A 115,343-nucleotide genomic window follows, 5' to 3' on the forward strand; every position below is an offset into this window, starting at 1 on the left:
CGACGTGTTCGAGGCCGTGAACCGGAAGGTCCCGTTCGCCGGCCTGCGGTGGTTCTTCGACCACGCCGAGACCGTCTCCGCGCGCAACATCGACCGGATCGCCGCGCTCGGCGGCGGCATCGCCATCCAGCACCGCATGGCCTATCAGGGCGAGCACTTCCTGCGCCGCTACGGCCCCGAGCTGACGAGCGACGCCCCGCCCGTGCGCCGCATGCTGGCCGCGGGGATCCCGGTCGGCGGCGGCACCGATGCCACCCGCGTCGCCAGCTACAACCCGTGGGTCGGCCTCGGCTGGCTGGTCTCCGGCCGCAGCGTCGGCGGCACCGAGCTGCTCGGCCCCGGCGCCCGCCTGTCGCGCGAGCAGGCGCTGCGCCTCTACACCGCCGGCAACGGGTGGTTCTCCGGGGAGGACGGCCAGCGGGGCCTCGTCGCCGAGGGCCGCCTCGGCGACCTCGCGGTCCTGTCCGACGACTACTTCGCGGTGCCCGAGAGCGAGATCCGCGACCTCACCTCGGTGCTCACCGTGGTCGGCGGCGACGTAGTCCACGCGAGCGGCGACTTCGGCGGCCTCGCCCCCCCGCCGCTGCCGTTCAGCCCCGACTGGGCCCCGCCCGCGCAGTACGGCGGCTACGACCCCGGCGTGGTCGCCCGCGCCCTGAGCCACCGCGCCCACCATCATCACCACCACGGCCTCGCCTGCCCCTGCGCCGTGTTCTAGCCGCCATGGACCTGTCCTTTCGGACATGCCGGGCGCCGCGCCGCGCCCGGCCCGGCGGCCCTGCGCGCACCGCCCGAGCCGCCGCCCTCGCGGTCGCCCTCGGGGCCCCGTCCGCCGCCCTCGCGCGCCCGTCCGCCGCCGCGCGGGTCGGCGCGACCGGACATGTCCCGAGAGACAGCCCATCCGACGTACATGCCCCTGCGGACATCTCTCCACTGCATGTCCCTCGGGACATGTTCATCGCTTCGCCCACCGGCGGCCTCATTCGACCTGTCCCCCGAGACATCCTCACATCCCCCAGCCCCTCCCGACCTGTCCCCCGAGACATCCTCGCATCCCCCAGCCCCTCTCGACCTGTCCCCCGGGACATCCTCGCATCCCCCAGCCCCTCCCGACCTGTCCCCCGAGACATCCTCGCCTCCGCCCCCGCCAGCCCCTCTCGACCTGTCCCCCGAGACAGCCACTCCCCACCGCCCGCCGCCACCAGGACCCCGCGCCCCGCCTCCCCCGCGCAGGCCGCGGGCGCCAGCGAGGCCGCGGCGCTCGCCGGACGAGGCGCAGGGCCCCCGGCCGCGCCGCCGCCGTACCGCCTCCTCCGCGCCGACGAGGACTACCGCTATTTGCGCGACCCGCGGCGCCAGGTCGACTTTTTGGATGTCCTCAAGTACATCCCGCTCGGCCCGCGGCGCCGGGTCGCGCTCGGCTTCGGCGGCGAGACTCGCCAGCGCCTCGACAGCTTCCGCCACCTCGACTGGGGCGCAGGCCCGCCGCGCTCTCTCTCGTGGCTGCAGCGGTACCTGCTGCACGCCGAGCTGCGCGCCCCCTACTTCCGCGCCTTCGCGCAGATCAAGAGCGCCCTCGAGACCGGCCGCCCCGGCGGCCCGCGGGACATCGACCGCGACGACCTCGACTTCCACCAGGCCTTCGCCGACTTCGACCTCGAGCGTCCGGGCCTGCGGGTGATCGTCCGCGCCGGCCGCCAGGAGCTCGCGTTCGGCTCCGGCCGCCTGGTCTCGCCGCGCGAGGGCCCCAACGTCCGCCGCAGCTTCGACGGCGTCTCGCTGATCGTCGCCGCCCGCCGCGTCCGCGCCCACCTCTTCGTCACCCGCCCGGTCGCGACCCGCCCCGGCGTCTTCGACGACGGCTGGGAGCGCGGCCAGTGGTTCGCCGGCGCCCACGCCACCGTGCCCTCGCCGCTGCCGGGCGGCCAGGTCGACGTCTACGCGCTCTACCTCGACCGCCCCGACGCCGAGTACCAGCGCGGTCGGGCGCACGAGCGCCGCCTGTCTCTCGGGACACGTTGGTTCGGCCACGCCGGCCGGCTCGACTACAACGTCGAGGCGGTGCTGCAGGCCGGCAAGTTCGGCGCCGCGCCGCTGCTCGCCTGGACCGTCGCCAGCGACACCGGCGTCGCCCTGCCGCTGCCGTGGGACCCGCGGCTCGGCGTGCGGCTCGACGTCGCCTCCGGCGATCGCGGCGGCGATCGGCCGATGGGCACCTTCTCGGCCCTGTTCCCCAAGGGCTCCTACTTCGGCGAGGACGCCCTGATCGGCCCCGCCAACTTCTACGACGCCCACCCGATGCTGACGCTCGCCCCGCTGGAGCGCCTGAGCCTCACCCTCGACTGGGTGTGCCTGTGGCGCTACAGCAAGGCCGACGGCATCTACAACGTCCCCGGCGAGCCGATCCTCGACAGCCTCGACGACGCGCGCTTCATCGGCCACCGCGCCGGCGCCACCCTCGAGGCCGAGCTCGGCCGCCACGTCGGCTTCGTCGTCACCGCCGGCCGCTTCTTCCGCGGCCCCTTCCTCGCCCACGCCGGGCGCACCCGCGACGTCGACTTCGTCGCCACCTGGCTGACCCTCAAGTTCTGACAGTCACCGTTCGACTCCTTCATTCACCCAAAAAACCCGAGGACTCACAGACCATGCCCACCGCTTCCGCCACTCCCGCCCGGTCGCTGCTCACCCCCGGCGATCACACCCTGATCCTCATCGACCACCAGTCGCAGATGGCGTTCGCCACCCGCTCGATCGACGCCGTCCTGCTGCGCAACAACGCCGCCCTGGCGGCCCGCGCGGCCCGGATCTTCAACGTCGCCACGATCCTCACCACAGTGGCCGAGAAGACCTTCTCCGGCCCGATCTTCGCCGAGATCCGCGCCGCCCAGCCGGAGCTCGACCTCATCGATCGCACCACCATGAATTGCTGGGAGGACGCCAACGTCATCGACCGCGTCAACAAGCTCGGCAAGTCGCGCCTCGTCATCGCCGGCCTGTGGACCTCGGTGTGCATCGTCGGCCCGGTGCTGTCGGCCATCGAGCAGGGCTTCGAGGTCTACGTGATCACCGACGCCTGCGGCGACGTCTCCGACGAGGCCCACGAGCGGGCCGTCACCCGCATGGTCCAGGCCGGCGCGCGCCCGCTGACCGCCCTGCAGTACTTGCTCGAGCTCCAGCGCGACTGGGCCCGCGGCGAGACCTACGGCGCGACCACGGGCCTCGCCGCCGAGCTGGGCGGCGCCTACGGCCTCGGCATCATCTACGCCAAGACCATGTTCGACGCCTCCGAGGGCGGCCACTAGGAGCGCATGAAGCTCTACCTGCTCTCCCTGGGCGTCGGCGTCCTCGTCGGCGTCCTCTACAGCGTGCTGAACGTGCGCTCACCGGCGCCGCCGATCGTCGCGTTGATCGGCCTGTTCGGCATGCTCCTCGGCGAGCAGGTCGGCCCGATCGCGCGGCGCCTCCTCGCCGGCGAGCCGCTGACTGCGGCATGGTTCTCCCGCGAGTGCGCGCCCAAGCTCACCGGCGTGCCCGCGCCCGAGTCCGACCATGGCGACCACGCCCCCCGCTGATCCACCCACTTCGTCCGCCGCCGCTCCGCCCTCGGCCTGGGCGCCGCTGCGCCAGCGCGTGTTCCGCTCGCTGTGGCTCGGCGCGCTCAGCTCGAACATCGCCCTGTGGGTGCAGAACGCCGTCGGCAGCTGGGACATGACGTCCCTCGCCACCGCGCCGATCTACGTCGCCCTGCTGCAGACCATGTCCGGCGCGCCGGTGCTGCTCGTCGGCCTGCCGGCGGCCGCCTTCGCCGATCTGTTCGACCGCCGCCGCCTGCTCGTCGTGTTCGCCGGCTGGATGGCGGCGGTCTCGATCGCCCTCGCCCTGCTATCATTCACCGGCGCGCTCGGCCCGGTCGCCCTGCTCGCATTGACCTTCGCCCTCGGCCTCGGCGCCGCCCTGTCGGCCCCGCTGTGGCAATCGGTGCTGCCGTCGCAGGTGGCAGCGGGCGAGCTCGCCTCCGCGGTCACTCTCGGCGGCGTCGCGGTCAACCTCGCCCGCGCGATCGGCCCCGCGATCGGCGGCGTCGGCGTCGCCCTCGCCGGCAGCGGCGCGGTCTACACATTCAACGCCTGCGCCTTCCTGATCGTCGTCGTCCAGGTGCTGCGCTGGCGACCCGCGCGCGAGCGGCCGCCGCAGAGCCCCGAGCGGGTCGTCGGGGCCATCGTCGCCGGCCTCCGCTTCGCCGGCCACGCCCCCGTGCTGCGCGCAGTGATCGCCCGCGCCGGCGCCTTCATCGTCTGCGGCAGCGCCCTGTGGGCCTTGCTGCCGGTGATCGCCCGCCGCGAGCTGCACATGAGCCCCCTGCGCTTCGGCGCCTTGCTCGGCTGCGTCGGCGCCGGCGCGCTCCTCGGCGCCGCGGTCATGCCGCGGCTGCGCGCGCGCTGGGGCCCCGATCGCCTGACCGCCGCCGCCAGCCTCGTCTACGCCGCCACCATGCTCGCGCTCGGGTATGTGCGCAGCGAGCCGGCGCTGTACCTCGCCATGCTCGCCACCGGCGTCGCGTGGATCAGCATCATGTCGAGCCTCAACGTCGCCGCCGCCTCGGCCGCGCCGGGGTGGGTCCACGCGCGCGCCCTCGGCTTCTACCTGCTGGTCTTCCAGGGCGGCCTCGCGCTCGGCAGCCTGGCCTGGGGCGGCCTCGCCGGCCGCCTCGGCCCGCCGACCACCCTCGCCATCGCGGCCGCCGGCGTCGCTCTCGGCGCCCTCGCTACCGCGCGCTGGCGCCTCGGCGACGCCCGTCGCGAGGCCGTCGCGCCGTGGAGCGCCTGGCCCGAACCTGTCGTCGTCGGCCCCGACCTCGACCACGAGGCCGGCCCGGTCCTGATCGTCCGCCGTCACCGCGTCCCCGCGAACCACCGCGCCGAGTTCCTGCAGCTGTGCCGCGAGCTCGAGCACCTGCGCCGACGCGACGGCGCCAGCGACTGGTCGATCTACGAAGACCTCGCCACCCCCGACCTCTTCGTCGAGACCTTCGCCCTCGGCGCGTGGTCCGAGCACCTGCGCCAGCACGGCCGCGCCGTCGTCTCCGACCAGCCCTTGCTGGCGAGGCTCGCCGCAGTGAGCGAGGACGCCGGCGTGGTCCACCTCGTCGACGCCCGCGCCCTCGCGGCCGCCCGGACCCGCGGCGCCCACCTCCACGCCCCTAACCCGGAGCCCCCGTGATCGACAAACGACTCCATTCATAGGACCCACGACCGCTTGCGGCCGCCGCGTCGACCTCTTTACAATCCGCTCCGAATCATCGCCCGCGCCAACCCGCGCGGCCGATCGTTCTTTTACCATGCTGATGGTGTTGACAATGGCCGCCCGGGGCTTCGAGGGCGCCGACGTCCAGGCCGCCCTGCTCTACGCATTGCCGTACGCCGCCCTCGCTCTGACCGGCCCCGGCCGGCATTCGCTGGACCACCGGCTCCGCCCGCGATACCGGCGCCTCCTCGCGCGCCTCGTCACCCCCTGAGCTCCGCGCGCCCTGGCCGCGGTTCACCGTCGCGATCGCCTGCGCATTTCCGCTCAAAGCATCGAGCGATTTTGCCCTCTCCGCCCGGCGCCTCTTGCGCGCCAGGCGGGCGCTCCCTCCGCCGAATCCACCTTCACAAAGCGCAGCTTGCGCCGGCGCAGCGCAGAGTCCTCGGCGCGCGGGATTCCCTGTCCCCGCTTGCGTTGAAGCGCCGGCGCGTCGGGCCGGCAGCCCACTGTGGCACCCCGCGCACCTAGCCCGCGGGCGGCGCAGGAGGACAGGCATGTTGCGATTCCGGGTGAGGCCTATGCGCAGACTGCGAGCAAGCCAGTGCGCCGGTGCGAGAATTGGATCTACGAGCACGATCGCTGCGGCCCCCCTGGAATGAGAACAGAGAGCGGGGCGAATGCGTGCACGGCGCAGAGCAGGCGTCGATCGACATCCATGACGTCACTCCGGCGCACGGCTGAGCCCGCTCGTCCACGAGGATCCGGCCCTGGCTCCCACCATCCGCAACACCGGTCGTACGATTCAGGTCGACCACGACGCCGGCACCCCGGCGTGCACCCATCGGTCACGCGACCAGGTGCTCTTCAGGACATGCCCTCAAAGGCATGTCTCATAGGACATGCCGCCACGGCGGCCGTCCGCGGCGCGTCAGCCGACCAGCAGCCCGGCGACCAGCATCACCGCGAAGCACGCGAGGAAGATGTAGAACAGCACCTGCGCCAGATGGACCGCGACCACCGTGATGCCGCCGAAGCCGAACACCGCGGCCACCAGCGAGATGAACAGGAAGATGAGCGCCCAGCGAAGCATGTCCGAAACCCTCTCGCGCCTCTTATTTTCGGATCTACGGCCCGCGCAACTCCGAACCCGGCGCCCGCGGCGGACACCCGTCCTCCGCCGGCCAATCCCCCTTTAGAGGGCCCTGAACGCCGCTTCACCGGCCTCCTGCGCGGCCTCCCGCGCACGGGGCGCGGCCCTGCTCCGACCCTGCGCTACCTCCTCTCGATCCTCGAAGCCCCGGCGACGGACCCACCGATCGCCGCGCGAGGAGCCGCGGCGCGGCGATCTGCGGCCGCGCAATCGTCGATCGCGGCCCGGTCGCGGCCCTGGGCCTGCGGGACCCCAGAGCGCCCGCGAAAAAAGTTTCGCCGCCTTCGTTGACATCCGTCCGGGCCCCGATCAGTTCTCCCTCGACAAGACCGAGCGCCCCGGGAACACGGTTCTCCCGGGGCGAGGGCAGGATCCGCGGCCCGGCCACGATGCGCCGCCAAGCCGCTCGGACCCGAGCGTACGACGGCGTATTGCCGCCCGAAGATGGAAGGAGCTGACACCATGCTGCGAGAAATCGACACCCGCGACTCGACCGGCGCTCTGGTGAATGAATCATCGCACCGGCCACTGACCACCTACTTCCGCGACCTCGCCGAAGCCGAGGTCATGACGCGCGAGGAAGAGACCGCCGCCGCGATCAAGCTCGTCCATCTGCGCCGTGGTCTGTGGACGGCGATCCTCGATTATCCGCCGTACGCCGAGCCGATCTGCGCCCTCCTGCGCGAGCGGCTGGCCGACGACGATTGCCCGGCCGCCTCCCTCGACGCCTACGAGAAGGCCGCGCGGATCCTCCGCGACCGTGACCTGCGCAAGCACCACGACGCCTTCCGGGCCGGGCGCGACCGCGTCGCCGAGCACCTGCTGGCGGCCGACATCGACACCGAGCTCGCCGACCTCATCGTCGCCGACCTCGTCACGCTCGACGGTCATCGCGGCTCGCCGACCACCCTGCAGGTCCACCCCCCGCGCCGCGGCAGCGTCCCGTTCGCCCGCTACGCCGCCGCCGTGCGCAGCAAGCAGGTCGCCTTCGTCACCGCCCGCAACGCCTTCGTGCGCGCCAACCTCCGCCTCGTCGTCGCCCTCGCGCGGCGGTTCTACCGCGGCAGCGTCCCGCTGCCCGACCTGATCCAGGAGGGCAACCTCGGCCTGCTCAAGGCAGTCGCCCGCTTCGACCCCGCCCGCGGCTGCCGCTTCTCGACCTACGCCGCCTGGTGGATCCGCCACGCCATCACCCGCTCGATCGCCGACAAGTCGCGCTGCGTCCGCCTGCCCGTGCACATGATCGAGGCCTGCGGCAAGGTCGCCCGCGCCCGCCGCGACTTCGAGCTCGCCGAGGGCCGCGAGCCCACCGACGAGGAGCTGGCCGAGGTCAGCGGCGTCAGCCGCGAGCGGATCTCCCGCATGGGCTGGTCGCTGATGGAGACCCCGCTCAGCCTCGCCTCTCCGGCCGCTCGCGACAGCGAGGGCACCCTCGCGGACACCGTCGCCGACCCCGACTACGTGCCCCCGTCCGACCTCCTCGACCGCGACCACCTGCAGTCGCAGCTCGCCGAAGTGTTCGCCCAGCTGAGCCCGCTCGAGGCCGACATCCTGCGCAAGCGCGTCGGCCTCGACGGCGAGACCGAGATGACGCTGAAGGACATCGGCGCCGGCTACTCGCTGTCGCGCGAGCGGATCCGTCAGCTCCAGGAGGGCGCCCTGGCCAAACTGCGCGCCGAGTTCTCGCGTCGCAAACTCATGTGACGCGCGCGGTCGGTGGCGCACTCGGCCCCTTCTTTCGCCTGCCCGCCCCGCGCGGGCCGAGCCCCTCCCTCAGCTCGCCCGCGAAACGATACCCCGCAGCGCGCCACCGACCGAATTGTCTCCTGATTAAACGCGCGGCGGACATGTCCCGAAGGACACGTCCGCCGCGCGGCCGCTTTCTCGGTCCCTCTGCGTATTCGAACGAGGGGCAGCGAACCCGAGAGTTCGGCTCCGAATCGGGGTGCCCGCGACCTCGCTCGATACGCTGCCGTTCACGCCGCCTGGCGGCGGCGCTCCGGCCACAATGCGTAATTAAGGGTCATACTTGCACGCGCCGTCGAGGCAGCACAGAGGGGGGTTCCCCACGTCGTCGCAGCCAAAGGCGCAATGCTCGGTAATTTTACATGGGGAGCTCCAATCCTCCGGGTCGATCCTCTCCACGATAAAATCGCCCAAACATACCGAGGACTCCCCCCCGCCGAACGGACACGCGCACAGCGAGCACCCCGGCGTCGCCCCGCACTCCCCCTCCACCCCGCACTCCTCTTCGGGAGGAAGGCACTTCGGCGGATCGAAGTAGACGTCGTCGCACCCGTATGGGCATAGCACAGAGATGCCCTGCGCCTTCTCGGTGCATTGGACCAGGAACTCGCCCGCCTCCGTCTCGACGCACTTCTCGACCTCGTAGTCCTTGTTGTCGCAATAGCACCACCCCGTGCACTGATCGGGGTAAAGGACGCACGCGTTGTCCGCCTTGCAGTCGATCGGCGCCTCCGTGGTCGTCCCCTCGGAGGTGCTGCCGGTCGAGCTGGTCGTCGTGGAAGCCGAGGTCTCGCTCCCCTTGCTGTCGCCGCAAGCGGACACGAGGAGGGCGAGCGACACCAGGGGGACGAGACGCATCGGCTGGCGAGCCTAGCAGGTCCGAGCGCGCTCTCGGGGGGCGAGCACGGCCTGGTGCATCACGAACCGAATCCACCCCCCGGGCCGCCGGAGCGGCGAATTCTCACACTCACCAAACCAGACCAGCGCCTCGTCTCAAAGTCATGGACCGGCTCCGAATCGGGGCACCCGCGACTTCGCTCGTCACCGCGTCGAAGCGCGTCCGCGACGATCGCCGGAGTTCACGCCGCCTGGCGGATGTGCTCCGGCCACAACTCGCGCAGCTCGAGCGGGAGCGTGCGGAGGACCGAGAACGTCTCCCCGAAGTCGATGTTGGTGCTCACCACCGCCAGCACCGCCCGCACGCCCTGCTCGAGGTCGTGGAGCGGCCGCACCTGGTAGCGTGCGGCCACCAGCCGCAAGAACTCCTCCTTGTCGCGGATCCGCATCGGCACCTCGGACGGCCGCCAGCCGTCGTAGTACAGGCCGCGGACCAGCACCGGGAGCTGAGCTGCGAGCTGGACCGCGTCCTCGATCGGGAGCCGGTCGCGCAGCGATCGCAGCGTGGCGCACAGCAGGTGGTACGCCTGCTGCGCGTCGATGGACGGGACGGCGACCGCGATCTCGCGGAGCCACCCGCGCGTGGTTTGAAGTGTCTCCTGGAACAGGTCATCGATTGCCGAGCTCATACGACCTCGCTCGCCGCGATGCGGCCCGACGATCTTAGTGCGCGTCCCCGGGAGCGCATCGCCGATCGGACACCTCGGCGAACCCAGCAAGCCCCGACCACGCGGAGGACGCCCCGATCCGCGAGCTCCATCGACCGACGCCAGCCGGGCAGCGGCGAGCGCCGGGGGCAGCGCCTGGGTCATGCGCTGCGTTCGTCGCTGCGAGCTCCTCTACTGCTGCACCGCCGACCTCGCCCCCCTGAAAGACATGTCCCGAAGGACACGTTCGCCGCGCGCCCGCCTTCTCGCGCCTCAGGGTCGTCCATTGTCGGTCACCCCGAACAGCCCGACCCTGAGCCCGTGCCCGGTCGGCGGCTCTGGCGCGAGTGAGCGTGATCGCAGCGGCGGGGCCGCACCGACGGTCCCCGTCCGCTACACTGCGCCGCCCATGCGCTTCCCCTTCCACGTCAGCGCCGTCGACCCCGGTTCACGGGCTCGCCGCGGCGCGCTCGACACCCCGCACGGCCGGATCGAGACCCCGGTGTTCATGGCCGTCGGCACGCGGGCCACGGTCACCGGTCTGACCCCCGCGGACTTGCACGAGGTCGGCGCGGAGGTCGTGCTCGGCAACACCTATCACTTGATGCTGCGCCCGGGCCCCGACCTGTTCCGCAGGGTCGGTGGGATCCACCGGTTCATGGGCTGGAACGGGCCCATGCTGACCGACTCGGGCGGCTACCAGATCTTCTCGCTGTCCGACGATCGCGTGATCAGCGAGCGCGGCGCCAGGTTCCGCAGCTACACCAATCAACAGTTCCACATGCTCTCGCCCGAGGCCTCGATCGCCATGCAGGAGGCCATCGGCGCCGACATCATGATGGTGCTCGACGTCTGCGTCGACGCCCGCTCGGACGAGGCCACCACCCGGGCCGCCATGCAGCGGACCCATCGCTGGGCGCTGCGCAGTTTGGCCGCCCGCACCGACACCCCGCAGGCGCTGTTCGCCATCATGCAGGGCGGCATCTTCCCGGACCTGCGGCGCGAGTCGGCCGCGTTCCTCACCGACCATCCGTTCGACGGCTTCGCCATCGGCGGCCTCGCCGTCGGCGACACCCGGGCCGAGCGCGAGGACGTCACGCACATGGCCGCGGAGCTGCTGCCCGCCGATCGGCCGCGCTATCTCATGGGCGTAGGCACCCCGCCCGACCTGCTGCAGGCCATCCTCGCCGGCGTCGACATGTTCGACTGCATCCTGCCGACCAACCTCGCGTGGCAGGGCACCGCCTTCACCTCGACCGGGCGGGTCAAGCTGATTCGCGCGAGCACCAAGAACGAGGACCGCCCGCTCGACGCCGCCTGCGCCTGCAGCACCTGCAAGCTGTACACGCGCGCCTACCTGCACCACCTGTTCCGCTGCGGCGAGCCGCTCGGCCCGCGCCTGCTCTCCTTGCACAACCTGCATCACTACCACGCGCTGATGGCCGAGGCCCGCGCAGCCATCGCGGCCGGCCGCTACGCCGCCTACGCGCGTGCCAAGCTCGAGGCGATCGATCGCCACGAGCACAGCGATCGCCGGATCGGAGCGACCGCGTGAACGACGTGTGCGAGGTGGTGACGACGACCGGCGGCGCGCGGGCGATCCTCGACCGGCGCGTCGGCGAAGTCATGCACCCCGTGGTCGGGCCCGCGATCGAGGCGGCGCGGCTCTACTGCGAACCGGCGCGGCTGGCCGCGCGGCTGCAGCGGAGCGAGCCGCTGGTGCTGCTCGACATCGGCCTCGGCGCCGGCTCCAACGCGATCGCGGCGTGGCGGCTGTCCGAGGCGCGGGCCGCCGGGCCGCGGCTGACGCTCGTCAGCTTCGAGCGCAGCCTCGACGCCCTGGCGCTCGCCCTGCAGCCCGAGCACGCCGCCAGCTTCGACCTCGACGGCGCCGCCGGAGCGGCCGCCCACGCGCTGCTGAGCGCAGGCATTCACGAGACCTCGCGGACGACCTGGCGCCTGGTCGCGGGCGAGCTGCCGGGTTCGCTCGCGGACGGACCTGTCGCCGATGTCGTGTTCTGGGACCCGTTCTCGCCGCGGGCCAACCCCGAGCTGTGGTCGGTCGCCGCGTTCACGGCCCTGCGCCGCCGCTGTCGCGCCGGGGCCACCGTGCACACTTACAGCGGCGCGACCGCGGTCCGCTCGTCGCTGCTCCTGGCCGGCTTCTTCGTCGGCGTCGGCGAGCCGACCGGCGCGCACAAGGCCGCCACCTGCGCGGCCGTCGACGCCGCAGACCTCGAGCGACCGCTCGATCGCCGCTGGCTGGCCCGCCTCGGCCGCTCGACCGCGGGCTTCGCCGCCGATGCCCCGGCCGACGCCTATCAGCGCGTCGCCCATCACCCGCAGTTCGCGTAGCTCGCCGATCGTGAATCGTCACACCGGCGCGCCGGCGCGGGCGAGCTCGCCCGTGCGGGAGTAGCCCGTCTGTCGTGAATCGTCCGCCCCACGCGTCGTGTCGCGGCCTGCGACCGCGAATCCACCCATCTGTCCCGAAGGACAGCCAGCCCGTCAGCGGGCTCGACCTTCACCGCGCATTTGCCTGCCAGCCCGCAAATGCCGACTCCCTGCACGTCCGCGGTCGGCGTACCGTCGCGGGTCATGGCCCGCACCGCCGTCCATCGCTCCGCCCCGTTCCTCCTCGCCGCCGCCTGCGCCAGCCCGACGGCCCAGACCACCGACGCCACCACGGACGCCGCCACGGACGCCGCCACCACCACCGACGCCGGCGAGACCGCCACCACGCCAGGCACGTCGACCGCCCCGACCACCGGCACCACCGACGCCCCGACCACCGGCACCACCGACGCCCCGTCCACGACCACCGAGGCCCCGGCCACGACCACCGGGAGCACCGCCACCACGCAGGAGCCGGACACCACCAGCGGCACCACCGGCGAGCACGACCCCTACTTCGACGCCGACCCGCTGTTCGCCTTCGGCGCCATCGCCGAGTTCGACCTCACCCTCTCCGACGAGGCGATCGCCGACCTCGACGCCGACGGCAAGAAGTACACCAAGGGCGACCTCGTCGCGGTGATCGACGGCCAGACCTACGAGCTGCCGGAGATCGGCGTGCGCCTCAAGGGCAACTACGGCTCGTACCGCACCCTCGATCAGAAGGCCGCCTTCCTCCTCAACTTCGACCGCTACGTCGACGATCAGCGGCTTTTGGGCCTCGAGAAGCTGGCCGTCAACAACATGGTCCAGGACTGCAGCATGCAGCGGGAGATCCTCGGCTACTCCCTGTTCCGCGACGTCGGCCTCGCCGCCCCGCGCGCCGGCCACGTCGTCGTGCGCGTCAACGGCGAGCCCTACGGCCTCTACACCGCGGTCGAGTCGGTCGACAACGAGCCGTACCTCGACCACTGGTACGGCAGCGACAAGGGCAGCATCTACGAGGGCGCGTACGGCAGCGACATCCGCAACGACCTCGTCCCCTCCTTCGACCAGGACAACGGCGACGACGTCGGCCTCGCCGATCTCTACGACTTCGCCGCCGCCCTCGACGCCATCGTCAATCCGGCGACCTTCACCAGCGACGTCGCCGCCGTCCTCGACCTCGATCGCTACCTCGACTTCGCCGCCACCGAGATCTACCTCGGCCACTGGGACGGCTACGCGTGGACCCGCAACAACTACTACGTCCATCGCCTGCAGGAGGACGGCGCGCTGTGGACATTCATGCCGTGGGGCATCGACCAGATCTTGCGCGACCACCTCGACCCGTTCGGCGGTGACGGGCGGCTGGCGCAGATGTGCAGGGAGTCGCAGCCGTGCCGCGAGCTGCTGGCCGACAGCTTCGACCACGTGCTCGCGCGCGTCGAGGCCCTCGACCTCGCCGGCGCCGCCGCCGAGCTCGGCGCCAGCATCGCCCCGGCCGTCGCCGCCGACCCGCGCAAGGAGTGCAGCGACGGCGACAACACCAACGAGATCGCCGGCAACGTCGCCTTCTTCATGCAGCGCGCCGCCTCGGTCCAGGCCGGCCTCGCCTGCACCGTCCCCAGCGACGTCGACGCCGACGGCGACGGCTATTCGGCCTGCACCGACGATTGCGACGACAACGACCCCGCAGTGCACCCGGACGCGCAGGAGATGTGCGACCTCGACGACGACGATTGCGACGGGATCTGGGACGACGATCCGATGTGTCCCCCGTGCGTCGAGAAGGACCTCCCCGGCCCCGGCGTCGCGCAGTTCTGCTTCGTTGCCCTCCCCTTCGCCGAGGCCGAGGCCGACTGCGTGGCCCAGGGCGGCCACCTGCTGTCGATCCCCAGCCAGCAGGTCCAGGACTGGGCCGCCACCGAGGCCTTCGCCATCGCCGGCAACGACTGGTGGATCGGCCTCAACGACCTCGACACCGAGGACGACTTCGTGTGGACCGACGGCACCCCGCTGAGCTTCACCGCCTGGAACGAGGGCGAGCCCAACAACGCCGGCGAGGAAGATTGCGTCAACCTGCCGGCCTGGACCGCCGGCCTGTGGAACGACCTGCCCTGCGACTCGCCGCGGCCCTACATCTGCAAGACGCCGTGAGGCGCACGCCCGTGCGCAAGGCCGGCGCCCTCACCCTGACCCTCGCCGAGGTCGCCGGCAGCGACGTGCCCTACACGCCGCGCTCCGTCGAGCGCGACACCGTGTGGCGCCACGACGCTGGCAAGCCGGTCTATGAGCTCGTCGACGCCGGTGGTGCGGTGTACGTCATGCAGTCGTACAGCGACCAGCGAGTCGACCAGGACGAGGCCGAACTCGGCGACGTGCTCGCCCCGGCGCAGGGCGGGAGCTTCCGCGTGCGCGTGCTGGACCAGGACCTCGAGGTCGCCGCGGTCGACGGCGTCGTCGTCCAGGACGAGCGCGCCAACACCTACCAGCGCGCGCAACCATGACGCGCTGACCGTTGCGACGCCTTCACACGACGAGCGACGCGTCCCCATCGAACCTCTCCTGTGTGCCAGGTGATTGCCCCACGTCCCTCAAGCGCGCCTACATCCCATACCTGTCTCATGCGCCAGGTTCTCGCGCGCGTGGGCTTCGAGCACCGCGGACGACTTCGGGTGGGCCGACTGCACCCCGCTCAGCTTCACCGAGGGGACGAGGGCGAGCCCAATAACGCCGGCGCCCACCCGAGCCCGGTATCGGGTTGAGGTCGTCACATACGGTTCGGAACGGTCAGCCCGAGGAACCGCGGGAGGCGCAGCGCCGAGCGGCAAAGGCCGCCCGGCCCGCTTGCTCTGGCATCACTTGACGCTACAGAGTGAGCATGTTTGCCCAGGCTCTCATCGCCGCCGTGATGCTGATGGCCTCCGTGTCGGAGTCAGAGGAGGAGGAGCCACGCCTCCGCCTCGACGCCTACCTGGACGAGTTCTGCATCGACGCACCAGAGGGGTCGTGCGACGCCCTGTACAAGATGGCGGACGCCATCGAGCGCTTCATCGTGCGCGGCGCCACAGATGCCGGGATGTGGTGCTGTGAGTCGTGCGGGCCAGGCCAGCTGTCGGATGCCAAGATCACGTGCGGCGGTTGCGCCAAGACCACTGAGAGCTGGAAATGCGGTTCTGTTCGATTCGCGGATCAGCCGTGGTCACTCGATTGCCCTGGGGCCACAGCCGAGATGGGCGGCTCTGTCAGCTGCTTCTGACATCCCGGCACCAGCCGGGCGCGGCTCCGCGCGCGGCGGTCTCGCGCGTGCATTTTGTCTGCGACATCCGGCTGCGACCCCGGTCCTCCGGGCGACGAGGCGCGCTGCCGCCTCGCGAGGCCGCTGAACATGACTCGACAACTGCATGAGAGGACCACGACATCCACTTCGACCGCGCGCACGGGCGGCGGACGCCCGCTCGCATTCGTGGCGGCGTTCCTGCTCGGGGCGGCCTGCGGCGGGTTCGCCGACGACGACGACACGACGGCCGGCACCGGGCCCGACGACCCTTCCGGCGATCCCTGCGCGGCGTTCACCGACTGCGTGGAATGCGGGGACGCGGGCCTCGAGTGCGCCTGGTGTGCGGGGACGTGCCGGAGCCGTCCCGACGGCGTCTCGATCAGCGACGACTCCTGGTGCGAGTGGGGTTTCGCGGAGGGCGGCACCGCTTGCAAGGACATCGACGGCATCAGGATCGTCGAGAGCACGCTCCCGATCGACTGTCGCTCGTCGATGAACGAGGAAGATCCGCGCTGTCGGGTCCCCGACGACGACAACGCCGCCGAGCTCGGCGAGGGCCCTGCCTTCCCGGGCGGCTTCGGCGGGCTCTTCGGCGGCTACCTCGACGTCGCCGGCAACCGCATCATCCTCGGCGCGATGACCAATCGTCCGGGCGACGAGCTCGGATCGATCTGGACGGCCGACCTCGCGACCGGCGACCGGGCGCTCGTGTCGGGCGCGACCGAGGACGCGATCGTCGGGTGGATCGAGCGCGGCGCCGGCCCGGGCTTCGGCACGAGGGTGTTCGACGTCGACCTCGCGCCCGACGGCGCCTGGATCGCGTACGCCGACGCGGGTCTGTTCCGGGTCGACCCGGACACCGGCGATCGGACTCAACTCTGGTCCTATGAGAGCACGCCGTGCGTCCATGTCGGGATCGTCTTCGCTCCGAACAGCATCGACGGCAGCTCGGTCGCGGTCGACCCCGACGGGACGATGTACATCGCGTCCGGCGAGGACGAGAACGTCGATCCGCCCCCGGACAGCGGCGTGTTCGCCATCAAGCCCGACGGCTCGTGCCGCATGCTGACGATGAGCTCGTCCGAGACCGAGCGCGTGGTCGGCAAGGGTCCGCTGGTCGGCGGCGACTACCGCGGACTGGTGCTTCAGGGCGACAAGTTGCTCGCGCTCGGCATGCCGGGGGATATCCACGAGATCGACCTGACGACCGGCGATCGCCGCCTCGTCACGAGCGAGACGAGAAACGTCGGCGAGGGGCCGCCCGCCGACTATCAGTACCTCGCCGTCTCGAGCACCGGCACGCTCCTCGCCTCGGGCGACAGCGTCGACTCCTTCGAGGACGCGACCCGCGCGATGACCGAGATCGACCCCAGCTCCGGCGATCGCAAGCTCCGCTGGGCTTACCGCGGACCCGCGACATCCTCGCCCCAGATGACGTGGATCGCGCCGCACCCGGATCTGCCGGGGATTTACATCGCCATCGAGGAAGGCGAGTCCCTCGTGCTCTACGAGCCCGCGAGCGGCAACACGAACCTCCTGTCGCACTGATGCGGGCGAGGCCGGGTGGGCTGGTGGATCTGGCCGCCGATTCGGAGGACGAGACGATCACGCCCATGCTGCGCCCGTCTCTTCCGTGCGCCTGCGGCGACAGCTCCCGGCCCAGCCCCTCGAGCACAGGCAGCGGGAGCGCCGAGTCGTTCGATGTCCCTCCTGGACCGGAGGCCGAACATCCTCTTCCCTGAAGGCGCAGGCGGATTCTTTCCAGATCGATGGTGATGATCGGTAAGCAGGTTGGGATGAACCCTGCGCACGCGCCCCCTCACCTCCGCCCCGCACCTGTCCCATGCGCCAGGTGCTTGCGCACGTGGGCCTCGAGCGCCGCCACCTCCGCGATCACCGGCGCTCGCTTGCGCTTGATCAGGTGCACCTGCAGCCGCGGCAGGTCCACCACCGGCACCGCCACCGTCCCCGGCGGCGTCGGGATGTACGCGTTGACGACCGTGAGTCCGAGGCCGAGCGACGCGTAGTGCGTCATCAGCTCCCAGCCGTCGACCTCGACCGCCACGTGCAGGTCGCCGCCGAGCGCCGCGGCCAGGGTCGCCCGGTGCGTGCGCCCGGCCGGCGGCAGGATCAGCGGGCGGCCGGCCAGCGCGCGCGCGCGGATGTGTCGCCGCTGGGCCAGCGGGTCGTGCTCCGGCACGATCGCCACCTGGCCGACCTCGAGCACGCGTGTGCCGTCGAGCTCCGGGTCGGCCTCGAGCAGCGACGTGAGGCCGAGGTGGGCCCGGCCGCTGCGCACCGCCTCGACCGTGGCCGGCCGGTCCTCCGTGCGCAGCGACAGCGGGCCTGACCAGCCGCGCAGGGCGTGGGCCAGCACGTACAGCTGCAGCGCTCGCCCGGCGCTGACGACCGGCACCGTCGCCACCTTGCCGGTCGCACGCGCGGCGAAGCGGTCGACCGCGCCGAGCACCTCGCGGGCCAGGACCTCGACCTCCTGCCCGCGCGGGGTCAGGCGCAGCGTCCGGCCCTCGAAGCGGTAGAGCGGCCCCGCCCACCCGGCCAGCTGCTTGACCTGGGTGTGCAGCGCCGGCTGCGACAGGTGCAGGCGCGCCGCCGCGGCCGTGAAGCCGCCGGTTTCGACGACGGCGAGGAAGGCGCGGAGCCAGTCGAGGCGGACCTCCGAGGTATCCATTTCTTGAATATACCCTCCAAAACGAATCGTGTACATGGATGCTACGGCGATGCACTCTCCTGCCCGTAACCAAGCAGGAGAGATTTACTTATGCATCGAATCGGCATCGACATCGGCCGCGTCATCATCGGCCCGGTCATCGACGGGCGCGCGGACACCAGCTTCCTCGGCTCCGGGCACGCGGAGGCCATGCGCACCCCGCCGGCCCCGGGCGCCTTCGCCGGCGTCGCCGACCTGGTCGCTCGCACCGGCGGCAACGCCTGGCTGGTGTCCAAGTGCGGGCCCGGAGTCCAGGCCAAGACGCGGGCCTGGCTGGCCCACCACCGCTTCTGGGACCAGACCGGCATGGACCCGTCGCACCTGCGCTTCTGCCTCGCGCGCCCCGACAAGGCCGTCCACGCGCGCAAGCTCCGGCTCACCGTCATGATCGACGACCGCCTCGACGTGCTCGAGCACCTGCGCGGGATCGTCGAGCACAAGCTGCTGTTCGGCGAGCAGAAGCGCCCCGCCCCGCCGTGGACCACGCCCGTCCTCGACTGGGCCACCGTGCGCGAGTGGGCGGCGCGTCAGTGGGCCTCCGCGGCCTGAACAAGACCACCCCGGGCGCGCGCGACCTCCTGCGCGCGCCCGGGCGACCTCGAAACCGTGTGTCTCTTGGGGCAGGTCATCGGCCTGCCCGATCCGCGCGAGCTCGTGGGCATGTGAGCGTCTCCGGCGGCCGGTCGTGCGTGGCGACGAAGTCGTCCGTCGATCGCACCCACCCGGGTTCGCGCGCGCCCGCTGCACGCGGCGGGACCACGAGGTGAACGCAGCCTGGTCGCGTGAGCGAGCACGTGTGCTTCGGTCCCCACGGGGGCCGGCGGGCGCGATTGCTGCGGTCCTGCGCCCGTGTTATCGTCACACTCATGAACTCGCTTAAATTGAATGTAGCCCTGATCGCGGTGCTTCAGGCCGTCACGCTCGCGTGCTCCGTCAAGAACGCGGACGACGGCGACGACGACGGCGCGACGAGCCAACAGCCCTGCAACTCCGGGTGGGAGTACGTCCTGCGCGCGTCGCAGGTGATGACCACGGAGGAGGCCGACCTGATCGCGGTGGTCGGTCCGAGCGCGAAGTTCTCGGTCGCGCTCACGGCCGACGGCCAGCTGCTCGCGCCGCAGACGAGCGTCGTGTACGAGCCGGTCGAGCAGCCCGCGGGCGGGACGCTGCGGGCCGTGGCGATGGGGCAGCTCGAATGCCCCGAGCTCGAGGCCTGCGCCGATCCGGTCGCTGTCGCCGTGGGCGACACCGGGGCCGCGCTCCGCAGCGCCGACGGCGGAAAGACGTGGAGCCCACTCGACGTCGGCACCACCGCCGACCTGCGCGCGGCGGCGCTGGTGACGGTGCGCCTCCCCGGCGAGGTCCGCGAGTTCGTCGGGGTGATCGTCGGCGACGGCGTGCTGCTGCGCTCGGACGACGCGGGCACGACGTGGGTGCCCGTGCCGCTCGAGCCGGCGCTGACCGGCTCGCTCCGCGCGGTCGAGGCCGGCAGGACGCGGATCGTCGCGGTGGGCGACGGCGGCCTGGCGATCGCCAGCACCGACGCGGGCGCGACGTGGAAGAAGCTCGAGACCGGCACGACCGCCGACCTGCGGCGGCTGGCGTTCGATCAAGAGCGGGTGTTCGCGGTCACCAGCGCCGGCGAGGTGGTGGCGGAGGATGAGAACCTGGCCTTCAAGACAGTCGTGCCTTCGGCGCCGGTGGTCGACGTCGGCCAGCTGAGCAGCCTCGGTCGCGTCGCGCTGTTCGCCGACGGGCGGATCGGCCCGTGGCCGGAGGACTCGCCGCTGGCCCAGTCGATCGCGCTGCCGTCGCAGCCGCGGGCGTTCTCGCGGGGCGGCAACGACGTGGTGGTCGGGGACGACGGGATGATCGCCGAGGTGTTCGTCGACTCGCAGGAGGGCTGCTTCGAGGACAGCGTCGGCCGCCCCTTCGTGGTCGAGGGCGCAGCGCTGGCGGCCGCGGTGATCGGGCGCGACGACTGGTGCGAGCCGGCCGCGGTCGCGCTCGCCGGCCTCGACGCACCCGCGCGCGAGCGCCTGGCGGCCGCCTGGGGCCGCGACGCGGCGTACGAGCACGCGTCGGTCGCCGCGTTCGCCCGCTGGATCGTCGAGCTGCTGGCGTGCGCGGCCCCGCCGGCGCTGGTGTCCGCCGCGCAGGCGGCGATCGCCGACGAGATCGAGCACGCCCGCCTGTGCTTCGGCCTGGCCTCGGCGTACGCGGGGCGGCCGGTCGGGCCAGGGGCGCTGCCGATCGAGAATGCCATGCCTGTCTCTTCGGACATGTCTCGATTGGCGGTGTCGACGCTGATCGAGGGCTGCGTCGGCGAGACGATCGCCGCGGTCGAGGCCGGCTACGCCGCGGCCCTGTGCGCCGATCCGGCGGTGGCGCGGGTGCTGCGGACGATCGCGGCCGACGAGCAGCGCCACGCCGCCCTGGCCTGGCGGGCGCTGGCGTGGGCGCTGGAGCGCGGCGGGGCGCCCGTGCGAGCGGCCGTGACGGCGGCGGTCGCGGAGCTGCGGCCGCCGCGGATCGCGTCGGACGAGCTCGGCGACCCCGCCCGCGGTCGCCTCGGCGCGGCCGAGCGGCGCACGCTCGCTGCGACGACGCTGCGGGCAGTGATCGCTCCGTCGGCGCAGCGCCTGCTTCGGCGCACCCACGGGCGCGACGCAACGAGCGAGTCGGCAGGGCCGCCGGCGCTCGCCTGAGCGCGCCCGGGCTCCCGCAGCGCCTGCGCAGGCGCACCGCGGGCGCGACGCGACCAGCAATCGGCAGGACCACCGGCGCTCGCCGGATCGCGGCCGGGCTCGGTGGTGCGCCTGCTCAGGCGCGGGCACACCGCGACGAGCGAATCGGCAGGGCAACGGGCGCTCGCCGGATTGCAGCCGGGCTCGGCAGTGCGCCTGCTCAGGCGCACCCGCGGGCGCGACGCGACGAGCGAGTCGGCGGAGCGCCGGGCTCGCCGGATCGCGGCCGGGCGGCGGCGAGTCGCCGCGGCCGGGCGATGGCTCGCCGCGAGACCGCGCGTATCCTCGCAGCATGCAACCCGAAGTCCGTGCCCGCCGGCAGGCGCTCGGCTTCGTCGTCCTGACGCTGCTCGTCGCGGCGATCTACGAGGCTGCGATCGTCCGTGCCGGCGGGCTGCGGGCGGTGCCGGCGCTCGTCACGATCAGCCTGATGTGGGTGCCGATGAAGGTGTCGTTCGCCCTGCGGCTCGCCGGGCGCGAGTCGTTCGCCGACGTCGGCTGGCGACGCGGGCCGTGGCGCGGCCTGGCGCTGGCCTACGCGCTGCCCGCCGCGTGCGCCGCGTTCACCTACGGCGCCGCGGCTCTCACCGGCGGCGTGTGGTTCGCGCCTCCGGAGCACCTCGCGGGGCATCCGGCGCCGATAAAGCTGTGGCTCGCGGACGCGGCGCTGGAGGCGACGCTGGTGGTGGCAGTCGGCATGGTGCCCGCATTCGGCGAAGAGGTCGGCTGGCGCGGCTATCTGCTGCCGCGATTGCTGCGCGGCCGGGTCGCGGCCCCGCTGCTCCTGAGCGGCGCGGTGTGGGGCCTCTATCACCTGCCGCTGATCGTCTGGGGTGATTACGCGACCAGCTCGCAGCCGTGGCTCAGCGCCGCGCTGTTCATGGCGACGATCGTCCCCGCCGGCGTGGTGTTCGGCTGGCTGCGCCTGGCCACGGGCAGCATCTGGCCGTGCGTGCTCGCCCATTCGGCGCACAACGCGTTCTACCAGGCGGTGTTCGACCCGTGGTTCACCGGCCCGCTCGAGCCGTTCCTGGCCGGCGAGGCCGGCCTGTTCTCCTGCGCCGCGTACTCCGCGGTGGCGCTATGGTTGCAACGCACCGGCCGGCTGACGCGCGCGCTCGCGGCGAACAGGACGCCTGGCCCTGCGCCGGGGCGCGGATGAATCATCACACCCGCGAGGGCCGCGCTCGCGCCGACGCGCGTGAATCAGCCTCCACGCCGGCGACCCCCGCATGAATCATCACACCCGCGACCGCTGCGCCCGCGCCTCGCCGGCGCATGCAATCAACCTTCACGCCAGCAGCGCCGCCGCCTCGTCGAGCCCCTGCACGCAGGCCCCGATCGCCTCTTCGCCGCCGATCCAGCACAGGAACCCCGCCAGGTCGTACGCGTGATGCAAGTGCGGCAGCAGCCACGCGCGCGGGTCGGTGGCCGCGCGCCACATCACCGCCGCGAACACTGCCGCGGCCTCGGCCGGCGCCACCACCTCGCGGGCCGCCCACAGCTCGTCGAACCACAGCCCCTCGCGCGACCCCGCGGGCGTCGCCAGCCGCTCGAGGGCCAGCCGCGCGATCGCTCGCGCCTCTGGTTCACTCGCCCGCTGCGCCGCCAGCAGCAGCAACATCTCGATCTGCTCGCGCCCGCCCGCGTGCTCGCGCACCCGCGAGAACCACAGCTCGACCGGACCCGCGGCGTGCCAGCTGTCCACCAGCACCTGCAGCGCCACGCTGCGCAGCTCGACCTCCGCCAGCGAGCACGCGCGATCGAGGCAGCCGCGGATCAGCGCCTCCGGCGGCGTCCGCTCGGGCGGCTCCAGCACCTGCGTCAGCCCGACGACGAACCGCAGGAACAGCGAATCATCGGACCACGTCTCGCTCTCGGGCAGCGACCACGCCTCGCCGAGCGCCACCCGAGCCCCCAGGATCTGCCCGTGCGCGTCGGCGCGAACCACCGCGTCGCCGATCGCCGGCAGCAGCCGCTCGGCCTCGTCGACGCGGCCGAGCGCGGCCAGGCGGACGAACAGGTGCGCCCGCGCCTCGCTCAGCTGGTGCCGCCAATCGGCGGTCGCCATCCGCTCGCTCACCGCGATCGCGCGGCGCACCTGGGCCTCGTCCATCCAGTGCGCCAGGCGTGCGAACGGCCCGGGGTCGTTGCCCGGATCGATCGGCGCCAGGGCGATGGCGGAGAACGCCTCGATCGCGCGATCGATGACCGCCGCGCGCTCGGCCGGCCCCACCGCCTCGGCCAGCGCGGACAATCGCCAGGCGAAGAACGGGTCGCCCGGATCGATCGAAGGCGGATCCTCGCCCGAAGGCGCGTCGTCCTCGTCGAGGACGTCGCCCACCAGCCGGCGCCGCAGCTCGACCACGTACGGCCCCGGCCGCACCGGCCTCCGCTCGCGCATCCACTGGATCACCAGCGCCCCGCGCAGCATGCGGCCCATCGCCGCCGCGCGCCCGGGCCCCTCCGCCAGCGACGCCTCGCGCGCGGCCGCGACGTCGCGGCGGAACCACTCGAGCAGCGCAGTCGCGACGTCGTCGCGCTCCGGTTGCCGGCACAGGCAGCGCCACTGTTCGCGCAGCGCCGCCAGTTCATCTGCGTCGACTCTCACGCTCGCCGGGCCATGGTCGATCGCCCCGCCCGGTCACGCAAGCGCCGGGCGTCCGATTTTCGCGCGAGAACATGTTTCTCGCGCGAAGACCGGGCCCGCGCGCCGGCGCTTCAGGGCGCCGGGAAGAACTCGTGCGCGTCGACGTACTTGACCCCGAGCGAGCGCGCGAAGTCGCGGTCGCTGTCCATGTCGCCGACCATGATGACCCCCTCGCGCGCGAGGCCGTGGCGCTGGATGAGCGACACGCCGAGGCCGGGCAGCGGCTTGCGGCAGAAGCAGCCGGCCGGGAACGCCGGGTGCGGGCAATACATCACCTCGGCCACCGGCAGGTCCAGGAGCGCGATCGTGCGGGCGAACGCGGCCTCGACCGCCTCCTTGCTGACCGTCCCCGACGCCACCCCGCTCTGGTTGGACACGAAGAACAGCTTGTAACCCTCGTCGACGAAGCGGCGCAGCACCTCGCGACGGTTCGGCAGCAGCTCGACGTCGTCGGGGTCGCGCGGGAAGATCTCGCCGCTCTTCGTCTTGCGCAGCGTGCCGTCGACGTCGAGCAGCAGCCCCTTGCCGGTGAATTGCGGGTCGACGCGGCGGACGAACGGCACCTCCTCGACCACGCCGAAGCCCTCGTCGACGTGCGGCGCCTCGAAGCTCGCGGCCCACTTCGCCATCGCGGCCGGCGGCGGCAGGTTGGGGTCCTCCTTGCCCAGCTCCTTCAATTCGTCGGGCCCGAGCAGCTTGCCGTAGCGCTCGAGGATTCGCAGCACCACGTTCGCGTAGGCCTCGTCGATCGGCGTGGCCATGAATCGACAGCGCACCGGCACCCCGTGCGCGTGCGCCATGCGGATCACCGCATACCGCGACACCCGCGTCGCGTACGTGTTGTCGAGCACCACCCGGCGCTGCCCCGCGGCCAGCAGCTCGCCCAGCTTCGGCACCAGCCCGTCGAGGTCGCCGCCCAGCAGATCGCGGTTGAGCCGGGCATAGCCGCGATCGAGGTAGCGAGCCACCTCCGACGATTTGCCGGCCCCCTGCACGCCCATCATGATCACCGCCTCGGGCTCGTCGCCGGGGCCCTCGCCGGCCGCCAGCGCACGCAGCCCCGCGGGCACCAGCGGCGGCGCGGTCGCGGCCAGGGCCTCGGGCGTCGGCGCGAACGAGATCTTGCTCTCGAGGTCGGTGCGGTCGCGGACCTCGAACGGGACCTTCAGCGCGCGCAGGCTCGACTCGACGCTCGCGCGCTTCGTCGCGCCGAACAGCGGCACCACCGGCGCCCCGAGGTCGAGCAGCGACGCCAGCGCGGCCTCGTGCGGCGTGATGCCGTGGCGCGCCGCGATCGGCTTGACCGCCCGGTTCTTCAGCAGGTTGGCCGTCTTCGCGTGCCCGCCGAGGGGTCGGTGGGCCAGGAACGGTATGCCCATTTGCCGGGCCAATGCCACCAGCCCGTCGACCCCGCTGCCGCGGTCCATCACGCTGAGCTCGTTCTGGATCGCCTGCACCTTGAAGTGGCGCTCGGCCTGGCGCACCTCGGCGATCGACGTGTTCGACAGCCCCAGGTGCTCGATCTTCCCCTCCTTCTGCAGCTCGGCCAGCGCCGCCAGGCTCTCCTCGAGCGGCGTCTTGGGGTCGTTGGCGTGCAGCAGCAGCATGAAGATCCGCTCGACCCCGAGCGCCTTGAGGCTGCCCTCGACCATCTTGCGCAGGTGCTCGCGGCGGCCGTTCGGCACCCACTTGCCCTTCGGCCGCGCGAGCCCGGCCTTGGTGATCACGCGGACCTGCTCGCGCGGCCCGCTCCAGCCGGCGAGCGCCTTGCGGACCAGGTGCTCGCCGTAGTGAAGGTCGCTGTCGGAGAGCGCGTACGAGTCGGCGGTGTCGAGCAGGCGGATGCCCTGGTCGAGCGCGAAGCGAAGGACCTCGAGCGCCTCCGCCTCGCTCGGGCGCCCTTCCGTCGACAAGCGGAGGAGGCCGAGCCCGAGCGGGACTTCGAGGGTACCGAGGACGCCATGGAGGGGGGTTGTGGTGCTCACGGGATCCGTGGCATAGCCCCGATGGAGGGGCGGAATCAACCGCGCACCCGTGAATTGTGAATACCGGCGGCCGGCGCCGCGTGCGTGCGAGGTGCGACCCGCCGGACTTGCCTCACGGTCACGCGGTCCACGTGTACGCGGGCCCTGCAGTCGCAGGCCGGCGGGGTCGACCGGCGCAGGGTCTTCGTGACGGTCGGACCGCGAGCAGCGCTCGAGTCCCATCGCGGTCCGCCGCATCGGCCTCGCTACGGACCCGCCACGAGAGTGACAGTGGCCGGCGAGCACGAAGCCGAAGTGCCGACTCCCGCGGCATCGATCGCACCTCCTTATTAAGCTTTCTGCCTCGCCGACTCGCCGCGACGCGGCGGCCTGGTGCAGGCGAACCATCGGCTCGTCCCCGCACGCCCGCGCGACTCCGACCCGGCCTGCCCGGCCCTGCGGATCGAACCCACATGGCTCGAAGTTCAGGTGTCCGCGCCTCACCGCGAACCTCGGGGCAGCGAAAAAACGAGTGAACCAAATCGCGACGATCGCGGACTCATTCTCGGGCCCGACGCGTTCATGTCGGCCCCCACGCACGCGCCCCGCCTGACGGTCGCGGCGTGGGTCTCGCGTATCCAACCAGTCGATCGGAGTAAAAAACAGATGGCGAACACGAAGAACCTCGGGGCTCGTCGCGCGTACACGTGTGCGCTTGCGACGGCGCTGCACCTTTTGGCCACCGCCTGTGACGGTGGCCTGGACGTCTCGATCAATATCACCAGTCCCTCGCCCGAGCCCCCCTGCGGGGACGGCGAGATCGGGCCGGGCGAAGAATGCGACGACGGGGCCGCCAACGGCAACGACGCCGCCTGCAAGCTCGATTGCACCCTCAACGTCTGCGGCGACGGCCACGTCGGCCCGGGCGAGGCCTGCGACGACGGCGACGACCTCGACGGCGACGAATGCAGCAACAGCTGCGTGGTCGGCCCGTCCTGCGGCGACGGCATCGTCCAGCCCGGGGAGGCCTGCGACGACGGCAACGACGTCGACGACGACGCCTGCAGCAACGAATGCGCCCTCGCGGCCTGCGGCGACGGCGTCGTCCAGCTCGGCGAGGCCTGCGACGACGGCAACAGCGACGACACCGACCTGTGCACCGCCGCCTGCGTGCCCGCCAGCTGCGGCGACGATCACCTTCAACCTGCCACGGGCGAGGAGTGCGACGACGGCGTGGCCAACGGCCCGGACGCGGCCTGTCGGGCCAATTGCCAGCTCAACGTCTGCGGCGACGGCGACCTCGGCCCCGACGAGCAGTGCGACAGCGGCCCGAGCAACGCCGACAACGCCGCCTGCAAGCTCGACTGTACCCTCAATACCTGCGGCGACGGCCAGGTCGGCCCGATGGAGGGCTGCGACGACGGCAACGACGTCGATGACGACGCGTGCAGCAATTCCTGCGTCGTCCCGCTGTGCGGCGACGGCGTCGTCCAGGCCGGCGAGGCGTGCGACGACGGCAACACCGACGATACCGATTCCTGCACGACCGCGTGCACCCTGGCGGCCTGCGGCGACGGCTTCATCCAGGCCGGCGAGGCCTGCGACGACGGCCCGGACAACAGCAATGGTGGCGACTGTACTCTGGCCTGCGCGGTCGCGACCTGCGGCGACGGCCTCGTCCACGATCAGGGCGGCGGCAGCGAGGAGTGCGACGAGGGCCTCACCAACGGCCCCGGCCACGCCTGCCTCGCCGGCTGTATCCTCAACGTCTGCGGCGACGGCGACCTCGGCCCCGGCGAGGCCTGCGACGACGGCAACCTCGCCGGCGGCGACGGCTGCGGCCCGATGTGCACCCTCGAGGCGTGCGGCAACGAGATCGTCGACGCCCTCGAGCAGTGCGACGACGGCCAGGACGGCGATCCCAACGACGAGTGCACCGACGCATGCATGCTGCCGACCTGCGGCGACGGCCTCGTCCAGCCCAGCCTCGGCGAGCAGTGCGACGAGGGGGCCGGCAACAGCGACGGCGGCGACTGCACGACCAGCTGCAAGCTCGCGACCTGCGGCGACGGCCAGGTCCAGCTCGCGGTCGAGCAGTGCGACGACGGTGCCGGCAACGCCAACACCCACGCCTGCAAGCTCGATTGCACCCTCAACTACTGCGGCGACGGTTACGTCGGCCCCGGCGAGGCCTGCGACGACGCCGACGCGATCAACGAGGACACCTGCACCAACGCGTGCAAGCTGCCGACCTGCGGCGACGGCTTCTTGCAGGGCTCCGAGGCGTGCGACCTCGGTCCGCTGAACAGCAACGCCGGCGAGTGCACCCTCGCGTGCACGGTCGCCGTGTGCGGCGACGGCTTCGTGCACGAGGGCGTCGAGCCGTGCGACGACGGCAACGCCAGCAACACCGACGCCTGTCGCAACGACTGCGTGGTAGCGACCTGCGGCGACGGCTTCGTGCGCGCCGGCGTCGAGGCCTGCGACGACGGCAGCAACCTCGACGGCGACCTGTGCAACGCCGATTGCACCAAGCCCAAGCGCGTGTTCATCACCAGCACTGCGTACAGCGGCAGCCTCGACGGCTACCCGAGCGCCAAGGCCCGGTGCCAGACGCGCGCCACCGCGGCCGGCCTGGGCGGCACCTGGGACGCCTGGATCAGCGGCGCCGGCAGCAGCCCGGTGCTGCGATTCGTCAAGTCGACGACGCACTACGCTCTCCTCAACGGCCTGGAGATCGCCCAGACCTGGGAGGACCTGACCGACGGCACCCTCGACGCGCCGATCAACCGCGATGAATTCGGCGCCCTCGTGCCGACGCTCGGCGTGTGGACCGGCACCTCGGCCAGCGGGACCGCCTTGTCCGACAATTGCCTGAACTGGGGCACCTCCAGCTCCGCGTACAAGGGCTACGAGGGCCGCAGCGACGCCACCGACTTCAACTGGACCGCCCGCTCGGTCGCGTTGAGCGCGAACTGCAACATTTTGCAGCGCCTGTACTGCTTCGAGCAATGACCTCGCCCGCCACCTCGACATCTCTGGAGATTTCACCGCCATGTCCATGAAGTTCCGCACCACTCATTCCGTGCACGCGGCCCTGCTCGCGGGCGGGCTGCAGCTCGCGGCCCCGGCCTGCGACAGCGCCCTCGACGTCGCCGTCGACATCAACGTCTCGACCGCCGGCGGAGGCGCCTGCGGCGACGACCACCTCGATCCCGGCGAGCAATGCGACGACGGCGAGGCCAACGGCCCCGGCCAGCCGTGCCTCGCCGACTGCAAGCTCAACGTCTGCGGCGACGGCGACGTCGGCCCGGGCGAGGCCTGCGACGACGGCGAAGACAACGGCCCCGACGCGCCCTGCACCGCTCAATGTCAGCCGGCGGCCTGCGGCGACGGCTTCGTCGGCCCGGGCGAGGCCTGCGACGACGGCAACGCGATCGACACCGACCTCTGCACCTCCGCCTGCGCCCCCGCGGCCTGCGGCGACGGCCACCACCAGCCCGCCACCGGCGAACAATGCGACGACGGCCCGGCCAACGGCCCGAACTCCGCCTGTCGCAGCAATTGCACGACCAACCTCTGCGGCGACGGCGACGTCGGCCCGGGCGAGACATGCGACAACGGCCCGAGCAACGCCGACAACGCCGCGTGTAAAGTCGACTGCACCTTCAATGTGTGCGGCGACGGCCTCGTCGGCCCGATGGAGGGCTGCGACGACGGCAACGCGGTCGACCTCGACGAATGCAGCAACACCTGCGTCGCGGCCACCTGCGGCGACGGCCTCGTCCAGGCGACCGAGGCCTGCGACGACGGCAACGCGATCGACACCGACCTGTGCACCACCGCCTGCACCGCCGCGGCCTGCGGCGACGGCCACGTCCAGCCGGGCGAGGTCTGCGACGACGGCCCCGAGAACAGCGACGGCGGCGACTGCACCCTCGCGTGTGAACTCGCGGTCTGCGGCGACGGCCTCGTCCACGATCAGGGCGGCGGCGCCGAGCAATGCGACGAGGGCCCCGCCAACGGCCCCGGTCAGGCCTGCCTCGCCGATTGCACCTCCAATGTCTGCGGCGACGGCGACCTCGGCCCCGGCGAGGCGTGCGACGACGGCAACCTCACCGCCGGCGACGGCTGCAGTTCGCTGTGCAAGCTCGAGGAGTGCGGCAACGGGATCGTCGATCCGGGCGAGCCGTGCGACGACGGCGCGGACGGCGATCAGAACGACGGCTGCACCGACGAATGTACCCTCCCGGTGTGCGGCGACGGCCACGTGCAGGCCAGCCTGGGCGAGCAGTGCGACGCCGGCGCGGCCAACAGCAACGCCGGCGCGTGCACGCTCGCGTGCAAGCACGCGGTGTGCGGCGACGGCCACGTCCGGGCCGACGTCGAGCAATGCGACGAGGGCGCGGCCAACGGCAACGACAAGCCGTGCAAGCTCGACTGCACCGGCGCGGTGTGTGGCGACGGCATCGTCGGCCCCGGCGAGGCTTGCGACGACGCCGACGAGGACGACGACGACGAGTGCACCAGCGCGTGCAAGGCCATGACCTGCGGCGACGGCGTGGTGCAGGCCGGCGAGGAGTGCGACGACGGCCCCGCCAACGCCAACACCGGCGCGTGCATCCTCACCTGCCTGGAGGCGAGCTGCGGCGACGGCTTCGTCCAGGCCGGCGAGGCCTGCGACGACGGCGACGACGACGACAAGGACGGCTGCAGTAACAGCTGCGAGGTCGCCGTCTGCGGCGACGGCGTGGTGCGGGCCGGCGTCGAGCAGTGCGACGACGGCAACGCCGTCGACGGCGACAGCTGCAGGAACAACTGCACCGTGTCCAAGCGAGTGTTCGTCACCGGCGGCACCTACACCGGCAACCTCGGCGGGCTCGCCGGCGCGAAGGCCAAGTGCCAGGCCCGGGCCGACACTGCCGACCTCGGCGGCACCTGGGACGCGTGGGTCAGCGCCAGCCTCAACGGACCGGCGTCGCGCTTCGTCCAGCCGGCCGGCGGCTATCATCGCCTCGACGGCGTGGTGGTGGCCGACACCTGGGCCGACCTGGTCGACGGCACCCTCGACGCCCCCATCAACGTCAACGAGTTCGGCGGCATCGCCGGCGTCGACGGGGTGTGGACCGGCACCGTGCAGAACGGAGCGGCGGCCGCCTACACCTGCAACAGCTGGACCACGAACGTCCTCGGCAATGGCGCGCACGAGGGTCGGACCGACGTCGTGGGCGCCGGCTGGAGCTACAACGCGTCGCTCACTCAGTGCAACCAACAGCGCCGTCTGTACTGCTTCGAACAGTGACCCACCGCGCGACATCGAATCCAAGGAGAACCGACATGAACAACCAATCCTTTCGTACTACGGTCATTCGCGCGGGCCTGCTCACCGGGGCGCTGCTCCTCTTGGCCGCCGGCTGCGACGCCGACGTCGGCGTGAACCTCGACGTCGAGCCGCCGAACCTCACAGGCGGCGGCGGCGGCGGCAACCTGAGCGTGTGCGGCGACGGCCAGCTCGGCTACGGCGAAGAGTGCGACCACGGCGTGAACAACGGCCCCGGCAAGGTCTGTCGCAGCAATTGCCTGCTCAACGTCTGCGGCGATTACGAGGTCGGCCAGGGCGAGGAGTGCGACGTCGGCCCCGGCAACGGCGACGACAAGGCGTGCACCTCGGTGTGCCTGCTCGCGGTCTGCGGCGACGGCCTGCTCGGCCCGGGCGAGGCGTGCGACGACGGCAACGACGTCGACGGCGACGCCTGCACCAACGCCTGCGTCCTCGCGTCCTGCGGCGACGGCATCGCCCAGCCGCCCGAGGCCTGCGACGACGGCAACGGCGTCGACGACGACGCCTGCAGCAACAGCTGCGTGGCCGCCGTCTGCGGCGACGACGTCCTGCAGCCGGGCGCCGGCGAGGAGTGCGACGACGGTCCGGCCAACGGCCCCGCCGCCGTCTGCCGCCTCAATTGCCTGCTCAACGTCTGCGGCGACGGCGACCTCGGCCCCGGCGAGCAATGTGATAACGGCCCCAACAACGCCGACCACGCCGGCTGCAAGCTCGACTGCACCATCAACGTGTGCGGCGACGGCCACGCGGGGCCGATGGAGGGCTGTGACGACGGCAACGCGGTCAACAACGACGAGTGCAGCAATACGTGCAAGGTCCCGACCTGCGGCGACGCCTTCGTCCAGGCCACCGAGGCCTGCGACGACGGCAACACGTCCAACACCGACTACTGCACCAACACCTGCGCCGCCAAGGCCTGCGGCGACGGCTACGTCCAACCGGGTGAATTTTGCGACAAGGGCGCCGCGAACAGCAACGGTAACCAGTGCACCCTCGCCTGCAAGAACGCCGCGTGCGGCGACGGCCTGCTCTACAACCAGGGCAACGGCAAGGAGCAGTGCGACAACGGCCCGAACAACGGCGCGAACAAGGCCTGCCTCGCCAATTGCAAGCTCAACATCTGCGGCGACGGCGACCGCGGCCCCGGCGAGGCCTGCGACGACGGCAACCTCGTCGCCGGCGACGGCTGCAACCCCTTGTGCGTGCTCGAGGAGTGCGGCAACGGCGTCCTCGATCAGGGCGAACAGTGCGACGACGGCGCGGATCACGACCAGGAGGACGGATGCACCGATCTGTGCCGCTTCCCGGCGTGCGGCGACGGCTTCACCCAGCCGAGCCTCGGCGAGGAGTGCGACGCCGCCAACACCAACAGCGACAGCGGCACGTGCACCCTGAGCTGCAAGCACGCCACGTGCGGAGACGGCCTCCTGTGGCTCGGCGTCGAGCAGTGCGACGGCGGCGAGGACAACGGCGAGGATCAGCCCTGCAAGCCCGACTGCACCGGCGGCATCTGCGGCGACGGCTTCCTCTCGCCCGCCGAGCCGTGCGACGACAACAACCTCGTCAACGAGGACGGGTGCACCAACGTCTGCAAGCTGCCGACCTGCGGCGACGGCTTCCTCCACCCCGGCGAGCAGTGCGACGAGGGCGCGGGCAACGACAACAACGGCACCTGCACCCTCGCGTGCAAGCTGCCGGCCTGCGGCGACGGCTTCCTCCAGGCCGGCGAGGCCTGCGACGACGGCGACCTCGTGCAGACCAATGACTGCCTGAACAACTGCCAGCTCCCGGTGTGCGGCGACGGCTTCGCCTGGACGGGCCACGAGACCTGCGACGACGGCAACGCCGTCCAGGGCGACGGCTGCTTCGCGTGCGCGGCCGCGAGGCGGGTGTTCGTCACCAGCACCACCTACGACGGCAACCTCGGCGGCTTCGCCGGCGCCGCGGCGAAGTGCCAGGAGCGGGCCATGGCGGCCGGCCTCGGCGGCACCTGGGACGCGTGGCTCAGCACCGACGCCAGCGACCCGCTGACGCGCTTCGTCCCGTCTCTGGCCGGCTACAAGCGGCGGGGGGACAACCTCACGGTCGCCAACGACTTCGCCGACCTGACCGACGGGACGCTCGACAACGCCATCTACTACAGCGAACTCGGCAGCTCCGTCGGCACCGCGGATGTCTGGACCGGCACCAGCGCCTCCGGCACGGCCCTCACCACCACCTGCACCAACTGGACGTCGAACAACGCGGCGGTCAACGGAAGGTCCGGCCGGACCAGCTTGACCGCCACGACGTGGACCGACTACGCCACCGGCGCTTGCAACACCCTCCGCCGCCTCTACTGCTTCGAGATCTAGAAGCAGTCGAGCTCATTCTCGGGTCTTCCGGGCGCTCACGAGCGCTCGGAAGCGCGTCTCCACGGCGTGGGACTCGCTCGCGGTCCTGTTCGCCGAACGCATCGTCCGCGGAAGAATGTCCTCCACCGCAAGGCCCCATGCCGGCGAGGCGGGCCAGGGTCGGCGAGAGTATCGCTCCACTGGCGACGGCGCGGACTACCTGTCGACATACGTCCTGCTCGACCGATCATCGATCGGGAAACCACTCGCCACCTCGGACGGACCCGTCGCCGACCCAGCCTGCGGCAGCTGACGAGCCGCCCTCTGGGCCGCGACGAGCGCCGATTGGGGCGCGGCGGGCGCCCCGCGCCAGCAAATCATGCAGTCTGGTGGATCCCCGGGCTCCCCCCGGTGGACCCCGAATGGGGTTTATCGTCCTCGCGTCCCACGTCCGCGGGCTCGGTCGGAGCCCGTGACAGGATTGGTGCGAGGGTGTGGCCAATCGCGAGGACGGACGACGTTACGTCCGTTTCACCCGGGACGCGGATTCACGTCCCGCGAGCTGCGCACCCACACCCGGGGCGGCGGTGGCAGCCGCTTTCTTCACACGCGTGACTAAATTGTCTCTACCTTTATTGGTCGCGCTGTGTATAATCATAGTCAGCGCTGAAAAGCAGCGCAGCCACCGCCGCCCTCCCCCCTGCGGCGTCGGGGCGATCATTGCAAAAACCGTGGACGGCCCATCCGGGCCTGGAACTCGCGAAAAGGAGGACGGGATGACGACGTCGAGCGATTCTTTCATCGATTCTGTCTGGCGTACGTCCTCCGGCGGCGCCGCGGTCGGCGACCTCCGCGCCGCGATCGCGGAGATCGAGGCCGTGTTGCTGGCCAGCGGTCTCCTCACCGGCGCGGCCGTGACCGTCCACGAGGGCTCGCAGGGCGGCAAGATCCTCGTCGCCCACCTGGTGCCGCGCGCCCCCGCGAATTTCCGCCCGGCAGTGTTGCTCGAGCGCCTGCGAGACGAGCTGTCGGGCTGTCCGCTGCCCTCGCGCTTCGTCCTCCTCGACGCGCTGCCGCTCGATCTCGACGGCGAGATCGATCGCGAGGCCCTCGTCGAGGGTCAGCCGCAATCGGGCGTGTTCAGCGCCGCGCCGATCATCGCTGCCACCTACGACCCGCTCACGGCCCAGCTGGCGGCGCTCTGGGCCGACATCCTCGGGATCGCGGTGGTCCTCCCGGACGACGATTTCTTCGACCTGGGGGGCGACTCCTTGCGGGCCGCGCGCCTGGTCCTGCGAATCGCCGACGCGTACCACGTTCAGTTCCCGGTCCACGCGCTCTACGAGGCCCGCACCTTGCGGGCGTGCGCGACCGTGGTGCAGCGGGCGCAGCGCGGGGAAGAGGCGCTGAGCGGCACGGGGCCGGAGCAATGGCAGGCCGACGCGCGCCTACCTGCGGACATCCTGGCCCTGATCGAGACCACGGCCACCCGGGAGCGCGCCCCCGTCGACGCGTGGCGCTCCGGGGAGGTCTTCCTCACCGGCGCGACCGGCATCCTCGGGTCGTTCCTGCTGCGCGACCTCCTCACGTCGACCACCGCCTGCGTCCATTGTCTGGTGCAGGCCAACAATCGCCAGGTCGGCTTGCTCCGCTTGCGGCAGGCGCTCAGCAAATATGGTCTCTGGCAGGAGTCGTTCGCGTCGCGGATCCACGTCGTCCCCGGCGACCTCCGGCGGCCGCGCTTCGGGCTCGACGCCCCCGCCTTCGAGGCGCTCGCGTACATGGTCGACGCGGTGTTCCACGCCGGCGAACACGTCAACTTCGTCGAGCCCTACCTGAGCCATCGCGCGACCAATGTCGGGGGCACCGCCGAGGTGCTCCGCCTGGCCGCCACGGGCGTGCCGAAGCCGGTCCACCACGTGTCGTCGATCATGGTGTTCGGCCCGAGCGGGTTCTTCGGCGGCGCCCGGCGGATCCACGAGGACGACGACCTCGACGAATCTCTGCAGTACCTGTCGTTCGACCTCGGCTACACGGCGAGCAAGTGGGTCGCGGAGACCATGGTGTGGGAGGCCGCGCGCGCGGGGCTGACTGTGACGGTGTACCGCCCCGGCTTCCTCGCGGGCCACAGCGGGACCGGGGCCGGCAACCCCGACGACTTCATCGGCCGCCTGGTGCGCGGCGCGATCCAGATCGGCGCATTCCCGGATCTGCCGCGCCAGCGCATGGAGTTCGTGCCGGTCGACCACGCCAGCCGCGCGATCCTGCATATCGCCGAGCAGGCCGATCATCAGAACCGGGCCCACCACCTGGTGCCGCCCGATCCGTCGCTGTCGATCGATCTCAACGACTTCTTCTACCTGGTCGCCAGCTTCGGCTATCGCCTGTCGCGCCGGCCCTACCGACAATGGCTCGAGCGCATCCTGCAGGACTGCCGCGAGCGCGACAACCCGCTGTGTCCCCTGCTGCCGATGCTGTCCGAGCGCGTGTACAAGGGCGAGCTCACCCGCTGGGAGCTCCACGAGGACATGCCGGCCTACGACATGGCCAACGCCCTGTGGGCGCTCTCCAGCAGCGACCTCGAGTTCCCCGTGATCGATCGGCCGCTGATGGCGAAGTACCTCCGCCGCTGGCTCGCCGCCGATCGCCTGCCCGCGGTGCGCGCGACGGCGGCCGGTCGCTGGTGAGCCCGCAGGGCGAGCCGGCGCCGCTCGCCCGCCAGTCGACGTGCGGTTCGTCATGGGGCGGCGCCCTCGCTCGCGGCCGGGCCTCGCCCCGCGCCGTTCGTCGGAGCCGCCGAACCCCGCGCTGCGGGCCGCGGACGGGCCGCGTCGAAAAAATTCGCCGGCCGTGTCACAACCGGCACCGGCTACTTCGTCTTGTCCTTGCGCGTGCAGCGAGCACGCGGGAGACGAACATGACCCCACGACTGCAGAATCCGTTCAAACTCGCCCCCGAGGGCACCAAGGCGATGATGGCGCTGGAGGCGAGCTTCAAGTCGAGCGGCCTCGAGCACAGCCTGATGCACCTGGTGAAGCTGCGCGCCTCGCAGATCAACGGCTGCGCCTTCTGCATCCACATGCACGCGACCGACGCCCGCAAGGAGGGCGAGACCGAGATGCGGCTCTACATGCTCAACGCGTGGCGCGAGTCGCCCCTGTACACCCCGCGGGAGCGCGCCGCGCTGGCCTGGACCGAGGCCCTCACGCGCCTGGCCGACACCGGCGCGCCCGACAGCGACTACGAGCTGGTCAAGGCGCAGTTCAGCGAGGCCGAGCAGGTCCAGCTGACCCTGCTGATCGGCGCCATCAACGTGTGGAACCGGCTGCAGGTCGGCTTCCGCGCGGCGCACCCCGTGGAACCGAGTGCAGCTCGCTGACGACGGGATGGACGCCTTCGAGGCGCAGCGGCCCCGGCTGCAGCGCCTCGCGTATCGCATGCTCGGCTCGGTCGCCGAGGCCGAGGACGTCGTGCAGGACGCGTGGCTGCGCTGGCACAAGATCGAGGCGCCGGTCGACGCCCCCGCCGCGTACCTCCACCGGGTCGTCGCGCGGCTCTGCCTCGATCGCATGAAGTCGGCGCGCGCCCGGCGAGAGACCTACGTCGGCGCCTGGCTGCCCGAGCCGTTGCTCGCGCCCGAGTCCGACCTCGACGACGATCTGACGCTCCCCCTGATGCTGGCGCTCGAGCGCCTGTCGCCGCTCGAGCGCGCCGCGTTCCTCCTGCACGATGTCTTCGACGTCGCGCTCGGCGAGATCGCCAGCACGCTCGACCGCGACGCCGCGGCCGTGCGCCAGCTGGCCGCTCGCGCGCGCAAGCACGTGCAGGCGGCCCGGCCGCGCTACCGCGTCGAGCAGGCCGAGGCCCACCGGATCGCCGAGGCCTTCTTCGTCGCCTCGCGCGACGGCGACCTGCAGGCCCTGCAGACGATTCTGGCCGAGGACGTGGTGATCCACGGCGACGGCGGCGGCCGTGTGCTCGCCTTCCGCAACCCGATCCGCGGCCTCGCGCGCGTGCTTCGCCTGTACGCCGGGCTCCGCCGCAAGTTCACCGAGCCGCCCACCATGCTGCGCCCGCTGGTGATCGACGGCCTGCCCGGCTACGCCAGCATCGAGCGCGGCCGCGTGTTTCAGACCACCGCGCTCGAGCTGCGCGACGGCAGGGTCGCCGCGGTCTACATCGTCCGCAACCCCGACAAGCTCCGCCACGTCGCCGCCTCCCTCGACGCGAAGCCGTAGGGCGATCGCGACTGTCCCGAGAGACAGGTTCAAAGACCGAGCGGGCCCTCCGCTCGCTCCGAGGGCGCGCCGGGTGTAGATTCGCGGCATGAGATGGACCCGCCTCCTCGCAGCGCTCGCGGCGACGCTGTGCGCGTGCGCCCGCCCCACGCGCTCGCCGACGATCGCCCCGATCGAGCGCGCGCTCGCCTCGGAGCGACCACGGTTCGAACCGTTCACCCTGCGCTCCGAACGGCTCTCGCTATTCGCCGGCCGCGACGTGACGTTCGAGGCGATGGTCCTGACCCCGGCGAACTACGACCCCGCGTGCGGCGGGCCGGCGCTGTACTTCCTCCACGGCTTCGGCAGCAGCGCCCTGCGCACGGGGGCGGGTTACACGGGCGACGTGCTCGCGCGCGACGAGGCCGGCGTCGCGCCGCCGCTGATCCGCGTGTTCCTCGACGCCAACCACCCGCTGGGCCACCACGTGTTCGCCGACTCGGCCAACACCGGGCCGTGGAGCACCGCCCTCGTCGAGGAGCTGCTCCCGGCGATCGAGGCCCGCTACGGCGCGCTCCCCGAGCCCTCGGCCCGCTTCCTCGGCGGCCACAGCAGCGGCGGCTGGGCGAGCCTGTGGCTGCAGATCGATCACCCCGAGACGTTCGGCGGCGTGTGGAGCCTCGCCCCCGATCCGGTCGACTTTCACAGCTTCACCAACGTCGACCTGTACGGCGACGACAACATGTACCGCGCGCCCGACGGCGACGCGGTCCCGCTGGTGCGCGAGGGCGCGAAGGTCGTCACCACCCTCGAGACCTTCGTCCGCGCCGACCCGGAGGGCCGGCGGATCTACGCCAGCTTCGACGCGGTGTTCAGCCCGCGCGGGCCCGGCGGTCCGGTGCCGCTGTTCGACCGCGAGACCGGGCGGATCGATCGCGCGGTGGTCCGGAGCTGGGAGCAATACGACATCGCGGCCCGGCTGCGCCGCGAGTGGCCCACTCTCGGCCCGCGGCTCGGCGACAAGCTGCACGTGATCGTCGGCCTGGAGGACACCTATTACCTCGAGGCGCCGGTGCGCCTGCTCGCCCAGGCGCTCGCGCAGCTCGGCGGCCGCGCGGACATCGTGTTCGTGCCCGGCCGCGCTCACGTCGACCTGTTCGACCCTCACCCCGAGCTGTACCCCGGAGGTCTCCTCAAACGCATCGAGGACGAGATGTGGACGAACTTTCGCGCGACCCACCCGCGGCCGCGCTGCCCCTGACGCACCCGCCCACGCTGCCCCGGCGGAGCCGCGCAGGATCGAGGGCCGCTCCCGCTGCGACCGACAGGTGCAGACCGACGGCGACCTCGGGCCGATTCGCTTGACCGCGGCCCCGCCCGCCGTCTCTACTCGCCCCATGACGTTATTGCTTACGAGTATCGTCGGCGTCCGCCGGTCCCTGTTCTCCGTCCTGGGCCTGCTGGTCGCGTGCGGCCCGACTTCGGCGGGGACGGACAGCGACGGCGGCAGCGACGGCAGCAGCAGCAGCACGGCCTCCACCACCCCGACGACCCCCACCACGGCCAGCGACAGTCCGCCCGCGTGCGACGGCGAGCTCGTCGAGATCGCCCAGGCGCACGTCGAGCCGACCACGCCCTCGGGCTACCAGCAATGCGACGACGGCATGATCCACCGCGCCGAGGCGCGCGAGTGCCTGATGCCGGCGACGCCCACGAGCTGCCCCGGGACCGGCGGCGGCGAGTGCAAGACCAACGAGGATTGCACCGAGCAGCCGTTCGGCTCGTGCCAGCTCAACAGCGGCGACATCGACTCCGCGGACTGCGCCTGCGTCTACGGCTGCCGCACCGACGCCGACTGCGACGTCGGCGAGGTGTGCCGCTGCGCCGGCGCGGGGCTCGGCCAGGCGACGCGCTGCATCTCGGCCCAATGCACGCTCGACGCCGACTGCGGCGGCGTCCTGTGCGGCCTGTCGCCGGACGACTGCGTCAACTCGCCCGTGCAGGCCTGCCAGACCCCGCAGGACAGCTGCGACCAGCAGTCCGACTGCGGCGTCCCGTGCGTGTTCGCGGACGATCGCTGGCAGTGCCAGACGGACTTCTGCGGGCGCCCCTTCGTCGTCGCCGGCGCGCCCGCACGCGCCCCCGCGATCGCGCGCGACGACTGGCGGGCCCTCCTCGCCGCGCCGTCCGCCCCGCCCGCCCTGCGCCGCCGCCTCGCCGCCCACTGGACCCGCATCGCCGGCTTCGAGCACGCGTCGGTGGCCTCGTTCGCCCGCTTCATCCTCGACCTGCTGACCCTCGGCGCCCCGCCCGAGCTGGTGCTCGCGGCCCAGCAGGCGCTCGCCGACGAGGTCGAGCACGCGCGCATCGGCTTCGCGCTGGCCAGCCTGTACGAAGGGACAGGCGTCGGCCCTGGCCCGCTGCCGACCGCCGACGCGGACCCCCGCGCCGACCCGGACGCCCTGATCGCCGCGGCGATCGCCGAGGCCTGCGTCGCCGAGACCCTCGCCGGCCTCGAGCTGCTCGAGGCCGCCGCCCACGCCGCCGACCCCGGCCTGCGCCGGGTGCTCGCGCGGATCGCCGGCGACGAGCAGCGCCACGCCGAGCTCGGCTGGCGGTTCGTCCGCTGGGCCCTGGAGGGCGCCGACGCGCCTCGGCGCGAGCGGGCCCGGGCGGCCTTCGCCGGGGCGATCGCGCAGGCAGAGGCTGAACTTTCGCACATGTCCGAATTGCCAGCCGACCCGGAGCTGCGCGCGCACGGGGTCGTCGACCCGCCGCTGCGCGCCGCTGCGTGGCGCCGCGGCCTCGACGCCCTGGTCCGCCCGGCCGCCGCCGCCGTGTGCGCCGCCTGAGCGCCGCGGCGGTGGTTATCACCAGGCTCATGGGACATGTCCCATGAGCCATCAACATCCTCGCCTCAGCCGCCGAGGCGTACCCGCCGCAGCGCGACCTCCTGCTCGTCGCTGTGATGGCAGCAGTAGCCGACCTCGACCCGCGCCGCGTCGATGGCGAACGCGTGCTCCTCGTCGATCGGCAGCGCCCCGCGGTGGCCCGAGAAGATCACGACCGACGGGCCCTCGGGGATCGCGATCTCGATCGCCGCCGGCGTGATCACGTCGAGCGCCTCCCCGCAGGCCGGCACGATCGAGTGGCCGAGCGGCTCGAACACGCTGCCGAGGCCGTTGTCGAACCCGCCGCGGACTGCCACCGCCAGGATCGAGTCGTCGAGCCGCTGCAGGCGGACCGCCTGGAACACCGAGAACTCCTCGGATTGGCCGACGTACAGCTTGACCTCGTCGTCCGCCGCCCAGTCGACCTCGCCCTCGGGCGCCGCCGCGATCTTGAACGTCGCCGTCTGCGGCGCCCCGTCGAGCTCGCACGCCAGCTCGGTCGTCACCGTCCCCGCGTCGACCGCCACCGACGCGACCGTGCACGTCAGGTCGGCCTTGAAGTTGGCGAAGTTCTCGGTCGGCAGCCAGCCCGGCCCCTCGATCGAGAACGCGGCCGAGACCGCCGGATCGGCCGGCGCGACGCACTCCTCGGGGAGGTCGGGGTCCGGGCCGGTGTCGTCGGTCCCGGCCGTGTCGTCGGTGGCCGCGGTCACCTCGCCGTCCGTCTCGGTCTCGGTCGGCTCGGGCTCGCTCCCCGTCGCTTCGGGCTCGGTCGCGGGTGCGACCGTCGGATCGTCATGGGTCGCGCCCGACGGGTCGCCCTCGGTCGCCGCGGTCTCGGTGGCGGGATCGGTGTCGGTCGCGCTGTCGGAGCCCTCCTTGGGCGTACAGGCGGCGACGGCGACGAACAACGAAGCGAACATCACGGATTCAAGCGAAGCCAAGCGCATGCAAAGAAACATGCCCCGGCCCCTCGTCCCCGTCAAGCTCGCGCGCCTCGCATTGCACGTACCGCCCCGCGCGCCCGAGCGCGACACGAATGTCATGACCGACATTCGTGTCACGGTGTCATCAATCACCGACGCGCCCCGCGAATCAACGCACCCCGCTCACCCGCGCGAATCAGCGGCAGGACCGGCCTCGCCTGGCGCCGATCCCCGAACTGGACCGACGCCGATCCGCGAGGGTCGAATCACTCGTCGACGCGCCGCTTGCAGAGCTTCAGCCAGTCCTGCACCTCGGGGTCGCGCAGGCTGGAGCCGATGGCGATGCAGTCGGCGAAGTCGCCGAGCTCCATCGCGGCCTTGGTCTGCAGCTTGCGCCGCTCCGGGTCGGACGCCCAGCACTCGCGGTGGCGGCTCTGATCGCGCAGGACGCTCCAGCGCTGGGTGCGACGCGCCTCCTCGGCCTTCGAGCGGATCCGCTGACAGCGGACAGTCAGATGCGCCGCATCGGTCGCGGCGTTCGGCTCGGCCTCCGCGGCGGGCGCAGGCGGGGCCGCGGCGCTCCCCACGGGCGCGGGTCGGCGGGCCTGGCTCTTGGCGTTCGCGTCGGGCCGTCGCGGCTCGGGCTCGGGTGCAGGCGCGGGCGCGACCGCAGGCGTCGGCGGCGGGACGACGACCTCCGCGACCTCGCGCGCCGGCGTGGGCACGGGGGCCGTCGGGATCGGCGCGCGCCCTTCGGGCTCGGCCTCGAGCGCCGCCTCGGGCCTCACCCACACGAACGCGGCGACGGCCACCAGCAGCACGCCGACCGCGACGGCGATCCACCGCCGTCCCGACGGGGCCGGCACGCTCACGGGAGGTTCGGTCGGCGGTTCGATGGGCGCCGCGCTGGCCACGAACGGGAGCGGCGCCTGCGGGTGGCGCAGGTCGGCGAGGACCTCGTCGAGGCGGGCCGCCAGCGCCTCGCCGCTGGCCGGGCGCGCCGCCGGATCGATGCTCAGGCAGTCGGCGATCAGCTGCACGAGCCGGGCCGGCAGACCGGGCCGGCGCGCGTCGATCGACGGCGCGGGGTGCAGCAGCTTGAAGTTGAGCAGCTCGAACGTGTGCCGCGCGGTGAACGGCAGCGAGCCGGTGAGCATCTCGTAGAGCATCACGCCGACCGCGTAGACGTCGATCGCCGGGTTCGGCGCCACGCTGGTCGCCTGCTCGGGCGCCATGTAGTCGGCGTCGGTCCGGTGAGCCCCCGCCTCGCTCGCGTGCTCGACCACCCCCGCGTTGAGCGCGACCTTGGCGGCGAGCCCGAAGTCGATGAGCTTGACGACCTCGCCGTTCGGCTCGCTCGCCAGCATGACGCTGCTGGGCTTGAGGGCGCGGTGGACGATGCCCGCCCGGTGCGCCGCCGCGAGGCCCAGCGCCGCCTGGCGCATCAGCACGCACGCGCGGTCCGCCTCGAACACGAGCACCTCCTCGAGCTCGCGCGCGAGGTTGTGGCCCTCGAGGTACGCCATGACGACGAACAGGCGGCCGTCGGCCAGCTCCCCGGCGTCGAACACCTGGACGATGTGGGGGTGCCCGAGCGCGCCGGCCTTGCAGGCCTCGACGCGGAAGCGCCGGGCGATCGAGGCCCGGGAGCTCGGCTCGGCGTGCAGCACCTTGATCGCCACGGTGCGCTGCAGCTCGACGTGCTCGGCGAGGTACACCGCGCCCATCCCGCCCTCGCCGACCACCTCGAGGATCCGGTAGCGCCCATCGAGCAATGTCTCCGGGGACATGTCCTTGTCGACAGGTGCAAGGAGCTCGTCGGACGCACTGGCTTCGGGGTTGTCCATCGGCGGATCCGAGCGAGCGTCCGAGGTTACCACGCTGCCCGTGTGGGACGCAGTCTCCGCGCCCCGTACCCGCAGCGCGAGGACGCGATCGCGTCTGCGGCCGCGGATGCTCGATCCGCGAGGATCTCGAGCGTCGACACTTCGGCGCGCCCCGGGATGACCGCCGTCCACTCGCGCGCATGGGCCCGCTCGCGGGGCACCTCCTGCCGCGAAATCACCACACGCCGGCCCTGCCCCACGCCTGGCGATCGCCGCGCGCCCTCGCCCATCCGGACCGCTCGACGCGTCGTACACCGCGGCACAATGGATCCGACCGCGACGGCCACCGCCCGTGCGACCCGCATCGATCTCGCCGCGGCGATCCATCGGCGCACTCCCCGCGATTCGCATCGCGCCGCGCTCGAGCTCCTGCCGTCAATCGCCATCGCGGGACCGTACCGTCGTCCCGCTCATGCTCGCAGCCAGGACCGCCGCCTCACGGATCGTGGTGCAGATAGCTCGCCTGCCGCGGCAGCCGCAGGCTGACCAGGAACGTGATCACCATCATCGCGGTGACGTACCAGAAGAACGCCGATTCGTAGCCCAGCGACTTGAGGCCCAGCGCCACGTACTCCGCCGAGCCGCCGAAGATCGCGTTCGCCACGGCATAGGCCAGGCCGACGCCGAGGGCCCGCACCTCCGGCGGGAACATCTCCGCCTTCACGATGCCGCTGATCGAGGTGTAGAGGCTCACGATCGCCAGCGCGAGCAGGATCAGGACGAAGGCCATCACCGGGCTGGTCGTATTCTGCAAGGCCGTCAGGATCGGCACCGTGGCCACCGCGCCGAGGGAGCCGAACAGCAGCATGCTGCTCCGCCGGCCGATCCGGTCCGACAGCGCGCCGAAGAACGGCTGCATGCACATGTACAGGAACAGCGCGCACGTCATCACGTAGCTCGCCGTCCGGATCGGCAGGTGCACCGTATTCACCAGGTACTTCTGCATATACGTGGTGAAGGTGTAGAAGATGAGCGATCCGCCGGCGGTGTAGCCCAGCACCGTGAGGAAGGCCGCCCGGTGGTGGCGGAGCAGGCCGGCCACGCTGCCCGCCTCCGCGTCGGCTTTGGCCTCCTCGCTCTGCGTCTCGTGCAGCCTGCGGCGCAGCAGCAGGGCGACCACCGCCGCCGCCGCGCCGAGCACGAACGGGATCCGCCAGCCCCAGGCCTTGAGCTCGGCGTCGGTCAGCAGGTTCTCGAGCGCCACGATCACCATCACCGCGAGGAGCTGTCCGCCGATCAGCGTCACGTACTGAAACGAAGAGAAGAAGCCGCGCCGCCCCTTGAGCGCCACCTCGCTCATATAGGTCGCGGTGGTCCCGTATTCGCCGCCCACCGACAGGCCCTGGAACAGCCGGCACACCAGCAGCATGAACGGCGCCCACGCCCCGATCTGCGCGTACGTCGGCAGGCAGGCGATCACCAGCGAGCCGGCGCACATCATGACGACGGAGATCAACATCGACGTCTTGCGCCCGACCCGGTCGGCGATGCGCCCGAACAGCCAGCCGCCGATCGGCCGCATCAGGAAGCCGGCCGCGAACACTCCGGCGGTGTTCAACAATTGCGCGGTCGGATTCGACTGGGGAAAGAACGCCGGCGCGAAGTACAGCGCCGAGAAGGCGTACACGTAGAAATCGAACCACTCGACCAGGTTGCCCGACGACGCCGCCATGATGGCGAAGATCCGGTGGCGTCGATCCTCGTCGGCGGCGTCAGGCAGGGGCGAAGAGACGGCCGACTGGCCTCCGGAGGTCGACGTGAATGCCTTCATGGTCTGGTCGTGCCCGGCGAAAGATACTGCGGCCGCCCAGGGTGCCACATGCGGCCGAGCCGCGGACATTTTTTCAAAGCCCTTCATGCCACAGTGCACGCCGCCTGCAGCGCCGCTGCCTGGGCGCCGCCGTCGCTCGAGGTCGCCGCCGGCGACAGACGCCGGCTCGTCGCGGCCGCCCGGCGGGCGCTCGCGGCGCTCGCCATCACCGCAGCGCTCGCTCGCCGCGACCTGCGGCAGGCGTCGGACGCGTTCGTCGAAGGCTCGCGACCTCGACGCCGAGAGCGCCGCCCCCGTGACGGCGCGGAGCACCGTCTGTCTCTTCGGACAGGACTACCCCGGCCCGGCCGGCCGCCCGCGCAGTTGCCAATCGCCAGCGTCGGCCCATGACGATCGCGTGGCCACGAGCAACAAGATCCCCATCCTTACCATCGTGCTGGTGGGAATCGGACTCATCGTGACGATCTTCGGCATCCGCTACATTCGGGCCAACCCCGGCGATCGCGGCACGAGCCAGGACGATTCCCCCGCGGCCGCGGCTCCCCACACGCGATGAGCCCGACGCCTCGCCGCTCAAGCCGGCCTCGGGACGCGGACCTGGCCGGTGGCGATGTAGCGCTGAATGGTCCGCGGGCTGATCCGCAGGCGGGCGGCCGCCCGGCGCGTATCGCCGCCCGCCTGCGTCAGCGCGACCTCGACAATTTTGAGGAGCATCGCGTCGAGGCCGTCGTCGAGCGAGAGCACCAGCGGCTCGGACGCGCCGGCAGCCATCTCCTCGACCGCCTGCGCGTGGAGGTGTTCGGGCAGGTCGCGCAGGCGGACCTGGCGACCGCTGCGGAGCAGGCACAGCCTCTCGATGACGTTGCGGAGCTCGCGGACGTTGCCTGGCCAGTCGTACTGCAGGAGGATCGCCCGGACCGGACGCGTGAGCCGGGGCGGCTCGACCTTGTGGCGCGCGGTCGTCTCGGCGATGAACTGACGGATCAGCGGCACGATCGCCGAGCGGCGCTCGCGGAGCGGCGGGACGTGCAACGTGACGCCCTCGATGCGGTAGTAGAGGTCGGCCCGGAAGCGGCCCGCGCGGACGTCCTGCGCGAGCGGCCGCAACGTCGCGCACATCAGGCGCACGTCGGCCTCGAGCTTGGTGGTCCCGCCGACTCGCATGAATCGCCGGTTGTCGAGGAAGCGGAGGATCTTCGCCTGCATCGCCGCCGGCATCTCGCCGATCTCGTCGAAGAACAGCGTGCCGCCGTCGGCGGCCTCGACCTTGCCGCGCGCTCGCTCGCTCGCGCCGGTGAACGCGCCGCGCTCGTGGCCGAACAACTCGCTCTCGAACAGGGACTCCGGGATCGCCGCGCAGTTGATCGGCACGAAGGGCCCGTGGCGCCGGTCCGACAGCTCGTGGGCGCGACGCGCGAGCACCTCCTTCCCCACCCCGCTCTCGCCGATGAACGTCAGCATCACCTGCTTGTCGGCGACCGAGCGCAGCACTCGATCGAGTCGACGCATGACGGCGGACTGCAAGATCGGGGCAAAAGCGGCGACAGTTTGTCGTTTCTTCGCCATGTCCACCTCAAGATACGCCCCTTCCCGTCGCTTCGTCCGCTCCGGCTCGCAGAAAGCCTCCACGAGCCGCTCCGAGCCGCCCTTCAGGCGTGGCACACATCCTGCACTACGGGCGTGTGACCTGCTTCCAAGGCACCAAGAACTACCTCGGGGTGGTGTTGCTGATCAGCGCGGCGGCCAGCCTGACCCACGTCGGGGAGTTGCTGCGCCGCTTCGGCTTCGAAGTGCACGAGCTCTGCAGGATCCCCACTGCCGCGCAGATGGTCGATCACGACGCCCACGCCGTCCGCCTGGCGATCGTCGACGAGGCCCTCTACGTCGGCGCCGGCGTCGACCCCCTCTCCCTGCTCCGCGAGATGCCGTCGCGGGCGCCGCTCCTGATCGTGCAGCAGAGCGCCGCGCGTCGGGACGACTCCGGGGCCGCGACCTCGACGCGTTGTCACTACCTCCCGCCCAGCTTCTCGCCGCTCGACCTGACCCTCACGATCGTCGACGCCCTGAATGCGCCGCCGAGCTGCGAGAACTGATCGCGTGAAGCGCCGCGATCGCGCGCCGGTCGGCGCTCGCGGGGAGTGCTAGCGCTTGCGGCGAGCCGGCCAGTGGAACCACGCGACGAAGGTATCGCGGATCAACCGGGCGCCGAGGTACGCGCGGAGCAGGGCCTCTCGGGTCGAGCCGAGGCCGTAGCCGTGGCTGACGATGTCGCTGCAGATCTGCAGGCCGATGCCGTGGCCGTCGGTCGTATAGCGGCTGGCGAAGATCTGGCCGAAGTCGTCGCCGAGGTCGGCGACGAGGCGGGCCCGGTGCTCCGACGAGACCTGATTGCTGATCACGAAGCGGAGGTCGGTCTCGCGTGATTCGGAGAGCGGGAACACCTGGACGTGGACCACCGCGTCGGCGGCGAAGCGGGCCGCGTTATTGATCAGGTTGTACATCACTCGGTCGAGCGCCGCGAATTCCATGCAGCACTCCGATACGGTCCCGCTGAACTCGCAGGCCATCTCGACCCGCACCGGGCGAGCGCCGGCGGCTCCGTAGGGGATGCCGGCCCACTTCTCCAGCAGCAGCGACGCGTCGTGCTCGAGCGGCGCCAGGTCGACCGCATGGCCGGCGGGGTCGAGGTCGGGCAGCGCGTTGCGCATGATCTTGAGGTGGTCACGGACCAGGAAGAAGATGCGCTCGACGTCCTCGGTCCCCGCCTCGTCGGCCTCGCACAGATCGAGGTGCATCAGCAGTCCGGTGAGGCTGCCGCCGCGGACGTCGTGATAGACCTTGCGCACCGCCATCGGCGTGTCCTCGGCGACCAGCGCCGCCCCGAGGCCGCGGATCTGCTCGCCCAACCCGCCATAGTCCTGGCGCGCCAGCTCCTCCCGCAGCAGCACCAGGGCGCGGCCCGGATCGTCGAAGCCGCGGACGATCGCCAGCAGCGCGAGCAGGAAATCGTAGAGCCGTCGCACCACCTGCGTATCGCCCGGCGTCAGATCGCCGACCGAGGCGAAGACAGTGTCTCCGACGTAGGGGAGCGGTCGCGGGAGGATCTCCGCCGGCGACGCAAGAGCGAGCAGTTCGGGACGCGTGAGCGGCGAAGCGAGATCCATGGCGCGTGCGATGCTGCCTCCAATACCGTGAGCCTGCAAGTCGCACCCGCACGAGTGCGGCTCGCAGGCACCATCGCCCACCGTGCAAGGTCTGTGGCGAGGTTGTTCAATGTTCAATGTCGAGCTCCACTGGCCTCATACGGTCGAGGCCGCTGGCGGCGACCCGGCGTGCCGTTCAATGTCTGTACTCCTCGTAGAAGGTTTTTCAGCGATCGCCCGGACGCGACGATTGGCCGCACGATCGCGCGAATCACCGCAGGACGCCCCTCGCGGACATCAACCGCGCTGGCCCGGCGGAGGGCCGCAGTAGCGCCGCACCAGCCCCAGCAGGAGGTCGAAGTCGACCGGCTTGCGGACGAACGCGACCCCGCCCGGGGCGGTCTTCGGGTGCCCCGCGGCCATGACGAGGACCGGCAGCGCGACGATGCGATCCTCGCTCTGCAGGACGTCGACGACGTCCCAATCGCCGAGGACCGGCATCATCAGATCGATCAGGACCAGGCACGGGTCACGGTCGGAGCGGCGCAGGAAGTTCAGCGCCTCCTCGCCGCTGTTGGCCTCCTCGACGATGTATCCCTCGCTGCGGAGGAGCCGGGCGGTGACACCACGAATTTCGGAATCGTCTTCGATGAAAAGAATCGTGGGCATGATCGCCGGGAACCTAGCAGACGTTTCGCGGGGCGCCTGCAGCCCGTTCGGCCGCGTCGCGCATCCAGCGCAGACCCGCGATCGCGCGAGCGGCCTCAGCCGCAGTAGCCCGGACACCTGCCGGCCAATCCCCTCGTCCGCCGGCGCGCGGCCCGCGAGCGGTCCACAGAGGGTTGACCGGCTTCACACTGCGTCTCGAAGCAGTCCCCCCGAAGCATGCTAACCTGGGCCGAGTTGATGACGGACGAAGGGCCTCACTCTCGCGGCGATGCTCGTACCCGCCTCGCTGCGATCGTGGACGACGCGCATGACGCGATCCTGAGCAAGTCGCTCGACGGCACGATCCTCTCGTGGAACCGCGGTGCGGAGCGCATGTTCGGCTATTCGGCCCACGAGGCGATCGGTCGCCCGATCTCCTTGCTCGTGCCGGCGGACCGCCTCGACGAGGAAGCCCAGGTGACCGCCCGAATCAGCGCAGGTGACGCGCCCCCGCCGTTCGACAGCGAGCGGCGACGAAAAGACGGCCTGCTCGCCGCCGTCGCCCTCGCCGTCTCCCCGCTCCGGGACGAGCACGGCCAGGTCGTCGGCACCTCGATCATCGCCCGCGAGCGCGTCGAGGGCACCCGCCAGGAGTACGATCTCACCGCCCCGTTCGACAGCCTGCGTCACTCCGATCCGGCGATGGCCGCGCTCCTCGTCGCCCTGGAAGACGATCTGCGCAACCGGCTCCACGTCGTCACCATCTCCGCACATTTGCTGGCCCGCAGCGCAGGCGACCTTTCGTCCGCCGCGACCGCGCGCGAGCTCCTGGCCCGCCAGGCGAGCGAGCTCCCGCGCCTCATCCACCTGTTCACCGAAACCGCCGCCGGGCTCGACGAGACGGCCTCGGAGCGCAAGGAGGCGGCCGAACCGGCCGTCACCGACCTCGCCTCGCTGGCCTGACGCGGCGCCAATCCCACGACAAGCGCCGACAGGACAGGTCCGAAAGGACAGGTCCTTCCGGTCCTGTCACGAGTCGCCGGGCAGGCAGTGGCGCGTGGCGACGAACGACGGCCGCCGCTCCATGACCGCGGTGAACGCGGCGAGGCGAGGTCGGCCCGACCGCCAGTCGCGCTCCGGCCAGCGGAAATCACAATACCCGGGCAGCAGCGCCGCGCAGATCTCCGCGAAGCCCGGCGCGGTAGGATCGAGCCGCTCGCCTTCGAGCGAAGCGAACGCCGCCTCGACCGCCGCCACCAGCCGCCCGCGCACCGGATCCGGCTCTCCGCGCCGTTCACCCGCGAACAGCCGGCCAGCGGCCGAACACGCGTCGGCGGCCAGCGCCTGCAACCGCAGCGCGCGCCAGCGCCGATCGCCGTCCTGCGGGACCAGCCGGCGCCCCGCGCACGCGTCGAAGTAATCGCAGATCACCGCGCTGTCGTAGAGCGGCTCGCCGTCGTCGCGGATCAGCGTGGGCACCTTGGCCAGCGGATTCATCGCCCGCAGGCGCTCGTCGGTCCACGGATCGGTCTCGACCATGACGATTCGCTCGACCAGGCCGAGCTCGTGGGCGACGATGCGAGCCTTGCGGGCGAACGGCGAGGTCGACGCGAAGAAGAGTTGCACCTGCCGAGGGTGAAGAGGCGCCACGCTCGTCGCAACCATTCCGGCTCCAGTCGCCGGCAGCGCCTCTCGGCGCAGAGCGCGAACTCAGGCCCGTCGAGCTTTGCGGCGCCGCCGACGCCGCGCCAAAAACAGCTCAGAACATCGTTCGTACTGGAATCGCGCCCTGAACCTTCTCGCGCCATTAGCGCCATGTTACTGCACAAACATGCAGTATGCGAGCACCCCCCACCCGCCTCTGCAGGGGGCCGAGGTGGCGACTCAGATCATTCGCGAATGGGCAGCCGAGGGTCTCTTGCCCGGCCGCGCGCGCCGGGCCCGCGCCCGCGAATCGGCGGAGCCGCCGGCGGATTCGCAGCAGAGCACGGCAGGGGTCGGCGGTCCGATCGTGCTCGACAGCTACAACCTCGAGGCGGCCGAGCGCCGGCTGTGCGAGCGGGCCCTCGCGGCCGCGGGCTCCCTCGTCCACGCAGCGGCGGCGCTCGGCATCACGCGCCATTCGCTGAAGCGACGGATCGTCAAGCTCGGCATCGCCTGGCCGCGCGACGACGAAGCCCGGCCGTGACGGCGCGACGCGATTGACCCGTGCGGCGATCCCTCGCATCCTCGCGACGATCATGTCCCTCGCCGGCACCGCGCTCGTGTACCTGCTCGTCGCGGCGGCGACGGGCGCAGTGGTGGCGGCGTGGACCTACGCGGACACCCTCGACGCCTATCCGTGGTACCTGCTGCTCGGGCTCGGAGCCGCGGTCGCGGCGGCGGCCTGGCGATGGTCGCCCGCGTGCGGCGAACGAGCGCGCGAGCTCCTCGGCTGGCTGCTGTTCGCCACGCCGGCGTGGTTCCTCGCGGCCGGGCTGTTCGCCAACGCCTGGCTCGATCGCTCGCCGCCGCAGCGCCACGCCTCCGAGGTGCTGCGCGTCCTCGGCAACAGCCGCGGCGCCGCCACCATCGTGGTGCGCGACTTCCGGGACGGCGGCGAGCTGCAGCGCACCGACGCGCTGTTCGCCGCCCACCGGCCGGGCCAGCGGCTCACGATCGTCACGCGCCCGGGCCTGTTCGGCTGGACCCGCATCGAGGCCGTCGAGACCGCGCCCTGACGCGGACCGCATCTTCGCGAGCTCGCCGTGACGGTGGGTCGCCGTCCTCGACGTCCGCCGGCTGCGTGGGCAGCCGCGACCCCAACTCTCGCCCCCACCCCGCGGCTGTCGATTTCGTAATACGCAGGAATTGCGCGTTCGCGAATTCGTCACCGACCGGGCTCGGCCGCGACCTGTCGGACATAAGCGCGTCAATCCATGAAATGCCGCGTGCCGGAGACCGCGAATCGCAAAAGAGCCGCGCGGGGTTGGGCGCCCACGGGCGCCCACGGGCGCCCGCGCGGCAGCCACCTCACAATAGGCAGTCTCGCGCCGTGGGTTCGCGCCGCAGATTCTGTTATCATCAGTCGTATGGAAGCAGCTCGGACGGTCGCCTTGCTCGACGTACCATTTCGGGTGCTCGGCCCCACGCCGCTGGCTCCGTATCGCCTCGGCGCCCGGCTGCGGGCCGCCGGCGTGACCGTGCGCGTGCAAGATCTGAGGCCCGTCCTGGTCGCCAAGATCGGTCGCGGCGCCTACCGCGAGCTCAGCGAGAACTTCGAGGTCGGCAAATTCTGTGAGTGGCTGTTCTCGAGCTACGCGTATGACGAGCTCGCCGGCCCCGCCGACGACGTCTTCCTCGAGCAATTCGCGGCCGACCTCGAGCCGCTGCGCGTCGTCGGCGAGCCGCGCCGGTGGTTGCGGCGAATTCGCGACGAGGTCGTCCCCGAATTTTTGCAGGACGCCTGCGCCAGCGTCGAGGCCGCGGGCGTGCCTGCCGCCATCGGCTTCACCTGCGAGTCGTTTCAGACCACCGCCGCCCTCGCCGTCGGCCGCTGGCTCAAGCGCCGTCACCCGCAGCTCAAGTTGGTCCTCGGCGGCAACCGCGTGGCGTTCTGCCCCGCGCCGTGGATCGACGCGGTCTCGCCGACGGGCACCGACGAGCTGCTCGTCCCGCTGATCCAGGCGCTCGTCGCCGGGTGAGCGCGTGACGCCATCGCGCTGCTGCGGACGCCTCCTCGCGACATGGACGAGGGCGACATGGGCGAGGCCGACATGGGCGAGGCCGACCCCGCCCGGTCGCGCCGCTTGCCGGCTTCGCCGGGGCCGGGCATAAATCGCGCATGCATCCGCGCGGCTGGGTATGGTGGATCGGCGGCGTCGCGCTGCAGTCGTTCGTCGCCTGTCCCGCGAGCGAAGGCAGCCAGGACCCCTCGTCCGCGACCAGCCCGACCTCCGCCGCGACGACCAGCACGACCTCGACCGGCGACGAACAGCCCGACCCCACGACCTCGACGACCTCGACGACCTCCTCGTCCGCGAGCCCCACGACGACGACCTCCACGCTCACCAGCGACGATCCCTCGACCAGCACCACCGACTCGACCGCCGACGACTCCATCGTCGCCCTGCAGATCGATCCGCCCCAGCTCGTCGTCACCGTCGCCAGCGGCTGGTCGTTCCCGCAGCAGTTCACGGTGGTGGGGCTCACCCAGGACGACACGCCCGTCCCGGTCGACGCGCAGTGGAGCCTCGACGCGCCCGCGCTCGGCACCATCACCCGGCACGGCGGCGCCTTCCAGGCCAGCAACACTGCAGCGGGCAGCGCCACGATCACCGCCGGCGCGGCCGGCCTCGAGGCCACCGCGCAGGTCACAGTCGAGCTCGCGGGCGACTTCCCGGGCTGCCCGCCGCGACCGCCGCTGACCGACGGCGAGCCGACCCCGGGCGCCTTCGTCAAGGTCGTCGCCCCCGAGTATCAGGGCACCGGCGTCTACCACGGCCTCTACCTCCCGCCCGACTGGCAGCCCGGTCGTCGCTACCCCGTCATCGTCGAATCGCCGTGCAATCAGTACGACGATTTCACCGGCAAGGTCGACGACGCCGCTCTCGGCTATCACCTCGGCGGCTGTCGCCACTTCGTCTGGCTGGTCCTGCCCTACCTCGAAAACGGCGCCAACCTCGATTACGGCTGGGGCGACGTCCCGGCGACGATCGCCTACTGGCAGACCAACGTCGCCCGCACGATCGAAGCCTGGGGCGTCGATTCGGGCGCGGTGGTCGTCGCCGGCTTCTCGCGCGGCGCCATCGGCACCAGCTTCATCGGCCTCCACAACGACGGCATCGCCGACGCCTGGCTCGGGTTCGTGATGCACAGCCACGCCGACGTCGTCACGCCGCTGACCCCCGATCAGGGCGCAGGCTCGGCCGCGCGAATGGAGCGCGTCCGCGGCCGGGCCTCGTGGCTGTCGTGGGGCGCCGCCGGCGACGGCGGAGCGGCCAACAGCCTCAAGGGCGTCGACCTGCTCGGCTCGTTCGGCTATCCGGTGACCACTCTGGCGGTCCCCGGCGTCGGTCACACCGACGCGTGGCTGGCCGACGACGCGGCCTCGCGCCAGACCGCCCAGCAGTGGCTGTTCGCCACCGTGGCCGCGCGTCCCGGCACGCACGCGATCCGCGGGCGCGTGGTCGACGGCGGCGGCCAGGGCGTCGCCGACGCGCGGATCGCCTCGGGCGCCCGCGTCGCCTGGACCGACGCCCACGGCCATTACGCCCTCCTCGGCCTGGTCCCCGGCCTGCGCGAGGTCGCGTGCACCCACCCCGAGCTCACCTGTTCGAAGAGCCAGACGATCGACATCACCGCCGATCACGCCGACGACGTCGACTTCGTCGCCGAGTGATCGCCGCTTCGCTGCCTCGCGTTTGCGACGACGCGCGCCCCCGGGCTACGCTCGCGCGCATGCGTTCTCGAACCGCCTCCTGTTCTTGCGGCCAGCTGCGCGTCGAGGTCCAGGGTGAACCACTCGGGACCGGCGTCTGCCATTGCCTCGCCTGTCAGCGGCGGACCGGCAGCGTGTTCGCGGCCCTGGCCGCCTTCGCCGCCCCCTACACGATCGTCGGCACGTTCACCGAGTACGTCCGCGCCGGCGACCAGGGCGCCCGCTTCAGGTTCCGGTTCTGCCCGGTGTGCGGCACGACCGTGTGCCACACCGAAGAGGGCCACGAGCAGTCGTCGATCGCCGTCGCCGTCGGCGCCTTCGCCGACCCGAGCTTCCCTGCCCCGCAAGACTCGGTCTACGACTGCCGGCGGCACCCGTGGGTGCGGCTGCCGCCGGACGTCGTGACCTACGACCGGGACCCGACCTGAGCGGCCTACGGCTTGGTGCGCTTCGTCCCCGCCACGAGCGAGGTCCGGCGCAGCGCTCGCAGCTTCTTCAGCGTCGCCGCCTTCGTGCGCAGCAGCTTGACCGCCTTGACCAGCGCGGTCCGGGTGGGCGACGTCGCCGCCGCGGTCGCGACGCCCGCGAGCGCCTCCGTGTTCGCCAGCGACTGCTCGGCCAGCAGCCACGCGACGTCGAGCAGCATGCGCTCGCGTCCCCTGGCATCGACCGAGCCCGCCAGCAGCGGCCCCTGAATCAACCCCATGTCGAGGAAGTGGGCCGCGCGGCTCGCCGGACTGACGTAGAGGGCCGGCAGCTGGAGCTTGACGAGTAGCGCCTCGAACACCTGCACCCGCTCGGTGTGCAGCTCGGCCACCGTCTCGTAGGTCTTGCGCCGCGAGGTCCGCTCGGTCTGGCTGGCCGCCGCGAGGGCGGCGCCGGCGGCCTCGCGTTCGTGCATGGCCATCGCGCTCAGCAGATCGGCCACCACGACGCCGTCGAGCTTCGCCTGCTTCCCGATCGCCTTGAGCTGCGCCAGCGGCACCACTTGCGCCGCCGAGATCACCGTCATGCCCTCGGGCCGCCCGACGCCGCCCTTGTCCTTCGTTATCGCCAGGGTTGCCATGAGTCCTCCTATTCCTCCGCCTCGTCGGCGACGTCCTGCGAATCGTCGTGGGCGCGCGAGCGCAGCGCCGGGATGGGGTGCGGGCCTTCGGTGGTCAGGCGGAAGTCGTCGCCGAACTTCTCCACGTGGCGCTCGATGACCGCCTCGCTGGGCACCTCGATGCCGCCGTTCACGGCCGCCTGGTACTTGAAGTAGCGCGCGTCGGCGGGCAGCGACACCAGCGGGACGAAGTCGAGCCCGACCGCCGTGAGGCCGACCTGGGCCTTCAGCACCTCGCGGATGTACTGCTTGTTCGCCTCGAAGCGCGTCGGCTCCGGCAACTCCACCGGCAGCAGCTCCGCCGGCTCCATCCCCTCGTAGCGCCGCAGCATCTCCCCCGCCACCCGCACGTGCTCGATCTCCATCGCCAGGTGGAGCTCCCACAGCTTGCGGATCCGCGGGTCCGGCTCGTCGTTCATGAACGACCAGTACAGGTAGCACTCGTTGTAGTGGTGGTAGAGCTCGCGCTGGAACCACGATTCCAGCGGGTCGAGCAGCGACTCGTACTGCGTCACGTGCTGCTCCTCGATCTCGGCGATCTCGAGGTAGAGCCCGCGCGCCAGCGGCGGCACGTAGGTCGGCCCGACGTTCATGTAGAAGTTCATCGTCTGCTGCTCGGCCGCGACGATCGTCATCGCGTGCAGGCGCGACAGCGGGTCGACCGTGTGCAGGTCGTAGTGGCGGCGGACCTCGTCGTACGGGTGGCGGTGCTGGGCGATCGTCGGCCGGCCCGGCATGACCTCGGTCAAGTTGCCGACGATCTCGTGCACGCGCCCCGGCCCCTCGACCAGGTCGATGAGGTTGGCGTAGCGGTACAGGTGATCGAAGTCCTCGAGCAGGCCGAAATTGAGCACCTGGCGCAGGTACGGGTTCGGCTCGTGGCGGGCGAGCCAGGCGGTCAGATCGATCGCCACCTGCTCGTAGGCCAGGGTGGTCTCGAGCACGCTCTGGTCCCCGGGGAGCAGCCAGTTCACCGCCTTCTGCTGCTGCTGGTCGACGCGCCGCACCAGCGCGAGCTGGCGCTTCACCGCCCAGTTGTCGGTGTTGCGCGCGAATTGATGGGAGAAGAGGATGGACTCGGCCTCGATGCCGTTCATCACGATCACCCGCGCCCGCGTGTACGGGTGCACGTCGCGCTTGTCGAACGGCTCGACGTTGAGCTCCGACCAATTGCGGATCTGCTTCTCGAGCGGGATCCCTTGCTCGGCGAGCGGATTGAAAGCCATGGAGACACTCCTTCATCCCCGATGAGGCCGCGCTGTTTCGCGCCGCGCGTCCGTGGGGAGCGCCTCGATCGGTAACACCGGCCCCTCGCGCCGCCACTCGCTCGCTCGCCGCGGTGTCGCGACCTGCCGCGAATCGTCGCGCCGCCCTCGCCGGCGAGTACGAGCATTCGTGCGGAGTGTCCGCTCGCCGCGATCGTGGCAGCGCAATCATCGCTGCCGATCGTGGTGCGCTGATTCGCCCCGCCGCACGGGTCGCGGCGAGCCGCGCCGCCGCGGGTCCGCGAGCCGGCGATCGGGGCGCGCCGAGAGCCCGGGAAGACCCGGGCCGTCGGCGGCGGACCCGCGAGTCTCGCCCGGCCTCCGCGGTCCGCCGGCATCGCCCGCGTGTGGCGCCGTCGGCAGCGGCCGGGGTGCGTCGCTCGCGATTGCTGGCACACCCCGTCGCCGTGAATCCCCTCGACCTCGCCCCCTCGCCTCGAACCTTCACCGCCTCGCAGGAGCTGCTGAGCCGCGCCCGCTCGCTCATCCCCGGCGGCTATCACCTGTCCGGCCGGCCGCTGGTGACCCCCGCCGATTCGCCGATGTACTTCGAGCGCGGCGCCGGCTGCCGGGTGTGGGACGTCGACGGCCACGAATACATCGACTTCGTCATGGCATACGGCCCGCTGCTGCTCGGCTACGCCCACGAGGAGGTCGACCGCGCCGCCTTCGAGCAGGCCCGGCGCGGCAACCTGCTGACCCTCAATCACCCGCTGCACCTCCGATTCGTCGAACGCCTGGTCGCGCGCTTCCCCGGGGCCGAGATGGGCGCCTTCTTCAAGACCGGCTCCGAGGCGACCACCGCCGCCCTGCGGCTGTCGCGACGCGCGACCGGTCGCCGCCGCGTCGCCCGCTGCGGCTATCACGGGTGGCACGATTGGTGCCTCCCGCTGGCCGACTTCGTCCCGGACGGCCTCGATCGCCAGGTCCTCGAATTCCGGCCCGACGAGCCCGAATCGCTGCACGAGCTGCTGCGGGCCCACGGGGACGAGGTCGCGGCGGTGATCCTCGCGCCCGAGATGATGCCCTCGTCGCGCCCCGAGCTCGCGCGTCGGTTCGCCGAGCTGGCGCGCGAGCACGGCGCGGTGTTCATCCTCGACGAGATCAAGACCGGCCTGCGGATCCACCCGGGCTCGTTTCAGCAGTGGGCCGGCGTCGTCCCCGACCTCACCACCCTCAGCAAGGCGCTCGGCAACGGCTGGCCGGTCGCCGCGGTGGTCGGCCGCCGCGACATCATGCGCCACGGCGCCGAGCTGCACATGTCGGCCACCTACCACGGCGAGACCACCGGCATCGCCGCCGCGCTCGCCACCCTCGACGTCCTCGACCGCTCGGACGTCACCGGCCACGTCTGGCGGCTGGGCGAGCGGCTCATCGCCGGTCTGCAGGCCGCCGCCGATCGCCACCGCGTGCCGGCGCTGGCCTACGGCGAGCCGCTGCCGCCGATGCCGTTCCTGCGCTTCACCCACGCCGACCCGCGGGTGCGCGACGCGATCGCGGCGACCTTCTACACCGAGATGCTGCAGCGCGGGATCTTGCTGCACCCGCGCCACCTCTGGTTCGTCAGCGCGGCCCACGGCGACGACGACATCACCCGCACGCTCGCCGCCGCCGAGGCCGCGATGGCCGCGGTGCGGGCCCGGCATCGGCCGTCGCTGGACCCGCCGGCCGGCGCGTGACCGGCCGTGGTGGCATCATTGGCGAGCCGCGAGATTGGCATGAGCGCCCCGGCGGCGCCGCGTCGGCGCCGCCTGGGAACTACCCTTGCGACCCGAGCCGCGGCTTTTTTACGCCCGGCCTCGCTTGTCAGCGAAGAAACCTGGCCCATGCTCGGCGGACCATCGCCCGCGAATCGAGGTCTCCATCCATGCCGACCGAGCGAGCCCTCGAGCACCGCGGCGAGCGGCCGTCAGGCGCCCCGCCCGGCGAGCCCGAGCGTCTGCTGCCGCGGCCCGATCGAGCTCCGGACGACCGGCGGGTCGACCGCGAGGGCGCCGCGTAATCACCCCAGAGCTTGTCGTGCCGCCACCGTCGAATACGACCCCCCACGCCGCGCCGCCGAGCCGCGGTTATCCGCGCCCGCTGCTGCGCCGCGCCGACGAGACCTGGGTCAGCCTCGACGGCCCGTGGGAGTTCGCCCTCGATCGAACGGGCCAATGGCGGCACCCCGGCGAGGTCGAGTGGCAGGGCTCGATCGAGGTCCCGTTCGCGCCGGAGACCGAGCGCAGCGGCATCGGCGAGCGCGGCTACTTCGTCGCCTGCTGGTATCGCCGCCACCTGATCCTCCCGGCCGCCTCGCCGCACGAGCGGCTGTTCGTGCGCTTCGGCGCCGTCGACCACGGCGCCACGGTGTGGATCGACGGCGCCCAGGTGGCCGCGCACGAGGGCGGCTACACCCCGTTCTCGGTCGACGTCACGCGGGCGGACGGCGCCGACAATTCGATCGAGCTCGTCGTGCGCGCCGTCGACGACCCGCACGACCTCGCGCGGCCGCGCGGCAAGCAGGACTGGCAGGAGCACCCGCACTCGATCTGGTATCAGCGCACCACCGGCATCTGGCAGACAGTGTGGCTCGAGCGCGTGCCCGACGTGCACATCGCCCACCTGCGCTGGACCTCGAACCTCTACCGGTGGGAGATCGGCTTCTCGACCCTGATCGCCGGCCTCGTCCCGCCGACCTTCAGCGTGCGCCTGCGCCTCTACAGCGGCGATCGGGTGCTCGTCGACGACCGGTATCAGTGCACCCACAACGACCTGCACCGGCGGATCCCGCTGTCGGATCCGGGCATCGACGACGCCCGCAACGAGCTGCTGTGGTGTCCGGACTCGCCCAACCTCCTCTCGGCGGAGATCGAGCTCGTCGACGGCCAGGGGCAGGTCGTCGACGACGTGCGCAGCTACACCGCCCTGCGCACGATCGCCGTCCACCGCGATCAGATCCTGCTCAACGGCCGGCCGATCCGCCTGCGCCTGATCCTCGACCAGGGCTACTGGCCCGACACCGGCCTGACCGCGCCCGACGACGCCGCGCTGCGGCGGGACGTCGAGCTCGTCCTGGCCATGGGCTTCAACGGGGTGCGCAAGCACCAGAAGATCGAAGATCCGCGCTACCTCTACTGGGCCGATCGCCTGGGGCTGCTGGTATGGGAGGAGATGCCGAGCGCGTATCGCTTCACCGGTCGCTCGGTCCAGGCGCTCATCCACGAGTGGATTCAGGTGCTGGCGCGCGACAGCAGCCACCCTTGCATCGTCGCGTGGGTGCCGTTCAACGAGTCGTGGGGCGTCCCCAACCTGCCCGACAACCCGTCCGAGCGTCACTACGTCACTGCGCTCTACCACTTGACCCGGACCCTCGACCCCAATCGGCCGGTCGTCGGCAACGACGGGTGGGAGAGCGTCGCCACCGACATCATCGGCATCCACGACTACGAGGTCGACCCCGAGCGGATGCTGGCCCGCTATCAGGCCCCGAACGTGCGCAACAACCTCTACGAGCGCGAGCGCTTCGGCGGCCGCGAGCTCGTGCTCGGCGACTTCCAGAGCTTCGACCACCCCGTGGTCCTGTCGGAGTTCGGCGGGATCGCCTTCTCCGACGACCGCCACAAGACCTGGGGCTACAGCCGCAGCAACGACGCCAGCGAGCTCGAGCGCCGCCTGCACGCCCTGTTCACCGTCGTGCGCGCCCAGGACATCCTCGCCGGCTATTGTTATACGCAGTTCGCCGATACGTATCAGGAGGCCAACGGCCTCCTGTACGCCGACCGCACGCCCAAGCTGCCGCTCGAGCGGATCGCCGCGCTCAACGGCCTCGGGCCGCCGACCCCGCACGACGACCACGGCCACCAGGGACAGGAGGTCTAGCGTGTTCAAGCGCAGCCTCGTCAAGCCCGACGGCCGCATGCTCCACCTCTACGGCCGCACCTCGCTCCCGCCCGAGTGCGACGTCGACGGCCCGCGCGGCGGACAGGGCGGCTCACACATGCGCTGGCACCCGCTGCGCGCCGAATGGGTGGTGTACGCGACCCACCGGCAGACCCGCACCTTCTTGCCGCCGCCGGAGTATAACCCGCTGCTGCCGTCGAGCGACCCGGCGCAGCCGACCGAGGTCCCGGGCTGTCCGTGGGACGTCGCGGTGTTCGACAACTTGTACCCCTCCCTGTCCGCGGAGGTCGGCGTGCCGCCGAAGCAGCTCGTCGACACCGCCCCGGGCGTGGGCGCGTGCGAGGTCGTCGTCTTCTCGCGCGACCCCAAGCAATCACTGGGGCGCCTGCCGCTGGCGCAGATCGAGCTCATCCTCGACGTCTGGGCCGACCGCACCGGCGAGCTCGGCCGGCGCGGCGACATCGCCTACGTGTTCCCGTTCGAGAACCGCGGCGTCGAGGTCGGCGTCACCCTGCACCACCCGCACGGCCAGATCTACGCCTACCCGTTCGTGCCGCCGATCCCGGCGCGTCAGCTGGCGCAGGAGAAGCAGTACCACGCGCTCCACGGCCGCAACCTCGCGCTCGAGCTGCTCGCCGCCGAGCTCGCCGCCGACGAGCGGATCCTCTACAGCGGCCCGCGGGCGGTCGCCCTCGTGCCCGTGTGCGCCCGCTACGCCTACGAGGTGTGGGTCACCCCGCGCGTGCCGTGCCCGTCGTTCCTCGGCCTCGACCTCGAGGTCCGCGCCGACCTGGCGCGCGCCCTCAAGACCACGCTGCTCAAGTACGACGGCCTGTGGGACCGCCCGTTCCCCTACGTGATGGCCTGCTACCAGGCCCCGTGCGACGACGAGCTGCACCCGGAGACCCAGCTGCGCATCGAGTTCTACCCGCCGTATCGCATGCCCGGCCGGCTCAAGTACCTCGCCGGCACGGAGCTCGGCGCCGGGGTGTTCACCGCCGAGACGCTGCCCGAGCAGAAGGCCGCGGAGCTGCGGGCGGTCGAGGTGAAGCTCGATGACTGATCACGACGTGTTCGCCGAGCTGTACGGCCACAGCAGCGAGACGTGCGCCAGCGCGCCGGGCCGCGTCAACCTGATCGGCGATCACACCGACTACAACGGCGGCTTCGTCCTGCCGACCGCGCTGCCGCAGCGCACCCGCGTGCAGCTGCGAGGCCGCGACGATCGCCGCGTGCGGGCCGCGAGCGCCCAGCGGCCCGGGGTCGTCGGCTACGAGCTCGGCGCGGAGCACAAGACCGGCGGCTGGCTCGACTACGTGCAGGGGATCACGACGATCCTCGCCGCCGAGGGGCGGCCGCTCGCCGGCTTCGAGCTCTACGTCGACTCCGACGTACCCGTCGGCAGCGGCCTGTCGTCCAGCGCCGCCCTCGAGGTCGCGCTGCTGCGTGGCCTGCGAAAGCTGCTCTCGCTCGGCCTCGACGACGACGTCGTGGCCGCGCTGGCCCACCGGGCCGAGACCGAATTCGTCGGCGCCCCGGTCGGCATCATGGACCAGCTGGTGTGCAGCAAGGGCGACGAGAGCACCGCCCTGTTCATCGACACGCGCTCGCTGGTCGTCGAGCCGATCGCGCTCCCGCCCGACCTCGGCCTGGTCGTCATCGACTCCGGCGTGCCGCACGATCACAGCACCGGCGATTATCGGAAGCGTCGCGCCGAGTGCGAGCAGGCCGCGGCGCTGCTCGGCGTGTGGCAGCTGCGCGACGTCGAGGCCGGCGACCCGCGGATCGCGGGCTTGCCCGAGCCGCTGGCGCGGCGCACCCGCCACGTCGTCGAGGAGAACCAGCGGGTCCTCGACGCCGTGCGCGCGCTGTCTGCCGCGGACCTGCCCGCGCTGGGGCGACTGTTCGACGAATCACACCGGTCGATGCGCGACGACTTCGAGGTCTCGCTGCCGGCCATCGATCTGCTGGTGGCCCTGGCCCGGCGCCACCCCGCGGTCCTCGGCGCGCGCCTCACCGGCGGAGGCTTCGGCGGCGCGGTCGTCATCCTCACCCTGCGGGCCCACACCGCCGCCGTGGCGCTGGACGTCGTCGCCGCGTATTCGGCGATCCTCCCGCGCGAGCCAATGGTCATACTCCCATGGTTGCACGCACAACAGAACCATCCCATGAACCTGGAATCATGAGCAACCTCGAGCAAGACCGGAGCGCCCCGCGGCGCGACCGCGATCGTGACCGCGACCGCGACGTCGACCCGCCGCGGGCCCTCGCGGACTACGACCTCGTGTGTCTGTCGCACCTCCGCTGGGACTTCGTCTACCAGCGCCCGCAGCACCTGCTGTCGCGCTGCGCGCGGGCGCGGCGGGTGTTCTTCGTCGAGGAGCCGGTCCGCGGCGACAGCGTGCCGCGGCTCGAGTGCAGCCGCCGCGACTGCGGCGTCACCGTGGTGGTCCCGCACCTGCCGGGCGACCTCGACGACGACGAGACCGAGATGTTGCTGCGCTGCCTCGTCGACGACCTGCTCGCCGACCAGCGGCTGACCCATTACGTGCTCTGGTATTACACGCCGATGGCGCTCGGCTTCACCGGCCACCTCGCGCCGCTCGCCACCGTGTACGATTGCATGGACGAGCTGTCGGCCTTCTGGGGCGCCCCGCGGGCCCTGTGCGAGCGCGAGCGCGACCTGCTGCGCACCGCCGACCTCGTGTTCACCGGCGGCCGCAGCCTGTACGAGGCCAAGCGCGCGCTGCGGCCGGGCGCGCACCTGTTCCCCAGCAGCATCGACGTCCCGCACTTCCGCCGGGCCCGCGCGCGCCAGTCCGAGCCGCCCGACCAGGCCGCGCTCGGCCGGCCGCGGCTCGGCTACTTCGGGGTCATCGACGAGCGCATCGACCTCGACCTGCTGGCGGCCGCCGCCGATCTGCGGCCGGACTTCACCTTCGTCATGGTCGGCCCGGTCGCCAAGATCGACCCGGCCGCGCTGCCGTGCCGGCCCAACATCCATTACCTCGGCCAGAAGCCGTACGCGGAGCTGCCGGCCTACATCGCCGGCTGGGACGTCGCCCTCATGCCGTTCGCCCGCAACGAGTCGACGCGCTTCATCAGCCCGACCAAGACCCCCGAGTACCTGGCCTCCGGGCGGCCGGTCGTGGCCACCTCGATCCGCGACGTCGTCGACCCGTACGGCCGCGAGGGCCTGGTCGCCATCGCCGACACCCCGGCCGACTTCGTCGCCGCCGCCCTGCGCGCCCTGCAGCCGTCGCGGCGCGCGGAGTGGCTGCAGCAGGTCGACGCCTTCCTCGCCCGCGGCTCGTGGGACCGCACCTGGGCGCAGATGGAGTCGCTGATCGGCGCCGCCGTGCGGGCCAACCGGGCGGCCGGCTCGCCGAGGATCGATCCATGTTCGACTACCTGATCGTGGGCGCCGGCTTCGCCGGCAGCGTGCTCGCCGAGCGGCTCGCGGCCGACGCGGGCAAGCGGGTGCTGCTCGTCGATCGGCGGCCGCACATCGGCGGCAACGCCTACGATCATTACGACGACGCCGGCCTGTTGGTCCACAAGTACGGGCCGCACATCTTCCACACCAACTCGCGCGAGGTGTTCGACTACCTCGGTCGATTCACCGCCTGGCGCCCCTACGAGCACCGCGTCCTCGCCAGCGTCGACGGCCAGCTGCTGCCGATCCCCATCAACCTCGACACCGTCAATCGCCTCTACGGCCTCGGCCTGACCGCGCTCGAGCTCGAGCAGTTCTTCGCCGCCCGGGCCGAGCCCGTCGAGTCGGTGCGCACCTCCGAAGACGTGATCGTCAGCCGCATAGGCCGCGAGCTCTACACCAAGTTCTTCCGCGGCTACACGCGCAAGCAGTGGGGCCTCGACCCCGGCGAGCTCGACGCCTCGGTGACCGCGCGGGTGCCGATCCGCCTCAACCGCGACGACCGCTACTTCAGCGACACCTACCAGGCGATGCCCAGCCGCGGCTACACCCGCCTGTTCGATCGCATGCTGGCGCACCCGAACATCAAGGTCCTGCTGGGCGCCGATTACCGCGACGTCGCCCACGAGGTGTCGTTCCGCCAGATGATCTACACCGGCCCCGTCGACGAGTTCTTCGACTACCGCTTCGGCAAGCTGCCGTACCGCTCGCTGCGCTTCGACCACCAGACCTTCGACCGCCCGACCTTCCAGCCCGCCCCGGTCGTCAACTACCCCAACGAGCACCCGTACACGCGGATCACCGAGTTCAAGTACCTCACCGGGCAAGAGCACCCCAAGACCAGCGTCGTCTACGAGTACCCGTGCGACGACGGGGACCCCTACTACCCGGTCCCCCGGCCCGAGAACGCCGAGCTGTACCGCCGCTACAAGGCCCTCGCCGACGCCACCCCGGGGGTCCACTTCGCCGGGCGGCTCGCCACCTACCGCTATTACAACATGGACCAGGTGGTCGCCCAGGCGCTGACTCTGTACGCCCGGCTGCGCGAATAACGAGGACCCATGGACAGCACGCGCCCACCGGCGCCCCTGGAATTGTGGGGCGGCGTCGAATGCACCGTCAATCGCGTCGGCGACCGCTTCCACGATCAGCTGGTCGCCAGCGGCCATCACCTCCGCCACGCCGACATCGACGTCCTCGCCGGCCTCGGCGTCCGCGCCGTCCGCTATCCGGTGCTGTGGGAGCGGACCGAGCGCTCGCCCGGGCGCCACGATTTCACCTGGTCCGACCGCCGCCTCGCCCTGCTGCACGCGTGGGGCGTGACCCCGATCGTCGGCCTGCTCCACCACGGCAGCGGCCCGGCGCACACGAACCTGCTCGACCCCGAGTTCCCGCGCCTGTTCGCCGCCTACGCCGCCGCGGTCGCCCGCCGCTACCCGTGGGTCGAGCTCTACACCCCGATCAACGAGCCGCTCACCACCGCCCGCTTCAGCGCCCTGTACGGCCACTGGTACCCGCATCACCGCAGCGACGCGTCGTTCTGCCGCGCTCTGGTGAATCAATGCCTGGCGACCCGCCTGGCGATGCGGGAGATCCGGCGCGTCAACCATCGCGCGCAGCTGCTCCACACCGAGGACCTCGGGGCCACTCTGGCCACCCCCGCGCTGGCCTACCAGGCCGACTTCGAGAACGAGCGCCGGTTCCTCTCGCACGATCTGCTGTGCGGCCGGGTCCGCCGCGACCACCCGTTCCACGCCTACCTGCGCGGATTCGGGATCACCGACGGCGAATTGGCGGCCCTGCGCGACCAGCCGCCGCCCGACCTGCTCGGCGCCAATCACTACATCACCAGCGTCCGCTTCCTCGACGATCGCCTCGAGCACTACCCGACCCTCGTCCCCGGCGGCAACGGCCGCCACCGCTACGTCGACGTCGAGGCGGTCCGCGTGTGCGACCACGGCATGCCGTGGGCGTACGAGCTGCTCCACGAGCTGGGCGCGCGCTACGAGCTCCCGCTCGTCGTCACCGAGGCCCACCTCGCCTGCGAGGTCGACGAGCAGATCCGCTGGTTCGACGAGCTGTGGCAGGCCGCCGGGCGCTGCCGGGCCGACGGCTTCGACGTCCGCGCGGTCACTGCCTGGTCCCTGTTCGGCGCCTACGACTGGCACTGCCTCGTGACCCGAGAGACAGGTCAATACGAGCCCGGCGCCTTCGACGTCCGCGACGGCGACCCGCGCCCCACCGAGCTGGCCCGCTACCTCGCCGGCCTGGCCGCGGCGTCCGCCGACCGCCACCCGGCCCTGGGCGCGCCCGGCTGGTGGCGCCAGCCGTCTCGCCTGCATTACCCGCCGCCGCCGCGCCCGCGTCGACACAGCGGCCCGACCCACGATCGTCCCGGCGCGGCCGCGCCGCGAGGAGCTTGAAATGCGCGTACTCGTCACCGGCGGCGCCGGATACATCGGCAGCGTGGTCGTGGAGGAGCTGCTCCGCGCCGGTCACGGCGTCACTGTGATCGACAACCTGAGCAAGGGCCACGCCGACGCTGTCCCGCCCGAGGTCGAGCTGGTGCGCGCCGACCTGCGCGAGGCGGAGCGGCTGCGCCGGCTGCTCCGCGACGACCGCGTCGAGGCGGTGGTCCACATGGCCGCCGACTCGCTGGTCGGCGAATCGGTGCAGAGCCCGGCCAAGTACTATGATAACAACGTGATCGCGGGCCTCGGCCTGCTCGACGCCATGGTCGACGTCGGCGTCCATCGCCTCGTGTTCTCCTCGACCGCCGCCGTCTACGGCGAACCCGAGGCCCAGCCGATCGACGAGACCGCCGCCACGCGGCCCACCAATCCCTATGGCGAGACCAAGCTCGCGCTCGAGCGGGCCTTCGCCTGGTACGAGCGCGCCTACGGCCTGCGCTCCGCCTCCCTGCGCTACTTCAACGCGGCCGGCGCCAGCGCCCGCTGCGGCGAGCTCCACGACCCCGAGACCCACCTGATCCCCCTCGTCCTCCAGGTCGCCCTCGGCCGCGCCCCCTACGTCACCGTGTACGGCGACGATTACCCCACCCCCGACGGCACCTGCGTCCGCGATTACATCCACGTCGTCGACCTCGCGCGCGCCCACGTCCTCGCGCTCTCGGCCGTCGACCGCGGCAGCTGCGTCTACAACCTCGGCTGCGGCGGCCCCGGCTACACAGTGCGCCAGGTCGTCGACGTCGCCCGCGAGGTCACGGGTGCCCCCATTCCGGTGCGCCTCGGCCCGCGCCGCGCCGGCGACCCGGCGATCCTGGTGGCCAGCTCCTCGCGGATCCAGCGCGAGCTCGGCTGGCGCCCGCAGCTCGGCGCATTGACCACGATCGTCGAATCGGCGTGGGCGTGGCTCCGCGTCCACCCCCACGGCTACGCGCATTGACCCACCGGCGGCGCGCCCTCTCAATCGCAGGCCGTGGCGCATCCCCGCCGCTTCCGTCGTGCGGGAGCGCCCGACCCCGCTTCCGCACGACGGCGGCCGAACGCCGCGCGCGCGGGGAACAGAACAGGCCAGCCCCCGCGTTGTCCGCGTCGCCATGAACCCAGCCGCGCTGGCCGTGTCCCTGGTGCTGAACCTCACCGCCTGCCCGGAGGCGCCCGAGGAGACCGACCCGCCGCGAAGCGAGGTCGACCGCCAGCCGACCCGCCCGCTCGCGGGGCTCACGTACGAGCCCAGGGACGCCGCGGTGCGCCTCGCCGGCCTCGCCCGCGCCCTCGCCACGACCCGGGACCCGCATCTCCGGGCCGACCTGCTGCTCGCTCGCGCGACCCTGCACATGGCGCACGCGCGGCATGAGCTCCGCGCAGCGCTGGAGGCGACGCTGGACCGCGACCAGGCCGCCGCTCCGGCGCAGAAGCAGCGGCTTCTCGCCCTCGCGGCCGCGCACGAGGGGGCGAGGAAGCGAGCCCACGCGCGAGCGCTCGCCGACTTCGCCTTGCTCGTGTGCGCGCCGGGCGATCGCACCAGGGGCTTCGCCTGCGACCCGCCCGCGGCGCTCCGCGAATGGCAGCACATGGACGAGGCATTGCACCGACTCGCCTGGGTGCTGCTCGCGGAGCAACGCCCGGACGACGCCCGCCCCGTCCTGCGCCGGCTCGTCGATCGTCACCCCGCGTCGCCTCACCACACCGAGGCCCTCCTCGACGCCGCCGACCTGGCGTTCGAGCGCGCCGAGTTCGCCGGGGCCGAGCCGCTGTACCGACGAGCGATGAACGCCGCCGCGCCGGCGGCGTCGCGGGCGTACGCGATGGACCGGCTCGCATGGGTATTGTGGCACCTCGGCCGCGACGCCGAGGCGCTGTCGAGTCTCACCGCGGCCGTCACCCTCGCGCGTCACGAGCCTGTCGCCAGGTACCTGCGCCGCGACCTCGTGCAGCTGTACGCCCACATCGGCCGCCCCGCCGAGGCCCACGCCACCTTCGCGCGGGTCGCCCCCGAGCAGGCCCTCGAGCTGATGGTGCGGCTCGGCGAGACCTGGCTCGACCTCTGCCGGCCCGCCGACGCGGTCGCAGCATTCGCCGAGCTGCAGCGGCTCGCCCCGGACGACCCCCGCGAATGCGAATGGCAAGACCTCGTCACCGGCAACGTCGACCGGCTCGGCGACCCCGCGCGGCAGATCGCCGAGCTCGAGCGACAGCACGCCGCTCTGGCGCGCGCCCGGTCGCGCTGGCCGCTGGGCCACCCGCACCTGGCGCGCTGCACTGCAGCGACGCGCGAGCGCACCCTCGAGGTCGCGGTCGCCGCCCACGAACGATTCCGAAACACCCGCGATCGCGCGCTGGCCGAGCCGGTCGATCGCCTCTACGGCGCCTTCGTGACGCTCTTCCCCGCCGACGCCGAGGCGCCGCGCGTCCGCGTCTACCGGGCGGACGCCGCGTGGCTGCACGCCGAGATCGAGCGGAGAGACGCGGAGCGGTGGACGTTCGCCGCCGGCCGCTACGACGAGGCGATCGCCGCCGGGCTCGATCGACGACGCCACGACGACGCCGTCCATGCGCGCGACTTCGCCCGCAAGCACGCCGCCGAACACTCCCGCTGACGCGCCTCGAAGCACCATTGCGCTCACACCCCCGCACGATTGCCCGCGCGGCGACCGGCGGGCCCTCGGGGGCTTTCTCGCGAATGGTGGCATCCGTAGGTCGGCGCCGTGTGATCACGCCTTAATGTGCAGAGTGGCCGAGATAACCCTTGACAAGCTCCGTATCGGCGTCGCGTCCCGATCCGGCGTCGATCTTGCGACAGGGCGCCGCGCAGCGCGGCGCGGCGGCGGGGGCTCGGGAGCCGCGGCGCCCTGGGGTCCCGCCGGGCCGCCGGGAGAGCCGCGGCGGCTCCGCCCCGTCGGCGAGTGCTATGATATCCGGAGCGAACCGACACCCGGCACCGATCCGGCGGAGCGCCCGCCGACGGCGACCTCGGCTTGACTCGGCCCGAAGACTCCGAGTAGGGTCGCGCGCATTATATTGAGCGCTCCCGCAGCCGCACCGGAGCGCCCACGGTGCGGACGAACGCGCATGTCCACATTCGGGAAATACACGATCGTCGAGGCGATGAATGAGGACCTCGAGACCACGCTCTATCGCGGGTTTCGCAGCGAAGACCGCGCCCCGGTGACGCTCCGGCTGCCGCGCCGCTCGCCGCCGACGGCCCGCGACGTCGCGCGGCTGCAGCACGAATATTCGCTCCTCCGCGGCCTCGCCCTGCCGGGCGTGGTCGCTGCGCAGGCGCTCGAGCACCACGGCGACAGCCTCGCGCTCGTGCTCGCGTCGCCGCCGGGCGAGCCGCTCGACGCGGTCCTCCGCGCCGGCCGGCTGCCCTTGCGCGAGTCGCTGGCGATCGCCGCCGCCGTCGCCGACATCCTCGCCGGCGTCCACGCGAGCGGGGTCATCCACAAGCACATCAAGCCGGCCAACATCCTCGTCCGCCGCGAGCCGCTGACGGTCCACCTGGTCGGCTTCGGCCTGGCCACGCGGCTGTCGGTCGAGGCCCAGCGGCCCACCAGCCTCGACGCGCTCGAGGGCACCCTCGCCTATATGTCGCCCGAGCAGACCGGGCGCATGAACCGGTCGCTCGACCTCCGCACCGACCTCTACTCGCTCGGCGCGACGCTCTATCACATGCTCACCGGCGCCCCGCCGTTCCCGGGCGACGACCCGCTCGAGCTCGTGCACGGCCACATCGCCCGCGTGCCGGCGCCGCCGCGGCAGGTCGCCGACGTCCCCGAGGTCGTGTCGGCGCTGGTGATGCGGCTCCTGGCCAAGGCGCCCGAGGAGCGCTACCAGAGCGCGAGCGGCCTGGTCGCCGACCTGCGCGAGTGCCTGCGCCGGCTCGACGCCGGCGGCGGCATCGCCGACTTCCCGCTCGCGCGCCACGAGGCGAACGCGGCGCTGCGCCTGCCGCAGAGGCTCTACGGCCGCGACCGCGAGCTCGAGCTCCTGCTGGCCGCGTTCGCCCGCGTGCGCGCCGGCGCGACCGAGCTGCTGCTCGTCGCCGGCTACTCGGGCATCGGCAAGAGCGCGCTCGTCCAGGAGCTGCACAAGGAGATCGCGCGCGACGGCGGCACCTTCGTCGCCGGCAAGTTCGATCAGCTGGCGCGCAACGCCCCCTACGCGCCGTTCATGCAGGCCTTCCGCGACCTCCTGCGGCAGACCCTCGGCGAGAGCGGCGCTCGCCTGGCGCGGGTGCGCGACAACCTCTTGCGCGCCGCCGACGGCCACGCGCAGGTGCTCGTCGACCTGATCCCCGAGCTCGCCCACGTCCTCGGGCCCCAGCCGCCCGCGCCCGAGCTCGGGCCCACCGAGGCGCTCAACCGCTTCAACCGCCTGGTCGACGAGTTCGTCCAGACCTTCGCCGGCGACGGCGGCCCGCTGGTCCTGTTCCTCGACGACCTCCAGTGGGCCGACCTCGCCTCGCTCAAGCTGCTGCAATTGTTCCTGACCTCGCCGTCGCCGCGGCGGCTGCTGGTGGTCGGGGCCTACCGCGACAACGAGGTCGGGCCGGCGCACCCGTTGACCGCCGCCGTCGAGGAGCTGCGCGCCAAGGGCCTCGCCGTCCACGAGCTCGCGCTCGGCCCGCTGGCCCCGCATCACCTCGGCGAGCTGCTCGCCGACGTGCTCGGCGGCACCGTCGAGCACGCCATGCCGCTCGCGCGCGTCGTCTCGCGCAAGACCGACGGCAACCCGTTCTTCGTCGGCCTGTTCCTGCGCGGCCTCTACCAGGACGGCCTGCTCCGCGCGAGCCCCGGCGAGGGCGCCTTCACCTGGGACCTCGCCGCGATCGAGGCGCGCGAGGTCACCGCCAACGTCGTCGACTTCATGGGCCAGCGCCTGCGTCGCTGCGGCGAGGCGACCCAGCGGGTGCTGCGGCTCGCCGCCTGCATCGGCCACAAGTTCACCCTCGCCGCGCTCTCGACCATCTGCGCCGAGTCGCCCGAGGCGACCGCCGCCGCGCTGTGGGAGGCCCTCGAGGAGGGCCTCGTCCTGCCCGACAGCAACGACTACCGCTTCGTCCACCACGCCACGCCGGCGCTCGCCGGCGCGGGCGACGGCCTCGAGCTGTCCTATCACTTCTCGCACGATCGCGTGCAGCAGGCCGCGTACGCCCAGGTCCCCGAGGATCAGCGGGCCGCGACGCACCTGCGGATCGGCCGGCTGCTGCTGTTGCGGCTCGGCCCCGATCCGCGCCCCGACGAGCTGTTCGACGTCGTCGACCACCTCGACCTCGGCCGCGAGCACATCCACGACCCGGCCGAGCGGCGCCGGGTCTCCGCGCTCGACCTGGCCGTCGGTCGGCACGCCAAGAAGTCGACCGCCTACGCCGCCGCCGCCCAGTACCTGCGCGCCGGCATCGCGCTGCTGCCCGCGGACGCGTGGGACCACGACTACGCCCACACCTACGCCCTGCACTACGAGCTCGCCGAGGCCGAGTCGCTGGCCGGCGCCTTCGACCGCGCCGAGCAGCTGTTCGACCTGATCCACGCCCGCGCCCGCGACAACGTCGACCAGGCCAACGTCTACATCCTGCAGATGCGCCTCTACCAGGTCGCCGGCCGCTACGACGCCGGCGTCGACCTCGGCGTGCGCGGCCTGGCGCTGTTCGGCGTCGACATGCCCGCGGACGACGACGCCCTGCAGGCGGCGATGACCGACGAGGCCACCGCGATCGCGGGCAACATGGCCGGCCGCCCGATCCCGTCGCTGCTCGACGCGCCGCGGATGACCGACCCGACGCACCGCGCGATCCTCTCGCTGATGGTCGGCATCATGCCGTGCGCGTACATCGGCCGGCCCAAGGTGTTCCCGTACTTCGCGCTCACGGCCGTCAACTTCTCGCTGCGCCACGGCAACGCCGAGGACTCGTGCTTCGCCTACAGCGTGTACGGCTTCATGCTCATCACCGTGTTCGCCGACGCGGCCGCCGGCTACGCCTTCTCGGAGATGTCGATCCAGCTCAACGAGCGGTTCGGCGACACCAGGCTGCGCGGCACCCTGCTGCACCTGCACGGCGACCACATCAACTTCTGGCGCCGCCCGCTGCGCACCGACTTCCCGATCCTCGAGCAGGCCTTCCACGCCTGCGTGTCCGCCGGCGACCTCGTGTACGCCTCCTTCCTGGCCTTCGAGACAGTCTGGCAGCACATCGAGGTCGGCACCCCGCTGAGCGAGGCCCGCCGCGCGGCCGAGCGGTTCGCCGCGTTCGCGCGCGAGAGCAACAACGAGGCCGTCTACCACACCATCCGATTGCAGCAGCAGTTCCTCGACAGCCTGGCCGGCCGCGTCCGCCCGGGCACGCTGCTCGACAGCGACGACTTCGACGCCGAGGAGAACCTCGCGCGGCTGACCCGCGCCAGCTTCGGCTGCGGCATCGCCTTCCATCACATCATCCGCCTGATCCTGCTCTACACCTACGGGCGCCACGACGAGGCGCTCGCCGCCGCCGCCGCCGCGCGCGAGGTCCTCGGCGCGGTGATGGCGATGCCGATCGAGGCCACCTTCCACCTGTACGAGGCGCTCGCAGTGTGCGCCCGCTCCGGCGAGGTCGACGCCACGCAGGCCCTGGCCGACCGCGACGTCCTGCGCGGCAGCATCTTCAAGCTGTCCCGCTGGGCCGACGACTGCCCGGAGAACTTCGAGCACAAGTACCTGCTCGTGCGCGCCGAGGAGGCGCGCGTCACCGGCCGCGCGCTCGAGGCCGAGGAGCTGTACGACCAGGCGATCGCCTCGGCGCGGCGCCACGGCTTCACGCAATACGAGGCGCTGGCGAGCGCCCTGTGCGGCGAGTTCTACCGCCAGCGCCAGCGCAGCTTCATCGCCCCGGTGTACATGCGCGCCGCCCACGACGGCTTCCTGCAGTGGGGCGCGCCCGCCAAGGCGGCGCTGATCGCCCGCGAGTTCCCGCCGCCGGTCAGCGCCCCTGCGGGCCTGCCCGTCCTCGCGCCGGCCGACGGCGCCACGGCGGACGGCGCCGCCGCGCTCGACCTGGCGACGGTGGTGCGGCTCGGCCAGGCGCTCGTCGGCGAGATCGAGCTCGACAAGCTGCTCGATCGACTGGTCCGCATCGTCATGCAGAACGCCGGCGGCACGCGCGTGTACCTCCTGCTCGACCGCGACGGCGCGCTCGAGCTGGCGGCCGCCGCCACGGCCGACAGCGACGTCGTCGAGGTCGTCCCCGGCACCCCGCTGTCCGCCCGCCCCGACGTCCCGGCGACCCTCGTGAACTACGTCGCCCGCACCCGCGAGGCCGTGGTCCTCGGCGACGTCGCCCGCGACGCCCGCTTCGCCGCCGACCCCGCGCTCGCCGCCCGCCAGGTCAAGTCGGCGCTGTGCCTCGCGCTCGCCCACCGGCGCCGCACCAGCGGCATCCTCGTCGTCGAGAACGACCTGATCCGCGACGCCTTCAGCCGCGGCCGCGTCGAGCTGCTGCAGGTGCTGTGCGCCCAGGCGGTCACCGCCGTCGAGAACGCCCTGCTGTACCGCCACGTGGTCGAGGCCGGCAACGCGCTGGCCCGCGCCAACGAGCGCCTCGAGGCCGACGTCGCCCAGCGCACCGAGGACCTGCTGGCCGCCAACGAGCGCCTGTCGGCCGAGCTCGTCGAGCGCGAGCGAGCCGAGGAGGCCCGCGCCCTCATGCAGGAGGAGATGATCCGCATGCAGCAGGCGCTGCTCGCCGAGCTGTCGACGCCGATGATCCCGATCACCGACGCGATCGTGGTCATGCCGCTGATCGGCACGCTCGACTCGGCCCGCTGCGATCACGTGCTGCACGCGGCCCTGCAGGGCGCCGAGGCCAGGCGCATGCGCGTGGTCATCTTCGACGTCACCGGCATGAAGGGCATCGACACCGGCGGCGCGATCGCCCTGATCCAGGCCGCGTCAGCGCTGCGCCTGCTCGGGGCGCGCACAGTGCTGACGGGCATCAACCCGGAGACCGCGTCGATGTTCGTCGACCTCGGGATCGATCTGCGCGGCATCGCCACCCGCGGCACCCTGCAGGACGGCATCGCCTTCGCCATGCAGCTGCTCGGTGACAAGCGCCGTCCCGCCGCCCGCTGACCGCCCGCCGAGATCGACTGCTACAGCCCGTTCGTCCGCGGAAGGTCCATTTCGCTACTCGACAGCGTTCGCCGCGCGGAGGCACTCGCACGGCGCGACCGGGCCCCGGAGACGGCCCGTTCGCCGCGCGGAGGCACTCGCACGGCGCGACCGGGCCCCGGATGAAGCGCGGCGAGGGTCGCGGGGCCGGTGTCCGGGGGCGCGCCGGCCCTCGGGCAGTCCTCGGACTTCGAGACGACCGGCCTGCTTCGCCCCGGCAATTGCCTCGTCCTGCGGAACTCGGTCCGACACGCCCCCGGCCCCCGTCCTCCGGGAGCTCTCTTTGGGCGGTGACGGTCGACTCCGTCGAGATCCGGGGCCCGGTCGCGCCTGAACCAAGAGACAGGTCCACGACGAATGCTCAACCGCGTTCGCCAAGGATGATCGCTCGCCACGAAGACAAGGAGCAAGCGCAGCGAGGATCTAGGCCGAGATGCGCCGCGAGGGCGTCGCGCAGGCGGAGATCGACGGGTTCTTGCGGCAAGTACGAGCACAGGCGCCGCGCTTCAAGCAGACCCAGGAGCTGCGCGACTCCGACGGCCGCTACTTCACCGCCTGCCGCGATGTCCTGCGCTCGCCTCGGCGGCCCCCGCCGTCAGCGAGACCTCGCCTGCCCCGCGCGCGGCTGAACGACGGCCGATTCTCTGCTACCGTCGCGTCCCTGCCTGTCCGCGAGCACTTCTCAGCATGTTTTTTAACACATGCTCGCAAGGACAGGCCGCCGTCATGAGCCTCGACCACGAATTTCTCCTGCTCGACCGAGACACGCCGCTCGACTTCGAGAGCGGCCTTCCATTCATCCACGATCCGCGGGCGCTGCACATTCACGACAGCGTCATCGGCTACATGTTCGACACCCTCCAATTCATCCCCACGGTGAACCCGGAGCGGGGCGACGAGCAGCACGGGCTCCTCTACTATGGGAGCACCGTGATCCGCGGGCCCGGTGCCGCGATCGCGGCGAAGGTGTTCCACGCCTGGGCCGATCTGTTCGCCGCCGGCCCGCCGCGCCCGCGCTTGACCGGCCCCTACCTCCTGTCCCACGGCGAGACCGACGACGACGACCCGGGCGAACCGGCGAACGACGAGGAATACCTCACGGCGCCCGCCGAGCCCAACACTCACGACCTTCGCCACGACCACGGCGGCGACCCCATCCGCTTCGAGTTCGACCGCGACGCCCTCGTCGCCGCGCTCCGGAGGCTCGCCGACTGGTGCGCCCTCGTCGCCGCCGACGATCGCCACATCGTGCTTCACCACGGCATTTGAAGGCACCCCTGCTCGTCAGCGCGGCCGATCGATCCGCAGCGTCTCGATCACCGCGCGCAGCGCCGGCGTCACGTGGCGCCGGCTCGGCCAGTACAAAAAGCTCCCGGGGAGCAGCGGGCACCAGTCGGCCAGCACAGGGACCAGCGCGCCCGCGGCCACGTGCGCAGCCACGTGGCTCGCGAGCGCGTAGGCCAGGCCCACGCCGGCGACGGCGGCCTCGACGAGCAAGCGCGGCTCGTTGGTGACGAGGGCCGACTCCATCGTCACCGACAGCGCCCGGCCGTCCTGCTCGAGCTGCCACTTATAAAACACCCCGGACGAGTGGCGGTAGTTCACCGCGCGGTGCTGGCGGAGCTCCTGCGGCGTCTTCGGCGGCGGGTGGCGCTCGAAGTATTCGGGCGAAGCCACGATCGCCGCGCGCTCGTCGGGGCCGACGCGGACCGACACCATGTCCTTGTCGACCATGTCGCCGAGGCGCACCCCGGCGTCGAAGCGATCGGCGACGATGTCGGCCAGAGTGTCGTCGGCCACGATCTCGAGCACCACCTGCGGGTACTTGCGCGCCAGCTCGGGCAGGCGGGGCGCCAGCAGCCGCAGCGCCGCGTCGCGGTGCACCGTCAATCGCACCGGCCCGGCCGGCTCGTCGCGCAGCTCGGCCAGCCCGTCGAGCGCGGCCGCGACCCCGTCCATCGCCGGCACCAGCGTCGCCAGCAGTTGCTCCCCCGCGCTCGTCGGCGCCACGCTGCGGGTCGTGCGGTGCAGCAGGCGCACGCCCAGGCGCTCCTCGAGCCCGGTCATCGCGTGGCTGATCGCCGACGTCGACAGGCCCAGCCGCGACGCCGCCTTCGTGAAGCTGCGCGCCTCCGCGACCGCCACGAACACCGCCAGGTCCGGCCAGTCCTCGCGCCTCATTGTTGAACCTCGCTCATCGGCCCTTCCTGTCCCGGCTGTCTACTCGACCCCGGCGGCCGCGCCTAGCCTGGCGCGCGAAGGAGCCTCATGCCCGAAGTCCGAGCCTACGCCGCCCAGTCGGCCACCAGCGGCCTCGCCGCGACCACCATCGTCCGCCGCGAACCTCGCCCCGACGACGTCGTGATCGACGTCGCGTATTGCGGGATCTGCCACACCGACCTCTCCCAGACCCGCAACGAGTGGGGCGGCGCCGAGTACCCCATGGTGCCCGGTCACGAGATCACCGGCATCGTCCGCGCCGTCGGCGACCACGTCCACGACCTCGCCGTCGGCGCCCGCGTCGGAGTCGGCTGCTTCGTCGACGGCGGCTGCTCGAAGGGCATCGGCGACCGCGAGCACGAGCACCGCGACTTCGCCAACCTCGTCGCCACCTACAACGGCCACGAGCACGACGGTGCCCTGACCTACGGCGGCTACTCGCAGTCGATCGTCGTCAGGCGCCCCTACGTGCTCGAGATCCCCGACGCCCTCCCGCTCGACGCCGCCGCCCCGCTGCTGTGCGCCGGCATCACCCTCTACAGCCCGCTCGTGCACTGGCAGGCCGGCGCCGGGCGCACGGTCGCCGTCGTCGGCCTCGGCGGCCTCGGTCATCTGGGCGTCAAGCTCGCGCGCGCCTTCGGGGCCGAGGTCACCGTCCTCAGCCGCACCGACGACAAGCGGGCCGACGCCCTCGCCCTCGGCGCCCATGACTTCCACGCCACCGCGGACCCCGAGACCTTCGCGCGACTGGCGGGCCGCTTCGACCTCGTCCTCGTCACCGTCGGCACCACCCTCGACTGGAGCGCCCACCTCCGGCTCCTGCGGACCGACGGCGCCCTGGTCCTGCTCGGCATGCCCGACGCCCCGGGCAGCGTGAACGCCTTCGAGCTCATCACCCAGCGCAGGTCGCTCGCCGGCTCGGCCATCGGCAGCATCCCCGAGACCCGGCGCATGCTCGAGTTCTGCGCCCGCCACGGCATCACCGCCGACATCGAGACCATCCCGATCCAGGACCTCGCCGCCGCCTACGCCCGCATCGACCGCGGCGACGTCCGCTACCGCTTCGTCATCGACATGCAGTCGCTCGGCCGCGAGCCGCCCGCGCCCTGAGCCTGTCCGAACGGGCCTGCCCGCTCGAGCAGGTCCCAAAAAACATGCCCGATCGAGCATGTCCACACGGACACCCCGATCGGGCACCTCGCGGGGCGCGGCGTGGGCCCGCGCCGCCGCTCACGGCGTGTAGGCGATGTCGAGCTTGCCGGCCACGGCCACCGCCGCGTCGACGAAGCCGTTCTTGATGTCGAAGTTCTCGATCTGCAGGTCGGTCAGCTCGGTGTTCACTTGCAGCTTGCCGGCCATCGCGGTCCCGAGCGCCTTCGCCACCGCGTCGCTGAGGGCGGCGGCCTTGGTGTCGAGCTTCCAGCGGGCCTTCTCGTCGACCTGCTTGCGCAGCGCCGCGTAGTACTGCTCCGACAGCTTCTTCAGCTGCGCGTTGTCGGAGTCGACCGTGTAGTCGAAGTTCTCGATCGACAGCTCGCGCGCCCGCGAATTCCAGGTGAGCTCGCCTTGCAGCTTGAGCTCGCCGCGGATCGCCCCGCCGACGCCGACCGCCACGGTGATCCGGCGCGAGCCCCTCGCCGCCGCCTCGTCGACCAGCTTCACGTGGGTGACGCGGATCTCCGGCGAGCCGCGGCCGCCGAACGACATCTCACCCAGCCGCTTGTTCAGCTCGTCGTTGAGCTGCTCGAGCGGCAGGCGGAGGCGCGACTTGAACGCGAAGCCCGGCGGGTCGGTCACGGGCTGCAGCTTCGGCAGCGGCGTCGGCTTGACCGCCGGCTTGTCGCCGAGCTGCACCACCAGCTGACCGGCGAGGCCGACGTCGACGCGCAGGTCCTTGCCGTCCATGCGCGGCTGCGCCACCCCGATCGACTCCGGCTTGGCGACCAGCCACGCCGGCGTCGAGCAGATCGCCCCCGCCTCGGTCGGGCAGCGGCCTTGGCCGAGCTGCTGCAGCGACTGCGGCTGCTGCAGCGCCGTCCACAGCGTCTGCGCCTGCTTCTTCAGGTTGAGCTGCTTCTCGAACTGCGCGTCGGCCTGGTTGAGCGCCTTCTGGACCTGCGGCACGATCTGCGCCTGCAGGTTCTTGTTGACCATCGGCGCCATGGTCTCCTTGGTGACGCACACCTTGGCCAGCGCCTTGACGCACACCTGCCCGCTCGGCGCCGGCCCGAAGTCGATGTCGTCGAGCCCGGCCTGCGCGGTCACGCGGAAGTCGTCCTCGATCTTGAACTTCGCGTGGAACTTGGCGGCGATCCGCTGCGGCTCCGCCTTCGTGCCCCACGTCTCGCCCTTGGTGATCCAGATGACGCGCTTGCCGATCTTCGTCGACGCGCGCACGTCGGCCGCGTAGCGCACGTTTACCGTCACGTCGAGCCGGCCGTCGTCGAACGTGGCCTTGATCGGGTCGCGCCAGACCGTGTAGCGGGCCTCGATCTTGGTCGCCGCCTTCGGATCGCTGACCACGTGCCAGTCCTGCGTGATCGTCTTCTGGATCAGGCTGTCGACCTTCTTCACCGACTCGGCGAAGTCGACGCGCAGCGGCACCACGATCTGCGTCCCGTCGCGCACCGTCGGCGGCGGCTCTTCCGGCTTCGGGGTCGGCCGCGGCGCCGGCGGCTTCGGCTGCGGCTTCGGCTTGGCCGGCTTGCCGGCGCCCGACGGCGCGGGCTTCGGGGTCGGCTTCGGCTTCGGCTTCTGGCTCGTCGGCTTCGGCTTCGGCTTCGCGGGCTTGGGTCGTCCGGCCGCACCCTTCGGCGGGGCGCTCGGCGAGTACGGCACTCGGACGATGGTGCAGCTGCAGAGGAACGCGAGCAGCGTCGCGAAGGTGAGCGTGGATCTCGGGAGCATTGCCGTCCTCAGACTCTGATTTCCCGGCGCGCTTCACTCGCGCGACCGCGGACCTCGGGCCGGCCCGAGCATCGCCGGCACGGCCTCGCCAGGGAAGCCGCGCCTCGCCGGCGCGCGATCGCCCGTGCCCTCGCGCCGCGCTCGCGCGGCCGCGCGTGCCCATGCACCTGTCCAGCCTCTCGCGGGCCCGCAGGCCCCGAATTCCGCGGACCGCCGCGCTCGCGCATCATCCGCCGACACCGCGCGCCCAGCCCTGGGGCTGACCCCGAGCGCGCTCGATCCGCGACGGCTCGAGCGATCGCTCTGAGCGAGCTCACGCCGCCTGCAGGCCCGGCGTCGGGCGAGTTCGCTGCAACGCGTTCCACCCCTCCCGGTGCATGAACGAATCATCACCTCGACGACGGCTCCGCGAGCGTGTCGCACGCTGTCTCATCGGCCATGTCTCTTCGGGCAGTATCGATCTGTCTCATCGACCATGTCGAGAACCGCGACGCGCCGAGCTCGACTCGGCGGCCCACCTCCGACCGCTCGAACTCTGCGCGCGCAGCCGTCGAGAGACACACCATTCATCACAAGCGCCGCGAATCCGGCGACCGATCGCAACACTGGCATTCCCGGCGTTCCGCTCTCGGATTCCCCGCGCCGCGGCCGCGCCCGCGGCGAAGGTCGCGCTCGAGCTCGCTGCATGTGAATCGATATCCCACGCGCGTGCTTTGCGCTCACACGATTGAGCACAGACATCCGTGCGCGCTCGTGCCCAGTCCTGGCAATCGACGATCGCCGTTCTCTCGCCTTCTCGCCGCCGCAGGGCCGCTTGCGGCGGTAGCGGCTCGCTTTTCGCGTGGCCGATGTTCTCGGTCGAGTCAGGGAACGAACATGCGTACCAAGCACAAAACCCCCGCCTGGATCGCGCTCACGCTTGCCTTCGGCCTCGCTTGCGATCACGATCTGCTCGACTCGCGCAAGGGCGACGCGCCCGAGCTCATCCCCTGCGCCGGCCCCGTCGACCTCCTGTGCCCCGAAGGGCTCGTCTGCGTCGACGACGGCGCCGACGACTGCGACCCCGCGCAGGGCGCCCTCGATTGCGCCGGGCACTGCCTGCCGATCGATCCGGTCGCCTGCGGCGGCCTCGCCGGCTTCGACTGTCCCGGAGGACAGGCGTGCGTCGACGACCCCAGCGACAGCTGCGACCCCGACGACGGCGGCGCCGACTGCCTCGGCCTCTGCCTCCCGTCGCCGATCGCCCACTGCGGCGGCCTCACCGGCCTCGAGTGCCCCGAGGGCCTGCTGTGCGTCGACGATCCGAACGACGACTGCGACCCCAGCAACGGCGGGGCCGACTGCATCGGCGTGTGCGAGGAGCTCACCGAGCCCGAGGACGAGCAGCGCAAGGCCCCCTGACCTGCGCTACTGCCCGCGCGCCAGAGTGAACGACGGCCCGTCCTTCAGCATCACGTCGACCCGGCCGTCGCCGTCGAAGTCGGCCGCCGCCGCGAGGACGCCGGCGCCGATCAGACACGGCTCGAAGCCCGGCCCCGTGCTGCGGTACAGCACGACCAGGCCGTCGCCGTCGGCGAGGAGGTCGGTGCGCCCGTCGGCGTCGGCGTCGAGCGCCTGGCGGACCCACCGATCGATCGGCACCTCGAACGGCTCGAGCGCTGCGAACATCGCGTCGCCCAGGCCGAGGTGGCGATTGAAGTGCGGCGACTGGTGATGGCCCTGGGTGACGATGTCGATCACCCCGTCGCCGTCGTAATCGCCGGCCACGAGCACCGGCGGGTCGGACGACTCCGCCAGGCCCACGTCCGGCAGCGTCACGTAACCGTCGCCCTCGCGCAGGTGCATCGCGATCGGCGGCATCCCCAGCGTCGCGTTGCAATCGCCGACGACCGCGAAGTCGAGGTCGCCGTCGTCGTCGAAATCGGCCCAGTCGGAGCCGGTCGCGTAGCACGCCGAAACTTGCAGCTGATGGCCTGCCGTCAGCACGCCGGCGTCGGCCAGCAGCACGTCGACCGGCTCCGAGTGACGGCCGCCGAAGCTCACGTCGCTGTCGCCGTCGCCGTCGACGTCCGCGACCCGGAACGTGTAGTAGAGCGCCTCGCTCGGCGTCGACAGCGGCGGCGCCAGCTCGCCGCCGACGTTCAGCTGCACCTGCAGCTCCTGGGCGATCGTGAAGTCGTAGTGCACCACGTCGACGCCGCCGTCGCCGTCGAAGTCGCCGCCTGCCATCTGCCCGCCGTTGGCGATGTCGTGCACCAGCCCGGCCGTGAACGTCGCCCCGTCTCCGCCGTTGAAGTGGATCTGTGCCGTCCCGCCGCCGGGCTTGACCACGAGGTCGATCGTTCCGTCCTGGTCGAAATCCCCGGCGACAAAGGCCTGGCCGACCAGGCCGCGGACCGCGACCTCGGCGAAGCCGCAGTCCGCGAGACCATCCTGCCCGCCGGTCGTGGTGGTGCCGGGCTCGTCCGTCGTGCTCGCCGTCGCCGTCTCCGGCTCCCCGCTCGTCGTCGTCGTACCGGTCGTCCCGGGCCCGCTCGTCGGATCTTCCGTGCTCACCGTATCGCTCGCGCCCTCCGACGAGGGCTCCGCGCTCGTCGCCGTCGAGCCGCTCGCGGTGTCGGTATCGCCGGGCGTACCCGGACCACACGCGCCTGCGACCACCAGCCCCACGACCGCCAACATCCGCTCGTATCGATGCATCACCTCAAGCTCCCCTCTTAAAAAACACGATCGGCCGCCGCGATCGCCCGACGAGAAAGTACCGCATTCCCCGGCATGCGTCGAGCGAAGCTTCGACGTCGTGACGCCGTCATGCTCCAGGCAAAAAGCGCCGCCCCGTCCGTCGCTGAGCCCGAGGCTCGCCGCCACACATCGTCCTCGCGCTCCTCGAATCATACCACCCCGATGAATGACGCCACTTCGATCGCAAATCATGACAGGTCGACCTCGAGACGCCGGTGCGACAAGCCGGCGACCGCCCAATCCCACTCGCGTCCAGCCCCGCAGACCTCGCCGCAGACCGCGTCTTTGACAGATCTCCGGCCTTCACGGCCGCGTGAGCCAGCGCCAGGGGAGCGGCCGGCGACCCCTCGAGACCGCCGCCGTCAGCGTTCCGGGACTTCTGCCCTCGTCTCGCCTCCCTGCTCGCGCGCGCGATCGCGCCGGCCTTCTGGTACGCTGAGCCGATGAGCCTGCGTCGCGTGCCCCCGTGTGTCTATCTATTGGCCCTGCTCGCTGCCTGCACCAATTCGCAGGGCGCCGACGACGGCACCGGCACCACGACCACCGAGACCACCGACGGCCCCGAGAGCACCGGCACCGACGCGCCCACCGGCACCACCGGCGACCCGACCACGACCGAGCCGCCCACCGGCACCACCGACGTCGGCAGCACCACCGGCCCCGACGAGCCGCCGCCCGAGCCCGAGTCGTTCCCGGTGCTGCAGGACATCGTGTTCTACGACGGCTACGCCGCCACGGTCGACGAGCCGATCCCCGAGGGCGTCCTCCGTCACAGCAATGCGCTGGTGGCGACGCGGTTCACCGACGAGATGCTCGCCAAGGTGCAGACCACCCTGACGCTCGGCGTCATCGTCGGCGCCCTGTGCGACAACTACGATCGGCTCGGCTCCGTCAACCTGGCCCTCGTGCCGAAGGGCGCGCAGACCTACGTCCCCGCCGAGGTCGACCGCATCGAGGTCGCGCGGTTCATCACCCCGTTCATGGACATGAACAAGCACCCGATGACGGTGCCGTACGAGTGGCAGGCCAGCGACCTCGTGCCGATCTTCAAGGACCCCGACCTCCTGGCCGAGTACGACTTCTGGTTCGAGCTCAGCATCTTCGGCGTCCCCTACGCCGCCAACAACGAGGTCGCCGGCTGCGCCGACCGCAACGACACCCAGCTCGGCACCCTGCTCCTCTACACCGACAGCAAGAAGCCCGCCCCCGACTTCGGCGTCCTCGTGCCGGTCGCGATCAGCCAGGACTTCAACAATTACACCGAGGGCGCCAGCGACGAGCTCGGCACCACCCGCAAGACGGTCACCTTCGAATTGCCCGCCGACACTGCCGACGCCCAGCTCGTCCTCATCACCTCCAATCACGGGGCCAACGCCGGCGGCGAGGAGTACATCCGCCGCGAGCACTACGTGTACGTCGACGGCGAGATGGTGCTGCAGTACAAGCCCGGCCGCCCCTCGTGCGAGCCGTTCCGCCCCTACAACACCCAGCCGAACGGCATCTACGGCCCCTACCCGCAATCCGACGAGGACTGGCAATCGTTCAGCAACTGGTGCCCGGGCGACGTGATCGACACCCGCATCATCCCCTGGGGGGCCGCGAGCGCCGGCACCCACGAGTTCGTGATCGACGTCCCGGACGCCACCTTCGTCGACATGCAGGGCAACTTCCCGTTCTCGCTCTACGTGCAGGCGCAGTAGCGCGCCGGAATCACCCGCACCGCGGGCGCGCCCTCCCGCGACGAGCCCCCGAGGGGGAGCCCGGCCGCGGCGAGGATCCGCCCGCCGCGGCGAATTCCTCCCCGTGACTGGCCCCGGCGCGATCGCTCCCGGTCGCCTCGGTGTTCATCGTCCGCCGTCCCGCCGTGGATTCGTCGCACCGCCGACGACCCCGAGGGTCACCCGAAAATCCCCGTTCTCGCCGGGGTCCCCTGCGCATGCCGAGGCCGCGGCCCACGGGCCCCTCGGGTCCGCGGACCGCAGTTCGTCCGCGCCGGTCGGCGGAAATGTCGGCGCCACCACTGCGGCCGTTCGGATACCATGGCCAACGTGACCCGCTTCGGCTTCGTACCGCTTACCCTGCTCGTTCACATTGCTTGCGCCACCGATCCCGCCGCCAACGACGAGGCCGGCGACACGCAGGATACGACCACCGGGACCGACACCAGCGAGACCGGCGGCACCGTGCCGACCACCAGCGTGAGCGGCACCGTCAGCGAGACCGGCGAGACCACGGGCGAGCCGCCCATGCTCGACACCTACAAGTTCGCCGGCGGCTGTTACTCCCTGCGCAGCGGCGACGCCTATCTCGCGGCCAGCGGCGACAGCTTCTCGTTCGCGGCCGACAAGGCCGGCGCCGCCCGCTTCACCATGAGGGCCGCCGACCTCGGCACCTACCTGTTCTACGATCAGGACGGCGGCTACCTCGTCGCCGACAGCGGCCCGCTCGTGCGCCAGACCGTGCTCGAGTCCGACGTCACCCTCATCGACGACGCCTACGTGTCCGGCGCCGAGTGGACCCTCGAGACCTCCGTGGTCGACTGGTCGCAATACCAGCTGCGCAACCGGCGGAACGACCTCCTGCTCGGCACCGACGCGCTCGCCGACCAGGGCGTGCCCGTCACCTTCGAGCCGGCCGACGGTTGCAAGCAGTACCCCGAGCTCACCCTCGACGCCAGCGGCCAGATCGCCCAGACCATGTTCGACGACGGTGACCTCTACGGCATCGTCGACACCCACTCGCACATCCACTCGAACTACGCCTTCGGCGGCGGCGGCCTGTTCCACGGCGGCGCCTACCACCGCCTCGGCGTCGAGCATGCCTTGCCGGACTGCTCGATCTCCCACGGCGAGATGGGCCGCAAGGACTTCTTCGGCTACATCTTCGACGCCTCCGGCAACGAGGACGCCGACCTCGCCAGCCTCCTGCCCGACCTGGTCGCCAAGCAGCTCAGCGAGGACAACCACGCCACCGCCGGGTACCCTGATTTCACCGAGTGGCCCAACGGTCCCCGGCGCTCGACCCACCAGACCCAGTACTGGTTGTGGCTGCAGCGGGCCTACCTCGCCGGCCTGCGCCTGGTCGTCCAGCACGCCACCACCAACGCCATCATCTGCGACTTCATGATCGGCGAGGGCATCCAGAAGAGCCGCTACGGCTGCGACGACATGACCGCGGTCGACCGCATCATCGACGAGACCTACGCCATGGAGCGCTACATCGACGCCCAGTCGGGCGGGCCGGGGCTCGGGTGGTTCCGCGTCGTCCACACCCCCGCCGAGGCGCGCGAGGTGATCGCCGGCGGCAAGCTGGCAGTCATCCTCGGCATCGAGACCTCCAACCTGTTCGATTGCAAGCTCACCCCGCACGACGGCGACCCGACCTGCGACGAGGCCTACGTCGAGGCCCAGCTCGACCACTACTACGATTTGGGCGTGCGCGCGGTCTTCCCCGTCCACAAGTACGACAACAAGTTCTCGCCCGGCGACGGCGACCGCGCCTTCATCGAGCTCGGCAACTTCGCCAACAGCGGCCACTGGTCCAACTTCACCCTCGATTGCCCCGAGCCGCAGGTCGGCGGGTTCGACAGCGGCAACGTCAACTTCGGCGGCCTCAACATGCCGCGCGACGTCTACGATTCGCCCGCGCCGATCGACAACAGCAAGTTCCCGACCGCCCCGCTCACCACCACGGGCATGTACCTCGGCCAGATCACCGAGCCCGCGCTGGAGGGCCCCTACTGTCAGAACGCCACCCTCACCCCGCTGGGCGAGCACGTCCTCGACGAGATGATGGCGCGCGGCATGATCATCGAGGTCGACCACCTCCCGCAGTGGTCCTACGTGCGCGCCTACGAGCTCCTGCAAGCCGCCAATTACCCCGCCTCGGGCAGCCACGGCCGCAACAACAGTGGCCTCCTCTACGAGCTCGGCGGCGTGTCGGCCAGCAGCCTCGGCGTCTGCCGCGGCGACGCCCCCGGCGCCACCGTCGAGGGCTTCAAACAGAAGATCCAGTTCATCATGGACAACGGCGGCTACCCGGCCGAGGGCTTCGGCTTCGACCTCAACGGCTTCGCCGGCGCCCGCGGGCCCCGCTTCGGCGACGGCGTGTGCCCGACCCCGCAGACCGACCCGGTCACCTATCCCTTCTCGTCCTTCGCCGGCGACATCGAGTTCACCCCGCCCGTGGTCGGCAACCGCGAGCTCGACTTCAACACCGAGGGCCTGGCCCACATCGGCCTCCTGCCCGAGCTGATCGAGGACGCCCGCCGCGACGCCGTCGACGAGGCCGATCTCGAGCCGCTGTTCCGCTCGGCCGAGGGCTACATCCGCATGTGGGAATTGGCCGAGGCCCGCGCCGCCGAGCTCGGCCGCTGAGCATCTCATGACAATCACGGCGCGCCCGCTCCCGCGAGGATCGGCGCGCCGTGATCGGCGCATCGGGTGATTGCCGCCACCTTGACGCGGGCTCGCGTGATTCGCAGCGAGCCCGCGAATTCTGTATTCAGGCGCTCGTCGGCACCGCAAGCGCGCGGCGATGAGGCGTCGAGCCCGGCTCGTCGTCGCACCTCGCGAGGCCCTCCGGGGTCCCCTGCATCGAGACAGTCGATACCCGCTTCGCCGGGCGGGTCTCGCAGACCGCACCCCTCTCCCCCGGGGCACCGCCCTCACACCATTCGTATTCCCGCCGCCGTCGCCCGCGAAATCACGCGCCCGCGAGCGCGTGCGCGACCCCTTCGGCTTGCTGCAGGCCTCCCCGCCGCGCATCCTTTCGACCGTGTCAGGATTTCATGGGCTCGTCGTCGGTCTCGTCGTCGTCGCCACGCCCGTCGCGTCGCTGCCCGTCGCGCAGCCGGAAGGTCCGCCTCCGCCCGCTCCAGCCGTTCCCGCCGCGCCCGAAACCGTCGACGTCGCGCCCGCGACTACCCCTGCACCGCCGACCCCCGCGCCCGAGACCGTCGACGTCGCGCCCGCGACTGCCCCTGCACCGTCGACCCCCGCGCCCGAAACCGGCCCCCCTGCGCCCGCCGATCCCCCGCCCGGCTTCTACGACCCGCCCCCCGGCCTCTACGATCCGCCCCCCGGCTACTACGACGCCGAGACCCCCGGCGCGCCGCCCGTGTTCCGCGATCCACCGCCTGGCCACTACGACCCTCCGCCGGGCCGCTACGACCCCCCGCCGGGCTTCTGGGCGCCCGCGACCGTCGACCGCCCCATGCCCTTGCCGGTCCCCCTCCACGTGCCCGCCCCGACGGCCACGCCCGCGTCCACGCCCCCGGACGACGAAGCCTGGCGCCGCTGGTCCGCGCGCAAGCGGTCGCTCCAGCTCCGCACCGGGCTCGGCGGCGGCTTCTTCGGCGTCAGCGTCGTCGCCAGCGCGGCGCTGCTCATCAACGACTGTGGTGATTGCCGCGACAACGACAGCCGCTTCTTCGCCTTCGCCTCGTTGTTCGTGCTGGCGACCGCTTCCTTCGTCTTCGGCGCCGTCAGCGGCGCCCAGCTCGCCATCCACAACACCCGCAAGCCGGCCGCCGTCCTCGGCGTCGCCCCAGGCGGCCTGCGCATCAACTTTTAGCCGCGCGCCAGGAGCCGCCGGAGAGGGCCCGGAGCGCGTCCCTTCTGCGACCTTCACGAAGAGCCACGTCATTCGCGGCGAATGACGCGGCACAGTCCTCGTCGTGCAGCGCGGCGACGTGCAGTCGTTCGCGACTCGTCCGCGCGCCGTGATCGCGGGGCGGACGATTGCTGCGACCTTCACGAAGACTCGCAGCACCCCCGACCGCGATTTCGCGGTTCAGCGCCTCATCGCGCCGACTCCCTGCGAAAGCGCGGCGACGCGGCCGTCGATCGTCGCATCGCCCATTCACGGCGCATCAGCCTCGTGCTGGCACCTCGCGCGGTCCTCGGCGTGCCCCTGCATCGAGCGGGTCTCGCAGACCGCACGCCCTCGGAGCACCCCGCTCGTGCCATTCGTATTCCCTTCGCGGCCGGCCGCGAAATCACGCGACCTGCGACCTCTCGCCCGACCACCTCGGCTTGCTGCAGACCCCACCGCTGCGCATCCTTGCAACCGTGTCAGGATTTCATGGGCTCGTTGTCGGTCTCGTCGTCGTCGCCACGCCCGTCGCGCCGCTTTCGGTCGCGCAGCCGGAGAGTCCGCCCCCGTCCGCGGGTCCGGCCGTTCCCGCCGCGCCCGAAACCGTCGACGTGGCGACCGCGACTGCCCCTGCACCGTCGGCTCCCGCGCCCGAGACCGTCGACGTCGCGCCCGCGACTGCCCCTGCACCGTCGACCCCCGCGCCCGAAACCGGCCCCCCTGCGCCCGCCGATCCTCCGCCCGGCTTCTACGACCCGCCCCCCGGCCTCTACGATCCGCCCCCCGGCTACTACGACGCCGAGACCCCCGGCGCGCCGCCCGTGTTCCGCGATCCACCGCCTGGCCACTACGACCCTCCGCCGGGCCGCTACGACCCTCCGCCCGGCTTCTGGGCGCCCGCGGCCGCCGGCGAAGCCGTCCCCTTGCCGGTCACCCTTCCCGTGCCGCCCCCGACCGCCACGCCCGCGTCCGCGCCCCCGGACGACGAAGCCTTGCGCCGCTGGTCCGCGCGCAAGCGGTCGCTCAAGCTCCGCACCTGGCTCGGCCTCGGCGTCTTCGCCACCAGCGTCAGCGCCGGCCTGATCGTCGCGGGCACCACCTGTGCCGATTGTCGCGAGGCCAACGGCCGCACCGCCGTCCTCGGTTCGCTGTACGCGCTGGCGGCCGTCGCCTTCTTCTTCGGCACCATCAGCGGCATCCAGCACTTCAACCACAACAGCCGCAAGCCGACCGCCCTCGTCAGCGCCGCTCCCGGCGGCCTGCGCATCATTTCTAGTCGCCCGCCGCGAGCCTCCGAACAAGGGCCGGCCCCGAAAGCGCGCCCATCGGGCCGCGGGCTCGTCTCGCGCGCGGACCTGTAGTCTCGCCCTCGGGCTCCCGGGCCTCGGCGCAGTCCGGGCGGGCGTGATCGGGATCGGGGTCGGGCGACCCGCGCCCGGTCGCTCCCGAGTAGACTGCTGAAAATGCGAGCACTCGCGCGACCGTTCCCGAAGGTCGAAACAAATCAACCACGCACTCTGCTGAATCGTCTCCCCGATCTCCGCTCGCGCGTGCGTCGACCAGCGGATGACGGCCCCCGATCGCGCCGACTTTGACGATCGGCCCGCCGCGCACCTGGGGTCCGGCGGCCCGCGCATTCGGGCGCGAAACGCTGCGTTGACGTCGTTCTCGTGGTTGGTTAGGACGTCGCCGACGATGAGGGCGCCCCCGCGATGCGCGGAGGCTCGCTCATTGCACGATCATTGCTTGAAAGGACGCAGGACGAGATGCATAAGACTACTCTTGCCGTGTTGGGTCGCGGCATGTTCATCACCGCGGGCCTCTTCACCGGCGTGTCCGTCGCAGGTTGCGACGATCCGGTCGGCGAGGCGGAGCTCGCCCGAATCGCGGAGGACGGCGAGCCGGCGCTCGCGCTGGCGGCTACCCGCGAGGACGCGGAGCTGGCCCGGGCGGAGGCCGTGGACGACCTCACCGCGCCGCAGCCCGATCCGGCGGCGCTCACCATCGACGGCGCCGGCTTCGTCCACGTCCAGTCGGACGGCGACATCGACGGGCCGACCGGCACCGAGGGCGCGTGGAACAAGAGCGGCGGCGGGGTGACGAGCACCCGGCTGTCGCTCGGCCGCTACTGGGTGTTCTTCACCGGCTGGAACGGCACGTACGCCAACGCCCAGGTCGTGGCCTTCGGCAACACCGCCGCCGTCCATTGCAAGCTCGAGGGCACGCTCACCGGCTCCGCCTCGCTCGCGTCGGCGATCGTCGAGTGCTACGATTCGGCGGGCACGCAGGTCGACAGCGCCTTCAAGCTGCTGGTCGACAAGCGCTCCGGCGCCGGCGACCACGGCGCCTACACCTTCGTCAATTCGGCCGGCACCGTCGACTCCAACCGCACCTGGAACTCGACCGGCTCGGCGATCAGCGCCAGCAAGACCGGCACCGGCGCCTACTCGGTCACTCTCACCGGCCAGACCGTCGCCAACGTCGGCGTCCACGTCACCGAAACCGACAACAACTCCAACCGCTGCGTGATCGGCAGCTGGGGCACCACCACGGTGAACGTGCGCTGCTTCGATTCCGCCGGCAACGCGGCCGACACCGGCTTCTACCTCGACCGCCAGACGGTGACGATGATCGACCTCTACTCCGGCACCAGCACGATCGGCGCCCACTCGTTCGTGTCCGCCGGCGCCCCCAACGCCTCGTTCACCGCCGTGAACGGCAATTGCCCGCAGAACCCCCCGCCGACCCTCACCACCGCCGCCAGCGGCAACGAGGTGATCGTCACCCTGCCGGCCGCCGAGTTCCCCGGCGGCGGCAGCAACGCCAAGTTCAACGTCCTCCCGCTGGTCACCGCCCACGGCTCCGCCGGCGATCAGTGCCTCGTCCGCGCCTGGAACGTCGACTCCGCGGGCACCGCGACGGTCACCATCCGCTGCTTCGACAAGCTCGGCGCGGTGATCAACGCCAACAGCGCGGGCAAGGCGTTCGCCTTCTCGATCTCCAACGAATGGGAGCCGTTCTGCTGACCGGCGTCCGCAGCGTCAACCGCCGCCGGGCCGCTGCTCGACGACGAACACGATGCTGCCGACGTACACCCGATCGCCGGCGTGCAGGCCGGCGCGCTGGATCTTCCGGTCGTGCACGATCACCCCGCAGGCGCTGTCGAGGTCGGTGACGATGCAATGACCGTCGCCGTCGAAGGAGAGCGAGCACGTCCTGCGCGACAGGGCGTCATCGTCGACGACGATGTCGCAGCCGCGCGCGCGACCGATGACCGTGACCGGCCGATCGAGCTCGACCTCGCGCCCTTTGAACACCACCCACGCGCCCTTCGGCCGCCCGTCGGGCGCGAGCGTGAAGCGCAGCGGCGGACCGGCAGGCGCCTCCTCGCGGCCTGCCACGGCGGCGAGGTGAGCACAGGCGCCGCAACACGCAGTCTCGTCACGCACTGGTAGATCCTACCCTTCCTTCGGTCTTGCCGAGTACGGCTGTTGCCCCGGAGGAAGGGCAGGACCCCCGTTCAAACCGTGCATGCGGATTTCCCGCACACGGCTTACCGGTGGACTTTCGGGCCGTTGCATTACGCTGCCTCCGGGTACTGCACGGTCCCCCGCAGACGATGGAGGCCGTGGTTGTGGAAGAAGTCGCGTGTCCAGACCTTGGCCTCCCCCGCGTGGAGATGTCGACCTTTGCGCTTCACCATGAAGGCGCGGAGTCGACTCCATACGTAGGTGTCGATCTGGTTGAACTTCGCGGCGGCGTTCCCGGTGAGGAAGTAGTTGGCCCAGCCGCGCAGCACCGGATTGATGTCGCGGATGATCACCCGCACATCTTTGACCCCGTGGCGGTTACGACCGGTCAGCTCCTTCACACGCTGTCGCACCCGCGTCAAGCTGCGCGTCGAAGGCCAGCGCTGGAGGAAGTACGCTCTGCGGCGTTCCTTCTCCCAGATCGGACCGGACATGCGCTTACGCAGGTGACAGCCGAGGAAGTCGAAGCCTTGCCGTCCCCGGCTCAGCTCGACGCGCCTCGTCTTCTCGGGATGCAGCTCGAGTCGAAGTCGACGCAGGATCTCGCGGACCCTGACCCTCGGCCTCCTCGCACGCCTTCCTGGTCCTGCACAGGATCACGAAGTCATCGCAGTAGCGCACGAGCTCGCCCACCGAGTGCGGCGAATGCCCCGAGGCGCTGCGCGACACCTGCATGCTCGACGTCGCCTTCACCGGCGACGCCGCCTACGCCGACGCCTGCCACCAAGTGGCGGCGACCCCGGGCGAGACGATGGTCCCGGCCGACGACTACGTGGCCCTCGCCCCGCGCTACGGCGCCGCCATCGACTGCGCCGACGAGAAGGTCGTGTTCCGCGGCCCCGACCTGGCGAACGCCGACCAGTACCCCGGGGGCAAGGACCTGTCGGTCCGCGTCCAGGGCGGCTTCAACGACGAGTCGTCGTGGTTCGGCGTCGACTACCTCGACACCTCGAACCCGCCGCCCGCCGGCGCCGCCACCCCCGCGTCCGACTGGGGCAGCCGGTTCGACTGCGTGGCGATCGGCGACGACGGCCACGGCGAGTGCACCCTGCGGCTCGACCCAATGGACAGCCCCTGCAACGGCATCGCCTTCCCGCTGTTCCGCTACGAGGTCCAGGAGATCGCCGTCGACGTCCAGCTCCACGACCTCGGCTACTTCACGGTGCAGTCCGGGGAGTGACGAGATGTCCCGGCGGACATGTCACGGGCCGACATGTCCTCCGGTTCCAGCGATAGCCATCAAGGTTCATAAGGACATGTACTTATAGACATAGTGAAACTTTCACGGACGCCTGCGCGCCGCGCGTCCTCCCCGCTCACTCCCCGACCGGCGGCAGGAACAGCGCCAGCCCCACGCTGTGCTCCGGGGCGGACACCTGCACCGCGGCGCCGGGCTCGTCGACCTCGACCTGCAGCAGGCGCTGCACGGTCGCGTCGTCGACGGCCTTCCGCGCGTTGTAGAACACGCGGCGACCGTCGTGGCTGAACGCCAGGCGGGCCACGCCCTCTCCGGCCTTCAGCGGCGCGTTCAGCTTGACCGGCGCGGCGGGAGCGGAGGCGTCGACGAAGAACAGATCGTGCTCGCCGGCGAGCTCGGACGCGGAGGCGAAGATCACCTGCGAACCCTCGGGGCCGAGCACGACCTCGAGGATCGTGCCGATGTTGCTCGTCTCGGCCAGCAACACGCGATCGCCCGGCGACTCGAGCGGGACCTTCCAGAGCTGGTGCCCGGTCTCGAGGTCCGGCCAGCCGGTGTAGAGGACGAACGACGGGTCGGGGCCGACCAGCACGCGGTCGACCGTCCCGTTGGTGGTGATCGGCGCGCTCAGCCGCACCGGCGGCGCCGGCGTCGGCCCGCTCAGGTCGGAGGCGAACAGCGCCCACGCGTCCTCGACGACGCCGCCGTTGGCCCGGTAGAGCGCGAAGCGGCCGTCGGCCGACCACTCGAAGACCCGATCCGACACGCGCCCCGGTTCGTCGTGGATCGGCGCGCTCGGGCCCACCTTGGTCCCGTCGATCACGAACACCGCCAGGTCGCCGCTCGAAGCGGAGCCCTCGCTGCTCCACCACAGCACCGCCGACTCGTCGGCGCGAAATTCGAACCGCCCTTCGTTCGGCACCACCGTCTTCGGGTCGCCCGGCGGATCGCTCGTGATGTCGACCGCGCGCACTCCCTGGCGGTCGGGCGTTGGACCGAACGTGTAATAAAGCGTGGCGCCGTCCTGGCTGAACCACGCGACCTCGGTGTCGTCGACCGGCGGCAGATCGCCCGACACCGCCACCGCCACGCCCGCGTCGCCCGGCGCAGTCCCTCCGAGGAACACTTGATTGAGGCCGTCGCCGTCGGGATCGCCGAAGTACGTCACGCGCGTGTCGTCGGGCGAGAACTCGAAGGAGCGCCGGTGGGTCCCGCCGGGCTGCAGCGGCACGCCCCAGCTCTCCGGCACGCACGTCCCGTCGGGCTCGATCGTACACACGTGGAACTGGAACCCGCCCCCCGGATCCGCGGCCCGCAGCGCCAGCTTGCTCTCGTCGTGCGAGAACAGGATCGTCCCCAGCTCGTCCACGCCCTGCGGGAGCTCGACGCGCTTCGGCACCCCCGGCATCGGCCCCGACATGTCGACGAGCCACGCCTCGCGGCCCAGCGTCTCGTGGAATCGATTGTATTGCAGCCAGCGCCCGGACGGCGAGAACTGGAACACCGTGGTGACCAGCCAGCCCTCCTCGTTCGGCTCGTGAATGCGGACGGGGGCCCCCGGCGTTTCGCCGGTACAGTCGACGAAGTAGAGCTCGCGCGCCGGCGCCAGGGTCGAGTACACCACGCGCGTCCCGGGGAGCGCCGGCTCGCCGGTGGTGCTGTCGGTGGTACTGCCGGTGGGCTCCCCGGTGGTCATCGACTCGCCGGAGGTCGGCACAGTCTCGGTGATCGTGCCGGGCGCTGGCCCGGTCGTCTCCGACCCGGTCGACGTCGGGTCTGTAGTCGCGGTGTCGGTGGTATCGCCGGTGCCGCCCGGGCACGCAGTCAGACAACTAACGATGATAAGAATCCCGCTTGTTCGCATGGCCTCAACCTAGCCCGACCTGCAGGACGAGGCACCCGTCCCGGAGGCCGGGTCCGAACGAGGTCTCCAGGAGCGCCCGCGGCGGGCACCGGGCGCCCCTCGGGTCCGTTCGAGGTCCGAAGAAGTCACCCGGCCGATCTGCTGCGAGCGACGACATGCCCTCCGGGACACCTCCGGCGCGCCCGGTCAAAGTGTCTCTCGAGACATGACTCAAGAGACATCTTAGAATGGAGCGACTCTCACGGCGCCGCTCCGCAGACCTTCACTCGCCGCTCGGCGGCAGGATCCACGCCGACGCCACGTCGTGAGTCGGGTCGGACACCTGCGTCGCCTGGCCGGGCGCGTCGACATCCACCTGCAGCACGCGGGTCTCGATCAGGTCGCCGGTCGTGCGCTGCGCGCGGTAGAACACGCGACCGCCGTCCTGGCTGAAGCTCGGGGCCCGCACGTCCTCGCCGGCCTCCAGCGGCGCGTTGAGCTTGACCGGCGGACCAGGGTCCTCGAGGTCGACGTGGAACAGCTCGAGCGGGGCCTTGAACTCCTGCGCGGCCATGAAGAACATCTGCGACCCGTCCGGGGCGATCTCCGTGGTGAACAGAGAGCCGCCCGGGGGCAGCTGGACCAGCTGCACCCGGTCGGCCGGCGACTCGAACGGGACCATCCACAGCTGGTCGCCGGTCTCGAGGTCCGGCCGGCCGCTGTACACCGCGAACGACGGGTCCGGGCCGCCGAACACGTCGGCGACCGTCCCGTTGGTGGTGATCGGCGCGCTCAGCCGCACCGGCGGCGTCGGCGTCGGCCCGCTGACGTCGGCGGCGAACAGCGCGAACGCTTGCTTCACGTCGTCCCCGTTGGCGCGATAGAACACGAAGCGGCCGTCGGCCGACCATCCGAAGCCTCCGTCCGCCACATGGCCGGGTTCGTCGTGGAGCGGCACGCTCGGGCCCACCTTCGCCCCGTCGAGGCTGAACAGCGACAGGTCGCCGTCGCCGTCCAGCTCCGGGTCGACCTGCCACAGCACCGCGCCGTCGTCGGCGCGGACCGTGAAGCGCCCGTCGATCGGCACCACGGTCTTCGGCGCCGCCGGCGGATCGCCGCTGATGTCGACCGCGCGCACGCCCCGGAGGGACTGCTCGGGCCCGAACTTGAAGTAGAGCGTCTCGCCGTCCTGGCTGAACCATCCCAGCTCGGTATCGCTGCCGTCCAGCGGCGCGTCGCCCGACACCGGCACCGCGGCCCCGGCGTCGCCGGGCCCTGCTCCGCCGAGGAACAGCTGGTGGACGCCGTCGCCGTCGGGATCGCCGGCGTACGCGACGCGGGTGTCGTCGGGCGAGAACTCGAAGAAGAAGCCCTGCGTGCCGCCCCGCTGCGCGGGAAGTCCCCAGCTCTCGGGCACACAGCCGCCGTCGGCGGCGATCGTACACAGGTAGTACTGAAAGTCGCCGCCCGGCTCCGCGAGGTGGAAGGCCAGCCGCGTATCGTCGTGCGAGAACCGCCAGGGATGGACGTCCACCGACAGCTCGGGCGGCAGCTCGACCTGCTTCGGCGTCCCCGGCAACGGCCCCGACATGTCGACCAGCCACACCTGCTGTCCCAGCGTCGGGTGCGCCAGAGTGTAGTGCATCCATCGCCCCGACTGCGACAGCCCGATCGACGACGCGACCGCCCAGCCGTCGGCCAGCGGCTCGTGGATCCGTATCGCCGGACCCGGCGCCGCGCCGGTGCAATCGACGAAGAACAGCTCATCTGTCCCTTTGCCGTCCGGCTTCGTCGTCATGTACACCACGCGCGCGCCGGACGGAGCCGGTCCGCCGGTGGTCTCGCCGGTCTCGCCGGTGGTCCCGCTCGTCGTCGTCGCCTCGCCGGTGGTCGGCGTCGATTCGGTGGTCGTGCCCGTCGGGGAATGCGTCGTCTCCGACCCCGTCGTCGTCGGCTCCGTCGTCGCCGCGGTATCGGTGGATTCTCCCGTTTGCCCGGGACACGCCGTCGCGCAGCCCAGGACGATCCAAGCCCAGAATTTTCGCATGTTCTCACGTTAGCTGGATCCGCGGCCGCACGCATGCACGTCATGCATGCGTTCGCCCGCGGTCTCCAGGCTGCAGCCCGCGTCGAGGGTGCGCTCCGAACGGGTCCGGAATAAGTCGCGCGAGCGAATGGTTGCCGCCGCGTCGCCGCGAGCTCAACCCCTCGCCGGGTCCGACGATCGAGCCCCATTCGCCCGGTCCGCCCCGTCGATTCGGACTCTCGAATCAATGTCTATTCGAACATGTCCTTTTAGACATCCAATGATTCCCACCGCCGAGCCCGAGCGAAGCTTCGACATGCCCCTTGGGTCATGTCCTAAAAATCACGCCGAGCGACCCGTCGACGCGGGCGAACCCGCTCGTGCGGGCCCGCGATGGCGCGCCCGCGGTCCGAATGAGGGGCGTTGCCGGGCGGCGCGAACGGTTGTATCCGTAGCGGATGCCGACCGACGACAGCCGCGAGGCGGCGAGCGCCGCCGCGGCGACCCTGCCGTACAGCGAGTCGCCGGCCGCGCGGGCCGGCGTGCGGCGCTTCAGCCTCACCGTGGTCGAGGGACCGACCGCGGGGGCGACCTGGCAGTCCTCGACCGATCGCTGCTCGATCGGCTCGCACCGCAGCAACCACGTCCTCGTCGACGATCCGACGGTCTCGCGGTTCCACTGCGAGATCGTGGTCGACGAGGCCGGCGCCCGCGTGCGCGACCTGAAGAGCCGCAACGGCACGGTGCTCGACGGCGTCAACGTGCTCGAGGCGTTCCTGCGCGCCGGCAGCCTGCTGCGCCTCGGCAAGACGGTGCTCCGCTTCGAGCTCGGCCTCGAGGTCAACCGCCTGCCGCTGGCCAGCGAGCCGCGCTTCGGCTCGCTCACGGGCGCCTCGGCGCCGATGCGGGCGACCTTCGCCCTGCTCGCGCGGGCGGCCGAGAGCAGCGCCACGGTGCTGCTCGAGGGCGAGACCGGGACCGGCAAGAGCCAGGCCGCGCGCTCGGTCCACCGCGAGAGCGCGCGCGCGGGCGGCCCGTTCGTCGTCGTCGACTGCGGGGCGATCCACGGCAACCTCCTCGAGAGCGAGCTGTTCGGCCACGAGAAGGGCGCCTTCACCGGCGCCACCGATCGGCGGATCGGCGCCTTCGAGGAGGCCTCGGGCGGCACCCTCTTCCTCGACGAGATCGGCGAGCTCCCGCTCGACCTCCAGCCCAAGCTGCTGCGCGCGCTCGAGGCCCGCGAGGTCCGGCGGGTCGGCTCCAACAGCCACCGCCCGGTCGACGTGCGCCTCGTCGCCGCCACCAACCGCGACCTGCGGACCGAGGTCAACCTCGGCAAGTTCCGCGCCGACCTCTACTTCCGCCTCGCGGTCGTCACCATCCGCATGCCGCCGCTGCGCCAGCGGCCCGAGGACATCCCGGCGCTGGTCGACGAGATCCTCGCCGCGCTGCACGCCTCGCCCGCCCAGATCGAGCCGCTGCGCGACCCCGCCTTCCTCGCCCGGCTGCGCCACGCGGTGTGGGCCGGCAACGTCCGCGAGCTCCGCAATTACCTCGAGCGCTGCGTCGTCCTCGGCCCCGGCCAGCCCGAGCCCGAGCCCGGCGAGGCCGGCGGCGACGGCTTCGTCGTCGATTCCGCGGCCCCCTACGCCGCCGAGCGCGTGCGGGCCCTCGCCGACTTCGAGCGGCGCTACTTCGCCGGGCTGCTGCGCCTGCACGACGGCAAGGTCGCGCGGGCCGCCGACGCCGCCGGCATCGATCGCGCCTACCTCTACCGCCTGCTGCGACGCCACCGCATCGAGCCGTAGATGGACCGCGACCGCGACGACAGCGGGCTGGGCCGCGCGACCGCGCCGCTGACCCGGCCGGTGGCCGTCGCGCCGGCCGCGGCGGAGCTGTCTCTCGGGCCAGGCAGCTGGCTCAAGCACTACGAGATCATCCGCGAGCTCGGGCGCGGCGGCATGGGCCGGGTGTTCCTGGCCCGCGACACCCGCCTGGCTCGCCTGTGCGCGATCAAGCTGCTGCACGCGTGGGGCGGCGAGCGAGCCGGGCGGTTCCTGGCCGAGGCGCGGGCCACCGCCCGTTGCCGGCACGAGCACATCGTCCGCGTCTACGAGGTCGACGAGGTCCAGGGCTGCCCGTACATGGTCCTCGAGTACCTCGACGGCCGCCCCCTGCGGGCCTGGCTCGACGAGCGCGAGCCGCTGAGCCCGCGGCAGGCCGCCGAGCGCATGCTGCCGGTGGTCCGCGCGCTCGAGTGCGCCCACGCGATGGGCATCGTCCACCGCGACCTCAAGCCCGAGAACGTGCTCGTCACCGAGGCCGGCCAGGTCAAGGTGCTCGACTTCGGGGTCGCCAAGCGGCTCGCCGGCGACCCTGCGAGCTGGCTCGTGACCGACGGCGCGGGCGGCCCCGGCGACGGCCACACCCTCGCCGGCGATCGCGTCGGCACGCCCGCGTACATGTCGCCCGAGCAGTGGCTGGGCGAGGCCGTCGACGCCCGCACCGACCTCTGGGCCGCCGGCATCGTCCTCCACGAGCTGCTCACCGGCGTCCACCCGCTCGCGCCCGTCAGCCCCGCGCGGCTGGCCACGGTGCGCGACCTGGCCGCGCCGATGCCGAGCCTCGCCGCCGCCCGCCCCGACCTCGGCCCGATCGCCGGCCTCGTCGACGCCTGCCTCGCCAAGTCGCCCGCCGACCGCCTCGCCTCCGCTTCGCTGCTGCTGCGCGCCCTCGTCGCCCTCGTCACCGACGACGCGCCCTCCGACCTCGACGCCGCCCCGTTCGCCGGCCTGTCCGCCTTCCAGGAAGCGGCCGCGGCCCGCTTCTTCGGCCGCGAGCGCGACACCGCGGCCCTCCTCGCCCGCCTGCGCCAGCAGCAGCTCGTCGTCATCGCCGGCCCGTCGGGCGCCGGCAAGTCGTCCCTCGTGCGCGCCGGCCTGATCCCCGCCCTCAAGCGCTCCGGCGGCCGCTGGGACGCCTTCATCCTCCGCCCCGGCCGCCGCCCCCTGGTCGCCCTCGCCGACGTGCTCGCCCGGCTCTCGACCGATGAGCCGCCAGGCGCCGCCGACCCGTCCGCAGGCCCGCGACGCGCGCCTCCGCGCACCGCCGACGAGCCGCCCGGCCAAATCGACGTGCTCGACGGCCGCCGACGCGCGCCGACGCGCGTCGCCGACGTTCTGCCCGGCCCCCTCGACACTCCGCCAGGCGCCGACGACCCGCCCGCCAGCCCGCGAAGCGCGCCTCCGCGCACCGCCGACGACCCGCCGCTCCCCGCCCCGCCGGCGACCGACCCCGACGCCCTCGCCGCCCTCCTCCGCGACCGTCCCGGCCACGCCGGCGCCCTCCTGCGCGCGCGCTGCCGCGCGGGCGAGCGCCACCTCCTCCTGTTCGTCGACCAGTTCGAGGAGCTCTACACCCTCGGCGCCGCCGCCGACGAGCGGGCCACCTTCCTCGCCTGCCTCGAGAGCGCCGCCGACGACGCCTCCTCGCCGGTGCGGGTGGTCCTCGCCGTCCGCTCCGACTTCCTCGACCGGGTCGCCGAGGACCGGCGGTTCACCAGCGAGGTCACCCGCGGCCTCGTCCTCCTGCCCCCGCTCGGCCGCGAGGCCCTGCGCGACGCCCTCGTGCGCCCGGTCGAGGCGGCCGGCTACCGCTTCGAGGGCGACGACCTGGTCGACGAGATGCTGGCCGCCCTGGCGAGCACCCGCTGTCCGCTTCCCTTGCTCCAGTTCACGGCCGCCCGGCTGTGGGACACGCGCGACGGCGCGCGTCGCCTGCTCACCCGCGCCAGCTACCGCGGCCTCGGCGGGGTCGCCGGCGCCCTCTCGACCCACGCCGACGCGGTCCTCGCCACCCTCTCGGCCCGCGAGCAGCAGCTCGCGCGGGCGATCCTGCTCCGCCTCGTCACCCCGGAGCGCACGCGCGCCGTCGTCGGCCTCGCCGACCTGCGCGCGCTCGCCCCGGGCGGCGACGCCGTCGTCCACGTCGTCCACCACCTCGCGGCCGCGCGCCTCCTGCTGATCGCCGCCGGGGACGAGCGCGACGGCGGGGCCGTCGAGCTGGTCCACGAGTCGCTGATCGAGCGCTGGGCCCGGCTGCGCCAGTGGCTCGACGAGAGCCGGCAGGACGCGCACTTCCTGGCCCGCCTGCGCGCCGCCGCCGGGCAGTGGCGCGCCAGCGGCCACGCCGAGGGCACCCTGTGGAGCGAGCGCGCGGCCGAGGAGGCGCGCGATTGGCTGCGCCGCGCCCCCGAGGCCGCCCGCCTGCCGCTCGGCGCCGACGAGGCGCAGTACCTCGCCGCCGTCGTCGCCCGCCTCGAGCGCGCCGAACGCCGCCGCCGCCGTCGCCTCCTCGCGGTCATCACCGGGCTCGCCGCCGTCGCCGCCGTCGTCTCCTGGCTGGCCCTGCGCGCCGACGCCGAGGCCCGGCGGGCCCGCGACGAGGCCGCCCGCGCCGAGGCCCAGGCCGCCCGCGCCGACGACGAGGCCCGACAGGCCCGCAACGCCAGCCGCATGGCCGCCGCCCGCGAGCTCGAGACCCGCGACCCGACCACCGCCCTCGCCCTCGTGCGCGAGCTCGAGCCGCCCGACCTCCCGCGCGAGTGGGCCGACCTGGCCCTGCGCGCCCGCGACGACGGCCTCTTCACCGCCGTCCTGCCCCACCCCGCGCGCGTCCACCACGCCGCCTTCGCCCCCGACGAGCGCAGCGTCGTCACCGCCGCCGAGGACCACGTCGTCCGGCTGTGGCAGGGCGACGACGCCCCGCGGGAATTCGTCGGCCACACCGCCAAGGTCTGCACCGCCGCCTTCAGCCCCGACGGCCGCACGATCGTCAGCGCCTCCGCCGACGGCAGCGTGCGCGTGTGGGCGGTCGACGGCGGCGCCCCGCGGGTCTTCCGCGGCCACGAAGGTCCGGTGTTGTCGGCCGCCTTCAGCCCCGACGGCCGGCGGATCGTCAGCAGCGGGGCCGATCGCACCGTGCGCGTGTGGGCGGTCGACGGCGACGGCCCGCCGCTGGTCCTGCGCGGCCACGCGGGCCCGGTCCCGTGGGCCGCGTGGAGCCCCGACGGCCGCCGAATCGCCAGCACCGCCCACGATCTCTCGACGCGCATCTGGTCGGCCGAGAGCGGCGACGAAATGCGATCACTCGCCGGCAGCGACCACTGCTACGTGGTCGAATGGAGCCCCGACGGGGCGCAGCTCGCCACCGCCTGCAACGACGACCTCGCCCGGATCTGGCACGTCGCCGATCCGTCGGCCCCGCCCCGTCTCCTGGCCGGTCACGAGGGCGCGGTGATGGCCGTCGCGTGGAGCCGCGACGGCCGGCGCGTGCTCACCGGCTCGTACGACGCCACCATCCGCGTGTGGCCGGTCGACGGCGAGCGCCCGCCGCAGGTCCTCCGCGGCCACGACAGCGCCGTCCGCTCGCTCGCGTGGAGCCGCGACGGCCGGCGGATCCTCGCCGCCTCCTGGGACCGCACCGCCCGCCTGTGGCGCCCCGAGGGGCGACCGCCGCCGCGGGCCGTGCACGCCCACGAGCAGCTCATGCACGCCGCCGCCTTCGCCCCCGACGGCCGGGTCGCCATCGCCGAGCACGACCACGTGCGCTTGTGGGACCCGACCGGCGAGCGCCCCGATCTGCTCCTGCGCGGCCACGCCAGCGCGATCTACGGCCTCGCGTGGAGCCCCGACGGCCGGCGCCTCGCCACCGCCTCGACCGACGCCACCGCGCGCGTGTGGAGCCTCGACGGCGGCGAGCCGCAGGTGCTGCGCGGCCACGCCGACTGGCTGGCCGGCGTCGCCTGGAGCCCCGACGGCCGGCGGCTCGTCACCGCCTCGGGCGATCGCACAGCGCGGATCTGGGACGCCGGCGACGGCCGCGAGCTCGCGGTCCTGCAGCACGACGAGGCCGTCAACACCGCCGAGTGGAGCCCCGACGGCGCACGGATCCTCACCGCCTCGCTCGACAAGATCGCCCGCCTCTGGCGAAACGACGGCGGCGACCTCCAGGCCCGGCTGCGCGGCCATCACGAGTCGGTGCTGTCGGCCGCGTGGAGCCCGGACGGTCGCCGCGTGCTCACCACCTCCGAGGACATGACCGCCCGGATCTGGGACCCCGACGCCGCGACCGAGCTGCTCGCCCTGCGCGGCCACGTGGGCGGCGTCTATCGCGGGGCGTGGAGCCCCGACGGGCGCTGGATCGCCACCGCCTCCAAGGACCGCACGGTGCGCGTCTGGCCGGCCGACGGCGCCGGCGACCCGCTCGTCCTGCGCGGTCACGAGGCCACCGTGTACACCGCCCACTGGGACCGCGAGGGCCGGCGGATCGTCAGCGCCGGGGCCGACTACAGCGTGCGCCTGTGGACCGACCTCGAGCCCCTCACCCGCGTCGACGACCCCGAGCTGTGGAGCGCCACCCGCCACTGCATCGCCGTCGAGCGGCGAGTCGCGCTGCTCAACGTCTCGACGGCCGCCGCCGCGGCCGCGCGCGCGGCCTGCCTGCAGCGCGTCGCCCTCGCCGCGCCGGCGCTGTGAACGAGGGCCGCCCGGCGCTCCTCATAATGAACTCGAGGACATGTCCTCATGAACATGTCCACATAATCATATGCGAAGCGAGCGACCGCGATCCCGGCCCCGAAAGCGCCGGCGCGCGCGACGGCCCGGGCCGCCGCGCGCGCGGTTCGTGTCCTCGTCAGAGAATCACTGCGGCGGCATGACGCCGCAGTCGTCGACCTCGCTGGGGACGCAGCCTTCGCAGTCCCAGCGGAAGTTGTCGAGGAGGGCGGTGCTCGTGTAGTTCGAGTCGCCCATGTCGGTGATGAAGAAGCCGATCGTGATGTCGGCGCCCGGCTGGACGCCGCCCTTGGCGGTGAACCAGTCGGAGCAGGCGTGCTGCTCGAAGCCGGTGCCCTGCAGCTGCGGCTCGGCGTAGGTGTAGCCCGGGCCGAGGTAGTACGGATCGAGCGCGGTGATCGTCAGCGGCAGGCCCTTGGTCTGGTCGTTGGGATCGGGGATGAAGGTGACGTTGCCGGTGTACGGCTCGACCGGAGGCATGGCGTTGGGGTCGGCCGGGGTCGGGTCCACCTGCCAGGCGACCAGCAGGTCGTTGAACGAGCTGTCGACGAACACCGGCCACTCGCCCGAGCAGAACACGAAGTCGAAGGTGTAGCCGAAGGTGCCGGCCGGGACCTTGGTCTTGAACGTGAACCACAGCTGGTCGTCCGGGTCGCCGCTGGCGATGTCGAACCACTGGTGCTGCAGGGTGTCCGAGCAGTCGTTGACGCCGTCGCAGCCCTTGAACGGGGTGCCGCCGAGGCCGCCGTTGCTGCCGTTCTTGGCGACCATCGGCGCCGGCATCGTGTCCGGCAGGTCGGGGTTGGCGTTGTTGCCGACGAAGCCGGCCTGCGAGTTCGGCGGCTGGACGACCACGCCCTGGCCGTTCGGCGGCGTGACCGTGCCGGTGCTGATGATCAGCATGGTGTCGCCTTCACGCGGGCTGTAGAGCAGCTTGTTCGGCGTGTTGGCGTCCATGTCGTGATCGTACGTGTAGGTGCCGAAGCCCTTGGCGATCTGCCACGACGCGTTGTCGACCGCGTTGAAGCTCCAGTCGGTGATCTGGATCGAGTTCGCGGGGTTGTCGTTGCAGATGCCGATCGCCTTGTGCGCCTGGGTCTTGTCGGCCTTGTTGGCCAGGTCGAGCGCGTTGTCGCAGACGACGTACTCGGCCGGGGCGTTGCAGGACGCCGGGAAGAACGGGGTGCAGTCGTTCTTGCAGAAGTCGCCGGGGCCGCCGTTGACCTCGTTGCCGTCGTCGCACTGCTCGCCCCGCTCCTCGATCCCGTTGCCGCACTCCGGCGGCGTCGGCGTACAGTCGGGCTCGCAGCCGTCGCCCGGGTCCTGATTGCCGTCGTCGCACATCTCGGGCTCCTGCACGGTGCCGTCGCCGCACGCCGGCTCCGGCGTGGACGTCTGGCAGTCCGCGCTGCACTCGTCGCCGTCCTCGGTGTTGCCGTCGTCGCACACCTCGCCCTGCTCGGGGATGCCGTTGCCGCACACCGGCGTGGGCACGCAGCTCGGCTCGCAGCCGTCGCCCTCGACGTCGTTGCCGTCGTCGCACTCCTCGTTGCCCTCGACGACGCCGTTGCCGCACACCGGGTCCATGGGGCCGGTGTCGACGGCGGTCGTCTCGGTGTCGGTGACGCCATTGGTGGTGTCGGTCGTGGCCGCGGTGGTCGTGTCGCCCGAATCCGAGTCGGTGCCGCCCCCGTCGGTGGTCGTCGGCGCGGTCTCCGACGCCTGCGTCTGGGTCGTCGTCGGGTTCCCGCCGTCTTCCGTGGTCGTGTCGGTGGTGTTCTGGCCCTCGGTGGCGGTGCCGGTCACGTTGCCGTCGTTGTCGCCGCACGCGGCGAGCAACAATGTGCTCAGTCCAATGCTCAAGTGTCGGGTAGTCATTCGGCTGTTCCTCTGTGTATTCGGTCGGCCTTCGATCGCGCGATGGACGCGATCGCGCATGGAAAGCCCACGGTACCTCACGGGGTATACGGGGTCCGTCGACCTCGAGAGATGAGACTCACATTCACGTCAGGACGGCCCAGCGTGACGAACCCCCGGATCTTGCCGTGGAAGGGCCGACGGAATTGATGTCTGGTGGCCGCGATTCGCCCTTCGTGACCAGCACGACGCCGTCGCCTGTTGACTGCGATTCAATGTCATCATGGATATCCCGACACGCAGTGTCGGTGTCCGACCTGCAGCGCCGTCCGGCCCTTCGACGTGAGAATTTTCGAATCTGGAGACGTGCCGCACGATCCCCGTCGGTGGGCGCGCGACTCGGGACGAAAGCGAGCGCACTGGCGGGGCCAGCGCCTCTCTGCGCGAGGGTGTCACCACGACGTGTCGCCACGATTGGGGGCTCGCGATATTCGCCCCACCGGCGCGTGAGCGGCCCCTCGCAGCCCGACGCGCGCGGTCCTGCGGTCGCGCAGGTGACGAGACCGCGCCCTGCAATCCGAGCAGTCGCTCGCAGCGCGGCCGCGTCCAGGAGCACGGCAGCTCGGTGACCACGAATCCCGAGGACCACGAAATCCGTGGTCGCGCGGAATCACGCCGGCGAATCATCACCAGCCGGCGAGCAACCGGTCGATGCCTCCTGGCCGCGGGACGGACAATGACCCTCGAGTCATGTCCGAATAGACATGACCCGAGAGTCATCCACATGTGAAGCGCGCTGGGGTCGCCGAGGATCGGCATGTCCCTTCGGACAGAACAGGGCCGAATTCAGCCTCCTGCGGCCTCCACTGCGGCCAGGTCCGGCCCGTGTGCGACGCTTCAGCGACCCGTCAGGGCGCCTGGCACAGGTTCCACTCGGAGTTGACGCACAGCTTGCCGCCGTTCATCCCCGCGTTGGTCGCCTGGACGTTCTGGCACACCCAGTTGGTGCCGTCGATGCAGGCCTCGCCGACCTGCTTCTCGCCGCTCGAGCACTCGGCGATGCAGATGCACTCGCCGGTGCCGAACTTGATGAACGTGCCGTCGGCGCAGTTCTTGGGCACGTCCGGATCGTCGCAGGCCTGGCCGAGGCTGGGGTCGCCCGAGAAGGGCACCGAGCCGAGCGAGAACTCGCCGTAGCAGGTCTCGCCGCCGGTGGTCGAGGTCGGCGTGCTGCTGTTGGTGTCGTTGGTGTCGCCACCGCTGGTGTCGCCGCTCGGGTTCCCGCTCGGGCTCCCGCTCGGATCCCCGCTCGGGTTCCCGCTCGGGTCGCCGCCGGTGTCGCTCTCCTCGGTGGTGCCGGTGGTCGAGTCGTCCGGCTCGCCACAGGCGGGCGCGAGCAACAGCGCGGCGAGGGTCGTGAAGCGGAGGGCGTTGGAGCTGTAGATCGTGGGCATCTGTCGTTCTCGCTACCGAGATGCCGGCCGAATCGCGCTGTCGCAGCGGTCGCACGCTTCGATGGTTGCGCCAGCTCACATGCCCGCGGCGCGCCGACGCCCCGCGAGCACGTCTCGTCGACGCTCGTCGCCGACACACGGACTTCGAGCCGCGCCGGCCCCACCCGCCGCGCCGTCGTCGATCCCCGCGCACGTCTCGTCGACGCTCGTCGCCGATGGCGGGCGTCGAGCCTCGCCGACCCACCCGCCGCGAGTCGAGCCCCAGGCGACGGATCGCGCGGCATGCCGCGATCCAAAGGACATGCCCCAAAAGACATCTTGGGACCGCGCGTCGACCTGCCCCGCTGCATTTGCGGCCGCGGGTGCGTCCGCCCGCCGCACCCGGGTTCGTGTCCCAGCCTTCATGCTAGTGTTCCCGCATGGTCGACCCGTCCTGCATGCACTGCACCCGCTGCGCGCACGACGTGGCGGTCGAGTACGAGAACTCCGCGGCCGCGCGCCGCTGGTGGCGGCTGTACTTCTTGATCCCGCTGTTCTTGCTGCCCGCCTCGCCGTTCCTCGCCTCGGACTACGTCATCTGCCTGCCGTTGATGATGTCGTACATGGTCGGCATGGGCCCGGTGCTGAGCATCGTCCGCGAGGCGCCGACCTGCGCCGAGTGCGGCGCGCTGATCCTGCCCGAGGAACAGGACCGCGCCGCCGCGCGTACACGCGCCGCATGCGTGCCCTGACCCTCGTTCTCGCGCTCGTCGCCTGCCACGGCGGCCACGACTCGCCCCCCTCGACGACCCCTGAAGGGTCGCGCGCGCCGATCGCCCTGACCTACCTCGGCGTCGCCGGCTGGCAGCTCGACGCCGGCCCGACCACCATCCTCGTCGACCCCTACTTCTCGCGCCCCGACCTCGACGGCCCGCTGACGCCCGACCCCGCCGCGATCGCGGCCCACGCCCCCGCGCGCGCCGACGCCATCGTCATCGGTCACTCGCACGTCGACCACGTCCTCGACGCCCCGGCCGTGGCCGCCGCCACCGGCGCGCAGCTGATCGGCAGCGAGAGCACCGCCCGCCTCGCGCGCGCCAGCGGCCTGCCCGCGACCAAGATCGTCCCCGTCCGCGGCCACGAGCGGATCGCCGGCGACGGCTGGTCGGTGCAGGTCGTGCCGAGCCTCCACTCCAAGATCGGCGATCAATTCCTCGGCGGCCAGATCGCCGAAGGGCCGCAGCTGCCGCTGCGATTCGCCGACTACGCCGAGGGGGGCACCTTCGCCTATCTGGTGGAGGTCGCCGGCCGACGCGTCCTGTTCCTCGGCACCGCCAACTTCATCGAGGCCGAGCTCACCGGCCTGCGCCCCGACATCGCAGTGATCGCCACCGGCCTGCGCGAGAAGGTCGACGACTACACCTGCCGCCTGTTGCGCGCGCTCGACCGGCCGCCGCTCGTCTACGCCAATCACTTCGACGACTGGGAGGCTCCGCCCACCGACGAACCCGTCACCGACGACCTGAAGGCCTTCGTCGCCGAGGTCGAGCAATGCGCGCCCGGGACCCGGGTGGTGATCCCCCGCCACTTCGAGCGCATGGAATTGCCGTGAGCCTGACCCCTGGCGGCAGCTCGAGGCGCTGATGCAGGAATGCGCCGACCGCCGCCCCGACCGCCGCCCCGGCGCCCACGGTGAATACCGCGTCGGCCACGGCGACGCAGCCCCCGGCTGGAACGATTGGATGTGGCAAGTCGAGGCCATCGAGCCGCTCGAACGCCCCATCGCCGGGGTGCTCGCCCGCTACCGCGAGCTCGAGAGCGCCGAGCTCGCGCACTGCCAACTCGCCGCACGAACACGGACGACGCACGCCCCGCCGACGACGCCGGCGTCCGCGCCGCAGGAGCCACGGAAGCATCGTCTTTGACGCCTCGCGGACGAGGCCGCTCGGAGCGACGCTCCGATTCATTATTCGTACGAACCGCTCGAGCCTCGCTCCGGCGGCGTCGCCGTCGCACGCGCCGGCCGACGCGCCTGCGGGTGCGACAGCCCTTAATCGAGCAGGAAGCGCAGGAAGCGATCGATGCGCCCCAGCGCCGCGGCCAGCTCGTCGTCGTCCTTCACCGCGGTGAAGCGCACCCGCCCCGCGGAGCCCGGGCCGAACGCGCTCCCGGGGACCGCGGCCACCTGCTGCTCTCGCAGCAATCGCCGGCAGAATTCATCCCCGTCGAGCCCCGTCGCGCGGACGTCGGCCCACGCATAGAACCCGCCCTCCGCGGGCTCCACGCGCAGCCCGCCGAGGCCCGCCAGGGCGCGCGTGAAATCGGCGACGCGTCGCTCCCACGTCGCCCACAGCTCCGTCATCCGCGCCTCGCCGGCCGCCGCCAGCGCCACGCTCGCGGCGTGCTGCGCGATCGAGCTCGCGCACGTCGACAGGTGCTGCTGCGCCTTCACCATGCGCGCGATCAGGTGCCCCGGCCCGTACGCGTGGCCGATCCGCCAGCCGCCCATCGCGTGGCTCTTGGTCAAAGACATCAGCCCGATCGTCCGCTCGCGCATCCCCGGGAGCGACGCGATCGGCGTGTGCCTGCGCCCGCCCCACGTCACCGCCTCGTACACCTCGTCGGCGATCACCACCCAATCGTGGGTGCGCGCCGCGTGGGCCAGCGGCTCGAGATCGTCGCGCGTGTGCACGATGCCGGCCGGATTGTGCGGACTGCAGAGGATCACCGCCCGCGTCCGCGGGCTGCTCGCCGCCGCCAGCGTCGCCCCCGTCGCGCACCAGCGCCGCGCCGGATCGGCCGCCACGCGCACCGGCGTACCGCCGAGCAGCGCGATCGTCGGGGCGTAGCTGACGAAGCACGGATCTTCGACGAGCACCTCGGCGCCGCGCTCCATCACCGCCAGCAGCGCGAGCATCAGCCCCTGCTTGCAGCCGGCGGTGGCCATCACCTCCGCGGCCGGATTCACCCGCAATCCATACACCCGCAGCAGCCGCTCCGCGACCACGTGCAGGAACGACGGCTCTCCGCGGGCCGGCGCCTGGTGGGTGTGTCCGGCGTGCATCGCCGCGGTGGCGGCCTCGACGATGAACGCCGGCGTCGGCTCCGCGGCGCGCCCGGCCGACAGGTCGATCATCGGCTCGCCGGCCGCGCGCCTCGCCGCCGCCGCGTCGGCGATCGCCACGGTCAGCGACGCATCGACCGCGTCGATCGTCCTCATCGCCGGCTCCGCCCCTCGCGCCCGTCCAGGTGGGCGTACGCCCGCTCGAGCAGGAGCGCGTGGTACTGTGAATAGTTGGCCGCAGTCGGCGGCAGGCGCTCGGCGACCTCGGCCGGGTTGCCCTCGAGGATCTCCCCGTTCGGGCGGATCGTGTGACCGATCGACCACATGAATTCGACCAGCGGCCGGTCCGTGCCCGGCATCTTGAGCACCTCCGACCACTCCCAGGTGTTGCTGAAGCCGCCGGTGGGCATCCCGATCGTGTGGCCCAATTCGTTGTCGACGATCGTCGCCGCGAACTGGTCGAGGTGCGAGCCGCCGCCGGGGCCGAAGAAGCACACCAGCGGCCCCGAGAAGTGGACAGCGGCCGGCTTCACCACCCCGTCCGAGTCGGCCGGCAGGTGCGCCAGCTTGAACGGCACCGCCTCGCTGAAGCTGCGCCCCGCCTCCAGCGCCGGGATCACCGAGCCCTCGAGCCACGCCAGCAGGCGCGCCCCGCCGTCGTCGCTCTCGAACACCCCGGCGTCGGTCGCTCCGCCGCCCACCAGCTCCGCCCGCTTCTGCGCCACGAATGGCACCACCACGTCGCTCAGGCGGAGGTTGCCGAGCGTGGACTTGAACGGCCGACCCGTCATTCGCTGGATCGCGTACACCCCGAGCGAACCGCCGCGCGAGCCGGTCGCGTCGACGATCAGCGCGTGCTCCAGCAGCCGCTCCTTCTCGGCGTACGCCATCAATCGATCGACGTCCGCCACCAGAGCGCGCCGAAACCCCAGCCAGCGCAGCAGCACCGCCTTGCGCCCGTCGGTCGGCCGGAACAGCTCGTAGGTCTCGGTCGCGTACGCGAGCGACATGCCCGGGTACTCGGGCCGCTGCGGCCCCGCCCAGCGGACCTGCTCGGGCGGGAGCCACGGCAGCGCCACCTCGTACGTCGTCCCGTCGCTCGCCCGCAATTCGTAGGTCACCCGCTCGCCGAAGCGGTCGGGCGGGAGCTGCCCGCTGCGCACGTTCAGCTGGGCCGACAGGTTCCACCAGAAGTTCTCGCGCGTCGAATAGGGGTAGTACGGCTCGACGCTCGCCACGTACTCGGCGAGCGGCCGCCCGTCGACCCCGACCACCCGATCGCCGCGCTGCGGCACCCGCGGGACCTCGGCCGCGGCGAAGAACGACTCGTCGAGGTCGGCCACGAACACGGAGAATTGTGATTGCCCGTAGTCGGTGGCGAAGCGCAGCGGCGCCTCGGCCCGCTCCTTCCAGCCGGGGACCACCAGCCCGCCGTCGACCGGCCGGACCTTGAGGTGGCGATCCTTGCGCGCGTTGCTGATCTTGACCAGCGCGTAGAACAGCTCGACCTCCGTCTTCGCCGCCACCAGCTCCGGCGCGAACGCCTCCATGCCCCCGCGCACGTCGAGCGCGAGCCGCTGGTTCTTCACCGGCGAGAACGCCTCGCGCCGCGCGGTCTTGTCCCAGATCTCCGCGAACAGGCGCGCCCGCTGCTCCGCGGTCCCGAGCGGCCCCGCCGCGGCCGCCGGCTCGCTCGCGGGCGACGAAGCAGCGGTGGGCGACACGGTGGTGGCTCTGTCAGGTTTGCACGCCGACGCGACGAGACCGAGGACGATCGCCGCGGTTGCGGAAAATCGTGTCATGACGGGTGCGAGGATAGGCGCAGCGAGCGGGCGGGCGCACGCTCGCGCGACAACCGCCATTTCCTCGCGTCCCCGCAATCGCAGCACCCGGCGCCCCGCCCGCCGCCGCGTTCGGGCCCGCGGCGGCCAATCTCCACAGTGCCCCGCGACGCAGTCGGCCCTCTGGCGGCGACGACGCACGAATGCGACCCGTCTCGCGCAGGGATCTTCACACCCCATCGAACCGCTTGACAGGCCTGGCCGACGTATGTCCATGCGCCCCTACGAATCGCCGGGTCGAACGGGCGCACGCATGCTCCTTGCCTGATGCCCGGGGTGACGAGGCCGCGGATGCCCGCCGCCCTGAAACTTCGGACGACGAGCCGCGGCCGCTCTCCGCCGCCGCCTGGACCGACACCGCGGATGTTCTCGGCCGATCGCTGGGCCGACGAGCCGATGTCTGGGCCGATGAGTCGCCGCGCTCACTGCCGTGATACCCTGGCCGCGTGAGCGACCCGATCTCGCCCCCCGGCCTCGTCCTCGTCCCCCGCGCGGCCCAGCGGCGTGTCCGCTGGAAGAACGACGGCGGCTGGACCACCGAGCTGGCAGCGCGACCCGAGGGCGCGAGCGAGTTCGCCTGGCGGGTCAGCGTCGCCGAGGTCGACGCCGACTGCACCTTCTCGCACTTCCCCGGCATCGACCGCAGCATCCTCGTCCTCGCCGGCGCCGGCTTCGACCTCCACGTCGACGGCGAGACCCCGGCGCACCTGCGCCTCGGCGGCCCGGCGCACGCATTCTCCGGCGATCGCGGGGCCACCTGCACCCTCGTCGGCGGCCCCACCCGCGACTTCAACGTCATGACCCGCCGCGGCCAGCTCCGTCACGCCCTCACGCGCTCCCAGGCGCCGACGACCCTCGAGCGCCGCCCCGGCCTGACCTGGGTCGTCCACGTCGTCGACGGCCAGACGACCGTCGGCGGCGCCCCTGCGGCCGCCGGCGATTGTGTAATTGTGGAACATGTCCCCGAGGACACATCACCAGTCGCCCTCGCCGGCGACCTCGTGCTCGTGCGGCTCGAGCGAGTCTGACAGCGCGTACCCGCCCTGCGGCGAGTCACTCACAGCTTCGTCACCGTCACCGAGCGGATGCTGTACTGGCTGTGCTGCGTGGAGTCCGAGTCGAACGCGAAGTTGTAGCCCCACTTGCCGACGAACTGCGGGTCGTCGATGTCCCAGGTCGCGGTCACCCACGCGTCGCCCTCCGGGATCGTGTACCACCCGCCGGTCGACTTGTAGCCGCTCGCTGCCTCGTACTTGAGGTTGAAGCCGGCCGACTGGGCGCCGTTGCGGCGCAGCACCGCCTCGACGCGGATCGGCACCGTATCGTAGGACAGGAAGTTGGGGTCGACCGTGAACGACTGGGCCGGCCTGTCGCCGACGTCGCGCGCCGGCACCCCGTCGATCGTCACCAGCTTCCCCGCGCCGAGCGGGTGCAGCCCGCTGTCGCCGCCCTCCGCCGAATATGCGATCGACGGCGCATCGGTGAAATCGCCGCCCCACGGGAACGGCTTCTCGCGGTTGGCGATCGCCTCCGCCAGCACATCGTCGGCGACGCCGACGAACAGCGTCGGCGCCCCGGTCAGCGTGAAGGCCGTGCCCTCCGACGCCTCGCCGGTCCGCGGGTCGACGATCTGCAGCGGCGCCGGGAACGTCAGCTCGACCGTCAGCCCCGGCCGGGCCCACGCCACCATCACCGGGCCGTCGTCGCCGGCGAACACGAAGCCGTGGTACTCGCCGCCCGGCACCAGCCAGCCGCGGTATCGGGGGATCGATCCGAGCCGCGCGACGAGGGTGGTCATCGCGGTGTACGACAGGCGCTGCTGGTCGTCGCCGGTGAGGAGCCCGAACGGCCCCGAATCACCGTCGCGGCCCTCGAACCAGTGGACCCGCGTCACCCCCTGCGCGATCGCCATCGTGTACGCCTTGACCAGAGTGTCCGCCTGCTGCTCCGCAGTGATGTCGGCCGTCACCGGCTGCCCGATCTCCGTAAACCACACCGGCGCGTCCGCGTTGTCCGGGTCGCGCGCCGCCAGCATCTTGCGCAGGGTCGGCACGATGCTCATGTACTCGGCCTCCCAGCCGTCCTCGACGAGGTCGAGGATCTCGTACGGATGCACCGTGACGTAATCGAAGTGCCCCGCCGCGCCGGCGAGGATCGTCTGCTCGAGCCAATGGACGTGGTTGCTCTGGGCCGCGAGCCCGACCTGCACCGCCGGGTCGACCGCCTTGACCGCCTCGTAGGCCGCCTGCACGATCGTCGCGTACGCCTCCGGCGACTTGTTCTCGGTGAAGTTCGGCGGCTCGTTCCACACCTCCCAGTGGTACATCCGGCCGAGCGTCTTGCCGAGCAGCGTGGTGATGAAATCCTGCCAGCCCGGCAGATCGTCGACCGGGAACGTCCCCGGCGACTGCGTCGAATAATAGAGGATCCCCGCGACCTGCCAGCCGTTGGCCTCGGCGGTGTCGAGCCGCGCCTCCGGCTGGCTGTTATCGATGCCGCGCAGCCAGGTGACTCCGGTGGCGGCGATCGGCGCGGCCCACACGTCGAGGATCTGCGACGACGAGTGCGAGCTGGCGATCCCCCACGGGCTCTCGACCGGATCGACGATGCCGTCGGTGTCCGCGCCTGTCGAGGTGCCCTCGCTGTCGCTCCCGCTCGTCCCGGACGTGTTCGCCGACGTCGTCCCGGTCGACGACGTCGGTTCGCCGGTGCTCGTGGTCGGCGTCCCCGAGAGCGTCCCGGTCGTCGTCGGCTCGCTCCCGGTCGTGCTCGTGCCCGTGCTCGTGCTCGCGGGGCCCTGCGTCGCCGCCGAGTCGCCGCCGCCGTCGACGCAGCCCGCGAGGACGCAGAGGAGCCAGGGGACGAGCCGGAGCGCGGGCGTGGGCGTCATGCGGCGATGGTGGCCGGCGCGATCGGCCGCGTCCACCGTCGACGATCGCGGAGCCGCGGCCCGTATCACGGCGCACCGCGAATTCTCGCCGCTCCGACGCACCGCACCCGGGAGAGCTCACGTCATTCGCCGCGCGGGGCCGCTGCGCCCCGCGATGGGGCCGCAGGGCAGCAGGACGGGCCCCGACGCGATCGGCGTGAATCCACCGAGCGCACCGCCGCACCTCGCTCTCACTCTGCACAAAAGGACATGTCCGAAGCGACATGGCCTTCAAGACATTCATCATCGACCCTCGCCCGACCCCGTGAGGACCTCCGAGGTCCCGGCGCTCGTCTGCCCCGATGGCCTCGCGTGGCCTCCCTCGGAGCGTTCGCTCACACCTCTCGCCGCGCGCTGCGATCCTTCACCGGCGGCGTCCGCGGCCGCGTTGCGACGGCGCGCCCGCCCTCGTATCCTCGCGGTCATGCGCGCCCACCTCCTCGTCCTCACGCTCGCCGCCTGCAGCCGTCCGCCGGCCCCGGGCGGCGCCTCGCCGGAGCCGACGCCCGCCGCTGCCCCGGCGCCCGCGGGCGTCGACGTGCTCGAGACCAGCGCCGGCCGGGTCGAGCTGCACCCGGTGCACCACGGCACGGTGCGCCTCTCGATCGGCGACAAGGTCGTGTGGGTCGACCCGTGGTCGAAGGCCGACCTCAGCGGGCCCAAGGCCGACCTCGTGCTCGTCACCGATATCCACCAGGATCACTTCGACGAGGCGGCGATCGCCGCGGTGCGCAAGGACGACGCGATCGTCGTCGCGCCGGCAGTGGTCGCCGAGAAGCTCGCCGGCGCGGTCGTCCTCGCCAACGGCGAGTCGCGCGACCTCGGGTTCGTCCGCGTCGAGGCGGTGCCGATGTACAACCTCGAGCGCGGGCCCGAGGAGGGCAAGCTGTTCCACGACAAGGGCCGCGGCAACGGCTATATCCTGACGATCGGCGACCGCCGCGTCTACTTCTCCGGCGACACCGAGTGCACCCCCGAGATGAAGGCCCTGCGCGACATCGACGTCGCCTTCGTGTGCATGAACCTGCCCTACACGATGCCCCCGGCCGAGGCCGCCGAGTGCGTCGCCGCCTTCAAGCCCAAGGTCCTCTACCCGTATCACTACCGCGATTCGAACCTCGACGAGCTCGACGCCGGCCTCGCCGGCAGCGGGGTCGAGGTCCGCCGCCGCGACTGGTACTGAGACTCGTCCACGAGGACATGTCCTGCGCGACATGTCCTCGTGGCCAATTCATCACTCGCAAACGACGCCGTCGCCGTCAGCGTCGCGATAATAGG

86 protein-coding genes (2 of these 86 only partly in view) are annotated in these 115,343 nt (G+C 71.9%); 58 read left to right on the plus strand and 28 right to left on the minus strand.

The annotated features are described in order from the left end of the window. From O0S08_RS31205 to O0S08_RS31230, 6 genes are all read left to right on the plus strand, one after another. A protein-coding gene (locus O0S08_RS31205; protein ID WP_269033005.1) for an amidohydrolase crosses the window boundary here: on the plus strand, nucleotides 1-718 show its end. It extends 1,067 nt beyond the left edge of the window; only the last 718 of its 1,785 coding nucleotides appear in the window; its start codon lies beyond the left edge, outside the window; it ends in the stop codon at nucleotides 716-718. A 233-nt stretch (nucleotides 719-951) separates the two neighbouring features. Continuing rightward, a complete protein-coding gene (locus tag O0S08_RS31210) occupies nucleotides 952-2,592 on the plus strand; it encodes an alginate export family protein (RefSeq protein ID WP_269033006.1) in 1,641 nt (546 codons plus the stop codon). Nucleotides 2,593-2,645: 53 nt separating this feature from the next. Then, nucleotides 2,646-3,302 carry an isochorismatase family protein gene (locus O0S08_RS31215; protein WP_269033007.1) on the plus strand — a complete coding sequence of 219 codons (657 nt, stop codon included), beginning with the start codon at nucleotides 2,646-2,648 and terminating at the stop codon, nucleotides 3,300-3,302. Nucleotides 3,303-3,308: 6 nt separating this feature from the next. After that, nucleotides 3,309-3,572 (plus strand): DUF1427 family protein, encoded by a 264-nt coding sequence (locus O0S08_RS31220; RefSeq protein WP_269033008.1) that lies wholly within the window; start codon nucleotides 3,309-3,311, stop codon nucleotides 3,570-3,572. Further along, the gene (locus O0S08_RS31225; protein WP_269033009.1) at nucleotides 3,550-5,220 is read left to right on the plus strand and encodes an MFS transporter; all 1,671 of its coding nucleotides are present in this window, start codon (nucleotides 3,550-3,552) and stop codon (nucleotides 5,218-5,220) included. The genes O0S08_RS31220 and O0S08_RS31225 overlap by 23 nt, the downstream gene beginning before the upstream one ends. Nucleotides 5,221-5,338: 118 nt before the next feature. After that, complete coding sequence (locus tag O0S08_RS31230; protein ID WP_269033010.1) at nucleotides 5,339-5,515, plus strand: hypothetical protein; 177 nt, start codon at nucleotides 5,339-5,341, stop codon at nucleotides 5,513-5,515. Between the two features lie 657 nt (nucleotides 5,516-6,172). Here the strand turns inward: O0S08_RS31230 and O0S08_RS31235 are convergent. Then, nucleotides 6,173-6,334, minus strand: coding sequence for a DUF1328 domain-containing protein (locus tag O0S08_RS31235; RefSeq protein WP_269033011.1), 162 nt, complete (start codon nucleotides 6,332-6,334; stop codon nucleotides 6,173-6,175). A 522-nt stretch (nucleotides 6,335-6,856) separates the two neighbouring features. Here O0S08_RS31235 and O0S08_RS31240 point away from each other — a divergent pair. Then, a complete protein-coding gene (locus O0S08_RS31240) occupies nucleotides 6,857-8,098 on the plus strand; it encodes a sigma-70 family RNA polymerase sigma factor (RefSeq protein WP_269033012.1) in 1,242 nt (413 codons plus the stop codon). A 312-nt stretch (nucleotides 8,099-8,410) separates the two neighbouring features. Here O0S08_RS31240 and O0S08_RS31245 read toward each other — a convergent pair whose 3' ends face one another. Next, on the minus strand, nucleotides 8,411-8,998 hold the full coding sequence (locus tag O0S08_RS31245) for a hypothetical protein (RefSeq protein WP_269033013.1): 588 nt from the start codon (nucleotides 8,996-8,998) through the stop codon (nucleotides 8,411-8,413). 221 nt (nucleotides 8,999-9,219) lie between these two features. Continuing rightward, the gene (locus O0S08_RS31250; protein WP_269033014.1) at nucleotides 9,220-9,666 is read right to left on the minus strand and encodes a DUF2267 domain-containing protein; all 447 of its coding nucleotides are present in this window, start codon (nucleotides 9,664-9,666) and stop codon (nucleotides 9,220-9,222) included. A gap of 427 nt (nucleotides 9,667-10,093) precedes the next feature. Between O0S08_RS31250 and tgt the strand changes: the two genes are divergently transcribed. The 6 genes from tgt to O0S08_RS31280 all read left to right on the plus strand — a co-directional run bounded on the left by tgt (nucleotide 10,094) and on the right by O0S08_RS31280 (nucleotide 16,888). Beyond that, a complete protein-coding gene (gene tgt, locus O0S08_RS31255) occupies nucleotides 10,094-11,239 on the plus strand; it encodes a tRNA guanosine(34) transglycosylase Tgt (RefSeq protein WP_269033015.1) in 1,146 nt (381 codons plus the stop codon). Beyond that, on the plus strand, nucleotides 11,236-12,039 hold the full coding sequence (locus O0S08_RS31260) for an MnmC family methyltransferase (protein WP_269033016.1): 804 nt from the start codon (nucleotides 11,236-11,238) through the stop codon (nucleotides 12,037-12,039). The genes tgt and O0S08_RS31260 overlap by 4 nt, the downstream gene beginning before the upstream one ends. A gap of 243 nt (nucleotides 12,040-12,282) precedes the next feature. After that, on the plus strand, nucleotides 12,283-14,217 hold the full coding sequence (locus O0S08_RS31265; RefSeq protein WP_269033017.1) for a CotH kinase family protein: 1,935 nt from the start codon (nucleotides 12,283-12,285) through the stop codon (nucleotides 14,215-14,217). Beyond that, the gene (locus O0S08_RS31270; protein WP_269033018.1) at nucleotides 14,214-14,567 is read left to right on the plus strand and encodes a hypothetical protein; all 354 of its coding nucleotides are present in this window, start codon (nucleotides 14,214-14,216) and stop codon (nucleotides 14,565-14,567) included. The genes O0S08_RS31265 and O0S08_RS31270 overlap by 4 nt, the downstream gene beginning before the upstream one ends. A 374-nt stretch (nucleotides 14,568-14,941) precedes the next feature. Beyond that, on the plus strand, nucleotides 14,942-15,319 hold the full coding sequence (locus O0S08_RS31275) for a hypothetical protein (protein ID WP_269033019.1): 378 nt from the start codon (nucleotides 14,942-14,944) through the stop codon (nucleotides 15,317-15,319). A 207-nt stretch (nucleotides 15,320-15,526) separates the two neighbouring features. Then, a complete protein-coding gene (locus O0S08_RS31280) occupies nucleotides 15,527-16,888 on the plus strand; it encodes an SMP-30/gluconolactonase/LRE family protein (protein WP_269033020.1) in 1,362 nt (453 codons plus the stop codon). Between the two features lie 271 nt (nucleotides 16,889-17,159). Here O0S08_RS31280 and O0S08_RS31285 read toward each other — a convergent pair whose 3' ends face one another. Continuing rightward, nucleotides 17,160-18,032: a LysR family transcriptional regulator gene (locus tag O0S08_RS31285; protein ID WP_269033021.1), complete on the minus strand. Its 873-nt coding sequence runs from the start codon at nucleotides 18,030-18,032 to the stop codon at nucleotides 17,160-17,162. A gap of 90 nt (nucleotides 18,033-18,122) precedes the next feature. On the opposite strand from O0S08_RS31285, the gene O0S08_RS31290 reads away from it, so the two are divergent. The 3 genes from O0S08_RS31290 (at nucleotide 18,123) to O0S08_RS31300 (ending at nucleotide 21,980) form a co-directional block, all read left to right on the plus strand. After that, nucleotides 18,123-18,620 (plus strand): hypothetical protein, encoded by a 498-nt coding sequence (locus O0S08_RS31290; RefSeq protein ID WP_269033022.1) that lies wholly within the window; start codon nucleotides 18,123-18,125, stop codon nucleotides 18,618-18,620. 317 nt (nucleotides 18,621-18,937) lie between these two features. Continuing rightward, on the plus strand, nucleotides 18,938-20,779 hold the full coding sequence (locus O0S08_RS31295) for a YCF48-related protein (RefSeq protein ID WP_269033023.1): 1,842 nt from the start codon (nucleotides 18,938-18,940) through the stop codon (nucleotides 20,777-20,779). 331 nt (nucleotides 20,780-21,110) lie between these two features. Continuing rightward, complete coding sequence (locus O0S08_RS31300; protein ID WP_269033024.1) at nucleotides 21,111-21,980, plus strand: CPBP family intramembrane glutamic endopeptidase; 870 nt, start codon at nucleotides 21,111-21,113, stop codon at nucleotides 21,978-21,980. Between the two features lie 129 nt (nucleotides 21,981-22,109). On the opposite strand, the gene O0S08_RS31305 is transcribed toward O0S08_RS31300, so the two are convergent. Then, nucleotides 22,110-23,429: a hypothetical protein gene (locus tag O0S08_RS31305; protein ID WP_269033025.1), complete on the minus strand. Its 1,320-nt coding sequence runs from the start codon at nucleotides 23,427-23,429 to the stop codon at nucleotides 22,110-22,112. A gap of 110 nt (nucleotides 23,430-23,539) precedes the next feature. Beyond that, nucleotides 23,540-25,453: an aldo/keto reductase gene (locus O0S08_RS31310; protein ID WP_269033026.1), complete on the minus strand. Its 1,914-nt coding sequence runs from the start codon at nucleotides 25,451-25,453 to the stop codon at nucleotides 23,540-23,542. A gap of 645 nt (nucleotides 25,454-26,098) precedes the next feature. Here O0S08_RS31310 and O0S08_RS31315 point away from each other — a divergent pair. From O0S08_RS31315 to O0S08_RS31350, 8 genes are all read left to right on the plus strand, one after another. Beyond that, on the plus strand, nucleotides 26,099-28,447 hold the full coding sequence (locus tag O0S08_RS31315; RefSeq protein WP_269033027.1) for a DUF4215 domain-containing protein: 2,349 nt from the start codon (nucleotides 26,099-26,101) through the stop codon (nucleotides 28,445-28,447). Between the two features lie 40 nt (nucleotides 28,448-28,487). Further along, the gene (locus tag O0S08_RS31320) at nucleotides 28,488-30,734 is read left to right on the plus strand and encodes a DUF4215 domain-containing protein (RefSeq protein WP_269033028.1); all 2,247 of its coding nucleotides are present in this window, start codon (nucleotides 28,488-28,490) and stop codon (nucleotides 30,732-30,734) included. Nucleotides 30,735-30,769: 35 nt separating this feature from the next. Next, nucleotides 30,770-33,127, plus strand: a complete 2,358-nt coding sequence (locus O0S08_RS31325) for a DUF4215 domain-containing protein (protein ID WP_269033029.1) — start codon at nucleotides 30,770-30,772, stop codon at nucleotides 33,125-33,127. 755 nt (nucleotides 33,128-33,882) lie between these two features. Then, complete coding sequence (locus tag O0S08_RS31330; protein ID WP_269033030.1) at nucleotides 33,883-35,793, plus strand: SDR family oxidoreductase; 1,911 nt, start codon at nucleotides 33,883-33,885, stop codon at nucleotides 35,791-35,793. A gap of 230 nt (nucleotides 35,794-36,023) precedes the next feature. Continuing rightward, entirely contained in the window at nucleotides 36,024-36,485 is a 462-nt protein-coding gene (locus O0S08_RS31335; RefSeq protein ID WP_269033031.1) for a carboxymuconolactone decarboxylase family protein, read from the plus strand. Nucleotides 36,486-36,492: 7 nt separating this feature from the next. Further along, on the plus strand, nucleotides 36,493-37,344 hold the full coding sequence (locus O0S08_RS31340) for a sigma-70 family RNA polymerase sigma factor (RefSeq protein WP_269041882.1): 852 nt from the start codon (nucleotides 36,493-36,495) through the stop codon (nucleotides 37,342-37,344). Between the two features lie 88 nt (nucleotides 37,345-37,432). Beyond that, complete coding sequence (locus O0S08_RS31345; RefSeq protein WP_269033032.1) at nucleotides 37,433-38,584, plus strand: alpha/beta hydrolase; 1,152 nt, start codon at nucleotides 37,433-37,435, stop codon at nucleotides 38,582-38,584. Between the two features lie 136 nt (nucleotides 38,585-38,720). Next, a complete protein-coding gene (locus O0S08_RS31350; protein WP_269033033.1) occupies nucleotides 38,721-40,175 on the plus strand; it encodes a ferritin-like domain-containing protein in 1,455 nt (484 codons plus the stop codon). A 65-nt stretch (nucleotides 40,176-40,240) separates the two neighbouring features. Here the strand turns inward: O0S08_RS31350 and O0S08_RS31355 are convergent, their stop codons facing one another. The 3 genes from O0S08_RS31355 to O0S08_RS31365 all read right to left on the minus strand — a co-directional run bounded on the left by O0S08_RS31355 (nucleotide 40,241) and on the right by O0S08_RS31365 (nucleotide 44,797). Further along, the gene (locus O0S08_RS31355) at nucleotides 40,241-41,137 is read right to left on the minus strand and encodes a hypothetical protein (RefSeq protein WP_269033034.1); all 897 of its coding nucleotides are present in this window, start codon (nucleotides 41,135-41,137) and stop codon (nucleotides 40,241-40,243) included. Nucleotides 41,138-41,406: 269 nt separating this feature from the next. Further along, the gene (locus O0S08_RS31360; protein WP_269033035.1) at nucleotides 41,407-42,987 is read right to left on the minus strand and encodes a serine/threonine-protein kinase; all 1,581 of its coding nucleotides are present in this window, start codon (nucleotides 42,985-42,987) and stop codon (nucleotides 41,407-41,409) included. A gap of 475 nt (nucleotides 42,988-43,462) precedes the next feature. Further along, the gene (locus O0S08_RS31365) at nucleotides 43,463-44,797 is read right to left on the minus strand and encodes an MFS family transporter (RefSeq protein ID WP_269033036.1); all 1,335 of its coding nucleotides are present in this window, start codon (nucleotides 44,795-44,797) and stop codon (nucleotides 43,463-43,465) included. Between the two features lie 397 nt (nucleotides 44,798-45,194). Between O0S08_RS31365 and O0S08_RS31370 the strand changes: the two genes are divergently transcribed. Then, nucleotides 45,195-45,353: a hypothetical protein gene (locus tag O0S08_RS31370; protein WP_269033037.1), complete on the plus strand. Its 159-nt coding sequence runs from the start codon at nucleotides 45,195-45,197 to the stop codon at nucleotides 45,351-45,353. 17 nt (nucleotides 45,354-45,370) lie between these two features. On the opposite strand, the gene O0S08_RS31375 is transcribed toward O0S08_RS31370, so the two are convergent. After that, nucleotides 45,371-46,306: a sigma-54 interaction domain-containing protein gene (locus tag O0S08_RS31375; RefSeq protein WP_269033038.1), complete on the minus strand. Its 936-nt coding sequence runs from the start codon at nucleotides 46,304-46,306 to the stop codon at nucleotides 45,371-45,373. Between the two features lie 173 nt (nucleotides 46,307-46,479). On the opposite strand from O0S08_RS31375, the gene O0S08_RS31380 reads away from it, so the two are divergent. After that, nucleotides 46,480-46,890 carry a hypothetical protein gene (locus O0S08_RS31380; protein ID WP_269033039.1) on the plus strand — a complete coding sequence of 137 codons (411 nt, stop codon included), beginning with the start codon at nucleotides 46,480-46,482 and terminating at the stop codon, nucleotides 46,888-46,890. 48 nt (nucleotides 46,891-46,938) lie between these two features. Here the strand turns inward: O0S08_RS31380 and O0S08_RS31385 are convergent, their stop codons facing one another. Then, complete coding sequence (locus O0S08_RS31385) at nucleotides 46,939-47,961, minus strand: ATP-binding protein (protein ID WP_269033040.1); 1,023 nt, start codon at nucleotides 47,959-47,961, stop codon at nucleotides 46,939-46,941. Nucleotides 47,962-48,237: 276 nt separating this feature from the next. Next, a complete protein-coding gene (locus O0S08_RS31390) occupies nucleotides 48,238-48,609 on the minus strand; it encodes a response regulator (RefSeq protein ID WP_269033041.1) in 372 nt (123 codons plus the stop codon). A gap of 237 nt (nucleotides 48,610-48,846) precedes the next feature. Here O0S08_RS31390 and O0S08_RS31395 point away from each other — a divergent pair, with 237 nt between their 5' ends. Continuing rightward, the gene (locus tag O0S08_RS31395; RefSeq protein WP_269033042.1) at nucleotides 48,847-49,551 is read left to right on the plus strand and encodes a PAS domain-containing protein; all 705 of its coding nucleotides are present in this window, start codon (nucleotides 48,847-48,849) and stop codon (nucleotides 49,549-49,551) included. A gap of 66 nt (nucleotides 49,552-49,617) precedes the next feature. On the opposite strand, the gene O0S08_RS31400 is transcribed toward O0S08_RS31395, so the two are convergent. Then, nucleotides 49,618-50,214 (minus strand): glutathione S-transferase, encoded by a 597-nt coding sequence (locus O0S08_RS31400; RefSeq protein ID WP_269033043.1) that lies wholly within the window; start codon nucleotides 50,212-50,214, stop codon nucleotides 49,618-49,620. Between the two features lie 205 nt (nucleotides 50,215-50,419). On the opposite strand from O0S08_RS31400, the gene O0S08_RS31405 reads away from it, so the two are divergent. The 5 genes from O0S08_RS31405 to O0S08_RS31425 all read left to right on the plus strand — a co-directional run bounded on the left by O0S08_RS31405 (nucleotide 50,420) and on the right by O0S08_RS31425 (nucleotide 54,435). Then, entirely contained in the window at nucleotides 50,420-50,776 is a 357-nt protein-coding gene (locus O0S08_RS31405; protein WP_269033044.1) for a helix-turn-helix domain-containing protein, read from the plus strand. A gap of 52 nt (nucleotides 50,777-50,828) precedes the next feature. Continuing rightward, nucleotides 50,829-51,308 carry a hypothetical protein gene (locus O0S08_RS31410; protein WP_269033045.1) on the plus strand — a complete coding sequence of 160 codons (480 nt, stop codon included), beginning with the start codon at nucleotides 50,829-50,831 and terminating at the stop codon, nucleotides 51,306-51,308. 351 nt (nucleotides 51,309-51,659) lie between these two features. Then, a complete protein-coding gene (locus O0S08_RS31415; RefSeq protein WP_269033046.1) occupies nucleotides 51,660-52,271 on the plus strand; it encodes a radical SAM protein in 612 nt (203 codons plus the stop codon). A 140-nt stretch (nucleotides 52,272-52,411) separates the two neighbouring features. Next, nucleotides 52,412-53,968 (plus strand): carboxypeptidase-like regulatory domain-containing protein, encoded by a 1,557-nt coding sequence (locus tag O0S08_RS31420; protein WP_269033047.1) that lies wholly within the window; start codon nucleotides 52,412-52,414, stop codon nucleotides 53,966-53,968. Nucleotides 53,969-54,027: 59 nt separating this feature from the next. Beyond that, complete coding sequence (locus tag O0S08_RS31425; protein ID WP_269033048.1) at nucleotides 54,028-54,435, plus strand: GFA family protein; 408 nt, start codon at nucleotides 54,028-54,030, stop codon at nucleotides 54,433-54,435. Between the two features lie 5 nt (nucleotides 54,436-54,440). On the opposite strand, the gene O0S08_RS31430 is transcribed toward O0S08_RS31425, so the two are convergent. Together O0S08_RS31430 and O0S08_RS31435 are read right to left on the minus strand one after the other, a co-directional pair. Then, nucleotides 54,441-55,073 carry a hypothetical protein gene (locus tag O0S08_RS31430; RefSeq protein WP_269033049.1) on the minus strand — a complete coding sequence of 211 codons (633 nt, stop codon included), beginning with the start codon at nucleotides 55,071-55,073 and terminating at the stop codon, nucleotides 54,441-54,443. Between the two features lie 8 nt (nucleotides 55,074-55,081). Further along, a complete protein-coding gene (locus tag O0S08_RS31435; protein ID WP_269033050.1) occupies nucleotides 55,082-56,338 on the minus strand; it encodes a hypothetical protein in 1,257 nt (418 codons plus the stop codon). Nucleotides 56,339-56,784: 446 nt separating this feature from the next. Between O0S08_RS31435 and O0S08_RS31440 the strand changes: the two genes are divergently transcribed. The 11 genes from O0S08_RS31440 (at nucleotide 56,785) to O0S08_RS31490 (ending at nucleotide 75,574) form a co-directional block, all read left to right on the plus strand. After that, a complete protein-coding gene (locus tag O0S08_RS31440; protein ID WP_269033051.1) occupies nucleotides 56,785-58,056 on the plus strand; it encodes an aspartate aminotransferase family protein in 1,272 nt (423 codons plus the stop codon). 340 nt (nucleotides 58,057-58,396) lie between these two features. Next, entirely contained in the window at nucleotides 58,397-60,238 is a 1,842-nt protein-coding gene (locus O0S08_RS31445; RefSeq protein WP_269033052.1) for a glycoside hydrolase family 2 protein, read from the plus strand. A gap of 1 nt (nucleotide 60,239) precedes the next feature. Beyond that, complete coding sequence (gene galT, locus O0S08_RS31450) at nucleotides 60,240-61,322, plus strand: galactose-1-phosphate uridylyltransferase (RefSeq protein WP_269033053.1); 1,083 nt, start codon at nucleotides 60,240-60,242, stop codon at nucleotides 61,320-61,322. Beyond that, entirely contained in the window at nucleotides 61,315-62,445 is a 1,131-nt protein-coding gene (galK, locus tag O0S08_RS31455) for a galactokinase (protein ID WP_269033054.1), read from the plus strand. Before galT ends, galK begins: the two co-directional genes overlap by 8 nt. Then, on the plus strand, nucleotides 62,442-63,674 hold the full coding sequence (locus O0S08_RS31460) for a glycosyltransferase family 1 protein (protein ID WP_269033055.1): 1,233 nt from the start codon (nucleotides 62,442-62,444) through the stop codon (nucleotides 63,672-63,674). The genes galK and O0S08_RS31460 overlap by 4 nt, the downstream gene beginning before the upstream one ends. Beyond that, a complete protein-coding gene (gene glf, locus O0S08_RS31465) occupies nucleotides 63,659-64,747 on the plus strand; it encodes a UDP-galactopyranose mutase (RefSeq protein WP_269033056.1) in 1,089 nt (362 codons plus the stop codon). The genes O0S08_RS31460 and glf overlap by 16 nt, the downstream gene beginning before the upstream one ends. Nucleotides 64,748-64,756: 9 nt before the next feature. Next, on the plus strand, nucleotides 64,757-66,118 hold the full coding sequence (locus O0S08_RS31470; RefSeq protein WP_269033057.1) for a family 1 glycosylhydrolase: 1,362 nt from the start codon (nucleotides 64,757-64,759) through the stop codon (nucleotides 66,116-66,118). Between the two features lies 1 nt (nucleotide 66,119). Beyond that, a complete protein-coding gene (gene galE / locus O0S08_RS31475) occupies nucleotides 66,120-67,100 on the plus strand; it encodes a UDP-glucose 4-epimerase GalE (protein WP_269033058.1) in 981 nt (326 codons plus the stop codon). Nucleotides 67,101-67,254: 154 nt separating this feature from the next. After that, the gene (locus O0S08_RS31480) at nucleotides 67,255-68,757 is read left to right on the plus strand and encodes a tetratricopeptide repeat protein (RefSeq protein ID WP_269033059.1); all 1,503 of its coding nucleotides are present in this window, start codon (nucleotides 67,255-67,257) and stop codon (nucleotides 68,755-68,757) included. A gap of 472 nt (nucleotides 68,758-69,229) precedes the next feature. Continuing rightward, on the plus strand, nucleotides 69,230-74,266 hold the full coding sequence (locus O0S08_RS31485; RefSeq protein ID WP_269033060.1) for an AAA family ATPase: 5,037 nt from the start codon (nucleotides 69,230-69,232) through the stop codon (nucleotides 74,264-74,266). Nucleotides 74,267-74,992: 726 nt separating this feature from the next. Further along, complete coding sequence (locus O0S08_RS31490) at nucleotides 74,993-75,574, plus strand: hypothetical protein (protein WP_269033061.1); 582 nt, start codon at nucleotides 74,993-74,995, stop codon at nucleotides 75,572-75,574. Between the two features lie 15 nt (nucleotides 75,575-75,589). Here the strand turns inward: O0S08_RS31490 and O0S08_RS31495 are convergent, their stop codons facing one another. Continuing rightward, on the minus strand, nucleotides 75,590-76,486 hold the full coding sequence (locus O0S08_RS31495; RefSeq protein ID WP_269033062.1) for a LysR family transcriptional regulator: 897 nt from the start codon (nucleotides 76,484-76,486) through the stop codon (nucleotides 75,590-75,592). 87 nt (nucleotides 76,487-76,573) lie between these two features. Here O0S08_RS31495 and O0S08_RS31500 point away from each other — a divergent pair, with 87 nt between their 5' ends. Beyond that, complete coding sequence (locus O0S08_RS31500; protein WP_269033063.1) at nucleotides 76,574-77,635, plus strand: NAD(P)-dependent alcohol dehydrogenase; 1,062 nt, start codon at nucleotides 76,574-76,576, stop codon at nucleotides 77,633-77,635. Nucleotides 77,636-77,755: 120 nt separating this feature from the next. Here the strand turns inward: O0S08_RS31500 and O0S08_RS31505 are convergent, their stop codons facing one another. Continuing rightward, nucleotides 77,756-79,432 (minus strand): DUF4403 family protein, encoded by a 1,677-nt coding sequence (locus O0S08_RS31505; RefSeq protein WP_269033064.1) that lies wholly within the window; start codon nucleotides 79,430-79,432, stop codon nucleotides 77,756-77,758. 876 nt (nucleotides 79,433-80,308) lie between these two features. Between O0S08_RS31505 and O0S08_RS31510 the strand changes: the two genes are divergently transcribed. Beyond that, on the plus strand, nucleotides 80,309-80,833 hold the full coding sequence (locus O0S08_RS31510; protein ID WP_269033065.1) for a hypothetical protein: 525 nt from the start codon (nucleotides 80,309-80,311) through the stop codon (nucleotides 80,831-80,833). A 6-nt stretch (nucleotides 80,834-80,839) separates the two neighbouring features. Here O0S08_RS31510 and O0S08_RS31515 read toward each other — a convergent pair whose 3' ends face one another. Next, a complete protein-coding gene (locus O0S08_RS31515) occupies nucleotides 80,840-82,132 on the minus strand; it encodes an FG-GAP repeat domain-containing protein (protein WP_269033066.1) in 1,293 nt (430 codons plus the stop codon). 485 nt (nucleotides 82,133-82,617) lie between these two features. Here O0S08_RS31515 and O0S08_RS31520 point away from each other — a divergent pair, with 485 nt between their 5' ends. From O0S08_RS31520 to O0S08_RS31540, 5 genes are all read left to right on the plus strand, one after another. Continuing rightward, nucleotides 82,618-83,874, plus strand: coding sequence for a peptide-N-glycosidase F-related protein (locus tag O0S08_RS31520; protein ID WP_269033067.1), 1,257 nt, complete (start codon nucleotides 82,618-82,620; stop codon nucleotides 83,872-83,874). A gap of 339 nt (nucleotides 83,875-84,213) precedes the next feature. Then, a complete protein-coding gene (locus tag O0S08_RS31525) occupies nucleotides 84,214-86,550 on the plus strand; it encodes an amidohydrolase family protein (RefSeq protein WP_269033068.1) in 2,337 nt (778 codons plus the stop codon). A 400-nt stretch (nucleotides 86,551-86,950) separates the two neighbouring features. After that, a complete protein-coding gene (locus O0S08_RS31530; protein ID WP_269033069.1) occupies nucleotides 86,951-87,748 on the plus strand; it encodes a hypothetical protein in 798 nt (265 codons plus the stop codon). A gap of 461 nt (nucleotides 87,749-88,209) precedes the next feature. Next, nucleotides 88,210-89,130 (plus strand): hypothetical protein, encoded by a 921-nt coding sequence (locus O0S08_RS31535; protein WP_269033070.1) that lies wholly within the window; start codon nucleotides 88,210-88,212, stop codon nucleotides 89,128-89,130. A 426-nt stretch (nucleotides 89,131-89,556) separates the two neighbouring features. After that, nucleotides 89,557-90,795, plus strand: coding sequence for a hypothetical protein (locus O0S08_RS31540; RefSeq protein ID WP_269033071.1), 1,239 nt, complete (start codon nucleotides 89,557-89,559; stop codon nucleotides 90,793-90,795). A 15-nt stretch (nucleotides 90,796-90,810) separates the two neighbouring features. Here O0S08_RS31540 and O0S08_RS31545 read toward each other — a convergent pair whose 3' ends face one another. Together O0S08_RS31545 and O0S08_RS31550 are read right to left on the minus strand one after the other, a co-directional pair. Further along, nucleotides 90,811-91,218, minus strand: coding sequence for an FHA domain-containing protein (locus tag O0S08_RS31545; RefSeq protein ID WP_269033072.1), 408 nt, complete (start codon nucleotides 91,216-91,218; stop codon nucleotides 90,811-90,813). Between the two features lie 131 nt (nucleotides 91,219-91,349). Continuing rightward, nucleotides 91,350-91,733, minus strand: a complete 384-nt coding sequence (locus O0S08_RS31550) for a group II intron maturase-specific domain-containing protein (protein ID WP_269033073.1) — start codon at nucleotides 91,731-91,733, stop codon at nucleotides 91,350-91,352. Nucleotides 91,734-91,972: 239 nt separating this feature from the next. On the opposite strand from O0S08_RS31550, the gene O0S08_RS31555 reads away from it, so the two are divergent. Then, nucleotides 91,973-92,479, plus strand: a complete 507-nt coding sequence (locus tag O0S08_RS31555; protein WP_269033074.1) for a hypothetical protein — start codon at nucleotides 91,973-91,975, stop codon at nucleotides 92,477-92,479. Nucleotides 92,480-92,615: 136 nt separating this feature from the next. Here the strand turns inward: O0S08_RS31555 and O0S08_RS31560 are convergent, their stop codons facing one another. Together O0S08_RS31560 and O0S08_RS31565 are read right to left on the minus strand one after the other, a co-directional pair. Further along, a complete protein-coding gene (locus tag O0S08_RS31560; protein WP_269033075.1) occupies nucleotides 92,616-94,214 on the minus strand; it encodes a hypothetical protein in 1,599 nt (532 codons plus the stop codon). Between the two features lie 409 nt (nucleotides 94,215-94,623). After that, nucleotides 94,624-96,387 (minus strand): PQQ-binding-like beta-propeller repeat protein, encoded by a 1,764-nt coding sequence (locus tag O0S08_RS31565; protein ID WP_269033076.1) that lies wholly within the window; start codon nucleotides 96,385-96,387, stop codon nucleotides 94,624-94,626. A 437-nt stretch (nucleotides 96,388-96,824) separates the two neighbouring features. Here O0S08_RS31565 and O0S08_RS31570 point away from each other — a divergent pair, with 437 nt between their 5' ends. Together O0S08_RS31570 and O0S08_RS31575 are read left to right on the plus strand one after the other, a co-directional pair. After that, nucleotides 96,825-98,174: a sigma 54-interacting transcriptional regulator gene (locus tag O0S08_RS31570; RefSeq protein ID WP_269033077.1), complete on the plus strand. Its 1,350-nt coding sequence runs from the start codon at nucleotides 96,825-96,827 to the stop codon at nucleotides 98,172-98,174. Next, nucleotides 98,175-102,902, plus strand: a complete 4,728-nt coding sequence (locus O0S08_RS31575; protein WP_269033078.1) for an nSTAND1 domain-containing NTPase — start codon at nucleotides 98,175-98,177, stop codon at nucleotides 102,900-102,902. It begins immediately after the preceding gene. A gap of 165 nt (nucleotides 102,903-103,067) precedes the next feature. On the opposite strand, the gene O0S08_RS31580 is transcribed toward O0S08_RS31575, so the two are convergent. Both O0S08_RS31580 and O0S08_RS31585 read right to left on the minus strand, forming a co-directional pair. After that, entirely contained in the window at nucleotides 103,068-104,804 is a 1,737-nt protein-coding gene (locus O0S08_RS31580; RefSeq protein WP_269033079.1) for a DUF4215 domain-containing protein, read from the minus strand. 902 nt (nucleotides 104,805-105,706) lie between these two features. Further along, nucleotides 105,707-106,252: a hypothetical protein gene (locus O0S08_RS31585; protein ID WP_269033080.1), complete on the minus strand. Its 546-nt coding sequence runs from the start codon at nucleotides 106,250-106,252 to the stop codon at nucleotides 105,707-105,709. 419 nt (nucleotides 106,253-106,671) lie between these two features. On the opposite strand from O0S08_RS31585, the gene O0S08_RS31590 reads away from it, so the two are divergent. Genes O0S08_RS31590 through O0S08_RS31600 form a run of 3 tightly spaced genes read left to right on the plus strand, consistent with a single transcriptional unit; the run spans nucleotide 106,672 to nucleotide 108,156 of the window. After that, a complete protein-coding gene (locus tag O0S08_RS31590; protein WP_269033081.1) occupies nucleotides 106,672-106,983 on the plus strand; it encodes a hypothetical protein in 312 nt (103 codons plus the stop codon). Then, a complete protein-coding gene (locus tag O0S08_RS31595; RefSeq protein ID WP_269033082.1) occupies nucleotides 106,971-107,843 on the plus strand; it encodes an MBL fold metallo-hydrolase in 873 nt (290 codons plus the stop codon). The genes O0S08_RS31590 and O0S08_RS31595 overlap by 13 nt, the downstream gene beginning before the upstream one ends. 31 nt (nucleotides 107,844-107,874) lie before the next feature. Further along, nucleotides 107,875-108,156 (plus strand): hypothetical protein, encoded by a 282-nt coding sequence (locus tag O0S08_RS31600; protein WP_269033083.1) that lies wholly within the window; start codon nucleotides 107,875-107,877, stop codon nucleotides 108,154-108,156. A gap of 125 nt (nucleotides 108,157-108,281) precedes the next feature. Here the strand turns inward: O0S08_RS31600 and O0S08_RS31605 are convergent, their stop codons facing one another. Continuing rightward, nucleotides 108,282-109,451, minus strand: coding sequence for a pyridoxal phosphate-dependent aminotransferase (locus O0S08_RS31605; RefSeq protein WP_269033084.1), 1,170 nt, complete (start codon nucleotides 109,449-109,451; stop codon nucleotides 108,282-108,284). Further along, complete coding sequence (locus tag O0S08_RS31610) at nucleotides 109,448-111,097, minus strand: hypothetical protein (RefSeq protein WP_269033085.1); 1,650 nt, start codon at nucleotides 111,095-111,097, stop codon at nucleotides 109,448-109,450. The genes O0S08_RS31605 and O0S08_RS31610 overlap by 4 nt, the downstream gene beginning before the upstream one ends. Nucleotides 111,098-111,582: 485 nt before the next feature. Here O0S08_RS31610 and O0S08_RS31615 point away from each other — a divergent pair, with 485 nt between their 5' ends. Then, nucleotides 111,583-112,164 (plus strand): HutD/Ves family protein, encoded by a 582-nt coding sequence (locus tag O0S08_RS31615; protein WP_269033086.1) that lies wholly within the window; start codon nucleotides 111,583-111,585, stop codon nucleotides 112,162-112,164. Between the two features lie 29 nt (nucleotides 112,165-112,193). Here O0S08_RS31615 and O0S08_RS31620 read toward each other — a convergent pair whose 3' ends face one another. Beyond that, the gene (locus O0S08_RS31620) at nucleotides 112,194-114,026 is read right to left on the minus strand and encodes a glycoside hydrolase 5 family protein (RefSeq protein ID WP_269033087.1); all 1,833 of its coding nucleotides are present in this window, start codon (nucleotides 114,024-114,026) and stop codon (nucleotides 112,194-112,196) included. Nucleotides 114,027-114,489: 463 nt separating this feature from the next. Here O0S08_RS31620 and O0S08_RS31625 point away from each other — a divergent pair, with 463 nt between their 5' ends. After that, nucleotides 114,490-115,248, plus strand: a complete 759-nt coding sequence (locus O0S08_RS31625) for an MBL fold metallo-hydrolase (protein ID WP_269033088.1) — start codon at nucleotides 114,490-114,492, stop codon at nucleotides 115,246-115,248. Nucleotides 115,249-115,299: 51 nt separating this feature from the next. Here the strand turns inward: O0S08_RS31625 and O0S08_RS31630 are convergent, their stop codons facing one another. Further along, nucleotides 115,300-115,343 carry the final stretch of a GmrSD restriction endonuclease domain-containing protein gene (locus O0S08_RS31630; protein ID WP_269033089.1) on the minus strand. 970 nt of this gene lie beyond the right edge of the window, so the window shows 44 of its 1,014 coding nt (coding positions 971-1,014); the start codon falls outside the window, past its right edge; its stop codon occupies nucleotides 115,300-115,302.

It is taken from the genome of Nannocystis punicea, assembly GCF_026965555.1.
In the GTDB taxonomy this organism is placed as follows: domain Bacteria; phylum Myxococcota_A; class Polyangia; order Nannocystales; family Nannocystaceae; genus Nannocystis; species Nannocystis punicea.

Bases quoted from the DNA above. Each gene is read 5' to 3' on its own strand.
- O0S08_RS31210 (WP_269033006.1), top strand. From the start codon at position 952: ATGTTCATCGCTTCGCCCACCGGCGGCCTCATTCGACCTGTCCCCCGA.
- O0S08_RS31215 (WP_269033007.1), top strand. From the start codon at position 2,646: ATGCCCACCGCTTCCGCCACTCCCGCCCGGTCGCTGCTCACCCCCGGC.
- O0S08_RS31220 (WP_269033008.1), top strand. From the start codon at position 3,309: ATGAAGCTCTACCTGCTCTCCCTGGGCGTCGGCGTCCTCGTCGGCGTC.
- O0S08_RS31225 (WP_269033009.1), top strand. From the start codon at position 3,550: ATGGCGACCACGCCCCCCGCTGATCCACCCACTTCGTCCGCCGCCGCT.
- O0S08_RS31230 (WP_269033010.1), top strand. From the start codon at position 5,339: ATGCTGATGGTGTTGACAATGGCCGCCCGGGGCTTCGAGGGCGCCGAC.
- O0S08_RS31235 (WP_269033011.1), bottom strand. From the start codon at position 6,334: ATGCTTCGCTGGGCGCTCATCTTCCTGTTCATCTCGCTGGTGGCCGCG.
- O0S08_RS31240 (WP_269033012.1), top strand. From the start codon at position 6,857: ATGCTGCGAGAAATCGACACCCGCGACTCGACCGGCGCTCTGGTGAAT.
- O0S08_RS31245 (WP_269033013.1), bottom strand. From the start codon at position 8,998: ATGCGTCTCGTCCCCCTGGTGTCGCTCGCCCTCCTCGTGTCCGCTTGC.
- O0S08_RS31250 (WP_269033014.1), bottom strand. From the start codon at position 9,666: ATGAGCTCGGCAATCGATGACCTGTTCCAGGAGACACTTCAAACCACG.
- tgt (WP_269033015.1), top strand. From the start codon at position 10,094: ATGCGCTTCCCCTTCCACGTCAGCGCCGTCGACCCCGGTTCACGGGCT.
- O0S08_RS31265 (WP_269033017.1), top strand. From the start codon at position 12,283: ATGGCCCGCACCGCCGTCCATCGCTCCGCCCCGTTCCTCCTCGCCGCC.
- O0S08_RS31275 (WP_269033019.1), top strand. From the start codon at position 14,942: ATGTTTGCCCAGGCTCTCATCGCCGCCGTGATGCTGATGGCCTCCGTG.
- O0S08_RS31285 (WP_269033021.1), bottom strand. From the start codon at position 18,032: ATGGATACCTCGGAGGTCCGCCTCGACTGGCTCCGCGCCTTCCTCGCC.
- O0S08_RS31290 (WP_269033022.1), top strand. From the start codon at position 18,123: ATGCATCGAATCGGCATCGACATCGGCCGCGTCATCATCGGCCCGGTC.
- O0S08_RS31295 (WP_269033023.1), top strand. From the start codon at position 18,938: ATGAACTCGCTTAAATTGAATGTAGCCCTGATCGCGGTGCTTCAGGCC.
- O0S08_RS31300 (WP_269033024.1), top strand. From the start codon at position 21,111: ATGCAACCCGAAGTCCGTGCCCGCCGGCAGGCGCTCGGCTTCGTCGTC.
- O0S08_RS31315 (WP_269033027.1), top strand. From the start codon at position 26,099: ATGGCGAACACGAAGAACCTCGGGGCTCGTCGCGCGTACACGTGTGCG.
- O0S08_RS31320 (WP_269033028.1), top strand. From the start codon at position 28,488: ATGTCCATGAAGTTCCGCACCACTCATTCCGTGCACGCGGCCCTGCTC.
- O0S08_RS31325 (WP_269033029.1), top strand. From the start codon at position 30,770: ATGAACAACCAATCCTTTCGTACTACGGTCATTCGCGCGGGCCTGCTC.
- O0S08_RS31330 (WP_269033030.1), top strand. From the start codon at position 33,883: ATGACGACGTCGAGCGATTCTTTCATCGATTCTGTCTGGCGTACGTCC.
- O0S08_RS31335 (WP_269033031.1), top strand. From the start codon at position 36,024: ATGACCCCACGACTGCAGAATCCGTTCAAACTCGCCCCCGAGGGCACC.
- O0S08_RS31340 (WP_269041882.1), top strand. From the start codon at position 36,493: ATGGACGCCTTCGAGGCGCAGCGGCCCCGGCTGCAGCGCCTCGCGTAT.
- O0S08_RS31345 (WP_269033032.1), top strand. From the start codon at position 37,433: ATGAGATGGACCCGCCTCCTCGCAGCGCTCGCGGCGACGCTGTGCGCG.
- O0S08_RS31350 (WP_269033033.1), top strand. From the start codon at position 38,721: ATGACGTTATTGCTTACGAGTATCGTCGGCGTCCGCCGGTCCCTGTTC.
- O0S08_RS31355 (WP_269033034.1), bottom strand. From the start codon at position 41,137: ATGTTCGCTTCGTTGTTCGTCGCCGTCGCCGCCTGTACGCCCAAGGAG.
- O0S08_RS31360 (WP_269033035.1), bottom strand. From the start codon at position 42,987: ATGGACAACCCCGAAGCCAGTGCGTCCGACGAGCTCCTTGCACCTGTC.
- O0S08_RS31365 (WP_269033036.1), bottom strand. From the start codon at position 44,797: ATGAAGGCATTCACGTCGACCTCCGGAGGCCAGTCGGCCGTCTCTTCG.
- O0S08_RS31375 (WP_269033038.1), bottom strand. From the start codon at position 46,306: ATGCGTCGACTCGATCGAGTGCTGCGCTCGGTCGCCGACAAGCAGGTG.
- O0S08_RS31385 (WP_269033040.1), bottom strand. From the start codon at position 47,961: ATGGATCTCGCTTCGCCGCTCACGCGTCCCGAACTGCTCGCTCTTGCG.
- O0S08_RS31390 (WP_269033041.1), bottom strand. From the start codon at position 48,609: ATGCCCACGATTCTTTTCATCGAAGACGATTCCGAAATTCGTGGTGTC.
- O0S08_RS31395 (WP_269033042.1), top strand. From the start codon at position 48,847: ATGACGGACGAAGGGCCTCACTCTCGCGGCGATGCTCGTACCCGCCTC.
- O0S08_RS31405 (WP_269033044.1), top strand. From the start codon at position 50,420: ATGCAGTATGCGAGCACCCCCCACCCGCCTCTGCAGGGGGCCGAGGTG.
- O0S08_RS31410 (WP_269033045.1), top strand. From the start codon at position 50,829: ATGTCCCTCGCCGGCACCGCGCTCGTGTACCTGCTCGTCGCGGCGGCG.
- O0S08_RS31415 (WP_269033046.1), top strand. From the start codon at position 51,660: ATGGAAGCAGCTCGGACGGTCGCCTTGCTCGACGTACCATTTCGGGTG.
- O0S08_RS31420 (WP_269033047.1), top strand. From the start codon at position 52,412: ATGCATCCGCGCGGCTGGGTATGGTGGATCGGCGGCGTCGCGCTGCAG.
- O0S08_RS31425 (WP_269033048.1), top strand. From the start codon at position 54,028: ATGCGTTCTCGAACCGCCTCCTGTTCTTGCGGCCAGCTGCGCGTCGAG.
- O0S08_RS31430 (WP_269033049.1), bottom strand. From the start codon at position 55,073: ATGGCAACCCTGGCGATAACGAAGGACAAGGGCGGCGTCGGGCGGCCC.
- O0S08_RS31435 (WP_269033050.1), bottom strand. From the start codon at position 56,338: ATGGCTTTCAATCCGCTCGCCGAGCAAGGGATCCCGCTCGAGAAGCAG.
- galK (WP_269033054.1), top strand. From the start codon at position 61,315: ATGACTGATCACGACGTGTTCGCCGAGCTGTACGGCCACAGCAGCGAG.
- O0S08_RS31460 (WP_269033055.1), top strand. From the start codon at position 62,442: ATGAGCAACCTCGAGCAAGACCGGAGCGCCCCGCGGCGCGACCGCGAT.
- glf (WP_269033056.1), top strand. From the start codon at position 63,659: ATGTTCGACTACCTGATCGTGGGCGCCGGCTTCGCCGGCAGCGTGCTC.
- O0S08_RS31470 (WP_269033057.1), top strand. From the start codon at position 64,757: ATGGACAGCACGCGCCCACCGGCGCCCCTGGAATTGTGGGGCGGCGTC.
- galE (WP_269033058.1), top strand. From the start codon at position 66,120: ATGCGCGTACTCGTCACCGGCGGCGCCGGATACATCGGCAGCGTGGTC.
- O0S08_RS31480 (WP_269033059.1), top strand. From the start codon at position 67,255: ATGAACCCAGCCGCGCTGGCCGTGTCCCTGGTGCTGAACCTCACCGCC.
- O0S08_RS31485 (WP_269033060.1), top strand. From the start codon at position 69,230: ATGTCCACATTCGGGAAATACACGATCGTCGAGGCGATGAATGAGGAC.
- O0S08_RS31490 (WP_269033061.1), top strand. From the start codon at position 74,993: ATGTTTTTTAACACATGCTCGCAAGGACAGGCCGCCGTCATGAGCCTC.
- O0S08_RS31495 (WP_269033062.1), bottom strand. From the start codon at position 76,486: ATGAGGCGCGAGGACTGGCCGGACCTGGCGGTGTTCGTGGCGGTCGCG.
- O0S08_RS31500 (WP_269033063.1), top strand. From the start codon at position 76,574: ATGCCCGAAGTCCGAGCCTACGCCGCCCAGTCGGCCACCAGCGGCCTC.
- O0S08_RS31505 (WP_269033064.1), bottom strand. From the start codon at position 79,432: ATGCTCCCGAGATCCACGCTCACCTTCGCGACGCTGCTCGCGTTCCTC.
- O0S08_RS31510 (WP_269033065.1), top strand. From the start codon at position 80,309: ATGCGTACCAAGCACAAAACCCCCGCCTGGATCGCGCTCACGCTTGCC.
- O0S08_RS31515 (WP_269033066.1), bottom strand. From the start codon at position 82,132: ATGCATCGATACGAGCGGATGTTGGCGGTCGTGGGGCTGGTGGTCGCA.
- O0S08_RS31520 (WP_269033067.1), top strand. From the start codon at position 82,618: ATGAGCCTGCGTCGCGTGCCCCCGTGTGTCTATCTATTGGCCCTGCTC.
- O0S08_RS31525 (WP_269033068.1), top strand. From the start codon at position 84,214: ATGGCCAACGTGACCCGCTTCGGCTTCGTACCGCTTACCCTGCTCGTT.
- O0S08_RS31550 (WP_269033073.1), bottom strand. From the start codon at position 91,733: ATGTCCGGTCCGATCTGGGAGAAGGAACGCCGCAGAGCGTACTTCCTC.
- O0S08_RS31555 (WP_269033074.1), top strand. From the start codon at position 91,973: ATGCTCGACGTCGCCTTCACCGGCGACGCCGCCTACGCCGACGCCTGC.
- O0S08_RS31565 (WP_269033076.1), bottom strand. From the start codon at position 96,387: ATGCGAAAATTCTGGGCTTGGATCGTCCTGGGCTGCGCGACGGCGTGT.
- O0S08_RS31570 (WP_269033077.1), top strand. From the start codon at position 96,825: ATGCCGACCGACGACAGCCGCGAGGCGGCGAGCGCCGCCGCGGCGACC.
- O0S08_RS31575 (WP_269033078.1), top strand. From the start codon at position 98,175: ATGGACCGCGACCGCGACGACAGCGGGCTGGGCCGCGCGACCGCGCCG.
- O0S08_RS31585 (WP_269033080.1), bottom strand. From the start codon at position 106,252: ATGCCCACGATCTACAGCTCCAACGCCCTCCGCTTCACGACCCTCGCC.
- O0S08_RS31590 (WP_269033081.1), top strand. From the start codon at position 106,672: ATGGTCGACCCGTCCTGCATGCACTGCACCCGCTGCGCGCACGACGTG.
- O0S08_RS31595 (WP_269033082.1), top strand. From the start codon at position 106,971: ATGCGTGCCCTGACCCTCGTTCTCGCGCTCGTCGCCTGCCACGGCGGC.
- O0S08_RS31600 (WP_269033083.1), top strand. From the start codon at position 107,875: ATGCAGGAATGCGCCGACCGCCGCCCCGACCGCCGCCCCGGCGCCCAC.
- O0S08_RS31605 (WP_269033084.1), bottom strand. From the start codon at position 109,451: ATGAGGACGATCGACGCGGTCGATGCGTCGCTGACCGTGGCGATCGCC.
- O0S08_RS31610 (WP_269033085.1), bottom strand. From the start codon at position 111,097: ATGACACGATTTTCCGCAACCGCGGCGATCGTCCTCGGTCTCGTCGCG.
- O0S08_RS31620 (WP_269033087.1), bottom strand. From the start codon at position 114,026: ATGACGCCCACGCCCGCGCTCCGGCTCGTCCCCTGGCTCCTCTGCGTC.
- O0S08_RS31625 (WP_269033088.1), top strand. From the start codon at position 114,490: ATGCGCGCCCACCTCCTCGTCCTCACGCTCGCCGCCTGCAGCCGTCCG.